Source organism: Bradyrhizobium iriomotense, assembly GCF_018129405.1.
Taxonomy (GTDB): Bacteria; Pseudomonadota; Alphaproteobacteria; order Rhizobiales; family Xanthobacteraceae; genus Bradyrhizobium; species Bradyrhizobium iriomotense_B.
This window is the reverse complement of the sequence record NZ_JAFCLP010000024.1, coordinates 1-102,726: the sequence shown is the minus strand read 5'-3', so window position 1 is coordinate 102,726 and position 102,726 is coordinate 1. Positions and strand designations below refer to the sequence as shown.

Sequence of the window (102,726 nt, the reverse complement as noted above, 5' to 3'; positions counted from 1 at the left end):
GCCCTCCAGCATGGAGGTTGAATCAGAAATCGCTCCCGGTGGGAATCCCGATTCCAGTCAAAAACAACATGCTCTAGGGGAGAGGGCACAGCAATGTGCATCATGCCGTTGCGATATTCCCTCCTTCTACTGGGAACACCGCCCGCCCCTTCTGATTTTGCATTCCGCTATGGCGCGCGCCGCTTAGCTGCCGCGGCCGATAGCCGCTAGAACAGTCCCCGCAACAACGCCCAAACAACAACACACAGGGAGAACACATGCAAAAACTCATCGCTGCCGTCGCGGCCAGCATCGCGCTCGCCGCGACGTCCGGCGCCGCGCAGGCGCAGATCTCCGACGATGTCGTCAAGATCGGCGTGCTCACGGACATGTCGAGCCTCTACGCGGACGCAACCGGCAAGGGCTCGCTCGCCGCCGTCGAGATGGCGGTCGCCGATTACGGCGCCAAAGTCGCCGGCAAGCCGGTTCAAGTGGTCGCCGCCGATCACCAGAACAAGCCCGACGTCGGCGTCAACATTGCCCGCAACTGGTACGACAACGACAAGGTCGACGCGATCTTCGACGTGCCGACGTCGTCGGTGGCGCTGCCGATCTCGGCGCTGACGCGCGAGAAGAACAGGATCAACATCAATTCCGGCGGCGGCTCCTCCGACATCACGGGCCCCGCCTGCTCGCCCAATACCGTGCACTGGACCTACGATACCTATGCGCTGTCGAACGTCGCCGGCAAGGCGATGGTCAAGCGCGGCGAGGACACCTGGTTCTTCGTCACCGCCGACTACGCCTTCGGCATGGCGCTGCAACGCGACGCCGCCAACGTCGTCAAGGAGAGCGGCGGCAAGGTGCTCGGCGAGGTCCGTCATCCCCTCAATTCGTCGGACTTCTCCTCGTTCCTGCTGCAGGCCCAGGCCTCCAAGGCCAAGGTGGTCGCACTCGCCAACGCCGGTGGCGATACCACCAATGCGCTGAAGCAGGCGGCCGAGTTCGGCCTGACCCAGGGCGGCCAGAAGATGATCGCGCTGCTGCAGGAGATCACCGACACCCATTCGCTCGGCATCAAGGCGACGCAGGGCCTGATCGTCACCGACGCCTTCTACTGGGACATGAACGAGGAGACGCGCGCCTTCTCCAAGCGCTTCAACGAGAAGGTCGGCCACATGCCGACCATGATCCAGGCCGGCCTCTATTCGGCGACCATGCACTATCTGAAGGCGATCGAGGCCATCAAGACCGACGAGGCCCCCAAGGTGATGGAGCAGATGCGCAAAACGCCGGTCAACGACTTCTTTGCCAAGAACGGCAAGATCCGCATCGACGGCCGCATGGTCCACGACATGTATCTGTTCGAGGTGAAGAAGCCCGAGGAGTCCAAGGGCGAGTGGGACCTCTACAAGCTGCTCGCCACCGTCCCGGGCGACGAGGCGTTCCGTCCGCTCGACAAGGGCGGCTGCCCGCTGGTGACGCATTGAAAGTGTTCTCGCCCGCAACGCATCCTTCGAGACGCCCGCCGATGGCGGGCCCTCAGGATGAGGGCGGAGTGCGCGGCAGCAAATTCAACGGGGCCAATGCTGCTTAGCCTCATCCTGAGGAGACCGCTGGAAGCGGTCGTCTCGAAGGACGAGGCGCTTGCTCAGGCCCAATCTGCGATAGCCCCACAGTTCAAGCGGGGCGAGGTAGAAAGACACGACAGCGCGCCCGGTGAAAACCAGGCGCGCTTCGTTCAGCCGATCAGAAGCCCGTTACTCCGAGTACTTGAACTCGGGCATGTTCTTCAGCTCGTCCTTGCTCGCATTGAACACGGCGTGGTCCGGATACCACTTCGACGCGGACGACGTCGTGGTCGCCGCAGGCTTGTCGGTGCCGGTCGCAGCGCCCGTCGTCGTGGTCGCGCCGGGCTTGCCGCCCGGGTTCGTGCCGGCGCCGGTATAGGCCACCGCCTCGTTGACGAACTTCAACTTCTCGTAGGGCACGGCGACCAGATGCTCGCCCATGCCGAGGAAGCCGCCGACACCGATCACGGCGATCTTGATGGCGCCGCTCTTGTCCATCAGGAGATCGTTGATCGAGCCGATGTTCTCGTTGGCTTCGTTGTAGATCTTCAGGCCCGACATCTTCGAGGCACGCCATTCACCCGACGCCGAGGCGGTCGTGGTTGTCGCGGTGGCCGCAGGCGCTGCCTTGTCGGTGGTGGCCGTCGGGTTTTGCGCAACCGCGACGGTCGCAAGCAGTGCGGTGCCGGCGAGGCCGGCGACGATCGATTTCGTCAGCATGTTGTCCTCTCCTTCAACAGAAAACTCGTGTGGAGAAAACAGCGCTATTCACGTGCAGTTCCTTACGCGCGGCAATTTCGTCGCGCGATGTGCGCAACAATGCCGCGAGGTGTTCCTGGGTCACCCAGGAACATATTGCGGCGCACGGTTCCCCGCCGACGATCATGCGCCCTGGGTGAAGCACGATCGCGGCGGGGAACGCGCCGACCCGCGTCGCGCGAGGTCAGCTCTTGTAGTCGATCAGGAGCGCGGAGAAATTCGAGCTGCTCGATGAGCTGCCGCTCGCGCCGTAGGACGAGCTCGACGATTGCGACTGCTGCAGCGCCTGCAGGAACTGCTGGAGGATCTCGGCCGTGGTCTGGTCCGTCGAGCTGCTGCTCGTCGAGTCCGTCGACGATGAGTCCGAAGAGCTGTCGTCCGGCGGCGCGCCGGGCGGCGGTCCACCGGCACCGCCGGGACCGTTCGCGAAGGCGGACTGAAAGACGTTCTTCAGCTCCTCGGCCTGGTCCGAGGTCAGCGTCCCGTTCGACACTTCGCTGGATATGAGATCGTCGATCTTCGACTGCATGTCCTCCTTGGAGGGACGCGTGCCGCTCGACTGGTCGCTCGAGCGGCTCTGCTGGAGCGCGGTGTCGATGTCGGTCAGCGCCGTCGAGAGCGCGGACTGGTCCGACGACGAGATCGTGCCGGCGGAAACTTCCGATTGCAATTCCTGCTGCAGCCGCTGCAAGGGCGACTGGTAGCTACCGGCGGATGCCGCCGAAATCGAAGTCATGATGGCTCCGTGGATTTTGCGGGGTTTCTTGTGTGACCGCGTCACGGTATGGTTAACGGCCTTAACGAGACCTTGCTGCTTCCCTGCCCGGGCATGTCCCCGTGTTGCGGAAAGAGCTGCGGAAACAATCTGAAACAAAAATCTTCGCCATTTGGCCCGAATCTTGGACAAACAAAGCGCATGGCCATTCCCAATCCCAACATCCTGGTCGTCGAGGACGACCGCGAAACCCGGACGTTGATTGCGAAGTACCTGCGCAACAACGCCTGTAACGTCACCGCCGTGAGCGACGGCCGCGAGATGTCGCGCGCCATGGCCGATCACCGCGTCGACCTCATCATCCTCGACGTCATGCTGCCGGGCGAGGACGGCCTCAGCCTCTGCCGCAAGGTGCGCTCCGAGGCGCAGACGCCGATCATCATGCTGACCGCGCGCGGCGAGGACGTCGACCGCATCGTCGGCCTCGAGATGGGCGCGGACGACTATCTGCCGAAACCGTTCAACCCGCGCGAGCTGCTCGCCCGCATCAACGCGGTGCTGCGCCGCCAGGCGGCCGCGCAGGCGGCAAGCTCGATCGAAGGCGCGAGCACGCTCGCCTTCGAGGGCTGGCGCATCGACCTCCGCCTGCGCGAGCTGCGCAATCCCGAAGGCGCGCGCGTCGCGGTGACCAGCGCCGAGTTCGACCTGCTCCGCACCTTCTGCGAACGGCCCGGCCGCGTGCTGTCGCGCGACAGCCTGCTCGACCTGACTCAAGGGCGCAACACCGGCTCGTTCGAGCGCTCCATCGACGTGCTGGTCAGCCGCATCCGCCGCAAGATCGAGCCCAATCCGGCCGATCCCACCATCATCAAGACGGTGCGCTCCGGCGGCTATCTGTTCACGCCGAGAACTGAAGTAGCAGGCACTGAGGTAGCAAGCACTGAAGCGGTCGCGCCATCCCTGAGCAGCTGAGGGAACGGCTGTCATGACGCCGTTCCGCTTCTTCCACCTCAAGAGCATCGGCGGACAGATCGCCGCGCTGGTGGTGGCCTCGATCGTCGCGCTGCATCTGATCCTGACCGTGAGCTTCCTGGTGAGCCGGCCGGATCGCGCCGATCCGCCGCCCGACAGCGCGCATCAGCTCGCGGACGCAGCCCTGCTGCTCAACGGCGCGGAGGCGAGCGAGCGGCCGCGGATCCTCGCCGATATCGCCCGCGCGTTTCCGAAGGCCGGGATCGAGCTGCTCGCGCCCGGCACTGTCGCCTCCGGCCGCGATAGCAACGGCCAGCAGCTGCACAATGTGCGCCGGCATCTCGGCCATCAGTACAAGGTGCTCGCGCTTGCGCCGCAGGGCGGCCTGCATCGGATCGCGGTCGAACTGTCCGACGGCACCATGGTCGCCGGCCGCGTCGAGCCGTCGCCGCACGGATCGCGCTTCTGGGGCGGGCCGTGGCTGATGACGCTGCTGTTCGTGTTGATCAGCGTCACCACGCTCGGTCTCTGGGCCGCCTATGCGCTGGCTGCGCCGCTGTCCTCCTTCGCCAGGGCCGCCGAGAATTTCAGCCTGGACGGCGAGGCGGATCCGCTGCCGGAGCGCGGGCCGGAGGAGATCCGCTCGGTGGCGCGCGCGCTCAACCGCATGCACGAGCGGATCGCGCGGCTGATGTCGGATCGCACGCGGATGCTGGCCGCGATCAGCCATGATCTGCGCACGCCGATCACGCGGCTGCGCCTGCGCGCCGAGTTCATCGAGGACGAGGGCAACCGCAAGCGCATGCTGATGGATCTCGACCAGATGCGCGCGATGCTGGAATCGGTGCTGTCGCTGTTGCGCAACGACCGCAAGATCGAGGCAGTGACCCTGGTCGATATCGCCAGCACGCTGCAGCTCGTCGCCGACCAGTTCGCCGACATGGGCCATGTCGTGCACTACGAGGGGCCCGTGTCGGCAACCGCCGCCGCGCGGCCCGACGATCTGCATCGCGGCGTCACCAATCTCGTCGAGAACGCGGTGCGCTTCGGCGCCGAGGTCACGATCCGCCTCGACATATCGGGCACCAAGCTCGTCATCGACGTCGAGGATGACGGCCCCGGCATTTCCGATGCGCGCAAGCAGGAGATGCTGGAGCCGTTCGTGCGCGGCGACGACGCGCGCACCATGGACGAGTCCACCGGCTTCGGCCTCGGCCTGTCGATCGCACGCGCGATCGCGCTCGCCCATGGCGGCGAGCTGTCGCTGCACGACCGCGAGCCGCACGGCCTGATCGTGCGGATGCAATTGCCGGTATGGCAGGAGCCGCGGCTCGCGGCTTAGCGCATGATCCGGAAAAGTGTGTAGCGGTCTTCCGAAGAGATCATGCGCCCTTAAGACAACGCCTCAGGCGGCGAGCGGCGGATGCACGATCGCGTGCTTATCGAAGATCGCGACCGCCTCGAAGCGATAGCCGCAGGCCTGGCACTTCCAGAGATAGGAAACGCGGCCTTCGCCAGGCTCGATCCAGTCCGGGAACGGGATCGGTGTGCCACATTGCGCACAAGGGTTCTGCTTGGGGATGTCGTCGATGTCTGCTGGGGTCATGGACGTCCTCCCGAGTGCTGGTTTTGATCAGCGATTTTGGGCGAATGCGCCAATGGACAGACCCGCTGCCGCGTAAGGCACTCCGCCAGCTGCCAACTTAACCTAGGTTTAAGTCGTAAAAGCGACGGCCCTGCGAAAATCGCCGGAGGCGGCGTTTCGCCACATCATCGCCGTGTTCCCACGGCCTAACGCGCGAGGGTGCAGGTCCGTTCTGCCGAGGAATATTTCGATGAAAATTTTGCGTATTGCCGTGCTCGCTGCGGCAGGGCTGATGATGACGCAGGCCGCATTGGCGGGCGAAGCCGAATATGCCGAGATGGTCGCGATGCATGCCCGCGCCAATGGCGTGCCGGAGGCGCTGGTGCATCGCGTCATCATGCGCGAAAGCCGCTACCAGCCCGGCCTCGTCGGCCGTGGCGGCACCATCGGGCTGATGCAGATCAAGCTCGCGACCGCCCGCGGGGTCGGCTACACCGGCGATGCCGCCGGTCTGCGCGATCCCAACACCAATCTCACCTATGCGGTGAAGTACCTCGCCGGCGCCTATCGCGCCGCCAATGGCGACCACGCGAGAGCTGTGCGTTATTTCGCGGGCGGCTATTACTACGTTGCAAAGCGGCAGCGGCAGGAGACCATGCAGGTCGCCAATGCGGGTGAGACATGGCTCGAGCCGAACGGCAATCCGCAGCCGATCTTCGGCAACGTTCCGCACCGGAAGCTCACGCAAGGCGTCCGCAACGCGCGGGCGCAGGTTCCGCACAACTGATCGTCATTCCGGGACGATGCAAAGCATCGAACCCGGAATCTCGAGATTTCCGGGCCTTGTGCTTCGCACCATCCCGGAATGACTGCCCTGTGGTTGACGCGTTGACCACCCCGCCTCCCTGGCATACATTAGACCCGTTCCGAGGGGTGCTCCGAGGAGGAGCTGAGATACCGCTAAATGGGCAATACCGCCCAGGACCGCGGTGACCCTTTGAACCTGATCCGGGTCATGCCGGCGAAGGGACAGGGATGTTGCAGACCACCAAGCGACCGGATTCACCGGTATCCATCATCGGCGCAGGCATTGCCGGCGCCTGGCAAGCCCTGCTGTTCGCGCAGGCCGGCCACACCGTGACGCTACACGAGCGCGGTGACGCCACCATGACCGATTCCACCAGCCACTGGGCCGGCGGCATGCTGGCGCCCTATTGCGAGGCCGAGGTCGCCGAACCCATCATCAGCCGCCTGGGCCTGCGCTCGCTCGACATCTGGCGGCGCGAATTGCCGGATACCCCCTTCAACGGCTCGCTGGTCGTTGCTCACCCGCGCGAGCGCAACGATTTCGAGCGCTTTGCCCGCATGACCGAAGGCCATCGCCGCCTCGATGCCACAGCTCTCGCCGAGCTCGAGCCGTCGCTGGAGGGACGTTTTCGCGATGCGCTGTTCTTCCCGACCGAGGGCCATGTCGAGCCGCGCCGCGTGCTGCCGAAGCTGCACGAGCGCATCCTTGCCGCCGGCGGCACCATCAAGTTCGATAGCGACGTCACCGCCAAGGATCTCGCAAACCTTAATCCTAAAGGCATCGTGATCGACTGCCGCGGCCTTTCCGCGCGCGAGGAGCAGCCTGGCTTGCGCGGCGTCAAGGGCGAGATGATCCTGATCGAGACCAGCGAGGTGCAGCTTTCGCGTCCCGTGCGGCTGATCCACCCGCGCTGGCCGCTCTATGTGATCCCGCGCGAGCAGAACCTGTTCATGCTGGGCGCGACCTCGATCGAGGCCGAGGACACCGGCGTCAGCGTCCGCTCCGCGCTGGAGCTCTTGGGCGCGGCCTACACGGTGCACCCAGCCTTCGGGGAGGCGCGCATCGTCGAGTTCGGCTCCGGCCTTCGCCCCGCTTATCCCGACAATTTGCCGCGCATCGGCATCCGCGGCGAGACCATCGCCGTCAACGGCCTCTACCGCCACGGCTTCCTGATCGCGCCGGCACTCGCCGAGCTGACGCTTGCCTATGTCCAGCGCGGCCAGATCGACAACGAGGTGATGCAATGCGCGTAATCGTCAACGGCGAACAGCGCGAGGTGAATTCCGCCAGCGTCGGCGCGCTGCTCTCAGAGCTCGACTACGAAGGCACCCATTTCGCCATCGCGCTGAACTACGACGTCGTGCCGAAAAGCCGCTGGGCCGAGACGAGCCTGAAAGCCGGCGACGAGATCGAGATCATCACACCGCGGCAGGGAGGGTGAGGTGAGGCGAGCAAGCTCTCTCCACGTCGTCCCGACGAAGGCCGGGACCCATAACCACCGCCCTTCATTGGGACGGACGATCTCTCCCTGCGTGCCCCGAGCGAAATCACGCGGTATGGGTCCCGGCCTTCGCCGGGACGACAATTAAGGAGACACCTTCCCCATGGTGACCTTCTACGGCAAAACCTTCCCCTCCCGCCTCTTGATCGGCAGCGCGCTCTATCCCTCGCCTGCGATCATGCAGGCGGCGATCCGTGCCTCCGGCTCGAACATCGTCACGGTGTCGCTGCGGCGCGAATCCGCCGGCGGCAAGACTGGCGATGCGTTCTGGAATCTGATCCGCGAGCTCGACGTCACCGTGCTGCCGAACACCGCCGGTTGCCGCAGCGTGCGCGAGGCCGTGACCACCGCCAAGCTCGCGCGCGAATTGTTCGGCACCTCCTGGATCAAGCTCGAGGTCATCGCCGACAACGACACGCTGCAGCCCGATGTCGTCGGCCTCGTGGAAGCCGCGACCATCCTGATCAAGGACGGCTTTGAGGTGTTCCCCTATTGCACGGAGGACCTCTCGGTCGCCAACCGCCTGGTCGATGCCGGCTGCAAGGTGGTGATGCCGTGGGCCGCCCCGATCGGCAGCGCCAAGGGCATCACCAACCGCGATGCGCTAAAACTGCTGCGCGAGCGGCTGCCCGACATCACGCTGGTGGTCGACGCCGGCATCGGCGCGCCCAGCCACGCCGCACAGGCGCTCGAGCTCGGCTATGACGCCGTGCTGCTCAATACCGCGATCGCCAAAGCCGCCGATCCCGTCGCGATGGCGAATGCCTTCCGCCTGGGCATCGAGGCCGGACGCACCGCTTACGAAGCCGGGCTGATGAACGCCCGCGACTTCGCCTCGCCCTCCACCCCTGTCGTTGGGACCCCGTTCTGGCATGCCGTATCCTGATCGCTTCTATCCCGTCGTCGACAGCCTCAACTGGGTCGAACGCCTGACCAAGCTCGGCGTCGGCACCATCCAGCTGCGCGCGAAGGAGCTCAACGACGCCGACGCGCTGCAGATCGTCACCGACGCGCTGGCGATCACGAAGGACACGCAAGCCAAGCTGGTCGTGAACGACTATTGGCGCGCCGCCATCGTCGCCGGCGCAAAGTATCTGCATCTCGGCCAGGAGGACCTGGCCGATGCCGACCTCAAGGCCATCCGCGAGGCGGGCCTTCTGCTCGGCGTCTCCACCCATGACGATGCCGAGCTTGAAACCGCGCTGGCGGCAAAGCCCGACTACGTCGCGCTCGGCCCGATCTTCTTCACCACGCTGAAGTCGATGCGCTTCGAGCCGCAGGGCATCCCGAAGATCACGGAATGGAAGAAGCGCGTGGGCAGCATCCCGCTGGTCGCAATCGGCGGCATCAAGTTCGAGCACGCCGCGGAGATCTTTGCGGCGGGCGCGGATTCCATCGCCGTCGTCAGCGACGTCACCCAGAACGCCGACCCCGATGCCCGCGTGCGGCAATGGCTCGGCCAGTCGAAGGAGGCGGCGTGATGCGCACGCTCTCTCAACACACTCCGCCGTCATCGCCCGGCTTGACCGGGCGATCCAGTACGCCGCGGCTTCTCCGTACCTCACTACGGTCTCTGGAATACTGGATCCCCGCCTTCGCGGGGATGACAGCTGTAACCGACGCTCGCGCAGCGAAACTAACGAATTAAGGAGGATCCCATGAACATCCGCTCCAACCCTGAAAAAACCGTCCCCGCCGTCACCACCGGCCCGCTGCCCTCCTCGCGAAAAATCTTCGCCTCGCCCGACGCCGCGCCGGACATCCGCGTACCCTTGCGCGAGATCATCCTCTCCGAAGGCGCGGGCGAGCCGAACCTGCCGGTCTACGACACCTCGGGGCCCTACACAGACCCAAGCGTCACCATCGACGTCAACGCCGGCCTTGCCCGCAATCGCAAGCAATGGGTGCTGGAGCGCGGCGGCGTCGAGGAATATGAGGGCCGGCAGATCAAGCCGGAGGACAATGGCAACCTCTCCACCGACAAGGCCGCGCGCGCCTTCTCGGCCTACCACAAGCCGCTGCGCGGCCTCGACGGCCACAAGATCACGCAGCTCGAATTCGCCCGCGCCGGCATCATCACCAAGGAGATGATCTATGTCGCCGCCCGCGAAAACCTCGGTCGCAAGCAGCAGCTCGAGCGTGCGGAAGCAGCCCTCGCCGACGGCGAAAGCTTCGGCGCCTCCGTGCCCGCGTTCATCACGCCGGAGTTCGTGCGGGACGAGATCGCGCGCGGCCGCGCCATCATCCCCTCCAACATCAACCACAGCGAGCTCGAGCCGATGATCATCGGCCGCAACTTCCTGACCAAGATCAACGCCAATATCGGCAACTCGGCGGTGACCTCGTCGGTCGAGGAAGAGGTCGAGAAGATGGTGTGGGCGATCCGCTGGGGCGCCGACACCGTGATGGACCTCTCGACCGGCCGCAACATCCACACCACGCGCGAATGGATTTTGCGCAACTCGCCGGTGCCGATCGGCACCGTGCCGATCTACCAGGCGCTGGAGAAGTGCAACGGCGACCCGGTGGCGCTCACCTGGGAGCTCTACAAGGACACGCTGATCGAGCAGTGCGAACAGGGCGTCGACTATTTCACCATCCATGCCGGCGTGCGCCTGCAATACATCCATCTCACCGCCAACCGCGTCACCGGCATCGTCAGCCGCGGCGGCTCGATCATGGCGAAGTGGTGCCTCGCGCATCACAAGGAGAGCTTCCTCTACACGCATTTCGACGAGATCTGCGACCTCATGCGCAAGTATGACGTCTCGTTCTCGCTCGGCGACGGCCTGCGTCCCGGCTCGATCGCCGACGCCAACGACCGCGCGCAGTTTGCCGAACTCGAAACGCTCGGCGAGCTCACCAAGATTGCGTGGGACAAGGGCTGCCAGGTCATGATCGAGGGCCCCGGCCACGTACCGATGCACAAGATCAAGATCAACATGGACAAGCAGCTCAAGGAGTGCGGCGAAGCGCCGTTCTACACGCTTGGACCGCTGACCACCGACATCGCGCCGGGCTATGACCACATCACCTCAGGCATTGGCGCTGCCATGATCGGCTGGTTCGGCTGCGCCATGCTCTGCTACGTCACGCCGAAGGAGCATCTCGGCCTGCCCGACCGCAACGACGTCAAGACCGGCGTCATCACCTACAAGATCGCCGCCCACGCGAGCGACCTCGCCAAGGGCCACCCCGCCGCGCAACTGCGCGATGACGCCCTCTCCCGCGCGCGGTTCGAATTCCGCTGGACCGACCAGTTCAACCTCGGCCTCGATCCGGATACCGCAAAGAGCTTCCACGACGAGACCCTGCCGAAGGAAGCCCACAAGGTCGCCCATTTCTGCTCGATGTGCGGACCAAAATTCTGCTCGATGAAGATCACGCAGGACGTGCGGGATTACGCCGCGACGCTGAACGATCCGAACAGCGTGGGCATGTCGATCAGCGGCACCGCCGAGGACGGCATGGCCAGGATGAGCGCGAAGTTCAAGGAGATGGGCTCAAGCGTTTATCTGGATGCGGAGAAGGTGAAGGAGAGCAATCGGGTGTTGTGAGACACTGATTCTCTGCATTTCATTTCAAGCGAGGCCGGGCGTATGCCCGGCCTTTTTATTGCGGACTTATTCTCCGAACAGCTCCTTGAACAGCTTCTTCGCGCGTTCAAGACCTTCCTGCGTGAACACCACGGACTTCACCTTGCCAACGGGATCATCAATCATTCCCTTGGTATGCAGGCGGCCGAGCACATCCCAGTCAAAGCCCTTCCAGGCCCGATCGCCATCGTGCAAGGTCAGATAGAGCAAGGCCAACGCCGCGTCGTCGATCTTGTCCTTGTTGATCGCCATCACGAACCTCCTGCGGAACGATGTTGGAGCCATCCTATTCGACCATCCGCCATCCGCAACGGCTCCCCAAGCCGTCAGCAAGCGTAGCCCGGATGGGCGAAGCGATATCCGGGATTGACAGGTGCCCCGCATGTCGCTGACGCTCATGCGGGCTACAACCCCAGCGACTGAATTTCCCGTGGCCACCCCCCACCGCCTCCCCGACCAGCTCCGTCCCAACCTCCGCCTCGTCTTCGTCGGCACCGCCGCCTCGACGCGCTCGGCGGAAGTCGGGCACTACTACGCCCATCCCGGCAACCGCTTCTGGCGCGCGATCCATGAGGCCGGGATCACGCCGCGGCGCTATCAGCCGGACGAGTTCGCGAGCCTGATCGAGCTCGGGATCGGCTTCACCGATCTCTCCAAGTCGGGCGCCGGGATGGATCACCAGATCGCAGCGGAGACGATCGACGTGCCGGGGTTCAGGGCGAAGATCGAAAAGTACCGGCCGCGAACGATTGCGTTCACGAGCAAGAAGGCGGCGAGTTTGTTTTACGGCAGGCCGTCAGCTGCGATTGCGCTGGGGCGGCAGGCGTCGGATGGAAGCTGGCCCGAGATTTTTGTGCTGCCCTCGCCGTCTGGTGCTGCGTCGGGGAGTTGGACGCTGGAGCCGTGGCGAGAGTTGGCTAGGTGGATTGCTGCGTAGGGTGGGTTGGCGCTGGCGCCGCAAACTCAGTCGTCGTCCTGGCGAAAGCCAGGACCCATTACCCCAGGGAGAGGTTTGGCGAAGGCTCGTAGTCCGGTACTGCGACCAATCGCAATCGATAGATCACGCGGTATGGGTCCTGGCTTTCGCCAGGACGACACGGTGGGTGTGGCTCGCGATCTTGCTCAAACACGAAGCCTCGTAGGATGGGCAAGGGCGCGTCAGCGCCGTGCCCACGATTTCTTCGTGGGTCCCGACAGTGCATGGGCACGGCGCGCGAAGAGCGCGCCTTTGCCCACCCTGCGGGACCGTTGCCCCCTCACCCCGCATACGCCTTGTCCAGCTCCGCGATCACGATCTTCCGCATCCCCATCATCGCCTGCATCACGCGGTTCGCCTTCGTGCGGTCGGGGTCGCCGAGGTAGCGGCCGAGCGCCGTCGGGATCACCTGCCAGGACAGGCCAAACTTGTCCTTGAGCCAGCCGCACCTCGATTCCTCGCCGCCGTCGGCAGTGAGGCGGCTCCAGAAGTAGTCCACCTCCTCCTGCGTCTCGACGCTGATGAAGAACGACACCGCCTCGTTGAAGCGGTATTGCGGCCCGCCGTTGAGCGCGTTGAAGCGCTGGCCTTCGAGCTCGAACACCGCCATGAAGTCGCTGACGGTCTCGACCCTGGCATTGGGAAACACCGATTTGTAGAACGCGACGGCCTCGGGGACGTTGTTGTCGAACCAGAGGAACGGCGTGATCGAGGTCATGGGCGGGATCCTTTCGGCTCGAGGGCAACGGGGCTTCCCAAGGACGAGAGAGCAAGCGGCATTCCGACAAGGGGACACGCACTTTTCCGCCCACCGGGGTCGTCCTGGCGAAAGCCAGGACCCATTACCCCAGGGAAAAGTTTGGCGAAGACTCGTGGTTCGGTACTTCAACCGTCCACACCCGATAGATTCCGCGGTATGGGTCCTGGCTTTCGCCAGGACGACACCGTGGGTTGGGCAACAGCGCGCCACCAAAACAAGACGTGGGTAGGCCGTCGGAATCCGCGCCCGCCATTCGTCCTCTGGACAAGCCGCAACCATCCCGGAGCCCCCCATGCCCACCATCACCGCCTTCGAAAACTCCCCCGACCGCGGCCGCGGGCAGGCGCGTGACATGCGGGTTCGCTGGGCGCTGGAGGAGGTTGGCCAGCCCTACGACGTCCGCCTGGTATCCTTTGCGGCAATGAAGCAGCCGGCGCATCTGGCGCTGCATCCGTTCGGGCAGATTCCGACCTATGAGGACGGCGATCTCGCTTTGTTCGAAACCGGCGCGATCGTGCTGCACATCGCCGAGCGTCATGGCGGACTGCTGCCGACGGATCACAACGCAAGAAGCCGCGCGATCGCGTGGATGTTCGCCGCGCTGAACACGCTGGAGCCGCCGATCGTCGAGCTCGGCATGGCCATGCTGTTCGAGCGCGACAGGAGCTGGTACGCGGAACGGTTGCCCATGCTGCAGGATCGCGTCCGCATCAGGCTCGGCGAATTGTCCCGCCGCCTCGGCAAAGCCGACTGGCTCGATGGCGCGTTCAGCGCCGGCGATCTCATGATGGTGACGGTGCTGCGCCGGCTGAACACCTCTGGCCTGCTGGACGAATATCCTGACATCGCCGCTTATGTCGCCCGCGGCGAGGCCCGGCCGGCGTTTAGGCGCGCGTTCGAGGCGCAGCTGGCGGTGTTTCAGGCTGCATCGCGTTCGTAGGGTCGCTTCCGTAGCCCGGATGAGCGAAGCGACATCCGGGGCCGCTGTTCCCGCATGTCGCTCCGCTCATGCGGGCTACGAGGATTGCATCCGGTTCGGCCCGCCTGCATTCTACCTCCGCCCCCCAGAGGAGCCCGCCCATGCTGACCCTCTACTCCTACCCAAACCTGTTCGGCGTCGCCGACAACAACGGCTACGGCCTCAAGGTCTACGCGTTCCTGAAGCTTTCTTGCGTGCCGTTCGTGCACGAGCACATCTTCGATGCCTCCGCCGCGCCGCGCGGGCAGCTGCCCTATGTCGTCGACGACGGCGAGACCATCGGCGACAGCGAGACGATCATCACGCATGCCATCGCGAAATATCACCTCGGCATCGATGCGGCGTTGTCACAAGAGCAGCGCCGCACCAATCATCTCGTCACACGCATGCTGGACGATCTCTACTGGGTGATGTCGTATTCGCGCTGGAAGGACGAGCGCTTCTATCCGGCGTTCCGCGACGGTTTCATCGCGCAGCATCCGCAAGTGAGCGAGGGGTTCGAGAAGGCTAAGGCGTACAACGCGCAGCGCTATCATCACCAGGGCATCGGCCGCTACACGCCCGAAGAGGCCTATGCGCGGGGGCTGGCGGACTTGCAGGTGCTGGCGGAGATCGTGCCGGCCAAAGGCTTCGTCCATGGCGCCGCGCCGACCAGCTGTGATGCCGGCATCTACGGTTTCGTCGCCAACATCTATTACTTTCCGATCCCGACGCCGCTGAAGGCCTTCGTCGATGCGCACAAGAACCTCGTCGCGCATTGCGAGAGAATCCACTCGATGGTGACGGGAACGTAGCCCGGATGAGCGAAGCGACATCCGGGGCCGAGAGTTGTCCCGCATGTCGCTGTCGCTCATGCGGGCTACGGGTGAGGCGAGCGCCCTACCGCATCGTGATCGCGAGCCCGCTGAGATCCGCGTTCGCCATCAGGCCGACCTGCGTGCCGGTCAGTTCCAGCACCGCGCCCTTCTGGTTGGTGAGCACGATGGCGCGGGCGCCGCGGCCGACGGCGAGGCCCGCACCGGCGGCGCCATAGACGCCGGCGACATCCGACGGACGGTTGATGTTGGAGACGCGGCCGCGCAGCACGGTCTTGGAGCCGCCGAACACGAGGCCGTAGTCGAGCCCGCCGGTCGAGAGGCCGTAGGAGCGGCCGCGGAAGTTCAGCACGCCGCTCCCGCCCGAGCCGCCGATGATCCAGCCCGCCTTGTAGATCGTCAGCACCACCGTGCCGCCGTCGGCCTGTGCGGCGGTCGAGAGGCCGGCAAGCGCGGCAATGGCGACCAGCGCGGCGCGGAACGTGGATGCGATCTTCATGAGGGAGCTCCGGGGGCTATTTTTTGGGGAGGGAAACGAATCAGACGCCGTCAATCTATCCGATCGATCGCGGCGGCAACATGATGGGCGGCTGCGAGGCGCGAGATGCAGCAGCCCATTCAGTTGTCATCGCCCGGCTTAACCGGGCGATCCAGTACGCCGAGACGGTTGTCGTTGAACCGAGAGGCCGCAGCGTACTGGATGCCCCGCCTTCGCGGGGCATGACCGCGGAGGTTGGGGCTGCAGCACAGGCCAACCGCATCATGTCATTCTGCCCCTGTTTTGCCCGACGGAGCAAGCGAATATTTCGCTTTTCCGGAATTCAAAAAAGATCAATGATTTCCATCCGCCCCCTACTGTGCATGGGGTTGTTTTCCCAGTTTTTGTTCCGGCCCCTCCCAATCCCGATTGCAACTCCCCCGCATGCCGCTACGCTCATTCCCAGCAACACGAGGTGATGCCATGCCGATCCAGCATTTCGCAGCCCCGCCGCACGTCAAGGCGCCGCCGCTGTCCTTTGCGACGCGCGTCGGCGACTTGCTGTTCGTCTCGGGCATTCCCGGCTTCGACGCCAATGGCGCGCTGCCTGACGGCTTCGAGGCGCAGTTCGCCAATGTCGTGATCAACATCAAGCGCGTGCTGGACGAGGCCGGGGCGACCTTGCGCGACCTCGCCAAGGTCAACGTGCTCCTGACCCGCGCCTCGGACGTTGCCGCCATGAACGCGCTCTATGCCGGCGCCTTCGGCCCGCCGCCCTACCCCGCGCGCACCACCAGCGTGGTGCATTCGCTGCCCGATCCGAAGATGCTGATCGAGATCGAGGCGGTCGCGTCGCTTTCGAGGTGAGCCGCGGTTCAGCACCTGTGGCTTGCCGGGCACGCGGCCGAACCAAATGCCCTGCATCGCCTGACATGTCCGTGAAACAGTACCTCCCCGGCTTGCAAAGGACCGGCTTTTCCCGCACGAATTTTCAGGTCACACTTCCCCACAAGGAGATATTTCATGCGTCGCGTTCTCGCCCTCTGTGCCGTTGCCGGCATCGCTAGTTCCGTCTTCGCCGTGCCCGCCTCGGCGGCTGTCGGGTATTACGTGATCCGCTGGGACAACACCGGCATCTGCCAGGTCTGGAACGAGGACCTGAAGTACAAGCCGTTCCAGTGGGGCGTATCGACCTACAAGGTCGTCAGCAAGCCGGTCCCGACCTTCCAGGCAGCTTCCGACATCCAGATCAAGATGCGCGCCGAGCGCCGCTGCACGCTCTAAAGCATGATCCGGAAAAGTGCGAAGCGGTTTTCCGGAAGGATCATGCGCAAACGACAACCTAAAGCGCGATGACGATTCATCCAAATCTCATCGCGCTTTAGGCTTGAGGCGACAGATCGGATTCAAAGGGCGGGTCGCGCAAGCGGTCCGCCCTTCCTCTTTGGCGGACAGCCCTCTTTTTCAGCCAAATGCGCGCATTTCCAGCGCCCGATCTTTGAACCTCGTCAGCACGCGGAACTACTCACATCTTGTCCGGGGCGCAGGCCAAAAGCGCCCCGCGCCACCCCTCCCCATCATTGTCGGGAGGCGCATCACATCTTTCATTTGAGGAGCTGATCATGCGTCGTCTTTCCATGCTGTGCGCTGCTGCGGGTCTTGCCGTCACCGCCTTCGTTGCCGCGAGCCCTGCCCAAGCCAGCTATCACCTGATCCGCTGGCAGGACACCGGCTTCTGCCAGATCTGGGACGAGAGCATCCCGACCACGCCGTGGCCGGCCGGCTATCACCGCGCCAGCGCGACCGTGCCGACCTTCCTCGACGCGCTCGTGGTGAAAGACAATGCGCTGAAGGCCGGCCACTGCAGCTGGTAAGATTCGATCGGCGGACGACAAGGGCCGGGCAAGGATGCGATGCCAGCATCCTTGCCCGTTCGCGTTTCCATCCAGCGTTTCTATTCAGTCCTGGCGGGATCAATCGATGCGCACGCTCACCACGACGGCAGCCATCTTCGCCTTGTCGCTCGCACTCGTCTCCGCGGCGCCGGCGCAGGTGCCGCAATCCTTCCGCGTGATCTCGCCGATCTTCGGCCAGCTCGTCAGCTTCGCGATGCCGTCGAATTTCGCGGTGGTGTTCGAGAACACCAAAGGCGGCCACTACATCCGCGAAGCCGTCGTCAAGGGCGAGACGCCCGAGCAGTGGACACAGATGATCACGGTCACGGGCGAGAAGGGCATGACACTGACGCCGGATGCATCGCCCGAAACATTCGCCGGCACGATCGCCGGCGGCTTCAGATCGGCCTGCCCCGACAGCTTTGCCGCGCAGCCGCTCGGCGCCATGACGTTCGGCCGCTTCGAGGCCTTCGCTGCCGTGATCGGCTGCGGCCGCATCGACAGCGGCCCGACCCGTCACAGCGAGACCGCGCTGCTGATCACGCTGAAAGGCACCACCGACTATTACACCATCCAATGGGCCGAGCGCGGCCCCGAGACCGACGAGCCGCCGGTCAGGGACGAACGCTGGCAAACGCGCCTGAACGATCTCAACCCGATCGCTCTCTGCCCGATCATCGCGGGAGAAGGTGCGCCCTATCCGAGCTGCGTGAGCAAGAGCTGAGACCGGGGCTTCCCGCCGAGCTTCCGTAGCCCGGATGAGCGAAGCGACATCCGGGACCTCCGCCTACCCAAAGTCAGTCTCCCTCTACTCGCTCTCCGAAAGCACCTCCACTTCCGCCAGCGTCGCCCGCCCAGTCTTCCGGAAGCACTCCCATCCGGACGTACCGGTGAAATGACGAATGGGCCCAATCGCGGACGCTTCGAACGTAACCATGCTTGACCGGGTTGAAGTGAACGTAGTCGATATGGCGAGCGAAATCATCTTCGTCACGAATCGTGTGCTCCCAATAGCGCCGCTGCCATAGGGCCAAATCTCCGTTGGCATGGCGTGCCAGATTGACACCGGCCTGAAGCAGTGCGCTGCTGAAGTGGCCTTTGATCCTGCGCCACCGACCCGCAAAGTCAGCATCATCCAGCGGGAGTTTCATGACGACGTGCAAATGATCCGGAAGGATCACGATCGCATCGATCTCGAACGGGCGCTCCTTCCGAACAACCCTAAAGGCATCACGCAGGACGTCAACGTTCTCAATCAGGAGGCCCGACCGGCGGTCGAAAAGCGTCACCGTGAAAAAATAGGTGCCGCCCGGAAGAAAATTTCTTCGGTAGAGAACCATCGGCTAGACCTGTCCCGGATGTCGCTTCGCTCATCCGGGCTACAGGATAGCACATGTGTCACTCCTCACGCGTCCTTGTGCGCGCCGGGATGGATCAGGACGTCGCGCGCGGCGGCGAGGTCGATGAAGGCTTGCGCGGTGCCGCCGTGGTCGGGATGCATGCCCTTGGCGGCACGGCGGTAGGCCTGGTTGATGTCGTCGCAGGTGAGCTGCACCGCGAGCGGCAGGCCCAGCATCTTGCGGGCGCGATCCTCGCTCGAAAGCTTCTTCGGCATCGCGTTGCGGCGGCCGAAGCGCGGCGCGGCGAGATCATGGACGACCTCGAGCACCACACCGAGGCGGCGCTGGGCCGCCAGCGTGACGCTGTGATCGTCATTGACCACGGCCTGGCGCAGCACAGGAAGCGCCTGCTCGGCGGCCTGCCGCAGCGTGGCATCCGTGCTCATCCGCGCGATCTCGGCCACGACCCGGCCGGCCTCGTCCCAGTCGGCCGGCTGTGCCGACCGCAGGCGTTCGAGAGCGAGTTTCCAGGATTCAAGCCGTTCCATCATGCGCGCAACGTTTAGCAATGGAGATCAGTATGCCAAGGCCGCCGTTTCCGACCCCTTAATTTCGAGTTAGCCTTTCATGAAACTTAGAAACGAAATCGGGAGGAAATTGTCATGGCATTGCTCGCAAACCACATCGCCGTCGTCACGGGCGCCGGTTCCGGCATCGGCCGCGCGATCGCGGCCGGCTACGCCCGCGAGGGCGCGCAAGTGGTGCTGCTCGACGTCAACGCCGACACGGCCGCGGAGGCCGCCCAGGAGATCCGAAAATCGGGCGGCAAGGCCGAGAGCTTCGCGCTCGACGTGACCAGACGTGATGATTGCTTTGCGCTCGCAAAACAGGTCGCCGACGAGGTCGGGCAGGTCTCGATCCTCGTCAACAATGCCGGCATCACCCGCCGCAACGCCTTCACGGCCGAGACCGAGACGGTGGCGAAGGACTGGGACGACATCATCTCGCTCAACCTCAACGGCGTCTTCAACGTGACGCAGGCCTTCCTCCCGCCCTTGCACGCGAACAAGGGCCGCATCGTCAATATCGGCTCGATCCAGTCCTTCGTGCATCTGCGCACGCCAAGCTCGGCGGCCTACACCACTTCAAAACACGGCGTGCTCGGCTTCACCAAGGCGCTCGCGGTCGAGCTCGGCAAGGAAGGCGTGCGTGTCAACGCGATCGGGCCGGGCTTCATCGAGACCAACATCAACGTCCATGTGCGTGCGACCAATCCGGCGCTGGTGCAGGCCTTCGTCGATCACACGCCGCTGGCGCGCACCGGCAAGCCCGAGGACATCGTGGGCCCGGCGATCTTCCTCGCCTCGGACCTGTCGGCCTACGTCACCGGAACAATCGTGATGGTGGATGGCGGGTATCGCACGGTGTGAGCGGGGCACTCCATCGACACACAAGTGTCATGCCCCGCGCAGGCGGGGCATGACAGTATTCCAGAGACGTCTGACGTCCCACGATGTGCCGCGGCGTACTGGATCGTCCGCCCCTGTGCGCAATTGCGCACTAGGCGGACGATGACACCATTGGCGTTGAGAAAGATAGGTCCGCATCGCCATGCATCTTCTGCCAATCGCGGCCGCTTCACGGCATTCCTGAGGTCATCTGGTGCGCCCGCTCCGAATTAACCTTTCATTAACCAAACCCGCCCACCGTGGTTCTACGGCCTGGGGGTCGTTTGTTCTCGATCCGCTTCCAGCGAAGGAAGCGGGCGTTGATCGGGGTGTGTTGATGACCACTGTTCATGTCGCGGCGTCGCAGGACGCACAATTCCTTGCTCCTAACCAGATCGTTCCACTGCTGATCGGCGCAACCGTCGACGAGGTCGAGCGCGAGCTCGTGCTCCAGACGCTCGCGCGCTGCGACGGCAACCGCACACGCGCATCGCGCGTGCTCGGCCTGTCGGTGCGCACGCTGCGCAACAAGATCAGGCTCTATGCCGCCTCCGGCATCGAGGTGCCGACCTGTCAGGAGTAGTGCGCAACTGCGTGCGGACGATCAGTCCGCCTGCGTGGCCGTGCCGCCAGACAAGCGGCGCAGCCCGCGCCGCGCACACATGCCAACCAGCATCGCAAGTGCGATGACCGCGACCGCCGCCGTCATCAGCTCGATGGCGCGAAGGACGAAAGCCGTCATGACGGCCCATGACGGCTGCGGCTCCTCGGCGAAGGCGATCGGCACGATGTCGGGCACGAGCAGCTGGGCGATGACGATGGCCGCGGCAAGGACCGCGGCGGACAGGCAGAAGATTTTCCATGCTGCGCGCATCGATCGCTCCTCGCGATGATCATGACCCTGCACAGCTCAATGACACGCCGCCTCGTCCCGTCGATTGATGTTGATCAATCGCAGCACGATGCGCGGGCGGAATTGCTGCTGTCGTCAAACGCCGCTAAGTAGCTTGCTTCCGGTCAAGGGAGCAGTGGCGTGGCAGACGATCAGGGACGGCAGGGACCTCCGGGTCCGCGTGGGCGGCAGGGCGAACCGGGACGGCCGGGACCGCAGGGTCATCCGGGCAAGCGGGGCCCGGACGGCGCGCGCGGCAAGCCGGGGCCGCAGGGCAAGCCGGGACCGGTCGGAAAGGCAGGCCCCCTGGGCAAGGCCGGGCCGCAAGGCAAGCCCGGCGAAGCCGGTCCGCGTGGCGCTGCCGGAGCGCAGGGACCGGTCGGGCCGCAGGGACCGGCGGGGCCGCAAGGCGCGCGCGGCGAGCAAGGTCCGCCCGGCCAGTTGCCGTCGATCGAACAGGTGCTGCCGTGGCTCGACCAGCTCTTCGACGCCTGGGACGAACGCCGCCGCCAGCGCGAGCGTGAAGCCGCCGAGCGCGCGGCGCTCGAGGCTGCCGTCCAGGAAACCGGTGAGCCGATCGCCGATGACGAGGGCGACGACGGCGAAGCCGACGATCACAAGAAAAAGAAGAAAAAGAAGAAGCACGGCAACAAGAACTGACGGCGCGCTCGCGCCCGGACGCAGCGATCAAGATGGCCGGGAAGAATCATCCCGGCGCGGCAGCATGCCCATGCGCTCGAACTGCCAGCGCATGGCGCGATACCAGAGATAGCCGACCGCTGCGCCGCACAGGGCCAGGATCACGACGCTCGCACTCGAGAACGAGCCGCTCCACCACATCATCCACGCGGTCCACAGCAGCGTGAAGATGATGGCACCTGCTTTGAGGGGAAGAAGGGGGCGGCTCATGGTCGTGCTCCGGGCTGTCAAAACCCCGGCAGGCATCATCGCAAGGTGAGACGCCCCGTACCGTGAGCCAGGTCACGGAAGAGGCCCCTGGAGCCGCTAGCCGAACCGCAACCGCGAACGCTCCTTCGCCTTCTCCGCCTCGACCTCGCGATCGCGCGCCGGGGCATGGGTGTGCAGCGAGGTCAGGAGCTTTCGCGCGGCTTCCGAGACCTCTGCCACGGCGCGATCGAAGGCGGCCTCATTGGCCTGCGACGGCTTGTTGAAGCCGGACAGCTTGCGCACGAACTGCAAGGCCGAGGCATGGATCTCGTCCTCCGTCGCCGGCGGCTCGAAGTTGAACAGCGTCTTGATGTTGCGGCACATGCGGCGTCTCTCTCCCAGGGTTTCCATAAGGACGATCGGCGGAGGCGAAATCCTACATCCTTCCCTGCACTTCTGCTAAGTTCCGCCGCAAGGCGGCCGCTGAGCATGAGCCGCACGGGGAGAGAGACATGAAAGCTTCTTGCGCGGCAATGGCAGGCATTCTGCTGTCCTTTTCGACGTGGGCGATGGCCGCTGATTATCCGACCCCCAAACAGGGCGACTGGATCGCCAGGGATTTCAAGTTCCACACGGGCGAAACCATGCCGGAGCTGAAGCTGCACTACACCACCGTCGGCGAGCCGAGCGGCCAGCCCGTGCTGGTGCTGCACGGAACGGGCGGCTCGGGCGCGAGCATGCTGACGCCCTCCTTTGCCGATGAGCTGTTCGGCGCCGGGCAACCGCTCGACGCCTCCAAATACTACATCATCATTCCCGACAGCATCGGTCATGGCAAATCGTCAAAGCCCTCCGACGGCATGAAGACGAGCTTTCCGAAATACGACTACGACGACATGGTCGAGGCGCAGTATCGCCTGGTGACGGAAGGGCTCGGCGTCAAGCATCTGCGACTCGTCATCGGCAATTCGATGGGCGGCATGCACACCTGGCTGTGGGGCGAGAAATATCCGAAGGCGATGGACGCGTTGATCCCGATGGCCTCGCAGCCGACCGAGATGGCATCGCGCAACTGGATGCTGCGGCGGATCATGCTCGACACCATCCGCAACGATCCCGACTACAACGGCGGCAACTACGCCAGCCAGCCGCGCATGATGAAATACGCCATCACGGCCTACGGCATCGCCAGCATCGGCGGCACGCTGGCCTATCAATCGCAGGCGCCGACAGCAGCCAAGGCCGACAAGATCGTCGACGAACGGCTCGCGGCGCTGATTACGGCTGATACCAACGACTTCGTCTATCAGTGGGAATCCTCGCACGACTACAATGCGAGCGAGAAGCTCGAAGCCATCGAAGCCTCGCTGCTGCTGATCAATTCCGCCGACGACGAGCGCAACCCGCCCGAGACCGGCATCACGGACGCTGCGATGAAGCGCGTCAAGAACGGCCGCCTCTACCTGATCCCCGCCAGCACCGAGACGCGCGGCCACGGCACCACCAGCAATGCAAAGTTCTACAGCGAGCAAATCAGGCAATTGCTGCAAACCGCGCCGCAACGGACGATGTAGGACGCGGGGCAAAAAACCCTCATCTCGCAATGCATCAAATGCGGCGCCTCGGCGCCGCATATTATTTGAGCATGCAATGCACCGGCAGCTCGGGCTTAATCGCATCAACGATACGAATCGACGCGCGGGACAATCGCGCGCCAAATGAACGATGCGCGAGGAGGAGGAGGATCGCATGCACAGGCTCGTACTGTGCGTCTGGCTGGCCGCGCTGACGAGCGCCGCATTCGCGTTCGACAATGGGCAATATGATCACGTCCCGCCCGACATCCGCGCCTGGTTCAAGAGCGTGATCGCACCGAACGGCGTGCCCTGCTGCGACGTTTCCGATGGCCATCGCACCGAATACGACGTGCGCGGCGGCACCTATTGGGTGCCGATCGAGGGGCAGTGGATGGCGGTGCCCGAGCGCGCCATCATCCGCGATCGCGGCAATCCGGTCGGCCAGGCCGTGGTCTGGTACGTCCACCATCGCGGCACCATCATCATCAGCTGCTTCGTGCCCGCCGATGCGGTGTAGCGCGTCGTGGATTTCATTGGCTGGAAGCAACTCGATCGGGTAGCTTGACGCCGAACTGATGTGGAGGCACGCCGTTGACCGATCTTTGCGCCGAAGACCTCGCCACCATCTATGCCAAACCGACGCCGCGTGTGATTGCGAAGGCACGGCCCGCAATCGATGCGCATGCGAAGAAGTTCATCGAGATGTCGCCGTTCTGCGTGCTCGCAACGTCGGGCACTGACGGGAGCGTCGACGCCTCGCCGCGCGGTGGCGGCATCGGCTTCGTCCGCGTCGCCGGTCCCAACCAGTTACTGATGCCCGACCGCTCCGGCAACAACCGCATCGACAGTTTTCGCAATGTCGTCGAAGGCTCGGGCTTCGTGCACCTGTTGTTCTTCGTCCCCGGCATCGACGAGACGCTGCGCGTCGGCGGACGCGGCACCCTGTCGGCCGATCCGGATCTGCTCGCCTCCATGGAAGAATTCGGCAAGCCGCCGCGCGCGGTGTTGAACGTTGCGGTGAGCGAAGTCTATTTCCACTGCGGCAAAGCGCTGATGCGCTCGAAGCTGTGGTCGGCGGACAAGGTGCAGCGCTCGGTGATGCCGAGCATCGTCGAGGTCATTCATGACCAGACGGGCCTCGGCGAACCGGAGAGCCAGCAAATTGTGGAAGAGCGCTACAAGACGCAGTTGTAGGCGGGCGCGGCAACCGCAGTGTCGTCCCGGACAAGCGCCGCATAGCGGAGCGCTGATCCCGGACCTCCGCGCGAGCGCTTGCGCTCGTCGCGATAACCACAGGGAGTGGTTTGGCGAAAATTCGGAGTTACCAGCTCGCGCCACAACCACTCCCTATGGTTATGGGTCCCGGCTCCCGTGCGCGATTGCGCACTAGGCCGGGACGACACCGGAGTGTGTGGCCGATGCGGGGTGTGCGGCTAGCGCCGGAGCTTAATGCCCCTCGCCCTCGAGCCCACCGACGTGCTTCTGGGTGTAGAGTTCGAGGCCGATGCGGCCGATCAGGTCGAGCTGGGTCTCGAGGAAGTCGATGTGGTGCTCCTCGTCGCTCATCAGCTTCTCGAACAGGTCACGCGTGACGTAGTCCTTGACGCCGTGGCAGTAGGTGGCCGCTTCCTGATACAGTGCCCGCGCGCTCATCTCGGCGGCGAGGTCGCACTCGATGATCTCCTTGACGTTCTGGCCGATGCGCAGGGGATCGAGCACCTGCATGTTCGGAAAGCCGTCGAAGAACAGGATGCGCGCGGTGAGCTTGTCGGCGTGCTCCATCTCCTCGATGGACTCCTTGCGCCAGACCTTGGCCATGTCGAGGAGGCCCCAATTGTCGAGGAAGCGGTAGTGCAGCCAATACTGGTTGATCGCAGTCAGCTCGTGACGCAGTGCCTTGTTGAGATAGTCGATGACTTTTGGGTCACCCTGCATGGTTCACTCCAGCTGTTGCAGTCCAAATCGGCCTAAACCGACTTTAGAACGCTTCTAAATCACTTTACGAATGAGGGCAACCAGCTACGGGAACGCAGCCGGGGAAAAGCTCAGCCGGGGTTGCGGAAGTTCAGCAGGCCGCGAGGGCGAATTGCGCGGATCCGGCCGTCTCGTCATTGGCGGCCACGGTGTGAGTATGCGGACAGCCGGCACAGCAGGATTTGGCGCAGGGGCCAAGCGCTTCGTCGATGATGGTCTTGATCGTCCGCGCGCAACGACCGCATTCGGCGCTGCAGCCGAGACATCCATAGACCTGCTTGGCATGACGCACGGCGTCGTCGGACTCGGCGACAGCAGCGCGGATATCGTCATCGCTCAGCACGTTACAGGAACAAACGATCATGGAAGCGGCAGGCCCTTCGGTGATGCGCCATCATCGATATTTAAGGGGCCGGCCGGATGCAAAAGGAAAAACCGGTATTTGAAGCTATTCCAAACTGGCCCGGATATAGCCTAGAACGGCTCTAAAATAGGGACTTGCGGTGGATCAAGGTTGCGCGCCTAGTCGCCGCCACCGCCTCCTCCACCGTCGCCGCCGCCCCCGCAATCTCCGCCGCTGCTGCCGCTGTCGCTGCTGGAGCAGCTGCCGCTGTCGGTCGAGCTCCCCGAGCTGTCGCCGGAGAACCAGCTGCCCAGCGAGAAGCCGTCGCTGGTCCCCGAATAGCTGTCGCCCGCACCCCCACTATCGCTGCCGGCCCCTGCGCGCGAGCGGCGCTGGCCGCGGTTCTGCAGGTGGGTGATCCAGCCGTAGCCGATCGCAAAGACGATCCCGCCAGCAATCAATGCATTGATCATCGCGTTGCCCATCAATGTCTCCCTGGCAGACCGCGGTCCATATCAATTGGTCGCCCCCGGCAAAGGTGCCGTTCATTGATCATTCAAGCGAAATATGGAACTCTGCCCCAAAGAGTTCCCGCGTGCTTATGTGAAAGGTCCAACCGATGAAGAAGTCGCTCCTGGCAGCCGTTGCCATCGCCACTGTGGCCCTGACGGCCGGAACGCCGGCCCATGCCCAGCGCGGCGTCGCAGCCGGCGTGGCGGCGGGCATCATCGGCGGCGCCATCGTCGGCGGCGCGCTGGCCTCTCCGTATTATTACGGACCGGGCCCCGGCTATTATGAACCGGGCTACTACCCGCCGCGCTACTACGCGCCAGGCCCGGGTTATGTCGCCGACGACTATTACGGCGGCTGCGTCTGGCAGAGGCAGCGCTTCTGGGACGGCTACGCCTGGCGCGTCCGCCGCGTCCGGGTTTGCGGCTGAACCATTGAGCCGGCTCGTTTGCAGCGCTTGCCTCGACCGGTTCACTACGGATATGCCGTTCATCTTGGGGCCTGAAAAAGACCGCTTTTTCTCGTCACAGCTCCGTGTGCGTTTACCGTGGATTGACCATTTGCGCGCTTCCTAGCTGCAAGGCCAATTCCATCAGAGTGTGCGTGAACCTTTGAACCCCGGGCGCCTCTAACAAGAGGAACCCATCTCCCAGGAGAGCCAAGAGCATGAAGAAGACTTTAGTTGCCGCCCTCACGGTTGCGACGGTCGCCGGTTCGCTGGTGACCGCCACTCCGTCCGCCAAAGCCGGTGACGGCGTCGGCGCCGGCATCGCAGCCGGCCTGATCGGCGGCGCCATCGTCGGCGGCGCCATCGCGTCGAGCCGTCCCGCCTATGGCGGTCCCGTTTACATCGCCGAGCCGCCGCCGCCCGCGCCCTGCTACTGGCGTCGTGAGCGCTATTGGGACGGCTACGGCTGGGTCAGCCGCCCGGTTCGCGTCTGCTACTGATCTGATCGCGCGGCGCCCCTCGGCGCCACGATCGAAGCCCGGCCGAGAGCATCGGCCGGGCTTTTTTCTTTGGCGACACGCTAAAGCGCGATGAGATTTAGATGAATCGTCATCGCGCTCCAGGTTGTTGTTTACGCATGATCTTTTCGGAAAACCGCTTCGCACTTTTCCGGATCATGCTTTAGCGCGCCGCCTGGATCGAACGCAGCACCTCTTCACTCGGCCAGCAATCGACCTTGAGGCCCGCCGACTTCTGGTAGGCGCCGAGCGCAGCACGCGTCTGCATGCCGGCCTTGCCGTCGATCTTGTCCTTGTAGAGCCCGACGCGGGTGAGCCCGCGCTGCATGGTCTCGACATCCTTGGTGCGCAATTGCATCGAGGCCGACCACGGCGTCGCAAACGGCAGCGGGCTCGTCATGCGGTCGCTGAGATGGCCGACGAACAGCACGTAGAGGTCGGAAAAATTGTATTCCTTGACGACGAAATAGTTCTTCGTCGTGAGGAACGACGGACCATAGATGCCTTCGGGCTGAAGCAGCGAGGCCGGCTGCGCCTGCTCGGCCGCGCTGAGCCTCGCGCCGCGCACCGGTACAAAGCCTTCGCGCAGCCACTGGCCGATCGGCTTCGTCACCTCCGGCACACCGGTGGTGCAATCGACCTTCGCCGGCGCCTGCACCTCGTAGGCCCAGCGCAGGCCGCTCTGCCAGCCCTTGTTGACGAGTTGCTGTGCAGCGGACGCCAGCGCATCCGGCACCGAATGCCAGATGTCGATGCGGCCATCGCGGTCGAAATCGACGCCATGGTTATAGTATTCGGATGGCAGGAATTGCGTGAGCCCGGTGGCGCCCGCCCAGGACGAACGCATGTCCTTGCGCGTCACCACGCCTTCGCCGAGGATCTTCAGCGCAAGGATGAACTCGTTGCGATAGGTGTCCTTGCGCCGCCCGACATAGGCCTGCGTCGCCAGCACACGAACCAGATCATAGGGCAGTGTGTAGCGGCCGTAATCGGTCTCGCGGCCCCAGATCGCGAGCATCACGGTGGCCGGCACGCCGGAGCTCTTCTCGATCTCGGTGAGCGCAGGGCGATACTTTTGCAGCAGCCGCTGCCCTTCGCCGGCGAGCCGCGCGATCGAGGCGTCCTTGACGTAGTCCGCCGGCACCTGCACGAACTCGGCCTGCGATGGCGCACCGGTCGCGGGCCGTCCCGGCAGGATCAGATCAGGCAGCTTGTAATCGGGCTCGAGCCCGCGCGTCTGCTCGTCGAACGTGGCGCGCGAGACGCCGGCGGCCTGCGCCTCCGGCCAGAGCGAGCCGATGAACTGCGTGAAGGCCGCGTCGGCGGCGCGGGCGGACGACCAGCCGCAGGTGATGACGATCACCGCAGCGATGAGCGCCCGCCGCATCATGCCGTCATCACCGCGTCAGCTTCTTGTACTTCACGCGGTGCGGAATGATGCTGTCCTGGCCGAGCCGGCGCATCTTGTCCTTCTCGTAGTCCTGGAAGTTGCCTTCGAACCATTCGACATGGCTGTCGCCTTCGAAGGCCAGGATGTGGGTCGCGATGCGGTCGAGGAACCAGCGATCGTGGCTGATGATGACGGCGCAGCCGGCAAAATCCTCCAGCGCCTCTTCGAGCGCACGCAGCGTGTCGACGTCGAGATCGTTGGTCGGCTCGTCGAGCAGCAGCACGTTGGCGCCGGACTTCAGCATCTTGGCAAGGTGCACGCGGTTGCGTTCACCGCCGGAGAGTGCGCCGACCTTCTTCTGCTGGTCGGCGCCCTTGAAGTTGAACGACGAGCAATAACCGCGCGAGTTGACTTCCTTCTTGCCGAGCAGGATCAGCTCGTTGCCGCCGGAGATCTCCTCCCACACCGTCTTCTTGCCGTCGAGCGCGTCGCGCGACTGATCGACATAGCCGAGATGCACGGTCTCGCCGACCGTGATGGTGCCGTTGTCCGGAGTTTCCTGCTTGGTGATCATCTTGAACAGCGTGGTTTTGCCGGCGCCGTTGGCGCCGATCACGCCGACGATGCCGCCGGGCGGCAGCTTGAAGGTGAGATCGTCGATCAGGAGGCGATCCCCATAGCCTTTGCTGAGCGCTTCGAAATCGACCACGTTGGCGCCAAGGCGTTCGGCGACGGGGATGATGATCTGCGCGGTCTGGGTCTGCTTCTCGCTCGCCTGCTTGAGCAGTTCCTCATAGCGCTGGTAGCGCGCCTTGGACTTGGCCTGGCGCGCCTTGGGCGAGGACGCCACCCACTCCTGCTCGCGGGCGAGCGTCTTCTGGTGCGCAGCCTCTTCGCGGCCTTCCTGCTCGAGGCGCTTCTGCTTCTGCACCAGCCAGGACGAGTAATTGCCCTCATAGGGAATGCCGCGACCGCGATCGAGCTCGAGGATCCAGCCCGTGACGTTGTCGAGGAAGTAGCGGTCGTGGGTGACGATCAGGATCGCGCCCGGATAGTTGCGCAAATGGCCTTCCAGCCACGACACGGATTCGGCGTCGAGATGGTTGGTCGGCTCGTCCAGCAGCAGCAGTTCGGGCTGGTCGAGCAGCAGCCGGCACAGCGCGACGCGGCGGCGTTCACCGCCCGAGAGTTTTGTGACATCAGCGTCGTCAGGCGGGCAGCGCAGCGCGTCCATGGCCTGGTCGACCTTGCTGTCGAGATCCCAGAGGCCCTGAGCCTCGATCTCGTCCTGCAGCTTGGTCATCTCGTCGGCGGTCTCGTCCGAATAGTTGACGGCGAGCTCGTTGTAGCGGTCGAGGATCGCCTTCTGCTTGGCGACGCCCTGCATGACGTTTTCCCGCACGGACAGCGCAGGATCCAGGTGGGGCTCCTGCTCGAGATAGCCGACGCGGGCGCCCTCGGCGACCCAGGCCTCGCCGGTATATTCCTTGTCGAGCCCGGCCATGATCTTGAGTAGCGTCGACTTGCCCGAACCGTTGACGCCGAGCACGCCGATCTTGGCGTCCGGGTAGAAGCTCAGATGGATGTTATCGAGCACCTTCCGGGTCGGGTAGCTCTTGGTCAGGCCCTGCATGAAATAGATGAACTGGCGCGCCATCGGTCCCGTGAAACCTTCAATTTGAGGAGATTTGCTTAGCCAGCGATGTAACGATCCCGCCCCCAAAGGGCAACGTTTTCCCTCCGTTCACCACGGATGAATACGGGACGGACACCATCCGGACGCAGATCCGGACAATTGAAACCATTTTTTAATAAAGCAGGCCAAAGCTCGGTTTCGCGCGGAAACAGCGCCGCCCGCTCAGAACGAACGGGGAGCACAGCGAGGCCGCATCATGGCTCTGATCGAGACCAATTCTCTTCCTGTTCCGGCAGGAGCCGGGCACGTCTCCGGTTTCGCCTCGGAGATCAAGGCCTTCTGGAAGCGCTTCTTCACCACCGCCTTCAACCCCTACCGGCCCGAACTGCACTACATGCGCGGCCCCGGCCCAGCCTGGCGCGCCAAGCACGGCCTGGATGCGCCGATCCGGCTGAAGCCCCGCGATCTCTGAGCTGCTCTCTCCTATCGGAGTTTTGAAGACCCAAGCTGCTTGCGCGCGAGGCTGATTGCGCGCAACCATGGCCCGGTTCCGACGACGGCGCCCTCGCCCAGCACCGTCACCTCTCGCCATGGATGAACGCTGATGAGCCGGCTGCGCTGCGCAATTCTCGACGACTATTTCAACCTCGCCCTCGACGTCGCCGATTGGCCGAAATTGTCCGACCGCATCGACGTCACCGTGTTCAGCCATCCCTTCGCCTCTGAGCAGGCCGCGGCGAGCACGCTGGCCGATTTCGAGATCATCTGCGCGATGCGCGAGCGCACGGCGTTTCCCAAGGGCCTGTTCGATAGCTTGCCGAAGCTGAAGCTGCTGCTGACGTCGGGCATGCGCAACGCCTCGATCGACATGGAAGCGGCGAAGGCGAAGGGCGTTGTGATCGGCGGCACGCAATATTCGCGCGATCCCACGGCACCGCTGACCATGGGCCTGATCCTGGAGCTGACCCGCGGCATCGGCCGGGAGAATGCGCGCATGCATGAGGGCGAACCGTGGCAGACCTTTGCCGGCGTCGAGATCGAGGGGATGACGCTCGGCATCGTCGGGCTCGGCAAGCTCGGCAGCAAGATGGCGGGCATTGCGAAGGCGTTCGGCATGAACGTGATCGCCTGGAGTCCGAATCTGACGCCGGAGAAGTGCGCGGCGGCCGGCGTCGGCTACGCCAGCAAGGAAGAGCTGTTCGCCAAGGCCGACATCGTCACCATCCATGTGGTGCTGAGCGAGCGCTCGCGTGGCCTCGTCGGCCGCGCCGATCTGGCGCGGATGAAACCGACCGCCTTCCTGGTCAACACCGCGCGCGGGCCGATCGTAGACGAGCAGGCGCTGCTGGAAGCCTTGCAGCAGCGGAAGATCGCGGGCGCCGGCTTGGATGTGTTCTCGGTCGAGCCGCTGCCGGTCGACCATCCCTTCCGCAAGCTCGACAATCTCGTGCTGACGCCGCATCTCGGCTACGCGACCGAGGACGGATTGCGCATCCATTATGGCCAGATGGTCGAGGCGATCGACGCCTTCACCAAAGGCGCTGAACTGCCGCGCAAGCTGGTCTGAAACAAAAAGGGCGTGCCGACGGCACGCCCTTCTGCAAATTGATCTCGTTCGAAGCGCTTAGCGCACGGTGACCGGGGCGGGCAGCGGCGGCACGACCGTCGGCTGCGTGCCGGGAACCGGGCCGGCCTGGGCCGACATCGGGGCCGGCGCGGGCGCTGCGGACGCCGTCGCCGTTCCCGGCGCCGTACCGCCCGGCAGCACCACCACGCGGGTGCCGACCTTGACGCGATCGAACAGGTCCGAGACGTCCTCGTTCAGCATGCCGATGCAGCCGGACGAGACGAACTTGCCGATGGTCGAGGGCTGGTTGGTGCCGTGGATGCGGTAAACGGTCGAGCCGAGATACATCGCGCGGGCACCGAGCGGATTGCCGGGGCCGCCGGCCATGAAGCGCGGCAGATAGGGCTGCCGCTCGATCATCTCGGTCGGCGGATGCCAGTCCGGCCACTCCGCCTTGCGGGTGATCTTCTGCACACCGGTCCAGGTGAAGCCGTCGCGGCCGACGCGGACGCCGTAGCGGATCGCACGGCCGCCTCCGAGCACGTAATAGAGGTAGGTGTTGGGGGTATCGACCACGAGGGTGCCGGCCGGCTCCTTGGTCTGGAACGAGACTTCCTGGCGTCGCAGGTTCTGCGGCAGCTGCGCCGGCGCAGCATCGGGCTGCTCCTCGGGCGGCAGCGAGGCGATCGTCATCGGCCTGCCATCGGCGCCGACGGGCGGCTGACCGGCCTGAACCGTTCCGGTCGCGGCGGGACCACCGACCGCTTCCGGCGGACGCAAGCCGTCATTGGCGGGCGCCTGCTGACCCGGACGATTGGCATAGATCACCGGCGGCGGGCCGGCGGGGCGCCCATAGCGTGGATCGTCGGGCGACATCACGGGGCCCTGCGGCGGAGCCGCCGAATAAACCGGCGGGGCGCCTGCCGGACGGCCATAACGGGGATCATCCGGCGACATCACCGGCCCCTGCGGCGGGGCGGCGGAGTAGACCGGCGGGCCGGCGGGGCGACCGTAACGCGGATCATCGACCGGGCCGGGCGGCGGCAGCGACGCCTGCGGCATCGCGTCGTCTTCGTCGTCCAGCGCGTCGAAACTCGGCGTGCGGTCGCCGGGGCGATATTCGGCCGGCGCGCCATAGCTCGGCACCTGCTGGACCGGGTAGCTCTGAGCCTGCACGAGCGAGGTTCCCGCCGCAGCGACTGTCGCGGCAGCGCATATCGTCAGAAAATGTTTGATCATCATCGCTCTTGTATAGCCCCGGGGCCCCATCAGGACCGTTAACGGCCAGATGACCGAAGATAGCGGCACATTCAAGACATATCAGGCCGATTTGCGCCGGGTTTGCCGATTTGTGATCCGCAAGATTACCGTTGCCCCGTTGCATCACGGGGCCGAAATCGCATTGCGCCGTTAATTGCCGGAGCTTCGGCCCCGAATTTTACGGAATGGCGCTGAATCGTTGCGGTATGTTCGAATCAGCCTGATTCGCCACCGCTTTGAGCTCCGATCCCCGCGTGGCGAACGCGGCAAGCAGTACCGTCACCGCGTTCAGATGGCTCTTGGGTCCCGGCCGCCACCCGCCGGGGCGGAAATTCGTAACCCGTCCGATGCTTCCCGGCTTTCGCTTCCTGCTTGCCGCGATCGTGCTGTCAACCTCCATCCTGGTGTTCGGCCTAGGGGCCGCCGCGCTGCTGCGGGCGACCCATGAGCAATATGTCAGCAACCCCTCCTGGCGGAACGGCCCGCAGGAGCAGGTGTTCGCGCAAGCCTCCGAGCCGGCCCAGCCGGTGCTCGCGGCCTTGCGCGCGGAGCCGGAGCCGGCCGAGCCCGCGCCGACGCTGCGCGATCAGGTGCCGACAATCGGACTGCCGGTCCAGGAGCCCGAGCAGACGACCTCCGTGGCGAGCGAGGCCGACGCGGCGCCGCAGATCGTCGCCACACCCGCGGCTGACAACCCGGCCAGTGAGCCGTCGAAGGCCGAGACCACAGTGGAAGCCGCAGCGCCGGCCGCGACTGACACGCTCACTCCCGCCGACGCCACGGCGGCGATTCCCGAGGCCAAGCCTGCCGCGACCGCCAACGCGCCGGCGCCGGCCGATCCCAGTGCCGCTTTGGCCTCCTCGGCGCTCGACATCGCCTCGGCCAAACTGGCCGCACTGAACGATCCCGCGACCACGGCCTCGAAGGATCCGCCGGCGAAGGCCAAGACCGACGTCAAGTCCGACGCCAGCAAGCCGGAGGGCAAGGCGACCAAGCGCGAGGCCAAGGCGAAGAAGCGGCACCGCGTGGTGCGGCGTCCGCCGCCTCAGCAGTTGCAGCAACAGCTCGATCCGTTCGGACAGCCGCAGACATTTGCGACGACGACAGCCACGAGGACGCGCCAGTAGCTCACGCCGGGCCGGTCGCGATCGGCGGGCCGCCGGCCTGGCCCCACTCCGACCAGGAGCCGTCATAGAGCGCGGTGTCGGTGATGCCGAGCCGATACAGCGCGAGCGTGAGCACGCCCGCGGACACACCGGAGCCGCAGCTCGTCACGATCGGCGCATCCAGCTTGACGCCGGCGCCGGTGAAGGCAGCGCGCAAGACCTCGAGCGGCTTCATCTCGCCGCTCGCGGCATCGAACAGGAGATTGTAGGGCACGTTGCGGGCGCCGGGGATGTGACCGGAGCGGATGCCGGGCCGCGGCTCGGGCGCGCGGCCCTCGAAACGATCGGCGGCTCGCGCGTCGATCACCTGCTCGGCCCGGCTTTCGACGTTGGCGATCAGCTGCTGCATGCTGCGCACGCGTTTTGAATCATAGCTCGCCTTGAAGCCTGCAGGCTTCGGCTTCACCTCGCCGCTCTCGACGGCGCGTCCCTCGGCACGCCACTTCTTCAGGCCGCCATTGAGGATGCGCACGTTGCTGTGGCCGTAGGACAGGAACATCCACCACGCGCGGGGCGCGGCGACCCAGCCGCCGGCATCGTAGATGACAACGGTGTCCGCGTTGGAGATACCGAGATTGCCGACGTCGCGGCCGAACTGCTCGGCGCTCGGATACATGTGCGGCAGCGGGTTGGAATGATCCGACACCGCATCGACGTCGAAGAACACGGCGCCCGGAAGGTGCGCGGCGAGGTAGTCGTCCTTCGGCAGCGGCAGCACGCCCGGCAGCTTGAAGCTGGCGTCGAGGATATTGACGTTGGCGTCGCTGATGTGGGCGGCGAGCCATTCGGTGGAGACGAGGGGGTCGGTGGTCATGCGAGGTCTTTCTTGTCATTCCGAAGTTGAAGCAATCCGCATCAAACTCCGCCGTCATCGCCCGGCTTGACCGGGCGATCCAGTATTCCAGAGGCGGTTGTGATGGAGCCGAGAGGCTGCGGCGTACTGGATTCCCCGCCTTCGCGGGGAATGACAGCGGAGATTGGAGCAACGGCGAAGCACCCCTCACCCCTTCTTCTTCGGCTCCCACTGCTCGGTCGGCCCGCCCGCATCACGCCAGGCGGCGTAGCCGCCGGCGATGTGAGCGACGGGCCTCAACCCCATGTCCTGCGCGGTCTTGGCGGCGAGCGCGGAGCGCAGGCCACCGGCGCAGTGGAAGACGAACTTCTTGTCCTCCTGGAAGATCGGCTTGGCGTAGGGGCTCTGCGGATCGATCCAGAATTCGAGCATGCCGCGGGTGCAGGCGAAGGCGCCGGGGATGCGGCCGTCGCGCTCGATCTCGCGGGGATCGCGGATGTCGACGATGACGACGTCGCCGTTCTTGGAGATCTCGATGGCATCCTTGGCGGTGAGCGTCTCGATCTCGGCATTGGCCTCGTCGATCAACGCCTTGATGCCGCGGGTGATGGTCTGGGGCATATGGTTCTCCCTTCTTCTCTTCCGTCGTTCCGGGGCGATGCGAAGCGAGCGAACCCGGAACCTCGAGATTCCGGGTTCGCGCTACGCGCGCCCCGGAATGACGACGTGTCAGTGCGTCAATTCCTTCATCGCACCCTCCAGCCCCTCGATCGTGATCGGGTACATCCGGTTGGCGAAGATGCGTTTGATGATGGTGGTGGATTCCGAATAATCCCAGTGCTTCTGAGCGACCGGGTTCAGCCACACCGCATGCGGATAGGTGCGGATGATGCGGTCGAGCCAGACCGAGCCGGGCTCCTCGTTGACGTGCTCGACCGAGCCGCCGGGCACCATGATCTCGTAAGGCGACATCGAGGCATCGCCGACGAACACGACCTTGTAGTCGTGCGGGTATTTGTGCAGCACGTCCCAGGTCGGCGTGCGGTCGGTGAAGCGGCGCTTGTTTTGCTTCCACACGCCTTCATAGAGGCAGTTGTGGAAGTAGAAATACTCCATGTGCTTGAACTCGCTCTTCGCCGCCGAGAACAGCTCCTCGACCTGCTCGATATGCGCGTCCATGGAGCCGCCGATGTCGAAGAACACCAGCAGCTTCACCGCGTTGCGCCGCTCGGGGCGCATGTGCACGTCGAGATAGCCGTGATTGGCGGTCTCGCGGATGGTGGTGTCGAGATCGAGCTCGTCCGGCGCGCCGGTGCGCGCGAACTTGCGCAGGCGCCGCAGCGCCACCTTGATGTTGCGGATGCCGAGCTCGACATTGCCGTCGAGATCCCTGAACTCGCGCTTGTCCCACACCTTCACGGCGCGGTTGTTGCGGTTCTTCTCCTGGCCGATGCGCACGCCCTCGGGATTGTAGCCGTGGGCGCCGAACGGCGAGGTGCCGGCGGTACCGATCCACTTCGAGCCACCCTGGTGGCGGCCCTTCTGCTCCTCGAGGCGCTTCTTCAAGGTCTCCATGAGCTTGTCCCAGCCCATGGCCTCGATCTGCTTCTTCTCTTCCTCGCTGAGGTATTTCTCGGCGAGCTTCTTCAGCCACTCCTCGGGGATCTCCGCCTTCTCCATGGCATCGAGCAGGCTTTCCAGCCCCTTGAACACCGTACCGAAGACGCGGTCGAACTTGTCGAGGTTGCGCTCGTCCTTCACCAGCGAGGCGCGCGACAGATAGTAGAAATTCTCGACCGTGTAGTCCGCGAGGTCGGCGTCGAGCGCCTCCATCAGCGTGAGGTATTCGCGCAGCGTCACGGGGACCTGCGCGTCGCGCAGAGAGGTGAAGAATTGCAGGAACATGGGTGACAGATTGCCCGTCGGGGGACGAACGTCAAGGGGCGGACACTGGCGCTCTGCGCTGGACCGGGAGGCTTTTTGCTCTAGAATTGGCCACCTCAAGGGGTTGTTTTGGGGACGTTTGCAATGGGAATTCTCGCAGCACTGATCATCGGCGCCATCGCAGGCTGGCTTGCCGGCAAGATTGTCCACGGGGCGGGATTTGGGCTGATCGGCAACATCGTCGTCGGCATCATCGGCGCGCTGGTGGCGAGCTGGGTTCTGCCACAGCTGCACATCCAGCTGGCAACGGGCACGGTCGGCGCCATCGTGGACGCCACCATCGGCGCGGTGATTGTGCTGGTCATCCTTTCGCTGATAAAACGGGTCTGAAAGCCTGACCGAACCAGGAACGGCCGCCGCGAGCGGCCGTTCGCTTGTCGCGACCAGGGCGATGCAATTGGCAACAGCCTTGCGACGACGACCAACAAGGACGCGCGATGAAATTTACCGGCACCAAGGACTATGTTGCGACCGACGATCTCAAGGTCGCCGTCAATGCCTCGATCGTGCTCGAGCGCCCGCTCCTGGTGAAGGGCGAGCCCGGCACCGGCAAGACGGTGCTGGCGGAGGAAGTGGCGAAGGCGCTGAACGCGCCGCTGCTGACCTGGCACATCAAGTCCACCACCAAGGCGCAGCAGGGCCTCTACGAATATGACGCGGTGTCGCGTCTGCGCGACAGCCAGCTCGGCGACGCGCGCGTGTCGGACATCAAGAACTACATCAAGCGCGGCAAGCTGTGGGAGGCCTTCACGGCCGAGCAGCGCCCGGTGCTGTTGATCGACGAGATCGACAAGGCCGACATCGAATTCCCGAACGACCTGCTGCTCGAGCTCGACCGCATGGAATTCCATGTCTACGAGACCGGCGAGACGATCAAGGCGAAGCAGCGCCCGATCATGATGATCACCTCCAACAACGAGAAGGAGCTGCCGGACGCGTTCCTGCGCCGCTGCTTCTTCCACTACATCAAGTTCCCCGACGCCGACACGATGGGCCGCATCGTCGACGTCCACTTCCCCGGCATCAAGAAGCGCCTCGTCGAGGAAGCGCTGCGCATCTTCTTCGAGGTGCGCGAGGTGCCCGGCCTGAAGAAGAAGCCCTCCACGTCCGAGCTTTTGGACTGGCTCAAGCTGCTGCTCAACGAGGACATGAGCGTCGAGCAGCTGCGCGAACGTGATCCGCGAAAACTGATCCCGCCGCTGCATGGCGCGCTGCTGAAGAACGAGCAGGACGTGCATTTGTTCGAGCGGCTGGCGTTCTTGAGCCGACGGGAAGTGTAGATCGGCGGCGCTAACCACACACTCGGTGTCGTCCTGGCGAAAGCCAGGACCCATACCGCGTGATCTATCGATTGCGGACAGTCGGGGTACCGAACGACTAGTCTTCGTCAAACTACTTCCTGGGGTAATGGGTCCTGGCTTTCGCCAGGACGACGCTTGGGGAGACATTTGCGCACACTGCATCCACACCGTCATTGCGAGCGCAGCGAAGCAATCCAGAATCCCTCCGCGGAGACAGCCTGGATTGCTTCGCTGCGCTCGCAATGACGGAGCAAGAGGCAACGGCTCGCTCTCCAAACACGACTGTCATTCCCCGCGCAGGCGGGGAATCCAGTACGCCGCGGCTTCTCGGTTCTAGCCGCACCGTCTCGGAGTACTGGATCGCCCGCCTTCGCGGGCGATGACAGCGAGTGTATGGTTGCTGACGCACGTCTGCAACCTCGCGACGCATCTCGCCCGAGCTTTGCTTCATTCTTCGCCTCTCAAGGAAAGAGGGCACAGGGAAGGCCGGGTGCCGGCTGGCACCCGCGGTCTGCTGCGCGAATGTAGCGCAGAGAAACCGCACAGCAGCATACAGGTGTAGCCAATCACTCGGCCTTCCCTGCGCAGTGGTCGGACGGCTTATGCCGTGCTCTCCCGGGAGCCGAATTCCTTCTGGCCTCCCTCACCCCGCAGATTGACGATGCAGTCTGCCCGGTTGGGCTCGCTCACACCTCCGCGAAAGGCTTGACCGTAGCAACGACGGCCAGGACCACACGGTTTTGCCGTACGCGATCAGCGCCGTTCGTCTACACGTGGCCGCGGACTCACAGGGACTACCCGCCCTGCCCGCACCCGGTCGTGACGACGCTGCCGCGTCCACCGCAACCCGGCCCGCGTTTCGAACGACTCGCGAACCGCCCCTCTTCGTGGGCCGGGCTGTTTCGACTTATGCCGCAATTCCGAAATTCGGTAAAGTAGAATATTTTCGCGGGAAGGGGTTGACGGGGTGCGGGGTGTTTTGCCCGACGGGACAAGATCGAGGCTGCATCCAGCCTAGTAGGATGGGTAGAGCGAAGCGAAACCCATCAAGCGGCTTCCCCGAACCGCAAGATGATGGGTTTCGCTTCGCTCTACCCATCCTACGGATTGCCGTGTCAACTCCGTTCGCCAAAGTCAGCTCCGCTCCCAAGCTTTGAGAGATCGCCAGCCCAGTCGGCCGGATAAATGCCTAGGGCCACGTGGCGATGGAACGACGAAGGAGCCCAATCCGCAACTCGTTCGACGAGGCCGTGCTTGACCGGGTTGATATGCACATAGTCGATGTGCCGGGCATAATCCTCCTCGTCACGGATGGTATGCTCCCAATAGCGCCGCTGCCAGACGCCACGCTCCCCTCTGGCGGCGCGGCTGGCCGAGACCGGTTCATCAAACGCGAGGTTGCGAGAGAAGGCTGATTTGATCTGCCGCCAGCGCGTTGCAAAATCGGCATCTCCGTCCGGCATCGTCCAGACGGTGTGAAGATGCTCCGGCAGCACCACGATCGCATCGATCGTGAACGGGTGCCGCTGACGGATCTCGCGAAATGCTGCGCGCAATAGGTCGATGTTCGCCGTCAGAAGCGACCGCCGGCGATCGGCCAGATTGACGGTGAAGAAGAAGCTTCCGCCGGGAATGAAGTTGCGCCGATAGGAGGTCATGCTCCTCATCATGGCACAACCTTGGATAGACGTCATCGCTCTTGTAGGATGGGTAGAGCGCAGCGAAACCCATCGGGCTTGAGCACGCGCTGCAAGATGATGGGTTTCGCTGCGCTCTACCCATCCTACGAAGATGTCACGCCACCGCCGCGTCCGGGATGCGCGCGGCTTCCATCGGCACCTTGCCGCGGATCAGGTCCGAGGCGCGGTCGGCGATCATCATCGTGGAGGCGTTGAGGTTCGCCGAGATCATGCGCGGCATGACCGAGGCGTCGATGACGCGGAGGCCTTCGAGGCCGTGGACGCGGAGCTGGTCGTCGACCACGGCCCAGGTGGAATCCGCCGGGCCCATGCGGCAGGTGCAGCCGGGGTGGAAGGTGGTGGTGCCGCGCTCGGTGGCGGCGTGCAGGAATTCGTCGTCGGTGTTGACGTTGGGGCCGGGGAAATCCTCGTAGGCGTAATAGGGCGAGAGCGGTGCGGACTTCAAAAGGCGCCGCGCGAGCTTCATGCCGCCGACGATGACACGGCGGTCGAGCTCGGCGTCGAGATAGTTGGTCTGGATGATCGGCGGCGCGAACGGATCAGAGGAGCGGATGCGGACATAGCCGCGGCTCTCCGGGCGCTGCTGCCAGGAGGCCACGGTCATGCCGGGCTCGTCCTCGAGCTGGCCCTGCACGCCTTCTTTGTAAGAAGCCGGCGTGAAGGTGAGTTGCAGATCGGAGCTCTCCGCGCTCTCGCCGGAGTGCCAGAAGCAATAGACCATGGTCGGCGACAGCGACAGCAGGCCGCGCCGCGCGGTCGCCCATTTCAGCGCTTCGATCCAGAGCGAGAAGCCGCGGCGGAGCTCGTTGATGGTCTTGATGTCCTTGACGCGCGCCACCGTGCGTGGGGCGTAGTGATCCTGAAGGCCCTCGCCGACCGGCAGCGCGTGACGGACGGCGATGCCGTGCTGCTGCAACAGATCGGGCGAACCGATGCCGGAGAGCTGCAGCAGCTGCGGTGAATTATAAGTGCCGCCGGAGAGGATCACTTCCTTGTTGGCGCGCACCTCCACCGGCGTGCCGCCGCGGCCGCCCTTGGTGTAGCGCACGCCGACCGCGCGCTTGCCCTCGAAGATGATCCCGGTCGCATGCGCGTGCGTATGCACATGCATGTTGGGCCGCTTCATCGCGGGCTTGAGGAACGCGGTCGAGCCGGAAACGCGCAGGCCGTTCTCGATGGTGCGTTGGCAGTAGGAGACGCCTTCCTGCTTCGCGCCGTTGTAGTCGGGGTTGCGGGGGATGCCGAGTGAGACAGCACCTTCCATGAAGGCCTCGCAGAGCGGATCGCGCCAGTCCATGGTGGTGACGGTGAGATTGCCGTCGCGGCCGCGAAAATTGTTGTCACCCTCGCCGACCCGCTTCTCCAGCCGCTTGAAGTAAGGCAGCACGTCGGCATAACCCCAGCCGCGATTGCCCATCTGCGCCCAGGTGTCGAAGTCCATGCGCTGGCCGCGGTTGTAGATGTGGCCGTTAATCGAGGACGAGCCGCCGAGCGTCTTGCCGCGCGGCGCGTAGATGCTGCGGCCGCCGGTGTAGGGTCCGGGCTCCTGCTGGTAGGCCCAGTTGATGCTCTTCATGTGGAAGGTCTTGATGAACCCCGCCGGCAGATGAATGTAGGGGTGCCAGTCGCTCGGGCCCGCCTCGAGCACGCAGACGCTGATATCAGGATCTTCGCTGAGCCGGCTGGCGAGCACGCAACCGGCGGAGCCCGCGCCGACGATCACATAATCAAATCTATCCATGGTCCCTCGGCCGCCCCTAGCGCGGCTTGTCGTTGAGTTGAAATTCCAGATGCGCCTGCACCGTCGGCCATTCGGCGGCGGTGATGCTGTAAACAACGGTATCGCGCAACGTGCCGTTCGGCGCGATTTGGTGGCTGCGCAGAATGCCGTCCTGCTTGGCGCCGAGGCGCTCGATGGCGCGGCGGCTCTGATGGTTGAAGAAATGCGTGCGGAACTCGACCGCGATGCAGTTCAGCGTCTCGAAGGCGTGCCGGAGCAGCAGCAGCTTGCACTGCGTGTTGAGTGGGCCGCGCTGCGCACTCTTGCCGTACCAGGTCGAGCCGATCTCGACGCGGCGGTTGGTGGCATCGATGTTCATGTAGGTGGTCATGCCGACGATGCTGCCGCCTGCGTCGAACACGGTGAAGGGCAGCATCGAGCCGGCAGCCTGCAGGCCGAGGCGGCGGTCGATCTCCTTGCCCATGTTCTCCGGCAGCGGGATCGCGGTGTACCAGAGCTTTGACAGCTCGCCGTCCTTGACGGCCTCGACCAGCCCCTCGCGATGAGCATGCGACAGCGGCTCGAGACGGGCGTGCTGTCCGCGCAGGGTGATGGGATCAGGCCAGGGCATTGTATCGTTCCTCATGAATGTCATTCCGGGGCGGCTCAAAGAGCCGAACCCGGAATCTCGAGATCCCGGGTTCTATGCTCCGCATAGCCCCGGGATGACAATCGCGTTTTTCGCGATTGTCACTTATTCAAAAAGTTCAACGGCAAACCGCCGCGCGGCCAGTCCATGGCGACGAGCTCGCCCTTGCCCGACAGCGTGATGTAGGCGGTCTTAAGTTCAGGGCCGCCGAAGGCGATGTTGGTGGTGACGCGGTCGCCGGTGGGCACCTGCTCGACCAGCGTGCCGTCGGGCGCGATCACCGAGATGCAGCCGGACACGAGGGTTGCGACGCAGACATTGCCATTTGCCTCCACCGCGAGCGAGTCGAACATCTGGTAGCCGCCGAGGCCGCAGATCGGCTTGCCGCGCTCGCCGCGATAGATCGCGTCGCGCGGTTTCAGCGTACCCGGCGCGGAGAGCTCATAGGCCCACAGCCGCCCGGTCGGCGTCTCCGCGATGTAGACGGTGTTCTCGTCCGGCGACAGCCCGATGCCGTTGGCCGGCAGCACGCCATGCACGATTTCGACGATCTCGGTCATGCCGGGCTTGAGGTAATACATGCCGCCGACATCCATCTCGCGCGCGCGGCGCTTGCCGAGATCGGAGAACCACAGGCCACCCTGCTTGTCGAACACCAGGTCGTTCGGCCCGCGCAGATCGTGCTCGCCGCATTTCGTGACGACGGTCTCGACCTTGCCGGATTGCAGGTCGACGCGCTGGATCGAGCCGCCGAGATAATCGTCCGGCTGCGGGCCGGGCATGATCATGTTGCGGGTCGGGATCCAGGAGAAGCCGCCATTGTTGCAGATGTAGATCTTGCCGTCGGGGCCGAGCGCGGCGCCGTTCGGGCCGCCGGGGACCTTCGCCACGATCTCCTTGCGGCCGTCGGGGTAGACGCGGGTCAGGCGCTGGCCGCGGATCTCCACCAGCACCACCGAGCCGTCCGGCATCACGACCGGCCCTTCGGGAAATTCGAGGTCGGTGGCGAGGACGCGGACGTTGGACATGGAGACCCTCCCGGCTGCTTGTTATGGCTTGCACGGGATCTCCGGCACGGGCCCCACACGCAAGATTTGCCTGCGGTTATGACAAAGTCACCGGGGCTTGCCAAGCAAGCGGGACGGTATGCCAGCGTTGCGCTGCAAGGCGCGATGAGGGTCATCGCGCCTTGCGTTATTGTTTGAGCATGATCTTTTCGGAAAACCGCTGCGCACTTTTCCGGATCATGCTTACTCCCTCACTGGTATCCAAATCTCGAAGCCGCCATTGCCGGTCGCGGGGTCGAATTTCTCGTCGTAGCGCTCGAAATTCGGCGCATCGGCGGCCTTCAGGCCCGAGGCCGGCAGCCACTGATTCCAGATCGTGTTGACGGTGCGGCGGATCGAGGCGACGTGCTCGGTGTGGGTGAACACCGCATAGCGCTGCTCGGGGATGCGGATGCGACCGAAGCGGCGCGGCAGGTCGGAGAAATCGGCGACCTCGACGCCGGCGATGTAGTCGAAATTGCCGGCATCATCGCCGTTGGAGCAGACGCCATAGGCAACGTTCCCGACCCGCGCGGGAATGTCGGCAACCTCCTGATGAAAGCGTTGCCACAGGCTCGGGATGATGGCGCCATTGTCGCAGGAGATGCGCTCAGTGGGGCCGGCGACGAGGAAGGCCTTTGCGGTTTCGAAACGCGGTGCAGCAAGGTTGTCGGATATGGTGGAGTCCATGAGGATCGGCTCCCGTAGCTGGAGATGACCGGTGCTGGTCGCCGTCCGCACCGCTTCGGGCGTGGTGCCGAACTGGTCGCGGAACGCGCGGGTGAATGCCTCGTGCGAGCCGTAGTCCGCCTCCAGCGCCAGCGACAGGATGTCGGGCGCGCCGTTCGCCAGGCTGCGCGCGGCCTCCGTCAGCCGCCGCGCGCGCACGTAACGCATCGCCGGCAGGCCGGTGGCTGCGGCAAACGCACGCACCAGGTGGAACCGCGACACGCCGGCGACCGTAGCGATCTCGTCGAGCGTCATCGGCTCGGCCAGATGGCTCTCGATGTACCAGAGCGCGCGCTGGGCTGGGTTCATGGTCGGACCCTCGTTCGAAGCAAGGCCATGATGCACGGAAGACCGCCGGCTTCGCTTGATCGGCGTTGCGGTCCTCAAGGAGGATAACGCCGGAACAGCCACTGGCAACGTCCGGGGGTTCGTAGCTACATTCGCAAATCCGCTCACAAGAAAGCAGGAGGAACCGCCGCATGAAGATCACCGATGTGCGGGCGCACCATATCCGCATCCCCTATGACGCCGGTGTTGCGAGCTTCCGCCAGGGCGCCTCCGCCATCACCGCACTCGACATGGTGATCGTCGAGGTCACGACCGATGCCGGGCTGACCGGCTGGGGCGATGCCTTCGGCTATGTCTCCCCGCGCACCACGCGCAGCGCCGTCGAGGAGATGATCGCGCCGCAGGCCATCGGCCTGGAGGTTCCTGACGCTGCCGGCATTCCCGCGGTGATGGAGCAGATCCAGCGCAATCTGCATCTGTTCGGCCGTTACGGCATCACCATGTTCGCGATCTCCGGCCTCGACATCGCGCTGTGGGACCTCGCTGCGAAGAACAAGGGCGTGCCGCTGCACCGCCTGCTCGGCAAGATCAGGCGCCCGGCCATTCCCGCGTATGCGAGCCTGCTGCGGATCGGCTCGCCCGACAACATCGCCGGCGAATGCAGGAAGGCACTCGCGCTCGGCTACGGCGCGATCAAGCTGCACGAGACCACGGCGCCTGCGGTGTTCGCCGCGCGCGAGGCGATCGGCCCCAACATTCCGCTGATGGTCGACATGAACTGCCCACTGTCAGGCGAGCAGGCGATCGCATTCGCGAAAGCATGCCGCGCCGCGCAGCCGATGTTCCTGGAGGAGCCGGTCTGGCCGCCGGAGGATTTTGCCACACTCGCCGACGTTCGCAGCAGGGGCGGGCTCGGCATCGCCGCCGGCGAGAATGCCTGCACCGAATATCAATTCCGCCAGATGATGGATGCGGGCGCGGTCAGCCACGCCCAGCCGTCGGTAATCAAGGTCGGCGGCATTACGGAATTCCTGAAGGTCGCGGCGCTGGCGGATCGGCTCGGCGTCAAGATCGTCCCGCACTCCCCGTATTTCGGCCCGGGCCTGCTGGCGACGCTGCACCTGCTCGCAACACGCGACGACGGGCTGGTCGAGATGTTCTACCTCAAGCGCGAAGCCTGCCTGTGGGGCGGCCGTGCCGATGTCGATGCCACCGGCCATGTCGCGGTGCCCTCGGGGCCCGGACTCGGCTATGAGCCTGATCGCGGGGTGATGGAGCGCTATCGCGTGGCGTGAGCGCCGCGCTTATTTCGCGGCGTCCTTCGGCGGCGGCGCATCCTGCTTCTTCTTCAGATCCTCGGCGGTCTTCGCCTGCGCGGCCTGGAGATCACTGATCGTCTTCTGCAGGCCGGCGATGCCAGTCTTCAGCGCGTCGATCTGGCGACCCGCCGCATCCAGCTTCTGCTGGTGGTCCAGGTTGAGCTTGGTGATCGTCTTCTGGAGGAAGTCGACATTGCTCTGGAGACAGCTGGTGCGGCGCTCCATGGTCTTCTCGACAGTGCAGATCTCGATGCCCGGCACGTCCTGCGCGCGGAGCGGTGCAACCGCCAGCGTGGCGAGCAGCAACGTCAGGAAATAAACGCCGGCGCTTCGAAGCGGCATGCGGGGTTCCTCGCCAAATAATCACGGCAATGTGCGCCGATTGTGCGCAGCAGCCGAAGGCTACCACACTCGTACCGCATTCTCGCGTTGAGCTTGGCTTGTTCCCCAGGGACGGGGAGCAGTGAACCGCACGCGAAGGAAGTGGGCGCACTTTCGCGGCTTTGTTTAGGGGAGATTTTTGCAATGGCAACGCGTGATAGACGTCTGGCGGAGTTCGATGGCGCCGGAGAACCGCCACCCGGCCTGCCGGTCGAAGTGCTGTGCGAGGATCACAGCGGCACGTATCAGCTGCCGTTCGCCTGCCGTTATGTCGGAGGACGCTGGCAGAACCACGAGGCCGGCATCGCGGTCGAAGCGACCGTCATCGGCTGGCGCCTGCCGCGGGTGAAGCACTCGGGCGTCGCCTGACCGCGACTTGTGTTCCAAAACGCGACGGGGCCGCGCTCCGCCTTAACCAACGGAACGCGGCCCGAACGAATCACGTCCGAATCAGCGGAGCGGGTCCGTACGCAGCTGTTCACGGCTAGATGTCGTAACCAGCTTCGAGGCTCCTACAATATCTGCGTACCATGAGCGGCCGTCTCGTCCGGTGACGAGCGTCAAAAGTTAACGGCTTCAATGACCTGGCTGTCGGGGGCGGCGGCGCGGGCCCTCGCTCCCAAAACAGGCAGGGCGATACTGCTCCTGCCTAATATTCGACCTCGAGCTCCTCGATCTCGGCCGGCTCTTCCCTCGCCGCCGCGATCCATTCCTGCATCTCGGGCATGGCCATGATGGTATCGGCATAAGCCCTCAAGCGCGGCTCGAGCTTGACGTCATAGGTGACGAAGCGCGTCACCACGGGCGCGTACATCGCATCCGCCATGGTGCGCCGCTCGCCGAACAGGAACGGGCCGCCCGACTTCTCCAGGCAGTCGCGCCAGATGAACCAGACCCGGTCGATGTCGGCCTGCGCGCGCGACCAGATCTTGAAGCCGGGGAAGTGGCCCTTGAGGTTGACCGGCAGCGAAGCGCGCAGCGTTGTGAAGCCGGAATGGATTTCGCCGCAAATCGAGCGGCAATGGGCGCGCTGGACGCGGTCATCAGGCAGCAGCCCGGCTGACGGCATCACCTCGTTGAGATATTCGGCGATCGCCAGCGTATCCCAGACCACGGCGCCCTCGTGCCGCAGGCACGGCACCAAGATCGACGACGACAGCAGGAGGATCTCCGCGCGCGCCGACGCGTCGTCCGGCGCGGTCACAACCTCCTCGAAGTCGAGCCCGGAAAATTTCGTCAGCAGCCAGCCACGCAGCGACCAGGACGAATAGTTCTTGCTGCTGATGGTCAGTGTCGCTTTCGCCATATGGCCCCTTCCCTCACGCCTTTGACCCGCACCCCGCCCGGCCGCGGACGTGCTCATTCGCTGAGCTTCCCTGTGTCCTCACCCCGCATTAGGAGCAAGCGATGTGCCAATTTTGCGGGCGGTCCTGCTCCCGTCTGGCTTCGATATTGCATGACGGCAGGGGACGGGGGCATTTCAGTATGATGTCGATGTATTATCAAGCCTTTCAGAACCACATGGATCTGACGGCGCCGTGGCGGGCGGGAGCCTCGTCCGCGCTGAAATTCCTCAATCTGGTGCCCCAGGGCATGTCGGATCAGGTGGTCGGCCGGCTCTCGGCGGCGCTCGAGCTGATCTCGCGCTCCACCCTCACCTATGACCGCCCGGCCTATGGCATCGAGAGCGTCATGGTGGGCAACCGCGAGGTCGGCGTCCGCGAGGAGATCGCCTACGCGACGCCGTTCGGCTCGCTGCTGCATTTCAGGAAAGACGACGTGGGCGAGCAGCCGCGCATGCTGCTGGTGGCGCCGATGTCCGGCCACTTCGCAACGCTCTTGCGCGGCACCGTGAAGACGCTGCTGCAGGACCACGACGTCTACATCACCGACTGGCACAATCCGCGCGACATCCCGCGCAGCGAGGGCCGCTTCGGGCTCGACGACTACACCGAGCATCTCATCGACTTCCTGGGACAGCTCGGCCCGCGCCCGCACATGGTGGCGATCTGCCAGCCCTCGGTCTCGGCGCTCGCGGCCGCCGCGATCATGTGCGAGGGCAACCATCCGTCGCGGCCGGCGACGCTGACGCTGATGGCGGGTCCCATCGACACCCGCATCCAGCCGACCAAGGTCAACGACTTCGCCAAGAGCAAGCCGATCGAGTGGTTTGAGCGCAATTTGATCAATTACGTGCCGATGCAGTGCCGCGGCGCGCTGCGCAAGGTCTATCCCGGCTTCGTGCAGCTCACCGCGTTCGTCTCGATGAATCTCGAGCGCCACATCAAGCAGCATCTCGACCTCGCCAATCACATCGCCAAGGGCGAGAAGGAGAAGGCCGCGACCATCAAGACCTTCTACGACGAATATTTCGCCGTGATGGACCTGCCGGCGGAGTTCTACATCGAGACCGTGCGCGACGTGTTCCAGGAGCACCTCTTGCCGCAAGGCAAGCTGATGCACCGCGGCCGTCCCGTGAACACCAAGGCCGTCAGCCGCATGGGGCTGATGACGGTCGAGGGCGAGAAGGACGACATCTGCTCGATCGGCCAGACGCTCGCGGCGCAAGACCTCTGCACCGGCGTGCGCGCCTATCGCCGCGTCCATCACATGCAGGCCGGCGTCGGCCATTACGGCGTGTTCTCGGGCAAGCGCTGGAGCAACGAGATCTATCCGCTGCTGCGGGATTTCGTGCACGTGAATTCGTGAGCGTCATCTCTGCCCAAACGACGTCCGGCCGAGGGAAACGGCACGTGCCTCATGCTCTTGCCTGAGCAGCTCGTTCGCTTCCACGAATTCCGGAAGATCTCGTTCCGCCTCGAATTCAGCGAGCACGGGGGCGAGCACCTGGGATATCGCACCCGCTCGGCCAGTTGTCCTGTACAGACGCGCAAGTTCAAGGGCGCTGCGCAGCTCGAAAGTCCTGGTCTGCTGGTGTCGCGCGATTTTCAGCGCTCGCTTGAGGGCGTCTTCGGCACTGAATTCGTCCGAAGGGTCATGGCGCGATAAAAGCTTGCCGCGGACACGATGCAGCTCGGCATCAAGCCAATGCTGGCCGGATTGTCCCGTCCCGGCGATCAACTCGTCCAGGATTTCCAGCCCGGTCTCGACTTCGCCGACCTCTGCAATCGCCAGGGCGACATGCATCCCCCAGAACGGTTCGCAGAGGTAGCAATCGTTCTCGTGCAGCAAGGTCCAGCCGTGACGCATGTCCGCCAGTCCGGCCATTCGGTCGCCGGCACGCCACTTGGCCAGGCCATTCAGGTAGGTGCCCGCGGCCACGTACAGCGGCATCGTGTGGTCGCGCGCGAGACCGAGCGCCAGGATCGTCTCTGTTTGCTGCAACATGCCCCCGCATACCCCGTCGAACACAGCGCGATGAACCAGCGCATTGGCCTGGGACAGCGCCCGTTTTTCTCCCGGAGCACCCACCGCTTCCGCGGCGAGCTTGCGCGCACGAGCGGTGCCACCGAGCGGCCAGAGCACCAGCGCAAGAAATCTCATGATCACGAACGGCAGATCCAGCGCGGAAGCCCTGAAGGTCGCGGGATCCGGTTCGGCACCATAGATCGCCAGCGCCCGCTCGAGATGCGTTCTCGCATTCAAGTAATCGCCGGCGAACCAGCAGGTGACGCCGCCCGTCCAATGGGCGACGACGGCGGCCACCGGCGAGTCCGGTCGTCGGTCAGCCGCGCTCCTGATGGCGTCCGCCAGCTCCCGCATCGGAGCGAGTTCGCCGTGTGTCAGGCAGGCATTGAAGAGCCCCGAATGCACCGGCGCAAGTTCAACGGGGTCATCGATGCCGGCTGCGAACTGGCGCGCACGCGTCCATGCCGCGACCGTTTCGGGAGCGCTGTGGCCGAGGCTGCCCCGCAAGGCACGGCCATATGCGATTTGAAGATGCAGCCTGCTCATCATCCGGCGGGGCTCGTCAGGCAACTGATCGGCGGTCGCAATGGCCTTGCCGAGATGCGCGATCGCCTCGGAATAGGCCGAGCGTTTCAGCGCCTGCTGGCCCGCCTTGCGCCACCATTCGAGGGCGATCTCACCCAGCCCCGCCTCAGTGAAGTGGTGCGCCAGAACTTCCGGCTCGGTCTCGGCGACGACTGGAAACTTCTCGCGCAGGACATCGCCAATTCGCGTGTGAAGCAGCTGCCGTTTGCTCTTGAGCAGGCTCTCGTAGGCCGCTTCCTGAACAAGGGCGTGCTTGAAACTGTAATTTGCTTCGGGCGGCGTCCCACGACGCAACAGCAGTTCGGCCTCTTCAAGTTGCCCCAGCGCAGCGCTCAGCGTCAGATCGTCGCGTCCAGCAACGTATTTCAGCAGCGCGTACGAGAAGTCGCGGCCAATGGCGGCGCCTATCTGCGCCACCTCCTTGACCGGAGCGAGCCGGTCGAGCCGCGCCATCAGCGAATCCTGCAGCGTGGCGGGAATGGCAAGCGGCGGGAGCGGACTATTCAGGCGGTAGCGTCCGGCATCTTCGACGAGCAACCCGGACTCCAGCACCATCTTGGTCAACTCCTCGACGAATAGCGGGACGCCATCGGTCTTGTCGATGATCTGCTTCATCATCTCGCGTGGCAGCTGGCGACCGACGACCACCTGCTCGACCAGCGCGCGCGTGTCCTGCCGATCGAGCCGGTCGAGCCGCAACAGACTGACGTTGGCAAGGCCGGACCAGGAGGGCTCGAACTCTGGCCGGGATGTCAAGAGCACGAGTATCGGCAGTCCCCTGATCCGATCGACCGCGAGATCGAACAGTTCAAGTGTCGTGGCATCGGCCCAATGCATATCCTCGCAGATGATCAGCAGCGGCTGGTCTCGCGCCAATCCCTCGAGCTGATCGAGAAGGGCGGCAAACGTCTGTCGCCGCTGCTGCGCCGGGCTCACGCCGAGGGGCGGGCAATGGTCGCCGGTCGGAATCGAAAGCAGAGCCGCAATGAGCGGTGTTGCCCGGGCGACCTGCTGGGTTCCTAGCGCCAGCATTGCCTCGAGCTTGTCGAGCTTTTGCTCTGGCGTGTCGAGCGAGCGAATTCCGGCGGCGCGCTCGAGCTGCGCGACGAAGGGATGAAGCGCACTGTTGGTGTGGTAAGGCGAACACTGATATCGCACGCGACGGTGCGTCCCCAACGAGGGGCTTTCGGACAGCGTCGCCACAATGCGCGACTTGCCGATGCCCGCTTCGCCGGAAATCAATACGATCTGGCCCCGGCCCTGCCATGCCTCCCGCTGGCGCGAGAGAATGAATTCGATCTCGTCCTTGCGGCCGACAAAGCCGATCGAGCGCGCGGCGCGGACCGCCTCGAAGCGACTCTCCGATGCGGTCGCTCCTTCCACCGCCCAGACCGCGATGGGCTCGCTTATCCCCTTGACCTCGCGGCGGCCGAGATTGCGAAAGGTGAAGAGATCGCCAAGCAGCCGGCGCGTCGATGAAGCAACCACGACCGCCCCCGGTTCCGCCAGGCTCTGAAGCCGAGCAGCGAGGTTCGGCGTATCGCCGATGGTTGCGTGTTCCTCTGATGCATCTCCGCTGATGAGGTCGCCGACCACCACAAGTCCGGTCGCAATTGCGATCCGCAGTTCAACCCGTTCGCCGGCGCCTGTCTTGAGCTGGCGAATCGCAGCGACAATATCGAGACCCGCTCGCACTGCGCGCTCCGCATCGTCTTCGTGGGCGCGCGGATAACCGAAATAGACGAGTATTCCGTCACCGACGAACCTGGCTATGCTGCCGTCATAAGCGGCGATAACGCGCGCGCATGCGGCGCGGTAGGACCGGATCACTTCCCACAGATCCTCGGGATCGAGACGCACCGAGAGCGCAGTCGAGCCGACCAGATCGCAAAACATGACGGTGAGATGGCGCCGCTCGGCATCATGAGGAGGAGCCGGCGATGCGATCAACGCGGCTGGATCGAGCTCGGCAATGGCACGCAACATCTTGCGGCGATGACCGAGCAGGACTCCGAGCTTGTCAAAGTCCTCGTCCATCAGTTCGGGGAGGATGCCCACGTCGATCCCATTTTGGGCAAAACGCTCCGCGTATTGCCCAAGCCCCAACTTCTCGAGCCACTCCGCAATCTGCATGGCTCCACCGATCTTGTGGCTGGCGGTTAGCAGAATTTTGGACCACGGCCGCGCGGAGACAATATCCCAACGCCACCATGATGGCACGCCTTGTTTGTGGGACGAAAATTTAGGTTACTTGGTACCGGTACGGTTTCGATCCGGACACTGCTCGATGCGAACGGCTGCGCTACCAAACATCGCTGGCGCGCAGCGTTGGACGGCAGAGGTTGCGATGAGTCGTCATTGCTCACTCCAGACCTGAAGCCGAACCAACACTGCGGCTCGTGCTCACGTACGATGCCAAGTACACGTTTCCCGTGAGCGCACTTCCTTCATTGCTCGTTCGTGGGTGCAGCGTAGCTGCGAGCCATCGTGCCCGCCACAACTTGAAGCGAAGAACCAATCACCCAACAGCCGGCAACGAAGCCTATCAGGCCGTTAGGTAGATTTTGATCAAGGACAAGGATGCTGACGGACAGAGTTGCGGCAATCGCCGCGCTGAACGTTCCGGCCGCACTCATGATCTCAGCCGGCTCGGAACCATTCCATTCTTCCGAGATGCTCGATGTCGGCCTCCGTGCGACATTGCCGGACAAATCAATACCGACATAGTAGCTGAGAGCTCCATAGAGCATTGTTATCAGCACGATCCAGCCGCTTTCAAACAGTCCGCCTTTCTGACGCAACAGGGTCGCACCCACATAGAGGCCACAAGAGGCCCCAACGGCTGCCAGCCCAATTCTTTCAAGAAGGTGGGCCGACTTGATCAGACTGGAACGGGCGATCCGAAGACTGCCGACGTACCTTGTTAAGGAAACGGTGCTGGAAATTGCGCTGCTTATCTTCATTGGGGGGCTCCTCTGAGTAAGTAGCAGCCTACCGGCCGACCCCGGATAGAGGCTGCCAGGACGCGTTTCTCGATGCCCTTGATTCCAATTTCTGAAAAATCTGTGCTGAGTGATGGGGCTGGCTTGCTCGTGCGCAAGACGAGGAGCCAATCCAAAGCTGCGAGCACGCGGCTGCGCAGGCATTGCATCTCACCCGCATTGTCAATGAGGTCCGGGTGCGGCAATTTCTTGCGGGAGTGGTAGTTCAGAATAAGAGTGATGGAGTATGAAGCGGTTCACATACCGCTGTTTTCCTGTCGCTCCATCCGGTCACAATTTCCGGAGGACGCGTAAAGCTCGCAGTCAGGCCGACCACTCCTCGCCCCACACCTGCACCACGTGTCCCGGCGACACTTCGCGGTACTGGCGAGCCGGCGGCTGGTAATCCGGCGCGCGCACCGGGCTTCTGATCTCGTCGTTGGAGGCTTCACGCTTCGTGCCGCGACGCGACGGGTCGGGCACCGGCACGGCGGCCATCAGCTTCTTCGTGTAGGGATGCTGCGGATTGCCGAACACGGAAGCGCGCGGGCCGATCTCGACGATCTCGCCGAGATACATCACCGCGACGCGGTGGCTCATCCGCTCCACCACGGCGATGTCGTGGGAAATGAAGAGATAGGCAAGGCCCATGCTGGCCTGAAGGTCGAGCATCAAATTGACGACCTGCGCCTTGACCGAGACGTCCAGCGCGGACACCGCCTCGTCGGCGACGATCAGCTTCGGACCGAGCGCGAGCGCGCGCGCGATGCAGATGCGCTGGCGCTGGCCGCCGGAAAATTCATGCGGGAAACGCGCGGCCATGTCGGCGGTGAGACCGACACGCACGAGCAGGTCGGCGACCTTGTCGCGGGCCTGTGCGGCCGTGGCGAGCCCGTTGGCGAGCAGGGGCGCAGCGATCGCCGTTCCCACCGACATGCGCGGATTGAGGCTCGCGAACGGATCCTGAAACACGATCTGCATGTGCTTGCGGAAATCGCGCAAGGTGCGGCCGTTCATGGCGAGCACGTCCTGGCCGTCGATCAGGACGGTGCCGCTGTCGGGCTCCGTCAGCTTCAGGATCGAGCGGCCCGTCGTCGACTTGCCGCAACCGGACTCGCCGACCAGCGCCAGCGTCTCGCCGGCGCGCAGCGTGAAGGAGACGTTCTCGACTGCGTGAACACGGCCGGAGACGTTGCCGAACAAGCCCGAGCGGATCGGAAAGCGCGTCGTGAGGCCAGCGACTTCGAGCAGCGGTCGCTCGGCGATTGAGACCGTATCGGGCGTCTCCGCCGGCTCGTCCGATGTGCCCGTCACCTTGTCGACGATGGGAAAGCGCATCGGCCGCGCCCGTCCGTCCATCGAGCCGAGGCGCGGCACGGCTGCGAGCAGCGCGCGGGTATAGGGATGCGAGGGGTTTGCGAAGATGCGCGAGGTGGCGTCCGTCTCCACCGCCTGCCCGCCATACATCACCACGGTGCGGTCGGCGATCTCGGCGACCACGCCCATGTCGTGGGTGATGAAGAGGATCGACATCCCCTCCTCCTCCTGGAGCTCCTTCAAGAGCTCCAGGATCTGGGCCTGGATGGTGACGTCGAGCGCGGTGGTCGGCTCGTCCGCGATCAGAAGCCTCGGCTTGCAGGCCAGCGCCATCGCGATCATCACGCGCTGGCGCATGCCGCCGGAGAAGCGGTGCGGATGCTCGTGGAAGCGCGATTTCGCCGCGGGGATGCGGACGCGATCGAGCAAGCGGACGGTCTCGGCCTCCGCCGCCGCGCGCGACAGGCCGCGATGCTGGATCAGCGCTTCCGCGATCTGGAAGCCGATGGTGAGCACCGGATTGAGGCTCGTCATCGGCTCCTGGAATATCATGGCGACGTCGTTGCCACGGATGTCCTTCATGCTCGCTTCGGGCAGCGACAGCAGGTCGCGGCCGGCGAGTGTGACGCTGCCCTCGACGCGGCCGATCTCCTTCGGAACAAGCCGCATGATCGAGAGCGCGGTGACGCTCTTGCCCGAACCGGACTCGCCGACGATCGCCACGGTTTCCCGGGGCGCAATCTCGAACGAGACGTTGCGGACGACGGGAACCCATTGCCGCTCGAGCATGAAGGAGGTGGTCAGCCCGGCAACCGACAGCACCGGCGCCCGTGCTTCGGCAACAATCTGGTCGGATGCGTTTGCGCCGATGCTCATGCGAAGGCCCTAATAGCCGCGATCACGGTCGACGCGTCCCGGCAAGGCCTCGCCGCGGCGGTGTCGTGCGATGGTATCAAGCACATAGTCGACCGCCGTTTCCGGCTTTGTCGTGCTGGCGATGTGCGGCGTCAGGAGAATGCGCGGATGACTCCAGAACGGATGGCTCGCAGGCACCGGCTCGGGCTCGGCGACGTCGAGCACGGCAGCCGACAGCACACCGCTGTCCAGCGCCGCGATGAGGTCGGCCTCGACCAGATGCCCGCCCCGCCCGACGTTGAGCAGCCGCGCACCGCGCGGCAGGCGCGCGAACAGCTTTGCATTGAGGATACCGCGCGTCTCCGACGTCAGCGGCAGCAGGCAGACCAGAATGTCGGTCTGCGCCAGGAAATCCGGCAAGGCGTCCGCGCCCGCATAACAGGTGACGCCGTCGATCTCGCGCGGCGAACGGTTCCAGCCGGAAAGCGAGAAGCCGAACGATTTGAGCCGTTCGAGCACCGCCTGACCGAGCAGGCCGAGCCCCATTACGCCGACACGCCGCTCGCTCGTGTACGTCGCCGGAAGCTCGCGCCAGACCTGATCGCGCTGCTGGGCGATGAACTGCACGAGATCGCGATGCAGCGCCAGCACCGACATGCAGGCATATTCGACCATGCGATCGGTAATGCCGGGCTCCATCATGCGGACCAGCGGAACATGCGGCGGCAACTTGGTGACGTCGAACTGGTCGACGCCGGCACCGACCGAGAAGACCAGCTCGAGATTGGGGAACGTCGTCGCGATGTCGTCCGGCGGCACCCAGGTCACGAGATAACGAACGTCGGCGGGATCGCCGATGTCAGGCCAGAGCCGGAACGGCATGTCGGGCGCGCGCTCTGCGAAGAAGCGGGCCCACTCCGCGCCGCGCACCGTGTTGGCCTTGTAGAGAACCGTCATGTCACGGCATCCTCAGAACGGGCTGACCGGCGCGAGCCGGCGGCCGTCGATCATGCGCTTGTGGCTGTAGGCGGCGGGATCGACCAGCGGCGTCGAGCCGGTCACGATATCGGCCGCGAGCTTGCCGGCCGCCGGGCCAATGCCAAAGCCGTGGCCGGAGAAGCCGGTCGCAAGGAAGAAGCCCGGCAGCGCATCGACCGGCGAGATCACGGGAATGGTGTCCGGCGTGCAGTCGATCGTGCCGCCCCAGGCTTCCGCAATCTCGATGTCCTTCAGCTCCGGGTTCGACTTGATCAACGAAGCCAGCGCCGCATTGACCAGCAACATGTCAGGTGCGGGATCACGCACACGCTCGGCCTCGAACGGCGACGGCTTGTCGAAGCTCCAGCTCGTGCCGCGCATGACCTGATCGAAGAACGACTTGCCGAACGACAGCTTCAATCCGTTCTTGCGATGCTGATAGGTCGGCCAGAAGGTCCGTGCGTAGCGGAACAGGTCGGGGGACAGCTCGACCGTGCCGCGGTTACGCAGCGCCAGCGTGAAGCCGCCGTCGAGGCGGCGGCGGATGCAGTAGAAGTCGGTGCCAAGCGCGCCCGAGGTGATCTCCGGCGCCGGCGTGGTCCGGCATGCGGTGGCATTGACGAGGCCGATCGGCAGCTCGATGCCGTGACGGCGGCAGAACAGCGACGACCATGCGCCGCCCGCCAGCAGCACGGACTGCGTGCGAATGGTGCCCTTCTCGGTGACGACGGCACTGACCCTCCCGCCGGTCGTTTCCAGCCCGCGCGCGGCGCAGCCCTGATGGATGGTCACGCCGTGCTTGCGCGCGGCCGTGGCGAGCGCGGGCACGGCCATCGACGGCTCGGCGCGGCCATCGCTCGGCGTGAGCAGTCCGCCGACCCATTTGTCGGCATTGCCCGGCATGCGCTCGGCGACCTCGGCCGGCGTCAGCACGGTGGAGTGGACCTGCTGCTCGCGCGCGATCGCAGCCCAGCGCTCCCAGCCGGCAAGCTCGTCCTTGCTCTTGGTGAGGAACAGAACGCCGGTGCGGCGGAAGCCGGCATCGACGCCGGCATCGTTCTGCATGTCCTCCCAGAGCCGCAGCGCCTCGCGCGCGAGCGGGATTTCCTCGCGTGCGCGGCCCTGCTGGCGGCACCAGCCCCAATTGCGGCTCGACTGCTCGCCGCCGACATGGCCTTTCTCGACGAGAGCGACGGAATGGCCCTTCTTCGCCAGATGATAGGCCGCGGACACGCCGATCACGCCGCCGCCGATGACGACGACATCCACCTGCGCCGGCAAGCGTTCGTCGCTGTTTATACGGTTGAGCGGCGGGGACATGGGGCACTCCTGGCATTCAGTTCGGTCGAGCTCTTGCTCGTCATGGGATGTTCATTCGCGGATCCAGCGCATCGCGCAGGCCGTCACCGAGGAAGTTGAAGCTGGTCACCGCGAGCGTGATGGCGACACCCGGCACGATCGCAAGCCATGGCGCGCTGGTGAGATAGATCTGCGCGTTGTTGAGCATGTTGCCCCAGCTCGCGGCCGGCGGCTGGATGCCGAAGCCGAGATAGCTGACATAGGATTCCAGCAGGATCGCCTTGGCGACGTTCAGCGTCGCCGCCACCACGATCGGCGCGATCGCATTGGGCACGAGCTCGCGGAACATGATGCGCAGGTTCGACGACCCGAAGGCGAACGCCGCCACGGCAAACTCGCGCTCGCGCAGCGACCGCACCTGGGCTTCGACGACACGGGCAACGGCCATCCAGGCGGTGGCCGCGATCAGCACGGTGGTGGTGACGAGGCCGGGCTCGGTGAGCGCCGCGAGCGCGAGCAGCAGGAAGATGGTCGGAAAGCACAGCACGGCATCGACGAGCCGCATCAGGACCGCACCGACGGCGCCGCCATAGAAGCCGGCGAACGCGCCGACCACGATACCGACCACCATCGCCATCACCATCGCGACGATGCCGATCGAGAGCGAGACGCGCCCGCCCATCATCAACCGCGCCAGCACGTCGCGGCCGAGCTCGTCGGTGCCGAGGATATGCGCGCCCGACAGCGGCGGCGCGAACCGCTTCATGATGTCGATATAGGTGTCGTCGAACGGCAGGAGATGGGGACCCAATGCCGAACCGAGGACGAGGACGAGAATGATCGCCGCACCCGCCAGCGCAAGACGATGACGGCAAAAGCGCCGCCACGCGGCCTGACCGGGCGTGCGCTGGACAGTGGAGAGGGCCGCAGTCGCCATCGCCTAGCCCACCCGGATGCGCGGATCGACGACGGCATAGAGGATGTCGGCGAGCAGCGAGCCGATCAGCACCATCGTCGCCGAAAACATCAGGATGCCCATCACCACGGGATAGTCGCGGTAGCCGATGGAATCCAGGAACAGCCGGCCCATGCCGGGCCAGGTGAACACGGTCTCGGCCACCAGCGCGCCGCCGAGCAGCGTCGGGAACTGCAGGCCCGCCACCGTGATCATCGGCAGCAGCGCGTTGCGCAAGCCGTGCACCGTGAGGATGCGCCACTCCGGCATGCCCTTGGCGCGTGCGGTGCGGATGTAGTCCTGGTTGATCACCTCGAGCATCGAGGAGCGCATGAAGCGGCCCCACATCGCGGTCTCGACCAGCGCCAGCACCATGGCCGGCGCAATCAGGTGATGCAGCAGGTCGAGGAAGGAGCCGTCGCCGATGGTCTGCCGGTTGCCGGCCGGGAGCCAGCCGAGCTTCACCGAGAACACGTAGATGGTGACGAGGCCGAACCAGAAGGTCGGGATCGACAGCGCGATCATGGCGCCGACGGTTGCGAGCGTGTCGAACACCGAATAGCGGCGCAGCGCGCCCAGCACGCCGATCCAGCAGCCGAGCAACACCGCGATGATGGTTGCCGTCGCCATCAGCTCCAGCGTCGCCCCGAGATGCGAGGAGATCACCGACAGCACGGCCTCGCCATCGCGATAGGATTTGCCCCAATCGCCCTTCAGCATGCGGCCGAACCAGTCGAGATACTGGATCGGCAGCGGCCGATCGAGGCCAAGCTGCCTGGTGACGCGATCGAGATCCTCCTGCGTCATCTGGCCGGAGACGGCAAACTGTGAGAGCGGGCCGCCCGGTGCCAGATGCAGGATGGCAAAGCCGATCGCCGAAACGATCACGAGCAGCATGATCGCCTGTGCCAGGCGATTGGCGACGTAGCGGGCCATCTCAGGCGATCCAGCCGGCCTGAGACATCAGGCCCAATACCATTCGCGCATGTTCCAGCTGTTGATCGACATGTTGATGTTGGGACGGAAGCCTTGCAGCCCCTCCTTGATGCCCTCGGCGATGAAGCTCTGAAACAGCGGCAGGATCGCGAGGTCGTTGCGGATGAGCTTCTGCAGCTCACCATAGGTCGCCTTGCGCTGCGCCAGGTCGAATTGCTTGGCGCCTTGGGCCAGCAGCCGGTCGGCCTCCGCACTCTGATATTGATAGGTGTTGTAGCCGCGGCCGCCCTTGGCGGGGATGGCACCGGAGCCGAAGCGCGGCGTCACGTCGGGGTCGCTGCCCAGCATGAAGTTCACGCCGACGATCACCGAATTGAACTTCGATTGCTGCCAGAAGTCGCCCCAGATCACGGCCGCCGGCATGTTGTTGACGCGCATCGTTGCGCCAATGGCGCGCCAGTCCTGGATCAGGAGCTGCTGGCACTGCTCGCGCACCGCACTGCCCGCCGTCGTCGAATTGGTGAATTCGAGCTTGACGCCGCCCTTCTCGCGAATGCCGCTGGAGCCGCGAACCCAGCCCGCAGCGTCGAGCAGCGCATTGGCCTTGGCTGGATCGTATTTGTGCTGCGGCAGCCCCTGCTGGAACGACCAGGCCTGCTGCGGCACGAAGCTCTCGGTCTGCGTCGGCAGGCCGTAATAGAGCGCATCGATGATCGCCTGCTTGTTGATGCCGAGATAGAGCGCCTCGCGCACAGCACGGTCGGCGAAGGGACCAAAGTCGAGGTTGGGCGCGATGTGCTCCACCGACGAGGTCGAAGAGACGAAGATCTTGCGGCCCTTCAGCGTCTTCGCCTCCTGCACGAAGTTCGGCAGGATGCCTGCAAGGCCCGTGTAGTCGACCTGGCCGGTGCGGAACTGGGTGTAGAGCACGGTGAGATCGGGGATGTATTTGAAGACCACGCGTTCGACGTACGGTCCCTTGCCGTGATAGAAGGTGTGGGCATTCAACTGGATATGATCGCCGGGCACGCGCTCGCCCCAGCGGAATGGGCCGGTACCGACCGGCGCATTGTGGAACGGCGAAGCGTTCGGATCGGACACCTTCTCCAGGATGTGCTTGGGCACCATGAAGGTGAACGACGCCAGGATCGACATATAGGGCGAATAGGGCGCTTCCATCCGCCAATGGATCTCGTCGGGCGCCACGACGGTGATGTCCTTGACGAGGCTATGGCCGACACGGCTGCGCGCGCGGAAACCGGGATTGTTGATCAGCTCGATGGAGAATTTGACGTCCTCCGCCGTGAACGGCGTGCCGTCGTGCCACTTCACGTCGCTGCGGAGCTTGATCTTCCAGGTCAGGCCGTCGGCCGAGAGGCCGCCATTCTCGAGGGTCGGGACTTCGCGGGCGAGGTCGGGAACGAAATTCCCGTCGGGGTCGATGTACCAGAGCGGCGAAAACACCTGCCACCAGATGCCCTGATCGACCTCGATGCCGGGCATCAGCGGATGAAAAACGGTCGGCTCCTGCGACAGTGCGGCAATCACCTGGCCGCGCGGCTTGCTCGGCGGGCTGGTCGGGCGTTCGGTCTGTGCGAAGGCGCTGCCTGCGAGACTCCATCCCGCCGCGGCGCCGGCGCCGAGCTGGAAGAACTGACGGCGATTCGGAACTCCGAGATGCACTGCCCCAACGCCGAACTTGCCGGTGTCGCCTGCCATGACCCACTCTCCTTGTCGCACGCGGCACCGTCTCCCGCGCCCCCGAGACCCCGGCAAGGGACAAGGAGTGGGCTTTAGTGCTTCTAAATTTTTCGATCAAAAGTTCATCATGACTAAATACAGCTGTCAATCACATTGCTAGTATGCGCGACCTTTTCACTGTGACTGAACCTCGGACCGATGCGGTCGCGGGGTGAGACGATGCATGGGAGAGCGACATGGATGGTCGCGGCGATACGAACGGCACCAAGGACGCCCCGGCAGTCGAGGCCGACGATGCGGTCGACCAGCGCCTCGGCGAGACCGTGCGGCTGCTGCGTCAGCGCGCCGGGCTCTCGATCCAGGACGTCGCCAACAAGACGGGCCTCTCCAACGGCATGATCAGCCAGCTCGAACGCGCGCGTGCCATGCCGTCGATCCGTACCCTGCGCCTGCTCAGTATCGCGCTCGACGTGCCGATCTCCTACTTCTTCGAGACCAGCGATCCCGGCGACGTGCAGCGCTACATCGTGCGCAAGAACGCGAGGCGCCTGCTGCGCCTCACCGCCAGCGGCGTCGTCAAGGAAGCCCTCACCCCCGACGGCAAGGGCCAGCTCGAGCTCTACGAGCTCACGCTCAATCCCGGCGCCTCCTCGGGCACCGACTTCCTCCAGCACACCGGCGAGAAGGCGGGCTATATCCTGTCGGGCAGCCTGCGGCTGTGGCTCGACAACCAGGCCCATCTGCTGGAGGCCGGCGACAGTTTCCGCTTCCCGAGCATCGTGCCGCACATGTTCGACAACCCGACCCAGCAGGTGGCGCGCGCAATCTGGGTGACGACGCTGCTCCAGACCGATTCGCCGGCAGGTTGAGGCACGGGCACTGTTCCCGGCGCCCCCGGTGCCGCAAATTGACCCTCGACGGAGAGCCGGGCAGTCTGTAGCTGACATGATGCCGGCTCGTCGACTGCGCGGCGGGCGGTTCGCGGCTGACGTCCTTGGTGCGACATGAAACTCAGGAGGCTTCTGACTCTCGCGATGACCGCGCAGGTCGTCGTGACCGCCGCAACCCTCCTCGCCTCCTATGCCGTGACCGGAACCGCCGGCGGCTTCGGCGCTCCCCAGGTCATTGCCCTGCTCGCAAGCGCCGCCATTGCTGCGCTGATCGCGCGTCTGTGCATGCGTGCGATCGAGACGACGCAGCACAAGCAGGCTGCCGCAGCCCTGTCGGATCAGACGAAGGCCATCGCCGAGAGCGCGCAGATCACGCAAGCCGTCATCAAGACCGCGCTCGACGCCTTCGTCCAGACCGATGAGCGCGGCATCGTCCTGGAATGGAGCTTTCAGGCCGAAGCCCTGACCGGATGGACGCGCGAGGAGGCCATCGGCGCCGACGTCGTCGACCTCCTCGTCGCCGAGCCGCTCCGGGCCGGCTTCAGGCAACGCATGATGCGGCTGTTGCCGGAACTGTCGCACGCGCCGATCGGCATCCGCTTCGAGGCGAGCCTGCTGCACAGGAACGGTGGCGAGATCCTGATCGAGGCGTCCAGCACGGCACTGCGTCTCGGGGAACGCCAAATCATCAACACCTTCGTCAAGGACGTCACGCAGAAACGGGCCGCCGAGGAGCAGCTGATCCAGGCCCAGAAGATGGAGGCGGTCGGGCAGCTCACCGGCGGCATCGCGCACGAATTCAACAACATGCTCACCGTGATCACCGGCACGATCGAGATCCTCGCCGAGGCGGTGAAAGACAATCCGCCGCTCGCGACCATCACCAAGCTGATCAGCGAGGCTGCCGACCGCGGCGCCGCGCTGACGTCGAGCCTGTTGTCCTTTGCCCGCAAGCAGGCCCTCCAGCCGGCTGAGATCGACGTCAACGAGCTGCTCGAGGAACTGGCAAAGCTGCTGCTGGCGACCTTCGACAAGAAGATCGAGATCGTGACGAAGCTGGACGCCAATGCCTGGCTCGCTTTCGCGGATCGCGGTCAATTGAGCTCGGCGCTGCTCAACCTCGCCATCAACGCCCGCGACGCGATGCTGGGCGGCGGCAGGCTCACGCTGACGACGCGCAACGTGGTGTTCGGCGTCCGCGAGGCCGTGGCGGTCGGCGCCGGCTATGCCGGCGACTATGTCGAGATCGAGATTGCCGACACCGGCACGGGCATTCCGCGGGCCATTCTCGAACGCATCTTCGATCCGTTCTTCTCGACCAAGGAGGTCGGCAAGGGCACCGGGCTCGGGCTCAGCATGGTGTTCGGCTTCGTCAAGCAGTCCGGCGGCGGCATCAAGGTCGCCTCGGACGAAGGCCGCGGCACGACATTCACGATCTACCTGCCGAAGGCCGAGACCAGCACGCTTCGCCCCGCCGGCTACGACGAGCGCAAGGTCGTGGGCGGCAAGGAAACAATCCTGTGCGTCGAGGACGACCGCGACGTCCGCCAATACGTCACGGTGCAGCTCGAGAGCCTCGGCTACAAGGTCATCCCGGCATCCAACGCCACCGAAGCGCTCACCATCGCGGCGGAAGGCAAGGCGTTCGACCTGCTGTTCACCGACATCGTCATGGCCGGCGGCATCAACGGACGCGAGCTCGCCGAGCAGATGGTGGCCGCGCGGCCCTCGCTGAGGGTGCTGTTCACCTCGGGCTACGCCTACGACTCGCAAACGCAGGGCCGTGCCACGACGGGCGCACCGCTGCTGGCGAAGCCGTACCGCAAGGCCGAGCTCGCGCGCATGCTGCGCCGCTCGCTCGACACCGCCGTCGATTCCGCGGGCGATGCGATCCCGACGCCCTACTCGGTGCAGGCGGACGTCGAGGGCTTCTTGCGCCGGCAGACGTCTGAAGACAGCGGCACGACGCGATCGCGAAAGTAGTCGCCTCACACCTAGCTCACCCTTCGCCGCAGCGTCGTCGACGGTGTCTCGCCGAATTTTTCGCGATAGGCGCCGGCCATGCGACCGAGATGGGTGAAGCCGAGATCGAAGGCGATCTCGGTGATGGAGGCATCGGGGGCGGCCTGCGCGAGCCGCGCGTGCAGGCCGGCAAGGCGCATGTCGAGCAGCATCTCGGAGATGGAGGCGCCGAAGTGACGGCGGAAGCCGAGCTGGAGCGCGCGGATGCCGATGCCGGAGGCGCGGGCAAGCTCCACGAGGTCGAGCGGCTCGCCGGCATTGTCCGCAAGATGGTCGCGCGCGGCGCGGAGTGCGCGCGGCAGACGCTCGGCCTGGCCCGAAAACGTCCGGATCGCATCCGACAGGCCATGGCGCTGGCTATTGAGAATGTGATCGAGCAGCGCCTCGCGCCAATCGGCCATTGCGACCGGTGACAGCCTGCCCGACGGTCCGAGACGTTCGGCAAGCAGCATCAGTTCGGCAAGGCTGGTTTGCAGGCGGCGCCCGGACTGTGCGTCCAGGTCGATCGCAGGCTCGAACTCGACCGCGCCAGCCGCCCTGCCCGACAGCGCCGCGGCGCGCTGCTCGACCAGACGGCGGTCGAGCAGCAGGATCGCCTGCGCGCAATCGGTCCACATCATCCGGGTCGGGATGGTCGGCGAGAGCAGCGAGGCCGTCCGGCCCGGACTGGCATCGAACTCGCCGGCGCCGGCACGTATGCGGGCCGAACCCGTGAGCGGGATCTGCACCAGGAAGAAGCGCTCGAGGCAGCCGGGATCGATGCTGACCGATCCGCCATAGGCGACGTAGTTGATGGAAAAGCCGTCGAAGGCCGCGCAATTGTGCCGGGCGGAGAATCCGGCCGCGCATGGCCGTGACGGTGTGAGATCGTGGGGGCAGAAGATGCGCCCGATCTGCTCGGCCGCTTCGTCGACATCGTCAGTGGTGACGCGGGCGAAATCCGCAAGCCGTTCGGCTGCAGACGCAGTTGCGCTCACCTCCAGCACGGCTGCGGACATCGTCGACCACGCTTCGCGTCACGGAATTGCTTTAAGCCTATAATAGTTCCCCGTACGCGAAAAGGGCAGCAACCCGCAAAATCGTCGTGCTGCATGGCAATAGCCGCATCCGGATTCGTTTAGCGGATAGACAGGCGGCCCATGGCTGGCCGAAGCTCCGTCCCCGCCGGAATCCATGAGGAGCAAGCCATGACTGCACTCGAAAAGGGCATTACCGCCAGCGGCACGGGCTATGGCGGCAAGAGCTGGAACATCCTTGGCCAGGTCTATTTTCCCAAGGCCGTCACCGATTCCACCTTCGCGTTCGAGACCAACAGCGATCCCGGCCAGTTCGTGCCGGTGCACATCCATCCGACCCAGGACGAGTTCATCCTGGTGCAGGAAGGCACACTCGACCTCAAGCTCGACGGCCAATGGGTCAAGGCCCATGCCGGCGACCTCGTGCGCATGCCGCGCGGCATTCCGCACGGCTATTTCAACAAGTCCGACAAGCCGTGCCGCGCGCTGTTCTGGGTCTCGCCGATGCAGAAGCTGGAGGCGCTGTTCAACCAGCTGCACAATCTGACCGACCCTGCCGAGGTCGTGCGCATCTCGGCACTGCACGAGGTCGACTTCCTGCCGCCCGAGGCCAACGACTAGGCGGTCGCCACTCCGTCCACTTTCATCTGCTTGCAGGTCCGAACGGCCACGCCTTGCGGCCGAACGTGGCCGCTTGCGCGAAACACATCGAGCAATCCCATGATCAGTCCCAAACATGTCTGCGTGATCGGCGCCGGCGTCTCCGGCCTTGCCGCCGCAAAAGCGTTCGCCACCCGCGGCCACCGCGTCACCATCGTCGAGCGCAGCGGCGATCTCGGCGGCGTCTGGGAGCCGGCGCGCTCCTATCCTGACGTGCAGACCCAAAGCCCGAAGGATCTCTACCGCTACACCGATCGCGCCATGCCGGACGCCTATCCGGAATGGCCGACCGGACCGCAGGTCCACGCCTATCTCGCCGACTATGCGAAGAGTTTTGGCCTCGACCGCATGCTGCGCCTCGACACCGAGGTCGCCGGCATGGCGCGGCGTGCCGACGGCAAGCCGGGCTGGACGCTCAGCCTGACGAGCAAGGGTGGCACGCCGTCACACGAGGATTTCGATTTCGTCGCCGTCTGCACCGGGCAGTTCAACGAGCCGCGCGAGCTGCATTGTCCGGGCGAGGACGGCTTCCTGGCGCAGGGCGGCCAGATCCTGCATTCGTCGAAATACGGCGACCCGGCGCTGGCGAAAGGACGCCGCGTCGTCGTGCTAGGCGGCTCGAAATCGGCGACCGACATCGCCGTGAACGCGGTGAAGTCAGGCGCGCGCGAGGTTACGATCGTGATGCGCGAGCCGGTCTGGCGCATCCCCTATTTCATCGGCGGGCTCGTGAACTTCAAGCGCATCCTCTACATCCGCGCGCAGGAGGAGATGTTTCCGGGCTGGGGCGCCAGCGCGATGGCAAGGCTTGCGCATCGCGTCGCAGCGCCGCTCGTATGGGCCAATTGGCGCGGGCTGGAGAGCCTGCTCAAGGCACAGCTCAAGCTCAAACAGTGCAAGATGGTGCCGACGGAGCGCATCGAGGACGGCGTCAACTGCGCGGTGCCGATCGCAACGCCCGGCTTCTACCCGATGGTCGCCGACGGCCGCATCAAGGCGGTGTTCGGCACGTTCGATCATTATGAGGGCGACGGCATCGTGATGAGCGGCGGCGAGCGCGTCAGTGCCGATGTCGCAGTGCTCGCGATCGGCTACAAGCTCGGCGTGCCGTTCCTGCCCGAGGCCTATCGGCAGAAGCTGGTCGATGCGGACGGGCAGTACCGGCTCTATCGCCTGATCGCCAATCCCGATCTGCCGGAACTCGGCTTCGTCGGCTTCAACTCCTCGTTCTGCACCGTGCTCTGCGCCGATCTCGCGGCCAACTGGCTGGTGCGCTACGCCGACGGCCAGCTCGCCAACCAGCCGACGGCGCAGGCGATGCGCGACAACATCGAGATGATGCTGCACTTCAAGCGCGTCGAGCGGCCGGCGGCGGGCGTCTATGGCGGCCTCTGCGTCGCGCCCTATCACTACCGCCATTTCGACGAGCTGATGGCCGATATCGGCACGAAGGAGCAGAAACGCGGCGGGCTCAAAGGACGCTTCCAGCCGCCGGACGCGGACGCCTATGCGAAGTTCCTGGCGACGGCGCCGGACTACCGGGCGGCGTGAGAGGAGAATTGCGGCTGCGCGCGTCTGATGCTTACGATCTCCCTGGCCATCGAATCGACGGGAACCAGCCATGGGATCGAGACGACTTGCCGCCGCGGCCTTTGCGGCTGTTGCCTTCTTCGTCACGACGCCCGCCGTTGCACAGGGCGGCGCGCCGACGCCAAAGCAATCCGAGGCGCTCGCCACCTACGAGCGCGCGCTCGGCGAGTTCAGATCGATCCTCGCCGAACGGCGGCGCCAGATCGAGGCGAAGGAGCCGCTGCCGAACCTGCCGGGTCAGGCGCTCTATCTCGCGCGCGTCGCCGTGATCAGCAGCTACAAGGACCTTACCGACGCCATGCCGTCGCGGATCGGCCGGCCCAACAAGTTCGAGATCCCTCCCGCCTATTTCGATGCCGAGATCGAGCCGCTGGTCGACGAATACGGAAAGCTGTTCGACATCATGGAGGCGCCGCCGGCCAACGCGCAGAACTCGGCGACGCCGTTTAGGGACGTCGTCGATCTTGCCGTTGCGATCGCGCGCGCCAAGGGGCTTGCACCTGTTCACGCCGAAGCTGCGGGGCGCATCAGCCTCGGGCTATTCTTCGCCGAGACCAACGGCAAGCAGAATGTCCGGAACGGGCGCTCGAACACCTATATGGGCAGCTTCCAGACCGGCCCCTCCGAGGACCGCAACGGCCGCAGGAAATGGGAGACCATCAAGGGCGAGATCGCGGCGATCGATCCGGACCTCAGCGCGCGCGACGACAAGGAAGAGGCGCGCGCCCGCGGCACCGATCACCGCTTCAATCACTGGACCAATGTGCGCGACGGCCTGATGAACGCACATGCGGATATCTTCCGAGAGATCCCTGCAATCGTGAAGACGTTGCCCGATCCGATCGACCAGATGAAGCTGTTCGAGCTGATCCAGATCGTGCCCACCCCGACACGAGCCGCGCTGAAGTCCGGCGACCTCCTGAATTACCGGGTATCCAGCCCCACGGTCATGAAGCACCTGCGCAACAACAGCATTTTTGCCTTCGGACAGGCCGACCGGGCGAGAACCTCGGCAAGCTTCCGCGAGATCCTCGCGGCGATGTGGCTGTTCAACCGGAAGTTCGAGCGCGCCATGGCGAAGTATTCCGAGATCAAGGGGCGCTAAGGGAAACAGGTTGCAACTGCTACCGGACGTCGTAGGCTCCCCTTCCCACTCGTTCGTCATCGGGAAGGAAGCGCCACGATGCCATCGGCCATCTCATGCGCCTGCTAATCCTCGGCGGCAGCCAGTTTCTCGGGCGCGCGATCGCCACCCATGCCTGCGCGGCCGGGCACGACGTGACCTGCGCGGCCCGCGGCCTCGCGGGACCGATCGCGGCGGGCGCCCGCTTCGTGATGATCGACCGCGACACCGTTGACGGGCTTGCGCTGCTTGCGGGCGGGTCGTTCGATGCCGTGGTCGATGTCTCGCGTCATCCCGGCCAGGTCCGCCGCGCGGTGGCGGCGCTGAAGCGACCGGGCGTACACTGGACCTTCGTCTCGACCGTGAGCGTCTATGCGGACAATCGCACGCCCGGGCAGTGCGCCGACACGGCATCGCTGCGCGAGCCCGTCACGGCGGATATCGAGCACAGCACCGATGCCATCTATGGCGCGGCCAAGGTCGCTTGCGAACAGGCGGTCGGCAACGACGCCTTCATTTGCCGGGCCGGCCTGATCGTCGGGCCGGAGGATCCGACGGGACGGTTTTCGTACTGGCCGGCGCGGCTGGTGCGCGGCGGCGAAGTGCTGGCGCCGGGATCGCCTGATGACGCCGTCCAGTTCATCGACGTCCGCGATCTCGCGCAATGGATCGTGCATGCGGCAGAGGTCGGCCTGACCGGCATCTACGACGGCATTGGACCGGTTCGCACGCGCGGCGAAGTCCTGGCCGAGTGCGCATCCGCGCTGAACCCGTCCTGCAAATTCACCTGGATCGATCGCACCTTCCTTGAAGCGCACGACATCCGGCGCTGGGCCGGCCCGCGATCGCTGCCGATGTGGCTGCCCCTGCCCGACTTCGCCGGCTTCATGACGCGTGACACCTCGCCGGCGCGGAAGGCCGGGCTGACCTCGCGACCGCCAGCGGTCACCGCGCGCGATACGCGCGCCTGGCTCCGCGCCAGCAACGGACCTGTCGTCGGACTGACAGAGGATGAGGAGAAGGCCGTGCTCGCCGCGTGGCATGCGGGCAAGGCGAGCTAGTTGTCCGGCTTGTAGCCGTCCGTCAGCGTCTTCAGGAACGCGATGATGTCGGCCTCGTCCTGCTCCGTCATGGCCGGCTTGTCGCCGGGATGACGATCGAAGGGCGGATCGGTGACATCCACATTGGCGTGATATTTTGGTGGCAGGTCGTCGTACTTCAGAGCCGTGCCGTCGGCGGCGCGTGGAAACACTTTTTCCGGATTGGTGTCGCGGAAATTGTAGAAGTCGAGCACCTGCTCCAGACTATGGAAAACGCCGTTGTGGAAGAAGGCGTGGCGCGTCGCCGTGTTGCGCAGCGTCGGTGTCAGGAACATGCCGCAATATTGCGTCTGTTCGGAAATGTCGGTGCGCTGCGGACCGCAGACGCCGAGGTCGAAATAATTGGGATCGCGATTGTTGGCGAGCGCGGCATTGCGCGGCGCGCCGAGGGCCTCGTATTGATGATCGGTGAACAGCGGCGGCAGGCCGTCGCGGGTCGGCGCCGAGGTGTGGCATCCCGCGCAATTGGCCCTATTAGGATCGTTGAACGCCTGCAGGCCGCGCAACTCGCTGTCGGATAGCCGGGCCTTGCCTTCGAGCCAGTAGTCGTACTTGCTAGTGTAGGGATGGAAGCTTGGCTCCTCCACCTGATAGCGCGCGACCGCGAACATCGCTTCCGCGATCAGCAGCCGCTGATTTCTCAGAACGCCGGCACCGAACAGCTCGACGAAGCGGTTGGCATAGGGCGCGCGGCGCAGCTTGTCCGCGACGATCTCGGCACTACCGCCGTCCATCTCGTTGGGATCGAGCAGCGGAAACAGCGCCTGGTCCTGCAACGTGTCGGCACGACCATCCCAGAACAGGCCGCCCTGCGGCACGATGTTCGTCGATGCGCCGCCCGCGGTCTTCGTCGTGCGCGCCGACTGCTGGCCGATCGCTGCCATCTGCGCGAGATCGACGATGTTGTCGTCGTCGCCCTTGTCAGGACCGATGCTGAAATTCGGATGGCGGTCGAGATAGGTCAGCGACGGCACCGCGCGTGCTCCTTGCCGCGACAGGTCGGCGCCCCCGAGCATGACCGGACCGTCATTGGGCGGGCCGTAAGCGTGATCCGAGCTGTGGCAGGACGCGCAGGACAGCGCGCCTGAGGACGACAGCGAGGCGTCGTAAAAGATCTCCTTGCCGAGCTGCGCCATCGCAGACAACGGCGCGACGGGCGGGCGCATGAGACGAACCGGGTTCGGGTTTGTGCCCGCGGGATTCGTCTCCGCAAAGCCTTGCGTCCCGGTCGCAAAGACGGCGCCGGCCAGACAAAGCAGGCCGGCGCCGAGAAGCCACATGGTGCGGCTGTTCATTCGAAGCGTCCCGTTGGACTAGTGATGGTGGTGCTCGTCCGGCGGGCTGGTGATGACAGTGCCGGAGGTCGGATCGAGGAACAGCGCATCGGCCCGGAGGTCGTGGCTGTGATCATGGTCGAAGTCGAAGAGGTCCATGATCGATCCCGTGGTGGCGTCGAATGCGCCGCCGCCGAGCCGCTGGCCGTGCAGCCAGTTGTCCTCTATGAAACGAACCACGGAAGCCTGCGTCGTGTAGGTGTGGCTGACATAGTTCGTCTTGGCATAGGGCGAGACCACGATCAGGGGAACGCGCGTGCCCGGACCGCAGCGGCCGTTGACCTGCTGGCCGGACAGGCCCTTCGGCGCGGGCTGCTTGCTGGCGCCGAGGCCGCAGAGACCGGGGCCGTTGACCTGATCGGCGGTCGGATCATACGAGGCGCTCTTCGGCGCGACGTACTGGTGGTCGTACCAGCCGTCGGAGTCGTCATAGGTGATGATGACCGCGGTCTCGCGCCACTCCGGCTGCTTCTGCAGGAAGTTGATCAGCTCGACATTGCCGGCCTGCTCGTCGAGCGGATCGGAGTTGCCGGCGTGGCCGTCCTGAAAGGCCGGCATCTTGATGTAGGAGACGGCCGGGAAATTGCCGGCCTTCACCGCGGCGTAGAAGTCCTCGAGGTCGTAATTGTGGTTGGCGGGATCGACGGTCTTGCCGCCGGCGGCATAGGTATGGCCGATCGCATGGACGGAGCTGGGCCGCGCATGGGTCGGGTTGGCCGTCGACTTGTGATACTGGAAGAAGGCGTGGTGCGGGACATAGTCCACGATCGTGCCGTTGACGTTGCTGGAGAAGGTGCTGCGGGCGCAGCCCGTCGTGCCGTTGGCATTCTTGAGCGTGAGGTCGAAGCCGCCCATGAAGCTGCCCCAGCTGACGTGCTCGGCGTTGAGCAGGTCGCCGATATTCTTGCCGTCCATCAGCACCGTGCTCGTCGTGCTCGAACAGACGTCGTTGCCGGGGTCGGTGTCGCCGATCAGCGTCAGGCCGCCCTGGCCATCGGCGATCGACGATGACGTGCCGATGACGTTCTGCACGCCGTTGGTCTGTGCGGCGACCACTTCGAGCACGCCCGGCGTCGAGGGACCGAACGTGTCGGTCCAGTTGTTGTCGCTCATGGCGAAGTGCTGGGCGTAGTTCCAGAAGGCAGTGACGGTGTTGCCGTCGAAATAGCCCATGACCTGGCCGTTGGTGCCGAAGGCGCCGGCGCCGCCGGCGGTGCCGCGCCCGGTGAACTTCGGAAACAGGTCTTCCTTGCCGTTGTCCACGGCCTGCTGTTCGGGCGTGTAGGCATGGTTCTGCGAGCGGGTGTTGGCCTGGGTGCGGTCGAGACGGAACGGGTCGGTCGCGCCGGTGCCGTTGGCCGGGCTGTTGTTCGGATTGTTCACCAGCAGGTTCGCCGTGACGAGGTTGTTCACCTTCGGCGTATGCGGCTTCGGGACGAACGGGATCGAGCCGGACGGATTGGCCGCGTTCGGGTAGGTCGCGAAATAATGGTCGAACGAACGGTTCTCGTTGAAGATGATCACGAGATGCTTGATCGGAGTTTCCGTATGAATGTCATGCGGATGACGGTGATGATCCCGGTCATGGTCCCGGTCCCGGCCGAAATCGTCCGCGAGGACGGGAATGCTGCACGCGAGTGCCGTCGCGGCCGCGAGGAACGCGACCGTCGTCAGAAATCTGGTCTTCATTTTTATCTTGCCCCGAAGGATTGACGCCGACGTTCGGGAACGTAGCGGCGGTGAATGACAGAGCTGTGTCAGTTTGACGCACGAGACACTTTGCGCAGTAGCCGAGACGCGATTTTTCACGCAGCCGCCTGCTTCGCGCCGTCCGCGCCGGATCACGTCAGGCGCGTTTATTCCGCGGGCGAGGGCAAGAATGATGCGCGGCGCAGCAACCCTGCGCCGCCCGCCTATTCGGTGCGGATCGGCGTGTCCTTCAGGCCGTTGTTGTCATAGGCCTTGCGCAGGGTGCCGTTCGTCACCGCTTCGTTCATGAATTTGGTGACGAAGGCGAGAGCCTGGCTGTGGCCGAGCGGGACGGCGACGGCGGTCACCGTCTTCTTGAAGGTCTCGTCGAGCACCTTCGTGCCCGGAATCTTCTGCGCCATCTTGTTGAGCTGGTCACGCGACAGCGCGAAGGCATCGATCTCGCCGCTCTTGAGAAGGCCGAAGATCTCGTCATAGGTCTGGTAGCCAGTGACTTTTGCATTCTTCAGATGCGCGATCGCGCCGCGCATGGTGGTGGTGGCGTTGACGGCCGCGACCTTGATGCCCGCCTGGTCGAGCGTGGCGAAATTGGTGATGCTCGAACCCGGCTTGACGATGTAGGTGGCGTCCGCGACCTCGTAGATCGGGCCGAACAGCATCCTGGTCTCGCGCTCGGGATCCTTGGGAAGCCAGGTGACGTCCCAGGTGCCCTTGCCGGCCGCGTCGGTGATCTGCCCGGAATTCTGGTGCACGACATATTCGACGGATACACCGAGCTGCGCGGCCATCTCCTTGCCGAGGTCGACCGGCACGCCGGCGAAGCCGGATTCCGTCCTGGTCGACCAGAATGCGCCGCCCGCCGGGCTGATCGCGATCGCAACCCGCAGCTTGCCGGTCGGCGCGATCTCGTCCTTCAGGCCATCGGCTAACGCTGGCATGGCGAGGGCCGCCGCGAGAACGAGGCCGGCAAGGGCCGATTGGAGCAACGTTCGCATGTCATGTTCTCCTCGCTTTTCTTCTTTCAACTGCTCCGCCTCTTTGACGCAATTCTGGTCGATCGTGCGCGCGGTGAAAAGCGGTTTGTCATGACAAACCTGTCAAAGGCCACGGCGCGGTTTGCAGTGCAAGGCCCGTGACTGCCATGGCTATGGTGTTCCACGGCCGGGCGTTTGTTGGTAGCCTGCCGCACCGACAGACAATAATCGGGGGCCACCGAATGACCTGCGCGAATCCTGCATCGCTCACCAATCGCAATGGAGCGTGGAGACGTGTCGGACGGGCGCTGGCCGCCGCGAGCGCCGTGATCGCGCTCGCCGGCTGCGAGGACAAGAACACCTTCGTGGCGCCGCCGCCGCCGAAGGTGGATGTGGCAACGCCGGTGCAGCGGCCGGTGACGCGCTATGTCGAAGCCACCGGCAACACCGCCCCGATCAAGAGCGTCGATCTCGTCGCGCGCGTGCAGGGTTTCCTGCAATCGATCGACTATCAGGACGGCAGCTTCGTCAAGCAGGGCACCCAGCTCTTCACGATCGAGCCGGAGACGTACAAGCTCAAGGTCGAGCAGGCGAAGGCCGCGGAGGTCGGTGCGCAAGCCACGGTCAAGCAGGCCGAAGCCGATTACAAGCGGCAGGTCGAGCTGGTGCAGCGCCAGGCGGTCTCGCAGTCCACCCTCGACACCTCGACATCGACCCGCGACAACGCTCAGGCCAGCCTCCAGCAGGCCCAGGTCAATACGAGGCTCGCCGAGGTCAATTACGGCTACACCAACGTGACCGCGCCGTTCGACGGTATCGTCAGCGCGCACCTGGTTTCGGTCGGCGAGCTCGTCGGCGTCTCCTCCCCGACCCAGCTCGCGACCATCGTCGCCCTGGACCCGATCTGGGTGAACTTCACGGTCAACGAGCAGGACGTCCTTCGCATCCGCGCCGAAGCGGCCCGCCGCGGACTGACCGTCGCCGACCTCAAACAATTGCCGGTCCAGGTGGGCCTCCAAACCGAGACTGGCTATCCGCATGAAGGCCACCTCGACTACGTCTCGCCGACCCTCAATACATCGACGGGCACGCTCGCGGTGCGCGGCGTCGTGCCCAACGACAAGCGGGCGCTGCTGCCAGGTTATTTCGTCCGCGTCCGTGTGCCCTTCGACCAGGAGAAGAGCGCCCTGCTCGTCCCCGACACCGCGCTCGGCAGCGATCAGGGCGGCCGCTATCTCCTCGTCGTCAATAACGACAATGTCGTCGAACAGCGCAAGGTGCAGATCGGGCCGACCGACAAAGGCCTGCGCGTGATCGAAAGCGGGCTGAAGCCGGACGACCGCGTCGTGATCGCCGGGCTGCTGCGCGTGATCCCGGGCCAGAAGATCGACCCGCAGGTGACGAAGATCGACCAGTCCCAGGCGTCTGCCAAGTAGGAGCCGCCGGCCATGATCTCAAAGTTCTTCATCGAGCGGCCGGTCCTCTCGAACGTCATCGCGCTCTTGATGATCCTGATCGGCGGCGTCGCGCTGTTCAACCTCGCCGTCGCGCAATACCCCGACGTGGTGCCGCCGACGGTGCAGGTCACCACGCGCTATCCCGGCGCCAGCGCCAAGACCGTGATCGACACGGTTGCCTTGCCGATCGAGCAGCAAGTCAACGGCGTCGAGGACATGCTCTACATGCAGTCCTACAGCGGCTCCGACGGCACCTACACGCTGACCGTGACCTTCAAGATCGGCACCGACCTGAACTTCGCACAGGTGCTGGTGCAGAACCGCGTCTCCAGCGCGCTCGCGCAGCTGCCGCAGTCGGTGCAGAACCAGGGCGTCACCGTCCAGAAGAAATCGACCTCGATCCTGCTGTTCGTGACGCTGACCTCGCCCGAGGCCAAATATGACAGCCTCTATTTGAGCAACTACGCCACCATCAACATCCGCGACGAGCTCTCCCGCCTGCCCGGCGTCGGCAACGTCACGGTGTTCGGCGCCGGCCAGTATTCGATGCGGGTGTGGCTCGACCCCAACAAGCTGCAAGTCCGTGGCCTCGTGCCGCAGGACGTCATCAACGCGATCCAGCAGCAGAGCCAGCAGGTCTCCGCCGGGCAGGTCGGCGCGCCGCCGACGCCGCCGGGCCAGGCGTTCCAGTACACGCTCAACGTCAACGGACGGCTCGACGACACCACCCAGTTCGAGAACATCATCGTCAAGACCGGGACCAGCGGCGACGTCACGCGGGTGCGCGACGTCGGCTGGGTCGAGCTCGGCGCGCAGACCTACAGCCAGATCTTCTCGCTCAACAAGCAGCCCGCCACCGGCATCGGCGTGTTCCAGTCGCCCGGCGCCAACGCGCTCCAGGTCGAGCAGGCCGTCGAGAAGAAGATGGCGGAGCTCGCCAAGCGCTTCCCGGAAGGCATCAAATACGACACGCCGTTCGACACCACCAAATTCGTCGAGGCCTCGGTGCACGAGGTCTACATGACCCTGATCGAGGCCGGCCTTCTGGTGCTGGTCGTGATCCTCGTCTTCTTGCAGGACTGGCGCGCGATGCTGGTGCCGGCGACGACGGTGCCGGTCACCATCATCGGCGCCTTCGCCGCGATGGCGGCGCTCGGCTTCACCATCAACATGTCGACGCTGTTTGCGATCGTGCTCGCGATCGGCATCGTCGTCGACGATGCCATCGTGGTGGTCGAAGGCGCCGCGCACAATATCGAGCAGGGCATGAACGGCCACGACGCCGCGATCAGGGCGATGGACCAGCTGTTCGCGCCGATCGTCGGCATCACGCTGGTGCTGATCTCGGTGTTCCTGCCGGCCTCGTTCCTCGCCGGCCTGACTGGTCGCATCTATTCGCAATTCGCGCTGGTGATCGCGGCGACCGCGCTGCTGTCCGCCATCAACGCGGCGACCTTGAAGCCGACGCAATGCGCGCTGTGGCTGCGGCCGGCGGTGCCGCCGGAGCAGCGCAACTTCTTCTATCGCGGCTTCAACAACGTCTATAACCGGGTCGAGCGCGGCTACACGCGGCTGATCACCTTCCTGGTCAGGCACGCCACGGTGTCGGTCGCGATCGCGCTGGTGCTGATCGGGATCGGCGGCTACGGCCTGTCGCGGGTGCCGACCGGATTCCTGCCGATCGAGGACCAGGGCTACCTGATCGCCGCCATCCAGCTGCCCGACGGCGCTTCGCTGGAGCGGACCCAGAAGGTGCTCGACAAGGCCGCCGACATCGTCAAGGAGACGCCGGGCGTGGCGCAGGTCATCACCATCGCCGGCATCTCCGCGCTCGACAGCAGCGCGAGCCTTGCCAATGCCGGCGTCGCCTACATCATCCTGAAGGATTGGGATGCGCGCAAAGGGCCCGGCGAGGATCTGCGCTCGCTGGTCTTTGGCCTCAACGACAAGCTCGCTGTGATCATGGAGGCGCGCACCATCGTGCTACCTCCGCCGCCGATCCAGGGCATCGGCAACGCGGCCGGCTTCTCGATGCAGGTCGAGCTGCGCGACGGCAACAGCGATTTCGCCAAGCTGCAGGCGATCACCGGGGCGATGGTGAGTAACGGCCAGAGCCAAAGCGCGCTGCAGCGCGTGCAGTCCTCGTTCCGCTCGTCGGTGCCGCAGTTCAACGTCGAGATCGACCGCATCAAGACCCAGACGCTGCACGTCACCACCGACCAGGTGTTCTCGGCGCTATCGACCTATCTCGGCTCGTCCTATGTCAACCAGTTCAACAAATTCGGCCGGGTATTTCAGGTCTATACGCAAGCCGATCCAGCGTTCCGCGTCACCGAGCGCGACATCGCCAACATGCAGGTGCGCAACTCGAACGGCGACATGATCCCGATCGGCACCGTCGCCACCATCACGCCGGCGACGGGTCCGTCGCTGATCAGCCTCTACAATCTCTATCCCTCCTCGACCATCATCGGCCTGCCGGCGCAGGGCTACTCCTCCGGCCAGTCGCTGAAGCTGATGGAGGAGATCGCGGACAAGACGCTGCCGCCCGGCACCGGCTATGAATGGACCGCGATGTCGTATCAGGAGAAGGCGGTCTCGAACCAGATCTACTGGGTGTTCGGGCTTGCCATGCTGCTGGTCTATCTCGTGCTCGCCGGCCAGTACGAGAGCTGGTACGCGCCGATCTCGGTGATCCTCGCGGTGCCGCTGTCGCTGATCGGGCCGATGCTGATCCTGAGCGGCCTCAAGATCGACAACAACCTCTATTGCCAGATCGGCCTGATCCTCCTGATCGCGCTGTCGGCGAAGAACGCCATCCTGATCGTCGAGGTCGGGCTCGAGCTGCACGTCCGCGACGGCAAGCCGATCCTGGAATCGGCGATCGAGGCGGCGCGCGCCCGCTTCCGCCCGATCCTGATGACGTCGTTCGCCTTCATCCTCGGCGTCGTGCCGCTGGTGCTCGCGACCGGCGCCGGCGCCAGCGCCCGCAAGTCGATCGGCATCACCGTGTTCTCGGGCATGCTGGCCTCAACCTGTCTCGCGGTGCTGTTCGTGCCGGCCTTCTTCGTGGTGGTGCAGCGCTTCGAGAACTGGCGCGCCTCGAAGAAAGCGCCGAAGGCGGTGGCTGAGGTGAAGCCTTAAGCCTTCTTCGCCGATGCCTGACGCGCCTCGCCGCTCGAGACCAGCAGCACCGAGACCTTCGACTGCCTCAGCACGGCGTCGGCGACACCGCCGAAGGAGAGATGATCGGCCTGGATGCGGTCGACGCCGATGACCACGAGATCGACGTCGGTGGTGTCGATCTCGCGCAGGATCGCAGCCTCCGGCGATCGGTTCACGCGCAGCGTCGTGGTGATATCGACGTCGTAGCGGGCGGCAAGATCGCTGGCGTCCTTCAGGATGCCCGTTTCCTGGCTGAGGCCACGGGACACCCCGCGTTGTGCGCCCTTGTCCCGCGTCGTCGCCACATAGATCACACGCAGCGAGCCTGATCCGGCCTGCGCCAGCGCGACCGCGACCTCGGCGCCGCGCTTGGAGACGGCGCTGCCGGAGACCGGGACGAGAATGTTGAGCCCGTCGGGCACCGGCTGCTTCAGGTGGCTCCCCTTGGCCACCACGATCGCGAGCGGCCCTTCGAATTCGGCGGCGATGTCCTCGACCTTCCTGTCGAAACGATCCTTGGTCGCGATGACCTTGTCGATGCCGACGACGAGGAGATCGAAGCCCTTCTTCGCCTCTTCGCCGACTGCTTCGCCGAGGTCCGATCTGCGAATCCGCGTCGTCACATCGACGTTCCCGGCCGCGGGATCGGAAGCCACCGTTTCGGCCGCCCGCTTCACCACGGCTTCATGGCTCTCCTCCTCGTCGCGGCCCCTCTCCTGCTCCGCAGCGCGCTTGCCGACATGCAGCACGGTGATCGGCAGGCCGCGCATGCCGGCGATCAGGCCAGCGACGTGGGCGGCAAAGGTGGCGTTGACGCTCTCGTCGACGGCGAGCAAGGGACGTTCGAGGTTGGCGACGAAACCGCGCTTCTCGAATTCCTCGCGCTCGAGGCGCTCCTTCTCCTCTGCGTTCATCGGCAGCCTGGCCAGCGCCGCCCGCAGCATCGGCGGCATCGCCATCGTGGTCACGATCGCCATCGTGACGATCATCGTGAACAGGTTCTGGCTGAGCACGCCGATGGACAGGCCGATGGTGGCGATGATCACCTCGGTCGAACCGCGCGCGTTCATGCCGCTGGCGAGCGCGAGCGACTCCCGAGTGTTCAGCCCGCCCAATGTGCCCCCGACGAAGGCGCCGCCGAACTTGCCGACGCTGGCGATGACGACCAAGAGGCCGGTGAGCATCAGGAGATTGGGATCGCGCAGCACCGACAGATCGGCGGCAAGGCCGGCGAGACCGAAGAACACCGGCATGAAGAAGCTCGAGATCAGGCCACGCAGGCGCTCGTCGATCTGCCGGGTCAGGATCGGCGATTCGCCGACCAGGATGCCGGCGACGAAGGCACCTAACACGGTGTGCACGCCGATCAGGTGCGTGATCAGCGCCATCGTGCCCATCAGCAGCAGAATGACCGTGATGACGGGTGCGGAGCTGACCAGCGTGTCGTTGGCCCAGCGGATCAGCTGGAACACCAGGCGCCGGCCGATGGTGAAGCTGACGGCGAGAAAGACAACCGTGCCCAGCACGGCTTTCGCCACCGAGCCGAGATCCAGCGTGTTGTGCGAGGCCAGGCTGAAAATGACGGCGATGATGATCCAGCCGATGGTGTCGTCGATCACGGCGGTCGCGACGATGATCTGCCCGACATCGCGGCGCATGAAATTCATCTCGCGCACGACCACGGCGACGATCTTCACGGAGGAGATCGACAGCGCCGTGCCCATGAACAGCGAGGCCACGAGGCGCGCGTGCGGATCGGGCAGCAGCGCGTCCGGCAGGAACTCGCCGAGGGCAAAGCCGCAAGCAAAGGGCACGACGATGCCGGCGATCGAGATCGCGATCGCGGCCTTGCCGACCCTCCTGACCAGCTTGAGGTCGGTCTCCATGCCCGTGAGCAACAGCAACAGCAGGATGCCGAACTGGGCGATGCCGTCGATCATCGCCTTCTGCTCGGGCGTCTTGGGGAAGATGGCGTGCTGCGCCTCCGGCCAGACCCAGCCGAGCAGCGACGGCCCGAGCAGGATGCCGGCGAGCAGTTCGCCGATCACCGAGGGCTGGCCGATGCGCTGCATCATCTCGCCGAGGCCGCGGCCGACGACGATCAACAGCACGATCTGCAGAATCAGGAGGGACTCGGAGGGGCCGGCCGATTTGCCGCCTTCGGCACCGGCCGCAACCGTGGTGAGCACAAGCGCCGCGGGGACGAGGCCAACCGGCCGGAGCAGGCTCCACTGCATGCAGGTGTCTTTTCCCCTTCATCTGCCCCACAGAGGATAGAACCCGCGGGAGGCGGCGCGGGTTCCGCCGCGCGCGGCGGGTTAAAGGGGGGCGAAAACAAAAAGTGCGAAAACAACCCCATGCACAGTAGAGAGGCGTTGAAAAAGCTCGAGAAAATTTCGGCTATACCGAAACGGCTTGCTCCGTCGGGCAAAACAGGGGCAGAATGGCATCATGGGTGGCATGGGCAGGGTGCCTCTCCCTCCTCATCCCCCGTCATTGCGAGCCACCGGGTCCGCGCGAAGCGCGGCCCGATGACAGGCTCCGCGAAGCAATCCAGACTGTCGCTGCGGAACGATTCTGGATTGCTTCGCTGCGCTCGCAATGACGGCGTGGTGAGAGTCTCGGCCCTACGCCCCGCTCGTGCCCCGGACGCAGCGCAGCGCCCCTTTGGCGGTGCGCTGCAGAGCCGGGGCCCATGGGACACCGGAATTCGCAGCTTCTGGGCCCCGGATCGGCGCGCGCTCGAGGCGCGCTTGTCCGGGACACGAGGGCGCCTCCTCACGCCGTCTGCGGCGTCCTGATCTCGCGGGGCAGGATCAGCGCGGCGGCGATTGCGAGCAGGCAGAGTGCGGCGAAGGCATGCAGCATGGTGACGAAGCCGCCCTGCTCGTAGAGCCAGGCGACCAGGCCGACGGAGGCGCCGGCCGCGGTGAAGCCGACGAAATAGCGCACGGCATAGGCGCGCGAACGCCATTCTTCCGTGGTGTACTTGCCGACCATGGCATCGTTCACCGTGACCTGCCCGAACGCGCCCATGACGATGCCGATCGAGACCAGTATCAGCGGCAGATTGTTCAGGCTGGCGGCGAGGTACAGGAACGGCGCCAGCATGAAGGACAGCGGCAGCGCCACCGTCTTCAGCGAATAGCGGTCGAGCAGCCGGCCGATCGTGTACTGCGTCATCGCACCGAACACGTAGACGCAGGCCGCGATCACCCCGAGCCGCGCCGGGCTTTTGGTGAGATCCGCAAGCCGTTCCGCGAACAGTTTTGGCAGCGCCACGGTGACGGCGTTGAAGGTCGTGGAGATCGCGATCACGACGATCAGCAACGCGAGGATCACGCGCCACATGTCCTGTTTTGCCACCCGCGCCTGGGCCGCCGCCTGCTTTGAGCCCTTGCGGTCCTCGTGCACGACGCTCATCGCGAAGGCGATGCCGATCAGGACCGTGACCACGCCGGGAACGATGAAGGCAAAGCGCCAGCCGAGATACTGGCCGATCACGCCGGTCACCAGCGCCGAGGAGGCGACGCCGAGATTGCCCCAGACGCCGTTGATGCCCATCTCGCGGCCGAGCCGGTCGGCATAGGACACGATCATGGCGGTGCCGACGGGATGATAGATCGAGGCGAAGATGCCGATCGCGAGCAGCGCGGCGCCGAGCTCGACCTGTGTCTGCACGAAGCCGACGGAGATCATGGAGGCACCAATGCCGACGAAGAAGATCAGCATCATGTGGCGGCGGCTCCAGCGGTCCCCGAGCCAGCCGGTGAGCAGCGAGCCCGCACCGAAAGCGATGAAGCCCGGCGTCGCGTAAGGCAGCAGCTCCGAATAGGCCATGCCGAGCGCCGGACCCATGATGATCACGGCGGCGGCAAAGATCAGCATCGAATAATGGTCGATGAAATGGCCTGCATTGACGAAACTGATGACCCGGCTGGGGCTGTTCATTACGAATCCTCTCCTATTCCAAAATGAGTTATATGTCGGACCCATGACGGGATGCTGCCAATGACTGTCTTGGAAACGCCAATCTTGGAAACGCCAATCCTGAGGGAGGTCCAGAGCAACCATCGCTCGCCCGCGGGTGTGCATCTGGTCGCCCGCGATTATCCCAAGGGCATGCGGATCGATCTGCACATGCATCGCGAGGCGCAGCTGATCTATGCGGCACGCGGCACCATGCAGGTGACGACGCCCGGGGGACGCTGGCTGGTGCCGCCGGACCGCGCGGTCTGGGTGCCGGCCGGGCTGGAGCACGCCCTCGACTTGCTCGCCGATATCGAGATGCGCACGCTGTATTTCGACCTGACCTGGCTCAAGCGCGAAAAGCGTTATGAGGGATTGACCCGGGAATTCGTGGTGCGGGTGTCGCCGCTCCTCAATCAAGCGATCCTGGCGCTGTTCGACGCGCGTAACACCGAAGAGCGCACCGAGCTGCTGGTCCGCCTGGTGATGCTGGAACTGCACCAGGCCGAGGATTCCGCGACCTTCCTGCCGCTGCCGCGCGAGCCGCGCTGCCGCCGCGCCGCGATGATCGTGCTCGACGATCCCACCGACCTGCACGACATCGACACCCTGGCGCGCGAGGTCGGAACCTCCGCGCGCACGCTGTCACGGCTGTTCTCGAGCGAGACGCAACTGAGCTTCAAGAGCTGGTGCCAGCGCGCGAGGATTGCGGCGGCGATCCAGCTGATATCGATGGATGCGAGCGTGTCGGTGAAGCAGCTCGCGACCCAGCTCGGTTATGCCAGCATGCCGGCATTCTCGGCCGCGTTCCGCCAGGTGACGGGGCGGACGCCGACGGAGTTTGCGGGGAAGGGGTAACTTTCACTCCAAACTCGGAGTCATTGCCCGCGAAGGCAGGCAATCCAGTATTCCACCAGCGCTGGTGATTGAACCGATGGGCCGCGGCGTACTGGATGCCCCGCCTGCGCGGGGCATGACAGCGCGTTTCGGGGTGACCACGCCCACGCAGTATCACGGCCCTCACCCGGCATGACACCATTCTCCAAACGCACGGCCCAACTAAAGATGCCGCATTCCCCTGCTTGATTGTGATCGGCTTCCGCCTAAATCCCGTGTAAGCTTCGGCACCGCACAAAACCGGATTCGAAAAGTCCAGATGGCCAACGCCTTCTTCTCCGACCTGCTCGCCACCATCTCCGAGCGCGGCCGCACGCTGCTTCGCCGCGGAGACAGCACGGACACCAGACAGGATGCCGACGGGCTGGTCGAACTCTGCAACGCGCTGCTGTCGGGCCGGGGCGAAGCCTCCGGCACGGCCATGGCACGCGAGGTGCTCGATCTCTACAGGGATCTCGATGCGGCGGGACGCCGCGCCTTCTTCGAGGCGCTGGTGCGCGATTTCGGCCCGGACCGGGAACGCCTGTCCCAGGCGATCGAGAAGTGGCGCGCCAAGCCGACGGATGAGGACGCAAGCTCGCTGCATTTCGCCTCGGAGCCGCGGCGGCAGGAGCTGATCCGCCGCCTCAACCGGGCGCCCGGCGGCACCGGCGATCTCGTTGCCATGCGCGCCGACCTGCTCGGCATGATGAACGGGCACACCGATCTCGCCGCGCTCGATCGCGACGTCTCGCATCTCCTCTCTTCGTGGTTCAACAGGGGGTTTCTCGTGCTGCGCCGGATTGACTGGTCGACCCCGGCCAACATCCTCGAAAAGATCATCCGTTACGAAGCAGTGCACGAGATCAGCGACTGGGACGATCTGCGCCGCCGCATCGATCCGGTCGACCGCCGCTGCTACGCCTTCTTCCATCCCGCGATGGTCGACGAGCCGCTGATCTTCGTCGAGGTGGCGCTGACCGAGACGATCCCCGGCGCGATTGCGCCGCTGCTCGCGGTCGACCGCCAGTATCTGCCGATCGAGCGCGCGCGCACGGCCGTGTTCTACTCGATCTCCAACACCCAGCGCGGCCTTGGCGGCATCTCCTTCGGCAGCTTCCTGATCAAGCAGGTGGTGGAGGAGCTGCGCCGCGAGTTGCCGAAGCTCGACAGCTTCGTGACGCTGTCGCCGGTGCCCAGCTTCATGCAATGGGTGAAGCAGGACAAGGATCTGCCGCTGTCGGACGAGGACCGCGAGGTGCTGAAGCGCCTCGACGATCCCAAATGGTTCGAGAGCCCCGAGACGACGACGCTGCTCCGCGGCGTGCTGGAGCCGCTCGCCGCCTATTATTTCCTGAAGGCGCGCACGCCCAAGGGCCGGCTGATCGACTCCGTCGCCCGCTTCCATCTCGGCAACGGCGCAAGACTCGAACGCATCAACTGGCTCGGCGACCTCTCGCCGAAGGGCGTGCGCGAGTCCGCCGGCGTGATGGTGAACTACCTCTACCGCCTCGACGACATCGAGAAGAACCACGAGGCCTATGCCAATGACGGCGAGGTCGTGGCGTCCAGCGCGGTGAAGAAGCTGCTCAAGGGCGAAGGGCGGCGGTTGCTGGACATGCGGTTGTCGTAGGCCACATACTCAGTCGTCGTCCCGGACAAGCGTAGCTCTAGACAACGCGTAGCGTTGTCTAGAGCGAAGCGCTGATCCGGGACCCATAACCACAGGACAGCGTGGTTACGAGGACTCGGAGTTGTCAGCTTCAAGAGACGACTTCTCCCTGGGGTTATGGGTCCCGGATCTGCGCGCGCTTAAGGCGCGCTTGTCCGGGACGACACCGAGTGTGTGGCGCGGCCATCGTACCCCAGCGCGCACACCCTACTCCGCCAGCGCCTTCATCTCCTTGTAGAGGTCGGACTTGCCTTCGAAGCCGATGCCGGGGAGGTCGGGCATGGTGATGTGGCCGTTTTCCACGCGAACGCCGTCGGGGAAGCCGCCGTAGGGCTGGAACAGGTCGGGGTAGCTTTCGTTGCCGCCGAGGCCTAAGCCCGCGGCGATGTTGAGCGACATCTGGTGGCCACCGTGCGGGATGCAGCGGCTGGGCGACCAGCCGTAGGTCTTCAACACCTCCAGCGTGCGCTGGTATTCGCAGAGGCCGTAGGACAGCGCGCAGTCGAATTGCAGCCAGTCGCGGTCGGGGCGCATGCCGCCATAGCGGATCAGATTGCGGGCGTCCTGGTGGCTGAAGAGATTCTCGCCTGTCGCCATCGGGCCGGGATAGAATTCGGCGAGGGCTGCCTGCAGCGCGTAGTCGAGGGGATCGCCGACCTCCTCGTACCAGAACAAGGGATAATCCCGCAGCATCTTGGCGTAGGCGATGCCGGTCTCGAGGTTAAAGCGGCCGTTGGCGTCGACAGCGAGCTGCGCGTCCTTGCCGATCTCCTTCAGCACCGCCTCGATGCGGGTGCGGTCCTCGTCGATCGGCGCGCCGCCGATCTTCATCTTGACGACGTTGTAGCCGCGATCGAGATAGCCGCGCATCTCGCCGCGCAGCATCGAGAGATCCTTGCCGGGATAGTAATAGCCGCCGGCGGCATAGACGAACACGCGCGGATTGGCCGTCACGCCGTGGCGTTCGGCGAGCAGGCGGAACAGCGGCTTGCCGGCGATCTTCGCCACCGCATCCCACACTGCCATGTCGATGGTGCCGACAGCGACCGAGCGCTCGCCATGGCCGCCCGGCTTCTCGTTGGTCATCATCGCGGCCCAGACCTTGTCGGGGTCGAGATTGTCGCCGGCGCTATCGAGCAGCGACTTCGGATCGGCCTCCAGGATGCGCGAGGCGAAGCGTTCGCGGATCAGGCCGCCCTGCCCGTAGCGGCCGTTGGAGTTGAAGCCGTAGCCAACGACGCGCTTGCCATCGCGCACGACATCGGTGACGACGGCAACGAGGCTCGTCGTCATCTTGGTGAAATCGATATAGGCGTTGCGGATCGGGGACGAGATCGGTTTTGTGATCTCGCGGACGTCGACGATGCGGACGGACATGGGGTGGCCTTCGATTTGTTAGTGCGTCATTCCGGGATGGTCCGAAGGACCAGACCCGGAATCTCGAGATTCCGGGTTCGATACTTCGCATCGCCCCGGAATGACGGTGAACTATTTCTTATCCCTGAAATACGGCTCGACCGGACCATGCACCTTGATGGTCAGCGGGTTGCCGTAGCGGTCCTTGGCGTTCCCTGCGGTGACGCGGACCCAGCCTTCGCTGATGCAGTACTCCTCGACATTGGTCTTCTCGATGCCCTTGAAGCGGATGCCGACGTCGCGCGCCAGGATGTCCGCGTTGTAGTACGGGCTGTTCGGATCGACCGACAGGCGGTCCGGAAATTCGTCGCTCATGATTGTCTCGCTCACAACAGGGTCTCGATTTGCTGCCGCAATCCTTCGGGCCGGGCGGTCGGCGCGTAGCGCGCGATCACCTTGCCGGCACGGTCCACCAGGAATTTGGTGAAATTCCATTTGATGGAGGCGCCCAGCAGGCCGGATTGCTGACGTTTCAGGTACTCATACAGGGGATGCGCATTGGCGCCGTTGACGTCGATCTTCTCGAACAGGGGGAAGGTGACGTCGTAATGGGTCGAGCAGAATTCCTGGATCTCGCTCGCCTGCCCCGGCTCCTGTGCGCCGAACTGGTTGCAGGGAAAGCCGAGCACAGAAAAGCCGCGCGGGGAGAGATCGCGATAGAGATCCTCGAGGCCGCGATATTGCGGCGTGAAGCCGCATTTGCTCGCGGTGTTGACGATCAGCAGCACCTGCCCTTCGAACCGGCGCATCGGCACCTCCTCGCCGGCAAGCGAGTTGGCCTTGAAGTCGTAGATCACGGACATCGCTAACCCACGGGATCGATCGGCGACGGCGGCACGCCGCCGGCCTCGATCGCCTCGCCCGCGAGCAGACAGAGGTCCTCGCGATAACGGCCGGAGACGATATGCACGCCGACGGGCGTCTTGCCGACGAGGCCGGTGGACACCACAAGGCCCGGCAATCCCATGAAGGGCGTGGCGATCTGCGGCATCTGCGCTTCCCAGACGCGCTTGAAGGACTCCTCGTCCTTGCGGTCGAGATGATCGGGGAACGGCAATTCGCCGGAGACCGGCGTCAGCACCACGGCGTATTTTTCGAAGAACAGCATCCAGTCGCGGGTCAGCGTGGCTCTTCGGGTCAGCGCCTTGGCGAAGTCCGCCTGATCCATCGGCGTCACCCTGCTGCGATTGCCGCGCAGGCACGCCAGCGCGCCGGGATCGCCCTCGCGCTCGGCCATCTCCAGCTGCGCCTCGTAGCCGTCGCCGAGCCACAGCTTGATCTGCCACTCGACCGCTTCGCGCATCGGCGGAGTGTTCTCGATCACATCGACGGTCCAGCCCGCGCGCTCCAGGCGCTTGCCGGCATCGCTCACCGCGGCCTTCACTTCCGGCGTGGTCGCGAGCCCGTCCGGGTTGAGGCAGAGCGCGGCACGCTTCGGCCGCGCGGGACCTTCCAGCGGGGCCGGGACATACCAGGGATCGCGGATGTCGCGGGCCGACATCGCTTCGAGCGAGATGCGCAGATCGTTCACGGTGCGGGCCAGCGGTCCCGACACCGCCATGATCTGCGGCCCGATCGGGCGCTCCGGCAGCACCGGATTGAAGGCGGGGATGCGGCCGAGCGTCGGGCGCAGGCCGTGCACGCCGCAGGCATAGGCGGGGTAGCGGATCGAGCCGGCAATGTCGGTGCCGTGGGCGATGTGGCCGATGCCGGCCGCGACCGCCGAGCCGGCGCCGCCGGAGGAGCCGCCCGGCGTCAGCGAGGCATCGCGGGGATTCCTGGTGTCGCCATGGACCAGGTTGGTGGTGAACCAGCGATAGGAAAAGGCCGGGCAGTTGGTGCGGCCGAGCAGGACGGCGCCGGCCTTGCGGAAATTGGCGACCACCGGATTGTCCTCGCGCGCAATCAAATCGCGCTGCAGCTTGAGGCCGTTGGTGGTGGCAAAGCCCTCCTGGTCGACATTGGCCTTGATGGTGACGGGCACGCCGGCGAGTACGCCGGGGTCCTCGCCCCTGGCAATTGCGGCATCGACGGCGTCGGCCTGCTTGAGCACATCGCCCGGGCGATGGTCGATCACGGCATTGAGCGCGGGGTTGACCGCGTCCAGGCGGTCGAGGCCGGCCTTGGCCGCCTCCCTGGCGGACACTTTTTTGGACCTGACGAGGGTGGCGAGGTCGGCGGCCGACAGGCGCCAGAGATCTTGCATGGCTTGCTCCGTATGACCGGCGTCTTTTAACGCCGGGAACGCGGCAAAGCCATGCGGATTTCGCAGGGGCGAAGGTGGGAGCTAATGCCTCGTCGCCGACTGGTCCGGCATGTCCAGCAGCGCCTCGGTGAAGGGGAACTCCAACACGATCTCCCCGTCGGAATCGGTGACCTCGATGACCGCCTCCAACAGGGCCGGCTGGGTTCCTTCCGATTTCAGGACCTCGAGGATCATCTGGCGGGCGACCTCCCAGGCGCGATCGGGATTGCGCAGGTCCTCGCCGTCAGGATCCACGATCAATTCGTCGCCGATACGGGTGTTGAAGAAATATCTGGGCATGCCTGATCCAATGGGGTCGCCTGTCGTCGATTGGAAGCCGTTTCATACTCACAACTGGTTTATCCCGACAGGGATCACGACCTATCGGCTATTTTGCGCAGTCATTCGCTCATCTTTGCGGCCGCAATGCGCTCTCTTTGCAATGCAACAATTCCGCCAGCCTACTACCTAGGTCGGGAAAATTTCACTGGCGAACTTCTCCGCCCGCATTAATTTATCTGCGGGCGGATACGTCCGAATTCACGAAAATGGAGAGCCAAATGGCCTGGAAAGCCCCGAAGATCGTCGAAGTGCCCTGCGGCATGGAAATCAACATGTATGTGAGCGCCACCCGCAAGTGAGCGGCTGGCGAGTACGCGTTCTGCGCAGGTGGTTCTTGCGGTCACGATAGGTTTCCGGACGTAGGAAACAGTGTCGGCCTGAGATCCACCTCGCGACGTTGCCTCCAGGAGACGTAACATGCTTCGCGTCGTCGTCCTGGGCGCAGGGGCCGGCGGCGGAGTGCCGCAATGGAATTGCGGCTGCGAGGGCTGTCGCGCGGCCCGTGCGAATGGACATGAGCTCCATAAAACCCAGGCCTCGGTTGCCTTCAGCGGCGATGGCGAGCACTGGTTCCTGATCAACGCCTCGCCCGATCTTCGCCAGCAACTGAACGCCACTCCGCAACTGCATCCCAAGGCGGGCGCGCTGCGCCATACGCCGGTTGCGGGCGTGATCCTGACCAACGGCGAAGTCGATGCCGTGGCCGGCCTGCTGTCGATGCGCGAGGGCTCGCCCTTCACGGTCTATGCGCATGAGAAGGTGCTGGCGATCCTTGCCAGCAACAGCATCTTCAACGTGCTGAACGAGAAGAACGTGCGGCGCCAGCCGATTGGGATCAGCGAGCCGTTCGAGCCGCGGTTGCCCGACGGCACGCGCTCGGGACTCGAAGTGCTGCCGTTCGCCGTCCCAGGCAAATCGGCCTGGTATCTGGAAGGCAAGGCGCATCCGGGCGGCGAGACCGGCGACGGAGATACGCTGGGGCTGAAGATCACCGACAAGGCCACGGGCAAGTGCTTCTACTTCATCGCCGCCTGTGCCGAGGTGACCGATGCGCTCAAGGCCGAGATCGATGGCGCCGCACTGGTGTTCTTCGACGGAACGGTCTGGCGGGACGACGAGATGATCAGGGCCGGGCTCGGCCACAAGACCGGCAAGAGCATGGGCCATGTTGCGATGTCCGGCGCCGACGGCGCGATCGCGCGGCTTGCCGATCTCGATATCGACAGGAAGATATTTCTGCATATCAATAACTCGAATCCGGCGCTGCTGCCCGCCTCCCCGGAGCGGAAAATGGTAGAACAGGCGGGCTGGCAGATACCTCGGGATGGAACGGAGATCGTGCTGTGAATGCCGCGTCACTGACTGGAATGACCGCGCTCTCGATCGGCAAGGACATCAAGCTCACGAGCGCCGAGGAGCTCGAGGCGACGCTGCGCCATATCGGCGCGACGCGCTATCACAGCCTGCATCCGTTCCATAAGCTCTTGCACGGCGGCAAGCTGAACAAGGGCCAGGTGCAGGCCTGGGCGCTCAACCGCTACTATTACCAGAGCACCATCCCGATCAAGGACGCGGTGGTGATCTCGCGCTTCCGCGATCGCGCCACCCGCGTGGAATGGCGCCACCGCATCGAGGACCATGACGGCGATGTCGGCTCCGAGGGCGGCATCGAGCGCTGGCTCAAGCTGACCGAGGGGCTCGGGCTCGACACCGCCTACGTGGAATCCACCGAAGGCATTCTGCCGGCGACGCGGTTCGCCGTGGAGGCCTACGTGCACTACTGCCGCGAAAAAAGCCCGCTGGAGGCGATCGCCTCCTCGCTCACCGAGCTGTTCGCGCCGAACCTGCATGAAGAGCGCATCGCCGGCATGCTGGAGCATTACGACTTCGTCAACCCTGATATCATGAGCTACTTCAAGCGGCGCCTGACGCAGGCGCCGCGCGATGCCAATTTCGCGCTCGACTACGTCAAGACGCACGCCACGACGCCGGAGCAGCGCGCGCTCGTGTGCAACGCGCTGATCTTCAAGACCAACGTGCTGTGGGTGCAGCTCGACGCGCTCCAGCACGCCTATGTCGAGGGCCACATTCCGCCGGGCGCGTTCGTGCCCAAAGCGGGTTAAGAGGAACTGCGATGGCCGGGCCGCGTCATATCAGCGTCAGCGAGGCAAGCCGCCCCGTGCTGCCGCGGCATGCCAAGCTGAAATACGACGACACGCGACAAGTCTGGGTGATCCTGGCACCGGAACGCGTGCTGGCGCCGGACGAGATCGCGGTCGAGGTTTTGCAGCTCTGCGACGGCGAACGCAATGTCGGCGACGTCGCCGATCAATTGGCGGCGAAATACGCCGCGCCACGCGAGGCGATTCTGGCCGACGTCATCGTCATGCTGCAGGATCTCGCCGACAAGGGCTTCCTCACCGAGGCCCGGGAGAAGACGTCATGAGCGACGTGCTCGGCAACATTGCACCCGGAATGAGCGACAGCCTAGCGGTGCTGGAGAAGCAGCGTTCGACGGCGGAGACCTTCGGCATTCCGCTCGCCGTGCTGCTCGAGATCACCCATCGCTGCCCGCTGCAATGCCCCTACTGCTCCAACCCGGTCGAGCTCGACCGTTCGGGCAAGGAGCTGACCACCGAGGAATGGAAGAAGGTCTTGAGCGAGCTCGCCGAGATCGGCGTGCTGCAGGTGCATTTCTCCGGCGGCGAGCCGACGGCGCGCAAGGACCTCGTCGAGCTGGTCAAGCATGCGAGCGACGCCGGCCTCTACACCAACCTCATCACCTCGGCCGTGCTGCTGACGCGCGAGCGGCTAAGCGATCTGGCGGATGCCGGGCTCTGCCACGTGCAGATCAGCTTTCAGGGTGTTGAAGAAGGCTTGGCCGATCGCGTCGCCGGCTACAAGAATGCGCATCGCAAGAAGCTCGAGGTCGCAAACTGGACGCGCGAGCTCGACCTGCCGCTCACCGTGAACGCGGTGATGCACCGGCAGAACCTGCATCAGCTTCCCGACATCATCCAGATGGCGCTGGATCTCGATGCCGACCGGCTCGAGGTCGCCAATGTCCAGTATTACGGCTGGGCGCTGAAGAATCGCGCCGCCCTGATGCCGACCGTGGCGCAGCTCGACGAATGCACCCGCCTCGTCGAGGAGGCGCGCGAACAGCTGAAGGGCCGGCTGACCATCGACTACGTCGTGCCTGACTATTACGCGCTGCGGCCGAAGAAGTGCATGGGCGGCTGGGGCCGGCAGTTCTTCAACATCTCGCCCGCCGGCAAGGTGCTGCCGTGCCACGCCGCCGAGAGCATCACCGGGCTCGATTTTGAATCCGTGCGCTCGAACCATTCGATCGCCTGGATCTGGCAGAACTCCGAGGCCTTCAACCGCTATCGCGGCACCGGCTGGATGAAGGAGCCGTGCAAATCTTGCGAATTCCGCGAGATCGATTTCGGCGGCTGCCGCTGCCAGGCCTTCGCGCTGACCGGCGATGCCGCCAACACCGATCCGGCCTGCGCGCTTTCGCCGCTGCACGAGACCATCTTCAAGCAGGCCGAGCGTGAGGCCGAGGGCGAGACCAACCGCTTCCTCTACCGCAACTTCGCCGGCGGCACCCTGGAATCCGAGAATGACGCCTGACGCCGACGCGGCCAGCTCAGTCAGGCGTGCCGATCCCTTTGCGCCGCTGACCTCCGACATGCTCGATGTCGGCGACGGCCATGAGCTCTATGTCGAGAGCATCGGCCGCGCCGACGGCATCCCCGCGGTCTATCTGCATGGCGGGCCGGGCAGCGGCTGCCAGCCCGATCATCGCCGGCTTTTCGATCCCGAGCGTCTCCATGCCGTGCTGTTCGACCAGCGCGGCTGCGGCCGCAGCCGTCCCAAGGGATCGCGCGAGCACAACACCACAGCGCACCTGATCGCGGACATGGAGAAGATCCGCGAGAAGTTCGGATTCGAGCGCTGGATGGTGGTCGGCGGCTCCTGGGGCGCAACGCTGGCGCTGGCTTATGCAGAGGCGCATCCCGAGCGCGTCTCGGGTATCGCGCTCCGCGCAACCTTCCTGGGCACGCGGGCCGAGGTCGCGACGGCCTTCACCTCGCGCCTGTCGCAATTCTATCCTGGGCTCTACGAGGATTTTCTCAGCGTGCTGCGGCTAGATGAGCGGGACCGGCCGGTGGACGCCTATTGGCGCCGCATCCTCGATGCCGACCCGGCCGTGCATGGCCCGGCGGCGAAGGCCTGGCACGACACCGAGCGCATCTTGTCCGAGCACAAGCCCGCAAGGACGCGGCTGGACCTGGCCGCACTGAACGTCTGGCGCACATTGCCGGCGACCCCGTTCATGGAAGCGCATTATTTCATCAACGACAGCTTCATGACCGAAGACCAGTTGCTGCGGAACGCGGCAAGGCTCAAAGGCATCCCCGGAATCATCGTCCAGGGCCGCTACGATCTGTTGTGCCCGCCCGAGACATCGCACGCGCTCGCGAAAGTCTGGCCCGGCTCCGAGCTTCGCATCGTGGAAGAAGCCGGGCATTCGCTCTATGATGGTGGCGTGAGGGACGCGGTCATGAAGTCGATCGCGGACGTCGCGTCGAAGATTGCGCGCTGAGGCGCGATAACAGGACGACAAGAACAATGCCGCTCGCCGGGAAAGGCATGCTGCTGACGTCGATGAACATCGACGTTTCAGATGAGACCGATTTCAACCGCTGGTACGATCGCGAGCATCTGGAAGAGCGCGTCGCGATCGAGGGTTTCCTGGAAGCGCGGCGCTATGTCGCGCATGCCGCCAATCCCAAATATCTCTGCCTGTATTCGACCGCGACGCTCGACGTGCTCGACAGCCCCGCCTACAAGGCGCGGCTCGCAAACCCGACCGACTGGTCGCGGCAGACCATGGCGCGCTTCAAGGACATGCTGCGCGTGGTCGCGCGCATCACCATCAGCAACGGCACCGGGCGCGCCGCCGCGCTCGGCGTGGTGCGACTGCGGCCTACGCCTGATAATGCCGCAGCATGGCGTGATGCACTGCAAGAAAAGCTGGCGCCGGAAAATCACGCCGGCATCATCTCGATGCATCTGCTCGAGAGCGAGCCGGAATTGTCGGGCGCAACGCCTGATATTCCGGCAGTGCGCAACGAAGGTGCGCGCGACTGGTTCGTGCTGATCGACGGCACCCACGTCGGCGCGGTCTCGGCGGTCATCGCCGAGCGCTTCACCGGTCCCGCCGCATCACCCTTCCCGCTTCCGGTCTCGGTCGGCACCTACTGCCTGATGTGGGACCTCGCGAAGAGCGATATCGCGCGCGGCTGAGTCAGCCATCCGCATCGCAACATATTGCACCGCACGCACAGCGCTGGCGGCGCGTTAATGCTGTGCACGCGCAGCTCCCATGAAAGACGGTGATCGCCCAAAATTGCCGTTGTACTTCGGAGCGGTTCTAATAAGCTAACCCAATGACGTCATTCAGAAACCGGATCGAAGCGCGCTAAAGCGCTCGCCAAGCTCAAGAAAAGGCCGCGGGGGTCTTTGAGCCTGCGCGGACAGGGTAGGAATGAAACCGACCGATATCGCGGCCCCCGACTACTTTCACAAAGTGGTCGATTGCCAGTGGGCCTGTCCTGCACACACCCCGGTTCCCGAATACATCCGACTGATCGCACAAGGCCGCTACAGCGACGCCTACATGATCAATTGGCAATCGAACGTGTTTCCCGGAATTCTGGGACGCACCTGCGATCGCCCGTGCGAGCCTGCGTGCCGCCGCGGACGCGTCGAGGAAAATCCGGTCGCTATCTGCCGCCTCAAGCGCGTCGCCGCCGACTTCAAGGACGACATCAGGCAGCGCCTGCCGCGCCCCTCGCCGAAGAACGGCAAGCGCGTCGCGCTGGTCGGCGGCGGCCCGGCGTCGCTGACGGTGGCGCGTGATCTGGCGCCGCTCGGCTATCACTGCACGGTGTTCGATGCCGATCCCGAAGCCGGCGGCATGATGCGCTCGCAGATCCCGAAATTCCGCCTGCCCAATTCCGTCATCGACGAGGAGACCGGCTACATCCTGGGTCTCGGCGTCGACTTCAAGGGCGGCCATCGCATCGAGAGCATGAAGTCGCTGCTCGCGGAGAAATACGACGCGATCTTCGTCGGCTCCGGCGCGCCGCGCGGCCGCGAGCTCGACATTCCCGGCCGCAAAGAGGCAGCCGCCAACATCCATATCGGCATCGAATGGCTGGCCAACGTGTCGTTCGGCCATGTCGACAAGATCGGAAAGCGCGTGATCGTGCTCGGCGGCGGCAACACCGCGATGGATTGCTGCCGCACCGCGCGCCGCCTCGGCGGCGAGACCGTCAAGGTGGTCGTCCGCTCCGGCTTCGAGGAGATGAAGGCCTCGCCCTGGGAGAAGGAAGACGCGCTCCACGAGGACATCCCGATCCTCAACTACATGATGCCGGTGGCATTCAAGCATGTCGCCGGCAAGCTGATCGGCGTTACCTTCCAGAAGGTGAAGGCCGAATACGATGCCAAGGGTCGGCGCAACCTGGTGCCTTCGGGCGAGCCCGACGAGACGATCGTATGCGACGACGTGCTGGTCGCGGTCGGGCAGGAGAATGCCTTCCCCTGGATCGAGCAGGATTGCGGCATCGAGTTCGACAAATGGCACATGCCCAAGGTCGATCCCAAGACCTTCGCCTCGACCAATCCCAAGGTCTTCTTCGGCGGCGATGCCGCCTTCGGCCCGAAGAACATCATCTGGGCGGTCGCGCACGGCCATGACGCCGCGCTGTCGATCCACAAGATGCTGTCGGGCGAGGACATCACCGAACGTCCGCTGCCGGAGGTGCAAATCTCCTCGCAGAAGATGGGCATCCACGAATGGAGCTATGACAACGACATCTCCAACGACAAGCGCTTCAAGGTGCCGCATCGCGACAAGGTCATCGCGCTGAAGGACATCCGCGCCGAGGTCGAGCTGGGCTACGACGTCAAGCTCGCGCTCGGGGAAGCCGAGCGCTGCCTGAACTGCGACGTGCAAACCGTGTTCTCGACCTCGCTCTGCATCGAATGCGATGCCTGTGCCGACATCTGCCCGATGGACTGCATCACCTTCACTGACAATGGCGAAGAGAGCGATTTGCGCCAGCGCCTGAAGGCGCCCTCGCCGCACCGGGACCAGGACCTCTACGTCTCCAGCGACCTCAAGACCGGGCGGGTGATGGTGAAGGACGAAGATGTCTGCCTGCATTGCGGGCTGTGCGCCGAGCGCTGTCCCACCGGCGCCTGGGACATGCAGAAATATTTCATCGATATGACCCACGCAGGTTCGACATGTCCGACAAAAAGCCGATCAGCAGCGTAAACGACTTCGTCGTCCGCTTCGCCAACGTCAACGGCTCGGGCTCGGCCAGCGCCAACGAGATGTTCGCGCGCGCGATCCTGCGCCATGGCGTGCCGGTGTCCCCGCGCAACATCTTCCCGTCCAACATCCAGGGCCTGCCGACCTGGTACGAGGTGCGCGTGACGGAAGCCGGCCATCTCGGCGCCCGCGGCGGCGTCGACATGATGGTGGCGATGAACCCGCAGACCTGGGACAAGGACGTCGCCGGCATCGAGCCCGGCGGTTATCTGTTCTACGATTCCACCAAGCCGATGCCGTCGACAAAATTCCGCGACGACATCACCGTGATCGGCGTGCCGCTCACCGCGATCACCAACTCGACCTACACCGATCCGCGCCAGCGCCAGCTGTTCAAGAACATCATCTATCTGGGCAGCCTCTCGGCGCTGCTCGACATGGACCCCAAGCTGATCGAGCAGTTGATCGGCGAGCAGTACAAGGGCAAGGAGAAGCTGCTCTCCTCCAACGTCCATGCGCTGCATCTCGGCCGCGATTGGGCGCTGCAGAACCTGAAATGCCCGATCGGGCTCAGGGTGAAGAAATCCGACAAGGTCGGCGACCGCATCTTCATCGAGGGCAACAGCGCAGCCGCGCTCGGCGCCGTCTATGGCGGCGCCACCGTGTGCGCCTGGTATCCGATCACGCCGTCATCGTCGGTGGCGGAGGCCTTCACCGCGCATTGCAAGAAGTACCGGCACGATCCGGAGACCGGCAAGGCGAAATACGCCATCGTGCAGGGCGAGGACGAGCTGGCCTCGATCGGCATCGTCATTGGCGCCTCCTGGAACGGCGCGCGGGCCTTCACCGCGACTTCCGGCCCCGGCATCTCCCTGATGACGGAGTTCATCGGTCTCTCCTATTTCGCCGAGATCCCGGCCGTGATCATGAATATCCAGCGCGCCGGCCCCTCCACGGGCATGCCGACCCGCACCCAGCAATGCGACATCATCGCCTGCGCTTATGCCTCGCATGGCGACACCAAGCATGTGCTGCTGTTTCCGGAAGACCCGGCCGAAGCGTTCGAGTTCGCAGCGGCCGCCTTCGACCTCGCCGAGCGCCTGCAGACCACGATCTTCCTGATGCTCGATCTCGACATCGGCATGAACCACCGGCTCTGCCGTCCGCTGAAGTGGGATGACGCCCGGCAATACGACCGCGGCAAGATCATGACCGCGGAGATGCTGGAGGAGGGCCGCGACTTCGGCCGCTATCTCGACGTCGACGGCGACGGCATTCCCTACCGCACCTATCCCGGCACGCATCCGACCAAGGGCTCCTATTTCACCCGCGGCACCTCGCGCGACCGCTATGCGCGCTACTCGGAGGAAGGCACGGTCTATGCCGACAACATGCAGCGCCTGGTGCGCAAGTTCGAGACCGCGCAGGATCTGGTGCCGCGGCCGCTGCAGGCCAACGCTGAACGGCCGACCAAATATGGCGTGATCTATTTCGGCTCGACCTCGCCGGCGATGGACGAGGCGATCGGCCTGCTGGAGGCGCGCGGGCATCAGCTCGATCGCCTGCGCATCCGCGCCTTCCCGTTCCATTCGAGCGTGGCGAGCTTCCTCGCCGAGCACGACTTCGTCTACGTCGTCGAGCAGAACCGCGACAGCCAGCTCCGCCAGCTCATCGTCAACGAGAACGGTATCGATCCGGTCCGGCTTGTGCCAATCGTGCACTACGACGGTTCACCGATTACCGCCCGCTACATCGCAAAAGCCATTGGCGACCACCAGGATCAGCTCAAGGTGACCCCGCTTCGGAAGGCCGTGTCATGACCTACATTGCAAAACCGAAATTCCATCATCCCGGCCTCAAGAAGAACGAGCTCGGCTACACGCATCGCGATTACGAGGGCAAGATCTCGACGCTGTGCGCGGGCTGCGGCCACGATTCGATTACGGCCTCGATCATCGAGGCCTGCTACGAGCTCTCGATCGAGCCGCATCGGGTGGCAAAGATCTCCGGCATCGGCTGCTCGTCGAAGACGCCGGATTATTTCCTCGGCAATTCGCACGGCTTCAACTCCGTGCACGGCCGCATGCCCAGCGTGCTCACAGGCGCCAACCTCGCCAACCGCGATTTGATCTATCTCGGCGTCTCCGGCGACGGCGATTCCGCCTCGATCGGCTTCGGCCAGTTCGCGCATTCGATCCGGCGCGGCGTCAACATGACCTACATCGTCGAGAACAACGGCGTCTACGGCCTGACCAAAGGCCAGTTCTCGGCCACCGCCGACCGCGGCTCGAAGAGCAAGAAGGGCGTCACCAACACCGACAACGCCATCGACCTCGTCGCGATCGCCCTGCAACTGGGCGCAACCTTCGTGGCGCGCTCGTTCTCCGGCGACAAAGGCCAGCTGGTGCCGCTGATCGCGGCCGCGATCGGTCACAAGGGCGCGTCCTTCATCGACGTCATCAGCCCCTGCATCGCCTTCAACAACCACGCCGGCTCGACCAAGAGCTTTGACTATGTCCGCGAGCACAATGACGCGGTGAACCGGCTCGACGTGCTGGTCGGACGCGATCCGATCGCCGTCGACTACGCGCCGGGCACGGTGCAGGTGGTCGAGCAGCATGACGGCAGCAAGATCGCGCTGCGCAAGATCGACGCCGACTACGATCCGCATGACCGGTTAGGGGCTCAGACCTTCCTCGCGAGGCACGCCGCCAAGGGCCAGATCGTCACCGGCCTGCTCTATGTCGACCCCGACGCCGAAGACTTGCACGAGCACCTCAACACGGTCGAGACCCCGCTCAACACGCTGGAAGCGGACACGCTGTGCCCGGGCTCGGCGGTGCTGGACAAGATCAACGCCAGCCTGCGGTGACGAATTGGCGGCATCGGTCCTCACCTTACCCCGATGGGGAGAGGTGTTCAGCATTCGGGCGACTGCCGCCACCACGCTGACGCATCCGTAGGGTGGGCAAAGCGAAGCGTGCCCACCATTTCTATCAATCGCCTGGAAAGATGGTGGGCACGGCGCGCTGCGCCTTTGCCCACCCTACGGCACTGCTCTATTGGACCGGCTCGGGCTCAGCTGCGGCGCGACCCGTATATGCCAGCCGTCCGGCCGTCCAGTATTGCTTGCAGGTCTCGAACAGCGTTTCGCCGTCCATGGTCAGGCCGCCCGTGACGAGCACGCCGTCCGCACCAATGGGCTTGTTCAGCAGCGACAAGACGCGCTTCAGAAAGCCGCCTTCGAACCGCTCGGCGAGAAGAGGATCGACCTGAAGAACGACGATCTTCTGGCTGCGATACCGAAAGATCGATATGTCCCTCACCGATCGCCACGAGATGGTGTCATCGGCGATCCTGGTGTCGCGAATGCCGACACGGGTAATGAAGAGGACCGGCTCCCTGGCGGAGATCAACGTCCACAGCGTCTTGCAGGTGGCCAGGCCGAAAAACACGATGCCGAAATAGGAGAGCGCGATCTGGATCGTGGCGATGTCCCTGCCATAGTGCCAGCTGAATGCGAGCGCGCCGCACAGCAGCGTCGCCAACAGGCCGGCTCCCAGCAACTTGAACAGCCGCGCAAGGGAATAGCCGATCGCAAGGTTGGGCAAGTTCTGACTTATGGACATTTTGACCGCCACCAGTCATCTGCAACAACCCGGGGTTTACCAACACCCCTCCTTCCAAATTGTTAATGAGGGAACCTTGCGCGAGGCTGCCCGCAAGGCGTGCGGCCAGGAACGCTTGAACGCAACGCTTTCCGCCCGCGACTAAATGCCAGTCGGCTCCTGCCTGCTCGTTGCGGGTTGACAACGGTTCACACGCCCGGTGCGATCATGAAGCTTGCTATTTTCATTGCGACTATTTTTGCCGCGTTCGGCGGCGCCGCCCACGCGCAGGACGACGTCCATATCCGCGAAGCCACCAAGGCCGAGGCCGAGGCCTTCAGCGAGCGAGTGTTCGCCGGTCCGCCCGGCAGGAAGCTCTACGCCTGCTTCGTCCGCCGTTACGATGCCGATCACCTCGCGCGGCATCCGAAGCAGAAGGTCGCTTCGATGAAGCTGCTGATGTCGGCCGAATACGATAGCGAGGTCAAGGACCTCCGCTATTCCTTCCGCCTGGGCTTCAAGTACCGCCACCGCTCCGGCGATTTCGATTCCAGCGGCTCGTGCAGCCACGCCGTGTTCGAAGACAGCGGCAACGAGGTTCGCTTCGGCTGCGGCGTCGACTGCGAGGGCGGCGGCATCGGCGTTGCGCTCTCCAAGGACGACAAATCGGCGATCGTGCGGCTCGAACGGGTCAGGGTCTGGCAGAACAACAAGCCCGATGACGACGCCGAACAGTCGCTGGTGGGCGGCGCCGACGACAGGATCTTTCGGCTCGACCGTGTCGACAACGGCGAGTGCGCTTCGCTCGTGACCGACCGCAAGGAACTCGCGGCGCTCCGCCACAAGTGATATGCCTTCGGCAAATTCGGGCCTAGTCGAGGGAGACTGCCATGAACCGCCGGAACATCTTGTGGAGCGCCATCTCGGCTTTGGGCGCGGCGTTTGGCGCCTCACGCGCGCAGGCCGCGACGGAAGCCGGCGCCGGCAGCAAGCTGAGGGTGGTCTATCACCTCAGCGACGCCGAGAAGGTCAATTTCGTGCTCGGCAACATCCAGAACCACATCGACGGCGTCGGCGGCCCTGAGCACGTGACGATTGCGCTGGTGATTCACGGGCCGGCACTGAAGGCGTTTCACTCGGCGCAGGCCAACCCCGACGTCAGCAAGCGCGTCGGTGATTTCTCCAAGGACGGCGTCGAGCTCGCCGCTTGCGGCAACACCATGAAGGCGCAGAACGTCACTCTGACGGACCTGCTGCCCGGCTTCGTCAGCGCGGAGAAGGGCGGCGTGGTCAGGTTGGCCGAGCTGCAGTCGCAGGGGTATCTGTATTTGCGGCCGTAAGGCTACGCGGCCCGCCACATCCCCGTCGTTGCGAGCGCAGCGAAGCAATCCACCTTTAACACTTGACTTACCCATAACCCCGCGGTTATGAGTTAATCCATAACTTCAGAGTTATGGATTCCGCATGTCCGCCGCCCACGACCTCCTGTTCAGGACCCTCGCCGATCCGACCCGGCGGGCGATCTTCGAGCGGCTGTGCCGCGAGGGCGAGCAGACGGTTGGGGCACTGACGCTGCGATCCGGCGTTTCCCAGCCGGCGGTCTCGAAACATCTCGGCGCGCTGAAGCAGGCGGGCCTCGTGCGCGACCGCCATGAAGGACGCCAGACCCATTACAGCGCGCAGCCCGGCGCACTGAACCCGCTGATCGACTGGACCAGCCAGATGGCCGGCTTCTGGCAGAACCGGCTCGATGCACTCGACGAACTCCTGCAGAGGATGGACCAATGACCGAAACACGTTCCGTCGTCGTCGAGCGCGAGTTCGCCTTCCCGGCCGAGCGGCTGTGGCGCGCGCTGACGCAGCCGCATCTGATCGAGGAATGGCTGATGAAGAACGACTTCAAGCCCGTGGTCGGTCATCGCTTCAACCTGCGCGGCGAATGGGGCGGCGTGCTCGACTGCGAGGTGCTCACCATCGAGCCGCAGAAGACGCTCGCCTACACCTGGAATTTTGCGCATGAGGACGCCGCCTTCGATCTCAAGAGCGTGGTGACCTTCACGCTGACGCCGACAAGCGCGGGCACGCATCTGCGCGTCGAGCAGGCGGGCTTCAGCCCGACACAGAAGCAGGCCTATGGCGGCGCGCATGCCGGCTGGAAGCAGTTTTTCGCAAAGCTCGACGAGCTGCTGGCGCGGGCCGAGTAGCGCCGTCGCCGACCGTCATTCGATCATCTCAAGAGGAGGTTTTGTTGACCGGGAATATGTGGGTTCGCCAGATCCATCGCTGGCTTTCCATCGCCTTCACCCTTGCCGTCATCGCGAACATCGTTGCCATGACCATGCAGCTCGATGCCGCCTGGATCGGTTTCCTGGCGCTCGTTCCGCTGATCCCGCTGCTCGCGACCGGGCTGTATCTGTTCGCGCTGCCTTATCTTGGCCGGCGTGGCGATGCGCAGAGTGAGGCGAGGTCATGAAGAAAGCGGTGGCGGCGAAGAAGAGCAGCGCGAAGGAAGCGGACGGAGCATCAGCCTCAAAACTGATCGACGGCCGGATCAGGGAGCTCGGCGACTGGCGCGGCGAGACGCTCGCGCGGATCCGCGGCCTGATCAAGCAGGCCGATCCTGACGTGGTCGAGGAATGGAAATGGCGCGGCGTTCCCGTGTGGGAGCACGACGGCATCATCTGCACCGGCGAGACCTACAAGGAAGTGGTGAAGCTGACTTTTGCCAAAGGCGCGGCGCTGGCGGATCCGGCCGGCCTGTTCAATTCCAGCCTCGACGGCAATGTGCGCCGCGCGATCGATCTTCGCGAAGGCGAGACGATCAACGAGAAGGCGTTGAAGGCGCTGATCCGGGCGGCGGTGGAGCTGAATGGGTCCAAGAAGAAGCCGGCCAAGAAGCGGTCGGCGTAGTGATACGCCACGAACGCCTTCCCTTCTCCCCTTGTGGCAGGGCTGTCCGGGGAATGATTCACTGTGTCGCAGCGCATGCCCGGCTATTCCAGCAGGAAGCA

Annotated in this window: 105 protein-coding genes and 1 riboswitch; of the genes, 58 read left to right on the top strand and 47 right to left on the bottom strand. The window is 64.7% G+C overall.

The annotated features are described in order from the left end of the window. Positions 1-257 precede the first annotated feature (257 nt). Entirely contained in the window at positions 258-1,469 is a 1,212-nt protein-coding gene (locus JQ592_RS33550) for an ABC transporter substrate-binding protein (RefSeq protein WP_211407004.1), read from the top strand. A 270-nt stretch (positions 1,470-1,739) separates the two neighbouring features. On the opposite strand, the gene JQ592_RS33545 is transcribed toward JQ592_RS33550, so the two are convergent. Further along, the gene (locus JQ592_RS33545) at positions 1,740-2,270 is read right to left on the bottom strand and encodes a PRC-barrel domain-containing protein (RefSeq protein ID WP_211407003.1); all 531 of its coding nucleotides are present in this window, start codon (positions 2,268-2,270) and stop codon (positions 1,740-1,742) included. 223 nt (positions 2,271-2,493) lie between these two features. Next, positions 2,494-3,045 (bottom strand): hypothetical protein, encoded by a 552-nt coding sequence (locus JQ592_RS33540; protein WP_211407002.1) that lies wholly within the window; start codon positions 3,043-3,045, stop codon positions 2,494-2,496. 180 nt (positions 3,046-3,225) lie between these two features. On the opposite strand from JQ592_RS33540, the gene JQ592_RS33535 reads away from it, so the two are divergent. Continuing rightward, the gene (locus JQ592_RS33535; protein ID WP_211407001.1) at positions 3,226-3,996 is read left to right on the top strand and encodes a response regulator; all 771 of its coding nucleotides are present in this window, start codon (positions 3,226-3,228) and stop codon (positions 3,994-3,996) included. A gap of 13 nt (positions 3,997-4,009) precedes the next feature. After that, the gene (locus tag JQ592_RS33530) at positions 4,010-5,338 is read left to right on the top strand and encodes an ATP-binding protein (RefSeq protein ID WP_211407000.1); all 1,329 of its coding nucleotides are present in this window, start codon (positions 4,010-4,012) and stop codon (positions 5,336-5,338) included. 63 nt (positions 5,339-5,401) lie between these two features. Here the strand turns inward: JQ592_RS33530 and JQ592_RS33525 are convergent, their stop codons facing one another. Beyond that, positions 5,402-5,602, bottom strand: a complete 201-nt coding sequence (locus tag JQ592_RS33525) for a hypothetical protein (RefSeq protein WP_211406999.1) — start codon at positions 5,600-5,602, stop codon at positions 5,402-5,404. 229 nt (positions 5,603-5,831) lie between these two features. On the opposite strand from JQ592_RS33525, the gene JQ592_RS33520 reads away from it, so the two are divergent. From JQ592_RS33520 to thiC, 6 genes are all read left to right on the top strand, one after another. After that, positions 5,832-6,368, top strand: coding sequence for a lytic transglycosylase domain-containing protein (locus JQ592_RS33520; RefSeq protein WP_211406998.1), 537 nt, complete (start codon positions 5,832-5,834; stop codon positions 6,366-6,368). Between the two features lie 132 nt (positions 6,369-6,500). Beyond that, positions 6,501-6,629: riboswitch (TPP riboswitch) on the top strand. Beyond that, entirely contained in the window at positions 6,617-7,642 is a 1,026-nt protein-coding gene (locus JQ592_RS33515) for an FAD-dependent oxidoreductase (protein WP_211406997.1), read from the top strand. (Overlaps the previous riboswitch by 13 nt.) Continuing rightward, entirely contained in the window at positions 7,633-7,830 is a 198-nt protein-coding gene (thiS, locus tag JQ592_RS33510) for a sulfur carrier protein ThiS (protein ID WP_145664663.1), read from the top strand. Before JQ592_RS33515 ends, thiS begins: the two co-directional genes overlap by 10 nt. Before the next feature lie 163 nt (positions 7,831-7,993). Then, a complete protein-coding gene (locus JQ592_RS33505; RefSeq protein WP_211406996.1) occupies positions 7,994-8,776 on the top strand; it encodes a thiazole synthase in 783 nt (260 codons plus the stop codon). Continuing rightward, positions 8,763-9,371, top strand: a complete 609-nt coding sequence (locus JQ592_RS33500; protein WP_211406995.1) for a thiamine phosphate synthase — start codon at positions 8,763-8,765, stop codon at positions 9,369-9,371. The genes JQ592_RS33505 and JQ592_RS33500 overlap by 14 nt, the downstream gene beginning before the upstream one ends. A 177-nt stretch (positions 9,372-9,548) precedes the next feature. Beyond that, positions 9,549-11,447 (top strand): phosphomethylpyrimidine synthase ThiC, encoded by a 1,899-nt coding sequence (gene thiC, locus JQ592_RS33495; RefSeq protein ID WP_211406994.1) that lies wholly within the window; start codon positions 9,549-9,551, stop codon positions 11,445-11,447. Between the two features lie 66 nt (positions 11,448-11,513). On the opposite strand, the gene JQ592_RS33490 is transcribed toward thiC, so the two are convergent. Beyond that, positions 11,514-11,738 (bottom strand): DUF6429 family protein, encoded by a 225-nt coding sequence (locus JQ592_RS33490; RefSeq protein WP_211406993.1) that lies wholly within the window; start codon positions 11,736-11,738, stop codon positions 11,514-11,516. Positions 11,739-11,868: 130 nt separating this feature from the next. Between JQ592_RS33490 and JQ592_RS33485 the strand changes: the two genes are divergently transcribed. After that, on the top strand, positions 11,869-12,423 hold the full coding sequence (locus tag JQ592_RS33485; RefSeq protein WP_211406992.1) for a mismatch-specific DNA-glycosylase: 555 nt from the start codon (positions 11,869-11,871) through the stop codon (positions 12,421-12,423). Positions 12,424-12,742: 319 nt separating this feature from the next. Here JQ592_RS33485 and JQ592_RS33480 read toward each other — a convergent pair whose 3' ends face one another. After that, a complete protein-coding gene (locus tag JQ592_RS33480; protein ID WP_211406991.1) occupies positions 12,743-13,180 on the bottom strand; it encodes a VOC family protein in 438 nt (145 codons plus the stop codon). Positions 13,181-13,514: 334 nt separating this feature from the next. Between JQ592_RS33480 and JQ592_RS33475 the strand changes: the two genes are divergently transcribed. Both JQ592_RS33475 and JQ592_RS33470 read left to right on the top strand, forming a co-directional pair. Beyond that, the gene (locus JQ592_RS33475) at positions 13,515-14,162 is read left to right on the top strand and encodes a glutathione S-transferase family protein (protein ID WP_211406990.1); all 648 of its coding nucleotides are present in this window, start codon (positions 13,515-13,517) and stop codon (positions 14,160-14,162) included. 140 nt (positions 14,163-14,302) lie between these two features. Continuing rightward, on the top strand, positions 14,303-14,995 hold the full coding sequence (locus JQ592_RS33470; RefSeq protein ID WP_211406989.1) for a glutathione S-transferase family protein: 693 nt from the start codon (positions 14,303-14,305) through the stop codon (positions 14,993-14,995). A gap of 85 nt (positions 14,996-15,080) precedes the next feature. Here the strand turns inward: JQ592_RS33470 and JQ592_RS33465 are convergent, their stop codons facing one another. Further along, positions 15,081-15,515 (bottom strand): hypothetical protein, encoded by a 435-nt coding sequence (locus JQ592_RS33465; protein WP_211406988.1) that lies wholly within the window; start codon positions 15,513-15,515, stop codon positions 15,081-15,083. A 462-nt stretch (positions 15,516-15,977) separates the two neighbouring features. On the opposite strand from JQ592_RS33465, the gene JQ592_RS33460 reads away from it, so the two are divergent. From JQ592_RS33460 to JQ592_RS33445, 4 genes are all read left to right on the top strand, one after another. Continuing rightward, the gene (locus JQ592_RS33460; protein ID WP_211406987.1) at positions 15,978-16,361 is read left to right on the top strand and encodes a RidA family protein; all 384 of its coding nucleotides are present in this window, start codon (positions 15,978-15,980) and stop codon (positions 16,359-16,361) included. 156 nt (positions 16,362-16,517) lie between these two features. Then, entirely contained in the window at positions 16,518-16,778 is a 261-nt protein-coding gene (locus JQ592_RS33455; RefSeq protein ID WP_211406986.1) for a hypothetical protein, read from the top strand. A 338-nt stretch (positions 16,779-17,116) separates the two neighbouring features. Continuing rightward, complete coding sequence (locus JQ592_RS33450) at positions 17,117-17,368, top strand: hypothetical protein (RefSeq protein WP_211406985.1); 252 nt, start codon at positions 17,117-17,119, stop codon at positions 17,366-17,368. Between the two features lie 106 nt (positions 17,369-17,474). Continuing rightward, positions 17,475-18,113 (top strand): hypothetical protein, encoded by a 639-nt coding sequence (locus tag JQ592_RS33445; RefSeq protein WP_211406984.1) that lies wholly within the window; start codon positions 17,475-17,477, stop codon positions 18,111-18,113. A 73-nt stretch (positions 18,114-18,186) separates the two neighbouring features. Here JQ592_RS33445 and JQ592_RS33440 read toward each other — a convergent pair whose 3' ends face one another. Together JQ592_RS33440 and JQ592_RS33435 are read right to left on the bottom strand one after the other, a co-directional pair. Beyond that, positions 18,187-18,729 (bottom strand): REP-associated tyrosine transposase, encoded by a 543-nt coding sequence (locus JQ592_RS33440; RefSeq protein WP_211406983.1) that lies wholly within the window; start codon positions 18,727-18,729, stop codon positions 18,187-18,189. A gap of 65 nt (positions 18,730-18,794) precedes the next feature. Next, entirely contained in the window at positions 18,795-19,280 is a 486-nt protein-coding gene (locus tag JQ592_RS33435) for a J domain-containing protein (protein WP_211406982.1), read from the bottom strand. A 111-nt stretch (positions 19,281-19,391) separates the two neighbouring features. On the opposite strand from JQ592_RS33435, the gene JQ592_RS33430 reads away from it, so the two are divergent. After that, entirely contained in the window at positions 19,392-20,159 is a 768-nt protein-coding gene (locus JQ592_RS33430; RefSeq protein WP_211406981.1) for an SDR family NAD(P)-dependent oxidoreductase, read from the top strand. Positions 20,160-20,514: 355 nt separating this feature from the next. Further along, positions 20,515-20,760, top strand: coding sequence for a helix-turn-helix domain-containing protein (locus JQ592_RS33425; RefSeq protein WP_211406980.1), 246 nt, complete (start codon positions 20,515-20,517; stop codon positions 20,758-20,760). 21 nt (positions 20,761-20,781) lie between these two features. On the opposite strand, the gene JQ592_RS33420 is transcribed toward JQ592_RS33425, so the two are convergent. Next, the gene (locus JQ592_RS33420) at positions 20,782-21,051 is read right to left on the bottom strand and encodes a hypothetical protein (RefSeq protein ID WP_211406979.1); all 270 of its coding nucleotides are present in this window, start codon (positions 21,049-21,051) and stop codon (positions 20,782-20,784) included. A gap of 159 nt (positions 21,052-21,210) precedes the next feature. On the opposite strand from JQ592_RS33420, the gene JQ592_RS33415 reads away from it, so the two are divergent. Continuing rightward, complete coding sequence (locus tag JQ592_RS33415; protein WP_211406978.1) at positions 21,211-21,729, top strand: collagen-like protein; 519 nt, start codon at positions 21,211-21,213, stop codon at positions 21,727-21,729. Positions 21,730-21,756: 27 nt separating this feature from the next. Here the strand turns inward: JQ592_RS33415 and JQ592_RS33410 are convergent, their stop codons facing one another. Together JQ592_RS33410 and JQ592_RS33405 are read right to left on the bottom strand one after the other, a co-directional pair. Further along, positions 21,757-21,978: a hypothetical protein gene (locus tag JQ592_RS33410; RefSeq protein WP_183244782.1), complete on the bottom strand. Its 222-nt coding sequence runs from the start codon at positions 21,976-21,978 to the stop codon at positions 21,757-21,759. Positions 21,979-22,074: 96 nt separating this feature from the next. Further along, on the bottom strand, positions 22,075-22,341 hold the full coding sequence (locus tag JQ592_RS33405) for a DUF2277 domain-containing protein (protein WP_211406977.1): 267 nt from the start codon (positions 22,339-22,341) through the stop codon (positions 22,075-22,077). Positions 22,342-22,469: 128 nt separating this feature from the next. On the opposite strand from JQ592_RS33405, the gene JQ592_RS33400 reads away from it, so the two are divergent. From JQ592_RS33400 to JQ592_RS33390, 3 genes are all read left to right on the top strand, one after another. Continuing rightward, entirely contained in the window at positions 22,470-23,531 is a 1,062-nt protein-coding gene (locus JQ592_RS33400) for an alpha/beta fold hydrolase (protein ID WP_211406976.1), read from the top strand. Positions 23,532-23,706: 175 nt separating this feature from the next. Next, on the top strand, positions 23,707-24,051 hold the full coding sequence (locus tag JQ592_RS33395) for a hypothetical protein (protein WP_211406975.1): 345 nt from the start codon (positions 23,707-23,709) through the stop codon (positions 24,049-24,051). Between the two features lie 74 nt (positions 24,052-24,125). Next, entirely contained in the window at positions 24,126-24,728 is a 603-nt protein-coding gene (locus tag JQ592_RS33390; protein WP_211406974.1) for an MSMEG_1061 family FMN-dependent PPOX-type flavoprotein, read from the top strand. A 252-nt stretch (positions 24,729-24,980) separates the two neighbouring features. Here the strand turns inward: JQ592_RS33390 and bfr are convergent, their stop codons facing one another. From bfr to JQ592_RS33375, 3 genes are all read right to left on the bottom strand, one after another. Further along, positions 24,981-25,469, bottom strand: a complete 489-nt coding sequence (gene bfr, locus JQ592_RS33385; RefSeq protein ID WP_211406973.1) for a bacterioferritin — start codon at positions 25,467-25,469, stop codon at positions 24,981-24,983. A gap of 130 nt (positions 25,470-25,599) precedes the next feature. Continuing rightward, on the bottom strand, positions 25,600-25,872 hold the full coding sequence (locus JQ592_RS33380) for a (2Fe-2S)-binding protein (RefSeq protein WP_211406972.1): 273 nt from the start codon (positions 25,870-25,872) through the stop codon (positions 25,600-25,602). Positions 25,873-26,030: 158 nt separating this feature from the next. Continuing rightward, complete coding sequence (locus JQ592_RS33375; protein ID WP_211406971.1) at positions 26,031-26,336, bottom strand: hypothetical protein; 306 nt, start codon at positions 26,334-26,336, stop codon at positions 26,031-26,033. Between the two features lie 134 nt (positions 26,337-26,470). On the opposite strand from JQ592_RS33375, the gene JQ592_RS33370 reads away from it, so the two are divergent. Both JQ592_RS33370 and JQ592_RS33365 read left to right on the top strand, forming a co-directional pair. Beyond that, positions 26,471-26,791, top strand: a complete 321-nt coding sequence (locus JQ592_RS33370; RefSeq protein ID WP_080139549.1) for a hypothetical protein — start codon at positions 26,471-26,473, stop codon at positions 26,789-26,791. Between the two features lie 236 nt (positions 26,792-27,027). After that, entirely contained in the window at positions 27,028-27,309 is a 282-nt protein-coding gene (locus tag JQ592_RS33365; protein ID WP_211406970.1) for a hypothetical protein, read from the top strand. 181 nt (positions 27,310-27,490) lie between these two features. Here the strand turns inward: JQ592_RS33365 and JQ592_RS33360 are convergent, their stop codons facing one another. Together JQ592_RS33360 and ettA are read right to left on the bottom strand one after the other, a co-directional pair. Then, positions 27,491-28,717, bottom strand: a complete 1,227-nt coding sequence (locus JQ592_RS33360) for a lytic murein transglycosylase (protein WP_211406969.1) — start codon at positions 28,715-28,717, stop codon at positions 27,491-27,493. Between the two features lie 7 nt (positions 28,718-28,724). Continuing rightward, positions 28,725-30,374, bottom strand: coding sequence for an energy-dependent translational throttle protein EttA (gene ettA, locus JQ592_RS33355; protein WP_211406968.1), 1,650 nt, complete (start codon positions 30,372-30,374; stop codon positions 28,725-28,727). A gap of 235 nt (positions 30,375-30,609) precedes the next feature. Between ettA and JQ592_RS33350 the strand changes: the two genes are divergently transcribed. Both JQ592_RS33350 and JQ592_RS33345 read left to right on the top strand, forming a co-directional pair. Continuing rightward, complete coding sequence (locus JQ592_RS33350) at positions 30,610-30,825, top strand: hypothetical protein (protein WP_211406967.1); 216 nt, start codon at positions 30,610-30,612, stop codon at positions 30,823-30,825. Positions 30,826-30,957: 132 nt separating this feature from the next. Beyond that, positions 30,958-31,920: a D-2-hydroxyacid dehydrogenase family protein gene (locus JQ592_RS33345; RefSeq protein WP_211406966.1), complete on the top strand. Its 963-nt coding sequence runs from the start codon at positions 30,958-30,960 to the stop codon at positions 31,918-31,920. 57 nt (positions 31,921-31,977) lie between these two features. Here JQ592_RS33345 and JQ592_RS33340 read toward each other — a convergent pair whose 3' ends face one another. Further along, positions 31,978-33,159, bottom strand: coding sequence for a L,D-transpeptidase family protein (locus JQ592_RS33340; protein ID WP_211406965.1), 1,182 nt, complete (start codon positions 33,157-33,159; stop codon positions 31,978-31,980). 368 nt (positions 33,160-33,527) lie between these two features. Between JQ592_RS33340 and JQ592_RS33335 the strand changes: the two genes are divergently transcribed. Beyond that, positions 33,528-34,307, top strand: a complete 780-nt coding sequence (locus tag JQ592_RS33335) for a hypothetical protein (protein WP_211406964.1) — start codon at positions 33,528-33,530, stop codon at positions 34,305-34,307. Position 34,308: 1 nt separating this feature from the next. Here the strand turns inward: JQ592_RS33335 and sseA are convergent, their stop codons facing one another. The 3 genes from sseA to JQ592_RS33320 form a co-directional block, all read right to left on the bottom strand. Beyond that, positions 34,309-35,160: a 3-mercaptopyruvate sulfurtransferase gene (sseA, locus tag JQ592_RS33330; protein WP_211406963.1), complete on the bottom strand. Its 852-nt coding sequence runs from the start codon at positions 35,158-35,160 to the stop codon at positions 34,309-34,311. Between the two features lie 186 nt (positions 35,161-35,346). After that, the gene (locus JQ592_RS33325) at positions 35,347-35,760 is read right to left on the bottom strand and encodes a rhodanese-like domain-containing protein (protein ID WP_211406962.1); all 414 of its coding nucleotides are present in this window, start codon (positions 35,758-35,760) and stop codon (positions 35,347-35,349) included. Positions 35,761-35,868: 108 nt separating this feature from the next. Further along, on the bottom strand, positions 35,869-37,044 hold the full coding sequence (locus JQ592_RS33320; RefSeq protein WP_211406961.1) for a vWA domain-containing protein: 1,176 nt from the start codon (positions 37,042-37,044) through the stop codon (positions 35,869-35,871). Positions 37,045-37,167: 123 nt separating this feature from the next. Between JQ592_RS33320 and JQ592_RS33315 the strand changes: the two genes are divergently transcribed. Both JQ592_RS33315 and JQ592_RS33310 read left to right on the top strand, forming a co-directional pair. Continuing rightward, positions 37,168-37,413 carry a GlsB/YeaQ/YmgE family stress response membrane protein gene (locus JQ592_RS33315; protein ID WP_027519717.1) on the top strand — a complete coding sequence of 82 codons (246 nt, stop codon included), beginning with the start codon at positions 37,168-37,170 and terminating at the stop codon, positions 37,411-37,413. Positions 37,414-37,520: 107 nt separating this feature from the next. Next, positions 37,521-38,363, top strand: a complete 843-nt coding sequence (locus JQ592_RS33310; protein WP_018641030.1) for an AAA family ATPase — start codon at positions 37,521-37,523, stop codon at positions 38,361-38,363. Positions 38,364-39,499: 1,136 nt separating this feature from the next. Here JQ592_RS33310 and JQ592_RS33305 read toward each other — a convergent pair. The 5 genes from JQ592_RS33305 to JQ592_RS33285 all read right to left on the bottom strand — a co-directional run bounded on the left by JQ592_RS33305 (position 39,500) and on the right by JQ592_RS33285 (position 44,537). Beyond that, a complete protein-coding gene (locus tag JQ592_RS33305) occupies positions 39,500-40,042 on the bottom strand; it encodes an REP-associated tyrosine transposase (RefSeq protein WP_211406960.1) in 543 nt (180 codons plus the stop codon). A 136-nt stretch (positions 40,043-40,178) separates the two neighbouring features. Continuing rightward, positions 40,179-41,825, bottom strand: a complete 1,647-nt coding sequence (locus JQ592_RS33300) for a GMC family oxidoreductase (RefSeq protein WP_211406959.1) — start codon at positions 41,823-41,825, stop codon at positions 40,179-40,181. Positions 41,826-41,841: 16 nt separating this feature from the next. Beyond that, positions 41,842-42,435: a GNAT family N-acetyltransferase gene (locus tag JQ592_RS33295; protein ID WP_211407005.1), complete on the bottom strand. Its 594-nt coding sequence runs from the start codon at positions 42,433-42,435 to the stop codon at positions 41,842-41,844. A gap of 119 nt (positions 42,436-42,554) precedes the next feature. Beyond that, positions 42,555-43,481 carry an SMP-30/gluconolactonase/LRE family protein gene (locus tag JQ592_RS33290; RefSeq protein ID WP_211406958.1) on the bottom strand — a complete coding sequence of 309 codons (927 nt, stop codon included), beginning with the start codon at positions 43,479-43,481 and terminating at the stop codon, positions 42,555-42,557. A 222-nt stretch (positions 43,482-43,703) separates the two neighbouring features. Beyond that, positions 43,704-44,537, bottom strand: coding sequence for an AraC family transcriptional regulator (locus JQ592_RS33285; protein WP_211406957.1), 834 nt, complete (start codon positions 44,535-44,537; stop codon positions 43,704-43,706). 170 nt (positions 44,538-44,707) lie between these two features. Here JQ592_RS33285 and JQ592_RS33280 point away from each other — a divergent pair, with 170 nt between their 5' ends. Further along, entirely contained in the window at positions 44,708-45,811 is a 1,104-nt protein-coding gene (locus JQ592_RS33280) for a mandelate racemase/muconate lactonizing enzyme family protein (protein WP_211406956.1), read from the top strand. 9 nt (positions 45,812-45,820) lie between these two features. Here the strand turns inward: JQ592_RS33280 and JQ592_RS33275 are convergent, their stop codons facing one another. Further along, positions 45,821-46,177, bottom strand: coding sequence for a hypothetical protein (locus JQ592_RS33275; RefSeq protein ID WP_211406955.1), 357 nt, complete (start codon positions 46,175-46,177; stop codon positions 45,821-45,823). Between the two features lie 183 nt (positions 46,178-46,360). Here JQ592_RS33275 and JQ592_RS33270 point away from each other — a divergent pair, with 183 nt between their 5' ends. Beyond that, positions 46,361-46,585, top strand: a complete 225-nt coding sequence (locus JQ592_RS33270) for a hypothetical protein (protein WP_211406954.1) — start codon at positions 46,361-46,363, stop codon at positions 46,583-46,585. A 280-nt stretch (positions 46,586-46,865) separates the two neighbouring features. Here the strand turns inward: JQ592_RS33270 and JQ592_RS33265 are convergent, their stop codons facing one another. Then, positions 46,866-47,522, bottom strand: coding sequence for a glutathione S-transferase family protein (locus tag JQ592_RS33265; protein WP_211406953.1), 657 nt, complete (start codon positions 47,520-47,522; stop codon positions 46,866-46,868). Positions 47,523-47,701: 179 nt separating this feature from the next. Here JQ592_RS33265 and JQ592_RS33260 point away from each other — a divergent pair, with 179 nt between their 5' ends. After that, complete coding sequence (locus tag JQ592_RS33260) at positions 47,702-48,925, top strand: polyhydroxyalkanoate depolymerase (RefSeq protein ID WP_211406952.1); 1,224 nt, start codon at positions 47,702-47,704, stop codon at positions 48,923-48,925. A gap of 3 nt (positions 48,926-48,928) precedes the next feature. Here JQ592_RS33260 and JQ592_RS33255 read toward each other — a convergent pair whose 3' ends face one another. The 8 genes from JQ592_RS33255 to JQ592_RS33220 all read right to left on the bottom strand — a co-directional run bounded on the left by JQ592_RS33255 (position 48,929) and on the right by JQ592_RS33220 (position 61,210). After that, entirely contained in the window at positions 48,929-52,303 is a 3,375-nt protein-coding gene (locus JQ592_RS33255; protein WP_211406951.1) for an adenylate/guanylate cyclase domain-containing protein, read from the bottom strand. Between the two features lie 314 nt (positions 52,304-52,617). Next, the gene (locus tag JQ592_RS33250; RefSeq protein WP_211406950.1) at positions 52,618-53,133 is read right to left on the bottom strand and encodes a hypothetical protein; all 516 of its coding nucleotides are present in this window, start codon (positions 53,131-53,133) and stop codon (positions 52,618-52,620) included. Between the two features lie 342 nt (positions 53,134-53,475). Next, entirely contained in the window at positions 53,476-55,344 is a 1,869-nt protein-coding gene (locus tag JQ592_RS33245) for an ABC transporter ATP-binding protein (protein ID WP_211406949.1), read from the bottom strand. A 9-nt stretch (positions 55,345-55,353) separates the two neighbouring features. Further along, on the bottom strand, positions 55,354-56,280 hold the full coding sequence (locus JQ592_RS33240; RefSeq protein ID WP_211406948.1) for a 2-hydroxyacid dehydrogenase: 927 nt from the start codon (positions 56,278-56,280) through the stop codon (positions 55,354-55,356). A gap of 12 nt (positions 56,281-56,292) precedes the next feature. Next, positions 56,293-57,621, bottom strand: coding sequence for an NAD(P)/FAD-dependent oxidoreductase (locus JQ592_RS33235; RefSeq protein ID WP_211406947.1), 1,329 nt, complete (start codon positions 57,619-57,621; stop codon positions 56,293-56,295). A 40-nt stretch (positions 57,622-57,661) separates the two neighbouring features. Next, positions 57,662-58,537 carry an ABC transporter permease gene (locus JQ592_RS33230; RefSeq protein ID WP_211406946.1) on the bottom strand — a complete coding sequence of 292 codons (876 nt, stop codon included), beginning with the start codon at positions 58,535-58,537 and terminating at the stop codon, positions 57,662-57,664. A 3-nt stretch (positions 58,538-58,540) separates the two neighbouring features. Then, positions 58,541-59,491 (bottom strand): ABC transporter permease, encoded by a 951-nt coding sequence (locus JQ592_RS33225; protein WP_211406945.1) that lies wholly within the window; start codon positions 59,489-59,491, stop codon positions 58,541-58,543. Positions 59,492-59,518: 27 nt separating this feature from the next. Continuing rightward, positions 59,519-61,210: a peptide ABC transporter substrate-binding protein gene (locus JQ592_RS33220; protein WP_211406944.1), complete on the bottom strand. Its 1,692-nt coding sequence runs from the start codon at positions 61,208-61,210 to the stop codon at positions 59,519-59,521. 218 nt (positions 61,211-61,428) lie between these two features. On the opposite strand from JQ592_RS33220, the gene JQ592_RS33215 reads away from it, so the two are divergent. Both JQ592_RS33215 and JQ592_RS33210 read left to right on the top strand, forming a co-directional pair. Then, positions 61,429-62,061 (top strand): cupin domain-containing protein, encoded by a 633-nt coding sequence (locus tag JQ592_RS33215; RefSeq protein ID WP_211406943.1) that lies wholly within the window; start codon positions 61,429-61,431, stop codon positions 62,059-62,061. 135 nt (positions 62,062-62,196) lie between these two features. Further along, positions 62,197-64,065, top strand: coding sequence for an ATP-binding protein (locus JQ592_RS33210; protein ID WP_211406942.1), 1,869 nt, complete (start codon positions 62,197-62,199; stop codon positions 64,063-64,065). Positions 64,066-64,076: 11 nt separating this feature from the next. Here the strand turns inward: JQ592_RS33210 and JQ592_RS33205 are convergent, their stop codons facing one another. Then, the gene (locus JQ592_RS33205) at positions 64,077-65,102 is read right to left on the bottom strand and encodes an AraC family transcriptional regulator (RefSeq protein WP_211406941.1); all 1,026 of its coding nucleotides are present in this window, start codon (positions 65,100-65,102) and stop codon (positions 64,077-64,079) included. A 189-nt stretch (positions 65,103-65,291) separates the two neighbouring features. Between JQ592_RS33205 and JQ592_RS33200 the strand changes: the two genes are divergently transcribed. From JQ592_RS33200 to JQ592_RS33185, 4 genes are all read left to right on the top strand, one after another. After that, positions 65,292-65,741: a cupin domain-containing protein gene (locus tag JQ592_RS33200; RefSeq protein ID WP_018641055.1), complete on the top strand. Its 450-nt coding sequence runs from the start codon at positions 65,292-65,294 to the stop codon at positions 65,739-65,741. Between the two features lie 99 nt (positions 65,742-65,840). Beyond that, positions 65,841-67,331 carry a flavin-containing monooxygenase gene (locus JQ592_RS33195; protein WP_211406940.1) on the top strand — a complete coding sequence of 497 codons (1,491 nt, stop codon included), beginning with the start codon at positions 65,841-65,843 and terminating at the stop codon, positions 67,329-67,331. Positions 67,332-67,401: 70 nt separating this feature from the next. Next, positions 67,402-68,475, top strand: a complete 1,074-nt coding sequence (locus JQ592_RS33190) for a hypothetical protein (RefSeq protein WP_211406939.1) — start codon at positions 67,402-67,404, stop codon at positions 68,473-68,475. 95 nt (positions 68,476-68,570) lie between these two features. Next, the gene (locus JQ592_RS33185) at positions 68,571-69,554 is read left to right on the top strand and encodes an NAD-dependent epimerase/dehydratase family protein (protein WP_211406938.1); all 984 of its coding nucleotides are present in this window, start codon (positions 68,571-68,573) and stop codon (positions 69,552-69,554) included. On the opposite strand, the gene JQ592_RS33180 is transcribed toward JQ592_RS33185, so the two are convergent. From JQ592_RS33180 to JQ592_RS33170, 3 genes are all read right to left on the bottom strand, one after another. Next, a complete protein-coding gene (locus JQ592_RS33180) occupies positions 69,551-70,888 on the bottom strand; it encodes a cytochrome-c peroxidase (protein WP_211406937.1) in 1,338 nt (445 codons plus the stop codon). The two genes, JQ592_RS33185 and JQ592_RS33180, sit on opposite strands and share 4 nt — an antisense overlap. 18 nt (positions 70,889-70,906) lie before the next feature. Beyond that, on the bottom strand, positions 70,907-72,616 hold the full coding sequence (locus tag JQ592_RS33175; RefSeq protein ID WP_211406936.1) for a phospholipase C: 1,710 nt from the start codon (positions 72,614-72,616) through the stop codon (positions 70,907-70,909). Positions 72,617-72,840: 224 nt separating this feature from the next. Beyond that, positions 72,841-73,632: an ABC transporter substrate-binding protein gene (locus tag JQ592_RS33170; RefSeq protein WP_211406935.1), complete on the bottom strand. Its 792-nt coding sequence runs from the start codon at positions 73,630-73,632 to the stop codon at positions 72,841-72,843. Between the two features lie 221 nt (positions 73,633-73,853). Between JQ592_RS33170 and JQ592_RS33165 the strand changes: the two genes are divergently transcribed. Together JQ592_RS33165 and JQ592_RS33160 are read left to right on the top strand one after the other, a co-directional pair. Then, complete coding sequence (locus JQ592_RS33165; RefSeq protein WP_211406934.1) at positions 73,854-75,047, top strand: efflux RND transporter periplasmic adaptor subunit; 1,194 nt, start codon at positions 73,854-73,856, stop codon at positions 75,045-75,047. Positions 75,048-75,059: 12 nt separating this feature from the next. Beyond that, complete coding sequence (locus JQ592_RS33160) at positions 75,060-78,212, top strand: efflux RND transporter permease subunit (RefSeq protein ID WP_211406933.1); 3,153 nt, start codon at positions 75,060-75,062, stop codon at positions 78,210-78,212. On the opposite strand, the gene JQ592_RS33155 is transcribed toward JQ592_RS33160, so the two are convergent. Next, positions 78,209-80,470 carry a cation:proton antiporter domain-containing protein gene (locus tag JQ592_RS33155; RefSeq protein WP_211406932.1) on the bottom strand — a complete coding sequence of 754 codons (2,262 nt, stop codon included), beginning with the start codon at positions 80,468-80,470 and terminating at the stop codon, positions 78,209-78,211. The two genes, JQ592_RS33160 and JQ592_RS33155, sit on opposite strands and share 4 nt — an antisense overlap. Before the next feature lie 541 nt (positions 80,471-81,011). Further along, entirely contained in the window at positions 81,012-82,184 is a 1,173-nt protein-coding gene (locus tag JQ592_RS33150; RefSeq protein WP_211406931.1) for an MFS transporter, read from the bottom strand. A gap of 51 nt (positions 82,185-82,235) precedes the next feature. Here JQ592_RS33150 and JQ592_RS33145 point away from each other — a divergent pair, with 51 nt between their 5' ends. Together JQ592_RS33145 and JQ592_RS33140 are read left to right on the top strand one after the other, a co-directional pair. After that, positions 82,236-83,060, top strand: a complete 825-nt coding sequence (locus JQ592_RS33145; RefSeq protein WP_211406930.1) for an AraC family transcriptional regulator — start codon at positions 82,236-82,238, stop codon at positions 83,058-83,060. 298 nt (positions 83,061-83,358) lie between these two features. Continuing rightward, positions 83,359-84,711, top strand: coding sequence for a malonyl-CoA decarboxylase (locus JQ592_RS33140; RefSeq protein WP_211406929.1), 1,353 nt, complete (start codon positions 83,359-83,361; stop codon positions 84,709-84,711). 246 nt (positions 84,712-84,957) lie between these two features. Here JQ592_RS33140 and tarD read toward each other — a convergent pair whose 3' ends face one another. From tarD to JQ592_RS33115, 5 genes are all read right to left on the bottom strand, one after another. Further along, entirely contained in the window at positions 84,958-86,127 is a 1,170-nt protein-coding gene (tarD, locus tag JQ592_RS33135) for a D(-)-tartrate dehydratase (RefSeq protein WP_211406928.1), read from the bottom strand. Positions 86,128-86,238: 111 nt separating this feature from the next. Then, positions 86,239-86,481, bottom strand: a complete 243-nt coding sequence (locus JQ592_RS33130) for a DUF3297 family protein (RefSeq protein ID WP_035730878.1) — start codon at positions 86,479-86,481, stop codon at positions 86,239-86,241. Between the two features lie 11 nt (positions 86,482-86,492). Beyond that, positions 86,493-86,969: a glutathione peroxidase gene (locus JQ592_RS33125; RefSeq protein ID WP_211406927.1), complete on the bottom strand. Its 477-nt coding sequence runs from the start codon at positions 86,967-86,969 to the stop codon at positions 86,493-86,495. 2 nt (positions 86,970-86,971) lie between these two features. Then, positions 86,972-88,372 (bottom strand): amidase family protein, encoded by a 1,401-nt coding sequence (locus tag JQ592_RS33120; protein ID WP_211406926.1) that lies wholly within the window; start codon positions 88,370-88,372, stop codon positions 86,972-86,974. 81 nt (positions 88,373-88,453) lie between these two features. Further along, the gene (locus JQ592_RS33115) at positions 88,454-88,711 is read right to left on the bottom strand and encodes a DUF6894 family protein (RefSeq protein ID WP_130365152.1); all 258 of its coding nucleotides are present in this window, start codon (positions 88,709-88,711) and stop codon (positions 88,454-88,456) included. 260 nt (positions 88,712-88,971) lie between these two features. Here JQ592_RS33115 and pqqA point away from each other — a divergent pair, with 260 nt between their 5' ends. From pqqA to JQ592_RS33065, 10 genes are all read left to right on the top strand, one after another. Continuing rightward, positions 88,972-89,052, top strand: a complete 81-nt coding sequence (pqqA, locus tag JQ592_RS33110) for a pyrroloquinoline quinone precursor peptide PqqA (protein WP_007595659.1) — start codon at positions 88,972-88,974, stop codon at positions 89,050-89,052. 118 nt (positions 89,053-89,170) lie between these two features. Next, on the top strand, positions 89,171-90,100 hold the full coding sequence (pqqB, locus tag JQ592_RS33105) for a pyrroloquinoline quinone biosynthesis protein PqqB (protein WP_211406925.1): 930 nt from the start codon (positions 89,171-89,173) through the stop codon (positions 90,098-90,100). Between the two features lie 20 nt (positions 90,101-90,120). After that, positions 90,121-90,876 carry a pyrroloquinoline-quinone synthase PqqC gene (gene pqqC / locus JQ592_RS33100; RefSeq protein ID WP_246820871.1) on the top strand — a complete coding sequence of 252 codons (756 nt, stop codon included), beginning with the start codon at positions 90,121-90,123 and terminating at the stop codon, positions 90,874-90,876. An 11-nt stretch (positions 90,877-90,887) separates the two neighbouring features. Continuing rightward, positions 90,888-91,199: a pyrroloquinoline quinone biosynthesis peptide chaperone PqqD gene (gene pqqD / locus JQ592_RS33095; protein WP_211406923.1), complete on the top strand. Its 312-nt coding sequence runs from the start codon at positions 90,888-90,890 to the stop codon at positions 91,197-91,199. Continuing rightward, a complete protein-coding gene (gene pqqE / locus JQ592_RS33090; RefSeq protein WP_211406922.1) occupies positions 91,196-92,389 on the top strand; it encodes a pyrroloquinoline quinone biosynthesis protein PqqE in 1,194 nt (397 codons plus the stop codon). Before pqqD ends, pqqE begins: the two co-directional genes overlap by 4 nt. Next, positions 92,379-93,365: a prolyl aminopeptidase gene (gene pip, locus JQ592_RS33085; RefSeq protein WP_211406921.1), complete on the top strand. Its 987-nt coding sequence runs from the start codon at positions 92,379-92,381 to the stop codon at positions 93,363-93,365. Before pqqE ends, pip begins: the two co-directional genes overlap by 11 nt. A 26-nt stretch (positions 93,366-93,391) precedes the next feature. After that, positions 93,392-94,069: a DUF4286 family protein gene (locus tag JQ592_RS33080; RefSeq protein WP_211406920.1), complete on the top strand. Its 678-nt coding sequence runs from the start codon at positions 93,392-93,394 to the stop codon at positions 94,067-94,069. 241 nt (positions 94,070-94,310) lie between these two features. Further along, positions 94,311-96,110, top strand: coding sequence for an FAD-dependent oxidoreductase (locus JQ592_RS33075; protein ID WP_211406919.1), 1,800 nt, complete (start codon positions 94,311-94,313; stop codon positions 96,108-96,110). Beyond that, positions 96,080-97,927 carry a 2-oxoacid:acceptor oxidoreductase subunit alpha gene (locus JQ592_RS33070; protein WP_211406918.1) on the top strand — a complete coding sequence of 616 codons (1,848 nt, stop codon included), beginning with the start codon at positions 96,080-96,082 and terminating at the stop codon, positions 97,925-97,927. Before JQ592_RS33075 ends, JQ592_RS33070 begins: the two co-directional genes overlap by 31 nt. Further along, positions 97,924-98,979, top strand: coding sequence for a 2-oxoacid:ferredoxin oxidoreductase subunit beta (locus JQ592_RS33065; protein ID WP_211406917.1), 1,056 nt, complete (start codon positions 97,924-97,926; stop codon positions 98,977-98,979). Before JQ592_RS33070 ends, JQ592_RS33065 begins: the two co-directional genes overlap by 4 nt. Positions 98,980-99,166: 187 nt before the next feature. On the opposite strand, the gene JQ592_RS33060 is transcribed toward JQ592_RS33065, so the two are convergent. Continuing rightward, positions 99,167-99,736: an STM3941 family protein gene (locus JQ592_RS33060; RefSeq protein ID WP_211406916.1), complete on the bottom strand. Its 570-nt coding sequence runs from the start codon at positions 99,734-99,736 to the stop codon at positions 99,167-99,169. Between the two features lie 207 nt (positions 99,737-99,943). Here JQ592_RS33060 and JQ592_RS33055 point away from each other — a divergent pair, with 207 nt between their 5' ends. The 6 genes from JQ592_RS33055 to JQ592_RS33030 all read left to right on the top strand — a co-directional run bounded on the left by JQ592_RS33055 (position 99,944) and on the right by JQ592_RS33030 (position 102,625). Next, entirely contained in the window at positions 99,944-100,564 is a 621-nt protein-coding gene (locus JQ592_RS33055) for a hypothetical protein (protein ID WP_211406915.1), read from the top strand. Positions 100,565-100,605: 41 nt separating this feature from the next. Beyond that, positions 100,606-101,055: a DsrE family protein gene (locus JQ592_RS33050; RefSeq protein WP_211406914.1), complete on the top strand. Its 450-nt coding sequence runs from the start codon at positions 100,606-100,608 to the stop codon at positions 101,053-101,055. A gap of 124 nt (positions 101,056-101,179) precedes the next feature. Further along, positions 101,180-101,503 carry an ArsR/SmtB family transcription factor gene (locus JQ592_RS33045; RefSeq protein ID WP_211406913.1) on the top strand — a complete coding sequence of 108 codons (324 nt, stop codon included), beginning with the start codon at positions 101,180-101,182 and terminating at the stop codon, positions 101,501-101,503. Further along, positions 101,500-101,919 carry an SRPBCC family protein gene (locus JQ592_RS33040; RefSeq protein WP_211406912.1) on the top strand — a complete coding sequence of 140 codons (420 nt, stop codon included), beginning with the start codon at positions 101,500-101,502 and terminating at the stop codon, positions 101,917-101,919. Before JQ592_RS33045 ends, JQ592_RS33040 begins: the two co-directional genes overlap by 4 nt. A 56-nt stretch (positions 101,920-101,975) precedes the next feature. Beyond that, positions 101,976-102,188, top strand: a complete 213-nt coding sequence (locus JQ592_RS33035) for a hypothetical protein (RefSeq protein WP_433996446.1) — start codon at positions 101,976-101,978, stop codon at positions 102,186-102,188. Continuing rightward, positions 102,185-102,625 carry a DUF1801 domain-containing protein gene (locus JQ592_RS33030; protein WP_211406910.1) on the top strand — a complete coding sequence of 147 codons (441 nt, stop codon included), beginning with the start codon at positions 102,185-102,187 and terminating at the stop codon, positions 102,623-102,625. The genes JQ592_RS33035 and JQ592_RS33030 overlap by 4 nt, the downstream gene beginning before the upstream one ends. Positions 102,626-102,726 lie beyond the last annotated feature (101 nt).

Bases quoted from the DNA above. Each gene is read 5' to 3' on its own strand.
- JQ592_RS33140 (WP_211406929.1), top strand. From the start codon at position 83,359: ATGGCCAACGCCTTCTTCTCCGACCTGCTCGCCACCATCTCCGAGCGC.
- ettA (WP_211406968.1), bottom strand. From the start codon at position 30,374: ATGGCGCGCCAGTTCATCTATTTCATGCAGGGCCTGACCAAGAGCTAC.
- JQ592_RS33155 (WP_211406932.1), bottom strand. From the start codon at position 80,470: ATGCAGTGGAGCCTGCTCCGGCCGGTTGGCCTCGTCCCCGCGGCGCTT.
- bfr (WP_211406973.1), bottom strand. From the start codon at position 25,469: ATGCAGGGTGACCCAAAAGTCATCGACTATCTCAACAAGGCACTGCGT.
- JQ592_RS33040 (WP_211406912.1), top strand. From the start codon at position 101,500: ATGACCGAAACACGTTCCGTCGTCGTCGAGCGCGAGTTCGCCTTCCCG.
- JQ592_RS33290 (WP_211406958.1), bottom strand. From the start codon at position 43,481: ATGTCCAACGTCCGCGTCCTCGCCACCGACCTCGAATTTCCCGAAGGG.
- JQ592_RS33175 (WP_211406936.1), bottom strand. From the start codon at position 72,616: ATGAAGACCAGATTTCTGACGACGGTCGCGTTCCTCGCGGCCGCGACG.
- pqqB (WP_211406925.1), top strand. From the start codon at position 89,171: ATGCTTCGCGTCGTCGTCCTGGGCGCAGGGGCCGGCGGCGGAGTGCCG.
- JQ592_RS33065 (WP_211406917.1), top strand. From the start codon at position 97,924: ATGACCTACATTGCAAAACCGAAATTCCATCATCCCGGCCTCAAGAAG.
- JQ592_RS33160 (WP_211406933.1), top strand. From the start codon at position 75,060: ATGATCTCAAAGTTCTTCATCGAGCGGCCGGTCCTCTCGAACGTCATC.
- JQ592_RS33305 (WP_211406960.1), bottom strand. From the start codon at position 40,042: ATGACCTCCTATCGGCGCAACTTCATTCCCGGCGGAAGCTTCTTCTTC.
- JQ592_RS33070 (WP_211406918.1), top strand. From the start codon at position 96,080: ATGTCCGACAAAAAGCCGATCAGCAGCGTAAACGACTTCGTCGTCCGC.
- JQ592_RS33285 (WP_211406957.1), bottom strand. From the start codon at position 44,537: ATGAACCCAGCCCAGCGCGCGCTCTGGTACATCGAGAGCCATCTGGCC.
- JQ592_RS33340 (WP_211406965.1), bottom strand. From the start codon at position 33,159: ATGATCAAACATTTTCTGACGATATGCGCTGCCGCGACAGTCGCTGCG.
- thiC (WP_211406994.1), top strand. From the start codon at position 9,549: ATGAACATCCGCTCCAACCCTGAAAAAACCGTCCCCGCCGTCACCACC.
- JQ592_RS33450 (WP_211406985.1), top strand. From the start codon at position 17,117: ATGCGTCGTCTTTCCATGCTGTGCGCTGCTGCGGGTCTTGCCGTCACC.
- pqqC (WP_246820871.1), top strand. From the start codon at position 90,121: ATGACCGCGCTCTCGATCGGCAAGGACATCAAGCTCACGAGCGCCGAG.
- JQ592_RS33270 (WP_211406954.1), top strand. From the start codon at position 46,361: ATGGCAACGCGTGATAGACGTCTGGCGGAGTTCGATGGCGCCGGAGAA.
- JQ592_RS33435 (WP_211406982.1), bottom strand. From the start codon at position 19,280: ATGATGGAACGGCTTGAATCCTGGAAACTCGCTCTCGAACGCCTGCGG.
- JQ592_RS33165 (WP_211406934.1), top strand. From the start codon at position 73,854: ATGACCTGCGCGAATCCTGCATCGCTCACCAATCGCAATGGAGCGTGG.
- JQ592_RS33235 (WP_211406947.1), bottom strand. From the start codon at position 57,621: ATGTCCCCGCCGCTCAACCGTATAAACAGCGACGAACGCTTGCCGGCG.
- pqqD (WP_211406923.1), top strand. From the start codon at position 90,888: ATGGCCGGGCCGCGTCATATCAGCGTCAGCGAGGCAAGCCGCCCCGTG.
- JQ592_RS33520 (WP_211406998.1), top strand. From the start codon at position 5,832: ATGAAAATTTTGCGTATTGCCGTGCTCGCTGCGGCAGGGCTGATGATG.
- tarD (WP_211406928.1), bottom strand. From the start codon at position 86,127: ATGTCCGTCCGCATCGTCGACGTCCGCGAGATCACAAAACCGATCTCG.
- JQ592_RS33080 (WP_211406920.1), top strand. From the start codon at position 93,392: ATGCCGCTCGCCGGGAAAGGCATGCTGCTGACGTCGATGAACATCGAC.
- JQ592_RS33480 (WP_211406991.1), bottom strand. From the start codon at position 13,180: ATGACCTCGATCACGCCGTTCCTCTGGTTCGACAACAACGTCCCCGAG.
- JQ592_RS33205 (WP_211406941.1), bottom strand. From the start codon at position 65,102: ATGTCCGCAGCCGTGCTGGAGGTGAGCGCAACTGCGTCTGCAGCCGAA.
- JQ592_RS33240 (WP_211406948.1), bottom strand. From the start codon at position 56,280: ATGACGGTTCTCTACAAGGCCAACACGGTGCGCGGCGCGGAGTGGGCC.
- JQ592_RS33030 (WP_211406910.1), top strand. From the start codon at position 102,185: ATGAAGAAAGCGGTGGCGGCGAAGAAGAGCAGCGCGAAGGAAGCGGAC.
- JQ592_RS33365 (WP_211406970.1), top strand. From the start codon at position 27,028: ATGAAGAAGACTTTAGTTGCCGCCCTCACGGTTGCGACGGTCGCCGGT.
- pip (WP_211406921.1), top strand. From the start codon at position 92,379: ATGACGCCTGACGCCGACGCGGCCAGCTCAGTCAGGCGTGCCGATCCC.
- JQ592_RS33445 (WP_211406984.1), top strand. From the start codon at position 17,475: ATGCGCACGCTCACCACGACGGCAGCCATCTTCGCCTTGTCGCTCGCA.
- JQ592_RS33210 (WP_211406942.1), top strand. From the start codon at position 62,197: ATGAAACTCAGGAGGCTTCTGACTCTCGCGATGACCGCGCAGGTCGTC.
- JQ592_RS33440 (WP_211406983.1), bottom strand. From the start codon at position 18,729: ATGGTTCTCTACCGAAGAAATTTTCTTCCGGGCGGCACCTATTTTTTC.
- JQ592_RS33225 (WP_211406945.1), bottom strand. From the start codon at position 59,491: ATGGCCCGCTACGTCGCCAATCGCCTGGCACAGGCGATCATGCTGCTC.
- JQ592_RS33125 (WP_211406927.1), bottom strand. From the start codon at position 86,969: ATGTCCGTGATCTACGACTTCAAGGCCAACTCGCTTGCCGGCGAGGAG.
- JQ592_RS33370 (WP_080139549.1), top strand. From the start codon at position 26,471: ATGAAGAAGTCGCTCCTGGCAGCCGTTGCCATCGCCACTGTGGCCCTG.
- JQ592_RS33130 (WP_035730878.1), bottom strand. From the start codon at position 86,481: ATGAGCGACGAATTTCCGGACCGCCTGTCGGTCGATCCGAACAGCCCG.
- JQ592_RS33400 (WP_211406976.1), top strand. From the start codon at position 22,470: ATGAAAGCTTCTTGCGCGGCAATGGCAGGCATTCTGCTGTCCTTTTCG.
- JQ592_RS33375 (WP_211406971.1), bottom strand. From the start codon at position 26,336: ATGGGCAACGCGATGATCAATGCATTGATTGCTGGCGGGATCGTCTTT.
- pqqE (WP_211406922.1), top strand. From the start codon at position 91,196: ATGAGCGACGTGCTCGGCAACATTGCACCCGGAATGAGCGACAGCCTA.
- JQ592_RS33460 (WP_211406987.1), top strand. From the start codon at position 15,978: ATGCCGATCCAGCATTTCGCAGCCCCGCCGCACGTCAAGGCGCCGCCG.
- JQ592_RS33515 (WP_211406997.1), top strand. From the start codon at position 6,617: ATGTTGCAGACCACCAAGCGACCGGATTCACCGGTATCCATCATCGGC.
- JQ592_RS33300 (WP_211406959.1), bottom strand. From the start codon at position 41,825: ATGGATAGATTTGATTATGTGATCGTCGGCGCGGGCTCCGCCGGTTGC.
- JQ592_RS33325 (WP_211406962.1), bottom strand. From the start codon at position 35,760: ATGCCCCAGACCATCACCCGCGGCATCAAGGCGTTGATCGACGAGGCC.
- JQ592_RS33425 (WP_211406980.1), top strand. From the start codon at position 20,515: ATGACCACTGTTCATGTCGCGGCGTCGCAGGACGCACAATTCCTTGCT.
- JQ592_RS33505 (WP_211406996.1), top strand. From the start codon at position 7,994: ATGGTGACCTTCTACGGCAAAACCTTCCCCTCCCGCCTCTTGATCGGC.
- JQ592_RS33430 (WP_211406981.1), top strand. From the start codon at position 19,392: ATGGCATTGCTCGCAAACCACATCGCCGTCGTCACGGGCGCCGGTTCC.
- JQ592_RS33310 (WP_018641030.1), top strand. From the start codon at position 37,521: ATGAAATTTACCGGCACCAAGGACTATGTTGCGACCGACGATCTCAAG.
- JQ592_RS33280 (WP_211406956.1), top strand. From the start codon at position 44,708: ATGAAGATCACCGATGTGCGGGCGCACCATATCCGCATCCCCTATGAC.
- JQ592_RS33395 (WP_211406975.1), top strand. From the start codon at position 23,707: ATGCACAGGCTCGTACTGTGCGTCTGGCTGGCCGCGCTGACGAGCGCC.
- JQ592_RS33255 (WP_211406951.1), bottom strand. From the start codon at position 52,303: ATGCAGATTGCGGAGTGGCTCGAGAAGTTGGGGCTTGGGCAATACGCG.
- JQ592_RS33060 (WP_211406916.1), bottom strand. From the start codon at position 99,736: ATGTCCATAAGTCAGAACTTGCCCAACCTTGCGATCGGCTATTCCCTT.
- JQ592_RS33265 (WP_211406953.1), bottom strand. From the start codon at position 47,522: ATGGCGAAAGCGACACTGACCATCAGCAGCAAGAACTATTCGTCCTGG.
- JQ592_RS33550 (WP_211407004.1), top strand. From the start codon at position 258: ATGCAAAAACTCATCGCTGCCGTCGCGGCCAGCATCGCGCTCGCCGCG.
- JQ592_RS33180 (WP_211406937.1), bottom strand. From the start codon at position 70,888: ATGAACAGCCGCACCATGTGGCTTCTCGGCGCCGGCCTGCTTTGTCTG.
- JQ592_RS33200 (WP_018641055.1), top strand. From the start codon at position 65,292: ATGACTGCACTCGAAAAGGGCATTACCGCCAGCGGCACGGGCTATGGC.
- JQ592_RS33525 (WP_211406999.1), bottom strand. From the start codon at position 5,602: ATGACCCCAGCAGACATCGACGACATCCCCAAGCAGAACCCTTGTGCG.
- JQ592_RS33120 (WP_211406926.1), bottom strand. From the start codon at position 88,372: ATGCAAGATCTCTGGCGCCTGTCGGCCGCCGACCTCGCCACCCTCGTC.
- JQ592_RS33055 (WP_211406915.1), top strand. From the start codon at position 99,944: ATGAAGCTTGCTATTTTCATTGCGACTATTTTTGCCGCGTTCGGCGGC.
- JQ592_RS33260 (WP_211406952.1), top strand. From the start codon at position 47,702: ATGATGTCGATGTATTATCAAGCCTTTCAGAACCACATGGATCTGACG.
- JQ592_RS33350 (WP_211406967.1), top strand. From the start codon at position 30,610: ATGGCTCTGATCGAGACCAATTCTCTTCCTGTTCCGGCAGGAGCCGGG.
- JQ592_RS33405 (WP_211406977.1), bottom strand. From the start codon at position 22,341: ATGTGCCGCAACATCAAGACGCTGTTCAACTTCGAGCCGCCGGCGACG.
- JQ592_RS33215 (WP_211406943.1), top strand. From the start codon at position 61,429: ATGGATGGTCGCGGCGATACGAACGGCACCAAGGACGCCCCGGCAGTC.
- JQ592_RS33360 (WP_211406969.1), bottom strand. From the start codon at position 28,717: ATGATGCGGCGGGCGCTCATCGCTGCGGTGATCGTCATCACCTGCGGC.
- JQ592_RS33420 (WP_211406979.1), bottom strand. From the start codon at position 21,051: ATGCGCGCAGCATGGAAAATCTTCTGCCTGTCCGCCGCGGTCCTTGCC.
- JQ592_RS33320 (WP_211406961.1), bottom strand. From the start codon at position 37,044: ATGTTCCTGCAATTCTTCACCTCTCTGCGCGACGCGCAGGTCCCCGTG.
- JQ592_RS33465 (WP_211406988.1), bottom strand. From the start codon at position 15,515: ATGAAGATCGCATCCACGTTCCGCGCCGCGCTGGTCGCCATTGCCGCG.
- JQ592_RS33295 (WP_211407005.1), bottom strand. From the start codon at position 42,435: ATGCCCTGGCCTGATCCCATCACCCTGCGCGGACAGCACGCCCGTCTC.
- JQ592_RS33545 (WP_211407003.1), bottom strand. From the start codon at position 2,270: ATGCTGACGAAATCGATCGTCGCCGGCCTCGCCGGCACCGCACTGCTT.
- JQ592_RS33045 (WP_211406913.1), top strand. From the start codon at position 101,180: ATGTCCGCCGCCCACGACCTCCTGTTCAGGACCCTCGCCGATCCGACC.
- sseA (WP_211406963.1), bottom strand. From the start codon at position 35,160: ATGACCACCGACCCCCTCGTCTCCACCGAATGGCTCGCCGCCCACATC.
- JQ592_RS33535 (WP_211407001.1), top strand. From the start codon at position 3,226: ATGGCCATTCCCAATCCCAACATCCTGGTCGTCGAGGACGACCGCGAA.
- JQ592_RS33250 (WP_211406950.1), bottom strand. From the start codon at position 53,133: ATGAAGATAAGCAGCGCAATTTCCAGCACCGTTTCCTTAACAAGGTAC.
- JQ592_RS33275 (WP_211406955.1), bottom strand. From the start codon at position 46,177: ATGCCGCTTCGAAGCGCCGGCGTTTATTTCCTGACGTTGCTGCTCGCC.
- JQ592_RS33245 (WP_211406949.1), bottom strand. From the start codon at position 55,344: ATGAGCATCGGCGCAAACGCATCCGACCAGATTGTTGCCGAAGCACGG.
- JQ592_RS33335 (WP_211406964.1), top strand. From the start codon at position 33,528: ATGCTTCCCGGCTTTCGCTTCCTGCTTGCCGCGATCGTGCTGTCAACC.
- JQ592_RS33195 (WP_211406940.1), top strand. From the start codon at position 65,841: ATGATCAGTCCCAAACATGTCTGCGTGATCGGCGCCGGCGTCTCCGGC.
- JQ592_RS33380 (WP_211406972.1), bottom strand. From the start codon at position 25,872: ATGATCGTTTGTTCCTGTAACGTGCTGAGCGATGACGATATCCGCGCT.
- JQ592_RS33345 (WP_211406966.1), top strand. From the start codon at position 30,958: ATGAGCCGGCTGCGCTGCGCAATTCTCGACGACTATTTCAACCTCGCC.
- JQ592_RS33410 (WP_183244782.1), bottom strand. From the start codon at position 21,978: ATGAGCCGCCCCCTTCTTCCCCTCAAAGCAGGTGCCATCATCTTCACG.
- thiS (WP_145664663.1), top strand. From the start codon at position 7,633: ATGCGCGTAATCGTCAACGGCGAACAGCGCGAGGTGAATTCCGCCAGC.
- JQ592_RS33220 (WP_211406944.1), bottom strand. From the start codon at position 61,210: ATGGCAGGCGACACCGGCAAGTTCGGCGTTGGGGCAGTGCATCTCGGA.
- JQ592_RS33115 (WP_130365152.1), bottom strand. From the start codon at position 88,711: ATGCCCAGATATTTCTTCAACACCCGTATCGGCGACGAATTGATCGTG.
- JQ592_RS33190 (WP_211406939.1), top strand. From the start codon at position 67,402: ATGGGATCGAGACGACTTGCCGCCGCGGCCTTTGCGGCTGTTGCCTTC.
- JQ592_RS33540 (WP_211407002.1), bottom strand. From the start codon at position 3,045: ATGACTTCGATTTCGGCGGCATCCGCCGGTAGCTACCAGTCGCCCTTG.
- JQ592_RS33490 (WP_211406993.1), bottom strand. From the start codon at position 11,738: ATGGCGATCAACAAGGACAAGATCGACGACGCGGCGTTGGCCTTGCTC.
- JQ592_RS33315 (WP_027519717.1), top strand. From the start codon at position 37,168: ATGGGAATTCTCGCAGCACTGATCATCGGCGCCATCGCAGGCTGGCTT.
- JQ592_RS33035 (WP_433996446.1), top strand. From the start codon at position 101,976: ATGTGGGTTCGCCAGATCCATCGCTGGCTTTCCATCGCCTTCACCCTT.
- JQ592_RS33530 (WP_211407000.1), top strand. From the start codon at position 4,010: ATGACGCCGTTCCGCTTCTTCCACCTCAAGAGCATCGGCGGACAGATC.
- JQ592_RS33050 (WP_211406914.1), top strand. From the start codon at position 100,606: ATGAACCGCCGGAACATCTTGTGGAGCGCCATCTCGGCTTTGGGCGCG.
- JQ592_RS33470 (WP_211406989.1), top strand. From the start codon at position 14,303: ATGCTGACCCTCTACTCCTACCCAAACCTGTTCGGCGTCGCCGACAAC.
- JQ592_RS33150 (WP_211406931.1), bottom strand. From the start codon at position 82,184: ATGAACAGCCCCAGCCGGGTCATCAGTTTCGTCAATGCAGGCCATTTC.
- JQ592_RS33075 (WP_211406919.1), top strand. From the start codon at position 94,311: ATGAAACCGACCGATATCGCGGCCCCCGACTACTTTCACAAAGTGGTC.
- JQ592_RS33170 (WP_211406935.1), bottom strand. From the start codon at position 73,632: ATGCGAACGTTGCTCCAATCGGCCCTTGCCGGCCTCGTTCTCGCGGCG.
- JQ592_RS33455 (WP_211406986.1), top strand. From the start codon at position 16,518: ATGCGTCGCGTTCTCGCCCTCTGTGCCGTTGCCGGCATCGCTAGTTCC.
- JQ592_RS33475 (WP_211406990.1), top strand. From the start codon at position 13,515: ATGCCCACCATCACCGCCTTCGAAAACTCCCCCGACCGCGGCCGCGGG.
- JQ592_RS33145 (WP_211406930.1), top strand. From the start codon at position 82,236: ATGCTGCCAATGACTGTCTTGGAAACGCCAATCTTGGAAACGCCAATC.
- JQ592_RS33500 (WP_211406995.1), top strand. From the start codon at position 8,763: ATGCCGTATCCTGATCGCTTCTATCCCGTCGTCGACAGCCTCAACTGG.
- JQ592_RS33485 (WP_211406992.1), top strand. From the start codon at position 11,869: ATGTCGCTGACGCTCATGCGGGCTACAACCCCAGCGACTGAATTTCCC.
- JQ592_RS33185 (WP_211406938.1), top strand. From the start codon at position 68,571: ATGCGCCTGCTAATCCTCGGCGGCAGCCAGTTTCTCGGGCGCGCGATC.
- pqqA (WP_007595659.1), top strand. From the start codon at position 88,972: ATGGCCTGGAAAGCCCCGAAGATCGTCGAAGTGCCCTGCGGCATGGAA.
- JQ592_RS33230 (WP_211406946.1), bottom strand. From the start codon at position 58,537: ATGGCGACTGCGGCCCTCTCCACTGTCCAGCGCACGCCCGGTCAGGCC.